Annotated in this window: 110 protein-coding genes and 8 tRNA genes (1 of these 118 only partly in view); 36 read left to right on the top strand and 82 right to left on the bottom strand. The window is 66.1% G+C overall.

Features of this window, described 5'->3' with window-relative positions; genetic code table 11:
* The 10 genes from proB to VG543_RS14660 form a co-directional block, all read right to left on the bottom strand.
* Positions 1-864, bottom strand: partial view of a glutamate 5-kinase gene (proB, locus tag VG543_RS14705; protein WP_312544268.1) — the 5' portion only. The gene continues 294 nt to the left of window position 1, outside the view; 864 of the gene's 1,158 nt are visible here — the first part of the coding sequence; it begins with the start codon at positions 862-864; the stop codon falls past the left edge of the window.
* Positions 865-875: 11 nt separating this feature from the next.
* Positions 876-1,139 carry a YciI family protein gene (locus VG543_RS14700; RefSeq protein ID WP_019660495.1) on the bottom strand — a complete coding sequence of 88 codons (264 nt, stop codon included), beginning with the start codon at positions 1,137-1,139 and terminating at the stop codon, positions 876-878.
* Entirely contained in the window at positions 1,139-2,434 is a 1,296-nt protein-coding gene (argH, locus tag VG543_RS14695; protein ID WP_423178155.1) for an argininosuccinate lyase, read from the bottom strand. The genes VG543_RS14700 and argH overlap by 1 nt, the downstream gene beginning before the upstream one ends.
* Before the next feature lie 20 nt (positions 2,435-2,454).
* Positions 2,455-3,408 carry an N-acetyl-gamma-glutamyl-phosphate reductase gene (gene argC, locus VG543_RS14690; protein ID WP_111102828.1) on the bottom strand — a complete coding sequence of 318 codons (954 nt, stop codon included), beginning with the start codon at positions 3,406-3,408 and terminating at the stop codon, positions 2,455-2,457.
* A complete protein-coding gene (locus VG543_RS14685) occupies positions 3,405-4,007 on the bottom strand; it encodes a GNAT family N-acetyltransferase (protein WP_019660498.1) in 603 nt (200 codons plus the stop codon). The genes argC and VG543_RS14685 overlap by 4 nt, the downstream gene beginning before the upstream one ends.
* Positions 4,008-4,010: 3 nt before the next feature.
* A complete protein-coding gene (locus VG543_RS14680; protein ID WP_021204188.1) occupies positions 4,011-5,339 on the bottom strand; it encodes an acetylglutamate kinase in 1,329 nt (442 codons plus the stop codon).
* 25 nt (positions 5,340-5,364) lie between these two features.
* Complete coding sequence (locus VG543_RS14675; RefSeq protein WP_111097865.1) at positions 5,365-6,453, bottom strand: acetylornithine deacetylase; 1,089 nt, start codon at positions 6,451-6,453, stop codon at positions 5,365-5,367.
* A 148-nt stretch (positions 6,454-6,601) separates the two neighbouring features.
* Positions 6,602-7,795 (bottom strand): argininosuccinate synthase, encoded by a 1,194-nt coding sequence (locus tag VG543_RS14670; protein WP_021204186.1) that lies wholly within the window; start codon positions 7,793-7,795, stop codon positions 6,602-6,604.
* Positions 7,796-7,857: 62 nt separating this feature from the next.
* Entirely contained in the window at positions 7,858-8,868 is a 1,011-nt protein-coding gene (locus VG543_RS14665) for an N-acetylornithine carbamoyltransferase (protein WP_019660502.1), read from the bottom strand.
* 319 nt (positions 8,869-9,187) lie between these two features.
* On the bottom strand, positions 9,188-9,775 hold the full coding sequence (locus tag VG543_RS14660; protein WP_407073509.1) for a hypothetical protein: 588 nt from the start codon (positions 9,773-9,775) through the stop codon (positions 9,188-9,190).
* 166 nt (positions 9,776-9,941) lie between these two features.
* Here VG543_RS14660 and cysS point away from each other — a divergent pair, with 166 nt between their 5' ends.
* The 3 genes from cysS to VG543_RS14645 are packed head-to-tail and all read left to right on the top strand — an operon-like array spanning position 9,942 to position 13,072.
* Positions 9,942-11,318 (top strand): cysteine--tRNA ligase, encoded by a 1,377-nt coding sequence (gene cysS, locus VG543_RS14655; RefSeq protein WP_058979683.1) that lies wholly within the window; start codon positions 9,942-9,944, stop codon positions 11,316-11,318.
* A 57-nt stretch (positions 11,319-11,375) separates the two neighbouring features.
* The gene (locus VG543_RS14650) at positions 11,376-11,828 is read left to right on the top strand and encodes a SufE family protein (protein ID WP_010486631.1); all 453 of its coding nucleotides are present in this window, start codon (positions 11,376-11,378) and stop codon (positions 11,826-11,828) included.
* The gene (locus VG543_RS14645) at positions 11,825-13,072 is read left to right on the top strand and encodes an MFS transporter (protein WP_227844596.1); all 1,248 of its coding nucleotides are present in this window, start codon (positions 11,825-11,827) and stop codon (positions 13,070-13,072) included. The genes VG543_RS14650 and VG543_RS14645 overlap by 4 nt, the downstream gene beginning before the upstream one ends.
* 572 nt (positions 13,073-13,644) lie before the next feature.
* Here VG543_RS14645 and dksA read toward each other — a convergent pair.
* Positions 13,645-14,871, bottom strand: a complete 1,227-nt coding sequence (dksA, locus tag VG543_RS14640; protein WP_312544263.1) for an RNA polymerase-binding protein DksA — start codon at positions 14,869-14,871, stop codon at positions 13,645-13,647.
* A gap of 271 nt (positions 14,872-15,142) precedes the next feature.
* Between dksA and yidD the strand changes: the two genes are divergently transcribed.
* The 4 genes from yidD (at position 15,143) to VG543_RS14620 (ending at position 19,434) form a co-directional block, all read left to right on the top strand.
* A complete protein-coding gene (gene yidD, locus VG543_RS14635; protein WP_010486626.1) occupies positions 15,143-15,397 on the top strand; it encodes a membrane protein insertion efficiency factor YidD in 255 nt (84 codons plus the stop codon).
* 1 nt (position 15,398) lies between these two features.
* Positions 15,399-16,745: a dihydroorotase gene (locus VG543_RS14630; RefSeq protein WP_111097867.1), complete on the top strand. Its 1,347-nt coding sequence runs from the start codon at positions 15,399-15,401 to the stop codon at positions 16,743-16,745.
* Positions 16,745-17,593 (top strand): M23 family metallopeptidase, encoded by an 849-nt coding sequence (locus VG543_RS14625; RefSeq protein WP_423178157.1) that lies wholly within the window; start codon positions 16,745-16,747, stop codon positions 17,591-17,593. Before VG543_RS14630 ends, VG543_RS14625 begins: the two co-directional genes overlap by 1 nt.
* A gap of 536 nt (positions 17,594-18,129) precedes the next feature.
* Entirely contained in the window at positions 18,130-19,434 is a 1,305-nt protein-coding gene (locus tag VG543_RS14620) for a hypothetical protein (protein WP_423178159.1), read from the top strand.
* Positions 19,435-19,581: 147 nt separating this feature from the next.
* Here the strand turns inward: VG543_RS14620 and VG543_RS14615 are convergent, their stop codons facing one another.
* The 5 genes from VG543_RS14615 to efp form a co-directional block, all read right to left on the bottom strand.
* The gene (locus VG543_RS14615; RefSeq protein ID WP_019660510.1) at positions 19,582-20,286 is read right to left on the bottom strand and encodes a squalene/phytoene synthase family protein; all 705 of its coding nucleotides are present in this window, start codon (positions 20,284-20,286) and stop codon (positions 19,582-19,584) included.
* An 11-nt stretch (positions 20,287-20,297) separates the two neighbouring features.
* Positions 20,298-20,993, bottom strand: coding sequence for a phosphoglycolate phosphatase (locus VG543_RS14610; RefSeq protein ID WP_021204179.1), 696 nt, complete (start codon positions 20,991-20,993; stop codon positions 20,298-20,300).
* Entirely contained in the window at positions 20,990-21,706 is a 717-nt protein-coding gene (ubiG, locus tag VG543_RS14605; RefSeq protein ID WP_087923129.1) for a bifunctional 2-polyprenyl-6-hydroxyphenol methylase/3-demethylubiquinol 3-O-methyltransferase UbiG, read from the bottom strand. Before ubiG ends, VG543_RS14610 begins: the two co-directional genes overlap by 4 nt.
* Positions 21,707-21,730: 24 nt before the next feature.
* A complete protein-coding gene (locus VG543_RS14600; RefSeq protein ID WP_308305572.1) occupies positions 21,731-23,074 on the bottom strand; it encodes a TRZ/ATZ family hydrolase in 1,344 nt (447 codons plus the stop codon).
* A 163-nt stretch (positions 23,075-23,237) separates the two neighbouring features.
* Positions 23,238-23,804 carry an elongation factor P gene (efp, locus tag VG543_RS14595; protein WP_005410381.1) on the bottom strand — a complete coding sequence of 189 codons (567 nt, stop codon included), beginning with the start codon at positions 23,802-23,804 and terminating at the stop codon, positions 23,238-23,240.
* A gap of 96 nt (positions 23,805-23,900) precedes the next feature.
* Between efp and epmB the strand changes: the two genes are divergently transcribed.
* Positions 23,901-24,941 (top strand): EF-P beta-lysylation protein EpmB, encoded by a 1,041-nt coding sequence (epmB, locus tag VG543_RS14590; RefSeq protein WP_111097878.1) that lies wholly within the window; start codon positions 23,901-23,903, stop codon positions 24,939-24,941.
* Positions 24,942-25,021: 80 nt separating this feature from the next.
* Here epmB and VG543_RS14585 read toward each other — a convergent pair whose 3' ends face one another.
* The 3 genes from VG543_RS14585 to VG543_RS14575 are packed head-to-tail and all read right to left on the bottom strand — an operon-like array spanning position 25,022 to position 28,894.
* Positions 25,022-27,148, bottom strand: a complete 2,127-nt coding sequence (locus VG543_RS14585) for a putative bifunctional diguanylate cyclase/phosphodiesterase (protein ID WP_111097869.1) — start codon at positions 27,146-27,148, stop codon at positions 25,022-25,024.
* Positions 27,145-28,077 carry a phosphate/phosphite/phosphonate ABC transporter substrate-binding protein gene (locus VG543_RS14580; protein ID WP_423178160.1) on the bottom strand — a complete coding sequence of 311 codons (933 nt, stop codon included), beginning with the start codon at positions 28,075-28,077 and terminating at the stop codon, positions 27,145-27,147. The genes VG543_RS14585 and VG543_RS14580 overlap by 4 nt, the downstream gene beginning before the upstream one ends.
* A 46-nt stretch (positions 28,078-28,123) precedes the next feature.
* Positions 28,124-28,894, bottom strand: coding sequence for an RNA methyltransferase (locus VG543_RS14575; RefSeq protein WP_423178161.1), 771 nt, complete (start codon positions 28,892-28,894; stop codon positions 28,124-28,126).
* 120 nt (positions 28,895-29,014) lie between these two features.
* Here VG543_RS14575 and VG543_RS14570 point away from each other — a divergent pair, with 120 nt between their 5' ends.
* Positions 29,015-29,842, top strand: a complete 828-nt coding sequence (locus VG543_RS14570) for an inositol monophosphatase family protein (protein WP_005417749.1) — start codon at positions 29,015-29,017, stop codon at positions 29,840-29,842.
* A 666-nt stretch (positions 29,843-30,508) separates the two neighbouring features.
* Here VG543_RS14570 and htpX read toward each other — a convergent pair.
* On the bottom strand, positions 30,509-31,375 hold the full coding sequence (gene htpX, locus VG543_RS14565) for a protease HtpX (RefSeq protein ID WP_423178162.1): 867 nt from the start codon (positions 31,373-31,375) through the stop codon (positions 30,509-30,511).
* Positions 31,376-31,468: 93 nt separating this feature from the next.
* Here htpX and gluQRS point away from each other — a divergent pair, with 93 nt between their 5' ends.
* From gluQRS to phaR, 3 genes are all read left to right on the top strand, one after another.
* Positions 31,469-32,389, top strand: coding sequence for a tRNA glutamyl-Q(34) synthetase GluQRS (gluQRS, locus tag VG543_RS14560; protein WP_423178164.1), 921 nt, complete (start codon positions 31,469-31,471; stop codon positions 32,387-32,389).
* Between the two features lie 16 nt (positions 32,390-32,405).
* The gene (gene phbB / locus VG543_RS14555; protein WP_423178166.1) at positions 32,406-33,146 is read left to right on the top strand and encodes an acetoacetyl-CoA reductase; all 741 of its coding nucleotides are present in this window, start codon (positions 32,406-32,408) and stop codon (positions 33,144-33,146) included.
* 182 nt (positions 33,147-33,328) lie between these two features.
* Complete coding sequence (phaR, locus tag VG543_RS14550) at positions 33,329-33,856, top strand: polyhydroxyalkanoate synthesis repressor PhaR (protein ID WP_262213455.1); 528 nt, start codon at positions 33,329-33,331, stop codon at positions 33,854-33,856.
* Positions 33,857-33,930: 74 nt separating this feature from the next.
* Here phaR and VG543_RS14545 read toward each other — a convergent pair whose 3' ends face one another.
* From VG543_RS14545 to VG543_RS14520, 6 genes are all read right to left on the bottom strand, one after another.
* Complete coding sequence (locus tag VG543_RS14545) at positions 33,931-34,884, bottom strand: TraB/GumN family protein (RefSeq protein WP_423178167.1); 954 nt, start codon at positions 34,882-34,884, stop codon at positions 33,931-33,933.
* A 1-nt stretch (position 34,885) separates the two neighbouring features.
* Complete coding sequence (locus VG543_RS14540) at positions 34,886-35,818, bottom strand: DUF1684 domain-containing protein (protein WP_423178168.1); 933 nt, start codon at positions 35,816-35,818, stop codon at positions 34,886-34,888.
* Positions 35,819-35,829: 11 nt separating this feature from the next.
* Positions 35,830-37,734, bottom strand: a complete 1,905-nt coding sequence (gene mutL / locus VG543_RS14535; RefSeq protein WP_423178169.1) for a DNA mismatch repair endonuclease MutL — start codon at positions 37,732-37,734, stop codon at positions 35,830-35,832.
* A gap of 160 nt (positions 37,735-37,894) precedes the next feature.
* Positions 37,895-39,463, bottom strand: a complete 1,569-nt coding sequence (locus tag VG543_RS14530) for an N-acetylmuramoyl-L-alanine amidase (protein WP_423178170.1) — start codon at positions 39,461-39,463, stop codon at positions 37,895-37,897.
* An 82-nt stretch (positions 39,464-39,545) separates the two neighbouring features.
* A complete protein-coding gene (gene tsaE / locus VG543_RS14525; RefSeq protein ID WP_329847467.1) occupies positions 39,546-40,028 on the bottom strand; it encodes a tRNA (adenosine(37)-N6)-threonylcarbamoyltransferase complex ATPase subunit type 1 TsaE in 483 nt (160 codons plus the stop codon).
* Entirely contained in the window at positions 40,025-41,509 is a 1,485-nt protein-coding gene (locus VG543_RS14520; RefSeq protein ID WP_423178172.1) for an NAD(P)H-hydrate dehydratase, read from the bottom strand. Before VG543_RS14520 ends, tsaE begins: the two co-directional genes overlap by 4 nt.
* A 23-nt stretch (positions 41,510-41,532) precedes the next feature.
* Between VG543_RS14520 and queG the strand changes: the two genes are divergently transcribed.
* Together queG and xseA are read left to right on the top strand one after the other, a co-directional pair.
* A complete protein-coding gene (gene queG, locus VG543_RS14515; RefSeq protein ID WP_423178173.1) occupies positions 41,533-42,603 on the top strand; it encodes a tRNA epoxyqueuosine(34) reductase QueG in 1,071 nt (356 codons plus the stop codon).
* 44 nt (positions 42,604-42,647) lie between these two features.
* The gene (gene xseA / locus VG543_RS14510) at positions 42,648-43,979 is read left to right on the top strand and encodes an exodeoxyribonuclease VII large subunit (protein WP_155029874.1); all 1,332 of its coding nucleotides are present in this window, start codon (positions 42,648-42,650) and stop codon (positions 43,977-43,979) included.
* A 543-nt stretch (positions 43,980-44,522) separates the two neighbouring features.
* Here the strand turns inward: xseA and VG543_RS14505 are convergent.
* Together VG543_RS14505 and VG543_RS14500 are read right to left on the bottom strand one after the other, a co-directional pair.
* Positions 44,523-45,419: a M48 family metallopeptidase gene (locus tag VG543_RS14505; protein ID WP_019660530.1), complete on the bottom strand. Its 897-nt coding sequence runs from the start codon at positions 45,417-45,419 to the stop codon at positions 44,523-44,525.
* An 88-nt stretch (positions 45,420-45,507) separates the two neighbouring features.
* Positions 45,508-47,394 carry a formylglycine-generating enzyme family protein gene (locus tag VG543_RS14500; protein WP_423178993.1) on the bottom strand — a complete coding sequence of 629 codons (1,887 nt, stop codon included), beginning with the start codon at positions 47,392-47,394 and terminating at the stop codon, positions 45,508-45,510.
* An 84-nt stretch (positions 47,395-47,478) separates the two neighbouring features.
* On the opposite strand from VG543_RS14500, the gene rnd reads away from it, so the two are divergent.
* Positions 47,479-48,558 (top strand): ribonuclease D, encoded by a 1,080-nt coding sequence (gene rnd / locus VG543_RS14495; protein WP_423178994.1) that lies wholly within the window; start codon positions 47,479-47,481, stop codon positions 48,556-48,558.
* A 90-nt stretch (positions 48,559-48,648) separates the two neighbouring features.
* Positions 48,649-49,722 (top strand): hypothetical protein, encoded by a 1,074-nt coding sequence (locus VG543_RS14490; protein WP_049455709.1) that lies wholly within the window; start codon positions 48,649-48,651, stop codon positions 49,720-49,722.
* Between the two features lie 75 nt (positions 49,723-49,797).
* Here VG543_RS14490 and VG543_RS14485 read toward each other — a convergent pair whose 3' ends face one another.
* On the bottom strand, positions 49,798-52,128 hold the full coding sequence (locus tag VG543_RS14485; protein ID WP_423178995.1) for a TonB-dependent receptor: 2,331 nt from the start codon (positions 52,126-52,128) through the stop codon (positions 49,798-49,800).
* A gap of 229 nt (positions 52,129-52,357) precedes the next feature.
* On the opposite strand from VG543_RS14485, the gene VG543_RS14480 reads away from it, so the two are divergent.
* Positions 52,358-52,433: transfer RNA gene (locus VG543_RS14480), tRNA-Ala, on the top strand.
* 62 nt (positions 52,434-52,495) lie between these two features.
* On the opposite strand, the gene VG543_RS14475 is transcribed toward VG543_RS14480, so the two are convergent.
* A complete protein-coding gene (locus VG543_RS14475; protein ID WP_171952866.1) occupies positions 52,496-52,666 on the bottom strand; it encodes a hypothetical protein in 171 nt (56 codons plus the stop codon).
* A 159-nt stretch (positions 52,667-52,825) separates the two neighbouring features.
* Between VG543_RS14475 and VG543_RS14470 the strand changes: the two genes are divergently transcribed.
* Positions 52,826-53,311 (top strand): hypothetical protein, encoded by a 486-nt coding sequence (locus VG543_RS14470; RefSeq protein ID WP_171952867.1) that lies wholly within the window; start codon positions 52,826-52,828, stop codon positions 53,309-53,311.
* A 6-nt stretch (positions 53,312-53,317) separates the two neighbouring features.
* On the opposite strand, the gene VG543_RS14465 is transcribed toward VG543_RS14470, so the two are convergent.
* Positions 53,318-54,079 carry an SDR family oxidoreductase gene (locus VG543_RS14465; protein ID WP_111098301.1) on the bottom strand — a complete coding sequence of 254 codons (762 nt, stop codon included), beginning with the start codon at positions 54,077-54,079 and terminating at the stop codon, positions 53,318-53,320.
* 132 nt (positions 54,080-54,211) lie between these two features.
* Between VG543_RS14465 and VG543_RS14460 the strand changes: the two genes are divergently transcribed.
* Positions 54,212-55,054 (top strand): bifunctional transcriptional activator/DNA repair enzyme AdaA, encoded by an 843-nt coding sequence (locus VG543_RS14460; RefSeq protein ID WP_031269378.1) that lies wholly within the window; start codon positions 54,212-54,214, stop codon positions 55,052-55,054.
* 37 nt (positions 55,055-55,091) lie between these two features.
* Here the strand turns inward: VG543_RS14460 and VG543_RS14455 are convergent, their stop codons facing one another.
* Positions 55,092-56,117, bottom strand: coding sequence for an NADP-dependent oxidoreductase (locus VG543_RS14455; protein ID WP_423178997.1), 1,026 nt, complete (start codon positions 56,115-56,117; stop codon positions 55,092-55,094).
* Between the two features lie 364 nt (positions 56,118-56,481).
* Between VG543_RS14455 and VG543_RS14450 the strand changes: the two genes are divergently transcribed.
* The 8 genes from VG543_RS14450 (at position 56,482) to dxs (ending at position 63,613) form a co-directional block, all read left to right on the top strand.
* Positions 56,482-56,557 (top strand) — tRNA-Phe (locus VG543_RS14450).
* Between the two features lie 71 nt (positions 56,558-56,628).
* Positions 56,629-56,704 (top strand) — tRNA-Phe (locus tag VG543_RS14445).
* Between the two features lie 99 nt (positions 56,705-56,803).
* On the top strand, positions 56,804-57,379 hold the full coding sequence (locus VG543_RS14440) for a hypothetical protein (protein WP_262213256.1): 576 nt from the start codon (positions 56,804-56,806) through the stop codon (positions 57,377-57,379).
* Positions 57,380-57,476: 97 nt separating this feature from the next.
* The gene (locus VG543_RS14435; RefSeq protein ID WP_312544230.1) at positions 57,477-58,028 is read left to right on the top strand and encodes a lipocalin family protein; all 552 of its coding nucleotides are present in this window, start codon (positions 57,477-57,479) and stop codon (positions 58,026-58,028) included.
* A 162-nt stretch (positions 58,029-58,190) separates the two neighbouring features.
* Positions 58,191-58,667 (top strand): LEA type 2 family protein, encoded by a 477-nt coding sequence (locus VG543_RS14430; protein ID WP_010486516.1) that lies wholly within the window; start codon positions 58,191-58,193, stop codon positions 58,665-58,667.
* 65 nt (positions 58,668-58,732) lie between these two features.
* Positions 58,733-60,523 carry an acyl-CoA dehydrogenase C-terminal domain-containing protein gene (locus VG543_RS14425; protein ID WP_111098304.1) on the top strand — a complete coding sequence of 597 codons (1,791 nt, stop codon included), beginning with the start codon at positions 58,733-58,735 and terminating at the stop codon, positions 60,521-60,523.
* Between the two features lie 411 nt (positions 60,524-60,934).
* Positions 60,935-61,600: an HNH endonuclease gene (locus VG543_RS14420; RefSeq protein ID WP_019660544.1), complete on the top strand. Its 666-nt coding sequence runs from the start codon at positions 60,935-60,937 to the stop codon at positions 61,598-61,600.
* Positions 61,601-61,705: 105 nt separating this feature from the next.
* The gene (gene dxs, locus VG543_RS14415; protein ID WP_032953273.1) at positions 61,706-63,613 is read left to right on the top strand and encodes a 1-deoxy-D-xylulose-5-phosphate synthase; all 1,908 of its coding nucleotides are present in this window, start codon (positions 61,706-61,708) and stop codon (positions 63,611-63,613) included.
* A 143-nt stretch (positions 63,614-63,756) separates the two neighbouring features.
* On the opposite strand, the gene VG543_RS14410 is transcribed toward dxs, so the two are convergent.
* The 3 genes from VG543_RS14410 to VG543_RS14400 all read right to left on the bottom strand — a co-directional run bounded on the left by VG543_RS14410 (position 63,757) and on the right by VG543_RS14400 (position 65,032).
* On the bottom strand, positions 63,757-63,960 hold the full coding sequence (locus tag VG543_RS14410) for a hypothetical protein (RefSeq protein WP_005417823.1): 204 nt from the start codon (positions 63,958-63,960) through the stop codon (positions 63,757-63,759).
* Between the two features lie 168 nt (positions 63,961-64,128).
* Positions 64,129-64,692, bottom strand: coding sequence for a DUF3011 domain-containing protein (locus tag VG543_RS14405; RefSeq protein WP_423178998.1), 564 nt, complete (start codon positions 64,690-64,692; stop codon positions 64,129-64,131).
* Between the two features lie 133 nt (positions 64,693-64,825).
* Entirely contained in the window at positions 64,826-65,032 is a 207-nt protein-coding gene (locus tag VG543_RS14400) for a hypothetical protein (protein WP_021202175.1), read from the bottom strand.
* A 401-nt stretch (positions 65,033-65,433) separates the two neighbouring features.
* Here VG543_RS14400 and VG543_RS14395 point away from each other — a divergent pair, with 401 nt between their 5' ends.
* Both VG543_RS14395 and VG543_RS14390 read left to right on the top strand, forming a co-directional pair.
* Complete coding sequence (locus VG543_RS14395; protein ID WP_019660548.1) at positions 65,434-65,718, top strand: hypothetical protein; 285 nt, start codon at positions 65,434-65,436, stop codon at positions 65,716-65,718.
* 12 nt (positions 65,719-65,730) lie between these two features.
* The gene (locus VG543_RS14390) at positions 65,731-65,964 is read left to right on the top strand and encodes a DUF1653 domain-containing protein (RefSeq protein ID WP_019660549.1); all 234 of its coding nucleotides are present in this window, start codon (positions 65,731-65,733) and stop codon (positions 65,962-65,964) included.
* 141 nt (positions 65,965-66,105) lie between these two features.
* On the opposite strand, the gene VG543_RS14385 is transcribed toward VG543_RS14390, so the two are convergent.
* Entirely contained in the window at positions 66,106-66,300 is a 195-nt protein-coding gene (locus VG543_RS14385) for a hypothetical protein (protein ID WP_019660550.1), read from the bottom strand.
* Between the two features lie 113 nt (positions 66,301-66,413).
* Between VG543_RS14385 and VG543_RS14380 the strand changes: the two genes are divergently transcribed.
* Positions 66,414-66,746 (top strand): SMR family transporter, encoded by a 333-nt coding sequence (locus VG543_RS14380; protein WP_019660551.1) that lies wholly within the window; start codon positions 66,414-66,416, stop codon positions 66,744-66,746.
* Between the two features lie 22 nt (positions 66,747-66,768).
* Here the strand turns inward: VG543_RS14380 and VG543_RS14375 are convergent, their stop codons facing one another.
* From VG543_RS14375 to VG543_RS14355, 5 genes are all read right to left on the bottom strand, one after another.
* Positions 66,769-66,942 carry a DUF1328 domain-containing protein gene (locus tag VG543_RS14375; protein WP_021202178.1) on the bottom strand — a complete coding sequence of 58 codons (174 nt, stop codon included), beginning with the start codon at positions 66,940-66,942 and terminating at the stop codon, positions 66,769-66,771.
* 94 nt (positions 66,943-67,036) lie between these two features.
* Positions 67,037-67,678, bottom strand: coding sequence for a LysE family translocator (locus tag VG543_RS14370; protein WP_423178999.1), 642 nt, complete (start codon positions 67,676-67,678; stop codon positions 67,037-67,039).
* Positions 67,679-67,776: 98 nt separating this feature from the next.
* Positions 67,777-68,385 carry an ATP-dependent Clp protease proteolytic subunit gene (locus VG543_RS14365; RefSeq protein WP_111102443.1) on the bottom strand — a complete coding sequence of 203 codons (609 nt, stop codon included), beginning with the start codon at positions 68,383-68,385 and terminating at the stop codon, positions 67,777-67,779.
* A gap of 37 nt (positions 68,386-68,422) precedes the next feature.
* Entirely contained in the window at positions 68,423-68,773 is a 351-nt protein-coding gene (locus VG543_RS14360; RefSeq protein ID WP_021202180.1) for an SRPBCC family protein, read from the bottom strand.
* Complete coding sequence (locus VG543_RS14355) at positions 68,773-69,084, bottom strand: ArsR/SmtB family transcription factor (protein WP_021202181.1); 312 nt, start codon at positions 69,082-69,084, stop codon at positions 68,773-68,775. The genes VG543_RS14360 and VG543_RS14355 overlap by 1 nt, the downstream gene beginning before the upstream one ends.
* Before the next feature lie 86 nt (positions 69,085-69,170).
* Between VG543_RS14355 and VG543_RS14350 the strand changes: the two genes are divergently transcribed.
* Positions 69,171-69,863, top strand: a complete 693-nt coding sequence (locus tag VG543_RS14350; RefSeq protein ID WP_026347077.1) for an aspartate/glutamate racemase family protein — start codon at positions 69,171-69,173, stop codon at positions 69,861-69,863.
* A gap of 24 nt (positions 69,864-69,887) precedes the next feature.
* Here the strand turns inward: VG543_RS14350 and VG543_RS14345 are convergent, their stop codons facing one another.
* A complete protein-coding gene (locus VG543_RS14345; RefSeq protein ID WP_019660558.1) occupies positions 69,888-70,283 on the bottom strand; it encodes a hypothetical protein in 396 nt (131 codons plus the stop codon).
* 243 nt (positions 70,284-70,526) lie between these two features.
* On the opposite strand from VG543_RS14345, the gene VG543_RS14340 reads away from it, so the two are divergent.
* Positions 70,527-71,036 carry a DUF3011 domain-containing protein gene (locus VG543_RS14340; protein WP_423179000.1) on the top strand — a complete coding sequence of 170 codons (510 nt, stop codon included), beginning with the start codon at positions 70,527-70,529 and terminating at the stop codon, positions 71,034-71,036.
* A 47-nt stretch (positions 71,037-71,083) separates the two neighbouring features.
* Positions 71,084-71,533 (top strand): GNAT family N-acetyltransferase, encoded by a 450-nt coding sequence (locus tag VG543_RS14335; RefSeq protein WP_423179001.1) that lies wholly within the window; start codon positions 71,084-71,086, stop codon positions 71,531-71,533.
* On the opposite strand, the gene VG543_RS14330 is transcribed toward VG543_RS14335, so the two are convergent.
* The 13 genes from VG543_RS14330 to thrS form a co-directional block, all read right to left on the bottom strand.
* Positions 71,512-71,853 carry a low molecular weight protein tyrosine phosphatase family protein gene (locus VG543_RS14330; RefSeq protein ID WP_423179002.1) on the bottom strand — a complete coding sequence of 114 codons (342 nt, stop codon included), beginning with the start codon at positions 71,851-71,853 and terminating at the stop codon, positions 71,512-71,514. The genes VG543_RS14335 and VG543_RS14330 overlap by 22 nt on opposite strands.
* A complete protein-coding gene (locus VG543_RS14325) occupies positions 71,850-72,050 on the bottom strand; it encodes a hypothetical protein (protein ID WP_014037933.1) in 201 nt (66 codons plus the stop codon). Before VG543_RS14325 ends, VG543_RS14330 begins: the two co-directional genes overlap by 4 nt.
* Positions 72,051-72,168: 118 nt before the next feature.
* Positions 72,169-72,238, bottom strand: a tRNA-OTHER gene (locus tag VG543_RS14320).
* 229 nt (positions 72,239-72,467) lie between these two features.
* A complete protein-coding gene (locus VG543_RS14315) occupies positions 72,468-73,712 on the bottom strand; it encodes a M35 family metallo-endopeptidase (RefSeq protein WP_423179003.1) in 1,245 nt (414 codons plus the stop codon).
* Positions 73,713-74,319: 607 nt separating this feature from the next.
* Positions 74,320-74,396, bottom strand: a tRNA-Pro gene (locus VG543_RS14310).
* Positions 74,397-74,464: 68 nt separating this feature from the next.
* A complete protein-coding gene (locus tag VG543_RS14305) occupies positions 74,465-74,821 on the bottom strand; it encodes a MerR family transcriptional regulator (RefSeq protein ID WP_005410431.1) in 357 nt (118 codons plus the stop codon).
* Positions 74,802-75,101 (bottom strand): integration host factor subunit alpha, encoded by a 300-nt coding sequence (locus VG543_RS14300; protein ID WP_005410432.1) that lies wholly within the window; start codon positions 75,099-75,101, stop codon positions 74,802-74,804. The genes VG543_RS14305 and VG543_RS14300 overlap by 20 nt, the downstream gene beginning before the upstream one ends.
* A 27-nt stretch (positions 75,102-75,128) precedes the next feature.
* Positions 75,129-77,525 (bottom strand): phenylalanine--tRNA ligase subunit beta, encoded by a 2,397-nt coding sequence (gene pheT, locus VG543_RS14295; RefSeq protein ID WP_329847487.1) that lies wholly within the window; start codon positions 77,523-77,525, stop codon positions 75,129-75,131.
* Between the two features lie 121 nt (positions 77,526-77,646).
* On the bottom strand, positions 77,647-78,642 hold the full coding sequence (gene pheS / locus VG543_RS14290) for a phenylalanine--tRNA ligase subunit alpha (protein WP_164145054.1): 996 nt from the start codon (positions 78,640-78,642) through the stop codon (positions 77,647-77,649).
* A gap of 193 nt (positions 78,643-78,835) precedes the next feature.
* On the bottom strand, positions 78,836-79,195 hold the full coding sequence (rplT, locus tag VG543_RS14285) for a 50S ribosomal protein L20 (RefSeq protein ID WP_005410435.1): 360 nt from the start codon (positions 79,193-79,195) through the stop codon (positions 78,836-78,838).
* Between the two features lie 11 nt (positions 79,196-79,206).
* A complete protein-coding gene (rpmI, locus tag VG543_RS14280) occupies positions 79,207-79,404 on the bottom strand; it encodes a 50S ribosomal protein L35 (protein WP_005410436.1) in 198 nt (65 codons plus the stop codon).
* A gap of 266 nt (positions 79,405-79,670) precedes the next feature.
* Positions 79,671-80,213 (bottom strand): translation initiation factor IF-3, encoded by a 543-nt coding sequence (gene infC / locus VG543_RS14275; protein ID WP_019660568.1) that lies wholly within the window; start codon positions 80,211-80,213, stop codon positions 79,671-79,673.
* Between the two features lie 48 nt (positions 80,214-80,261).
* Complete coding sequence (thrS, locus tag VG543_RS14270; RefSeq protein WP_058979607.1) at positions 80,262-82,163, bottom strand: threonine--tRNA ligase; 1,902 nt, start codon at positions 82,161-82,163, stop codon at positions 80,262-80,264.
* 429 nt (positions 82,164-82,592) lie between these two features.
* Between thrS and VG543_RS14265 the strand changes: the two genes are divergently transcribed.
* From VG543_RS14265 to VG543_RS14255, 3 genes are read left to right on the top strand one after another with little or no spacing between them, the layout of a single operon-like run.
* Complete coding sequence (locus tag VG543_RS14265) at positions 82,593-82,889, top strand: hypothetical protein (RefSeq protein WP_021202190.1); 297 nt, start codon at positions 82,593-82,595, stop codon at positions 82,887-82,889.
* Positions 82,889-83,152: a hypothetical protein gene (locus VG543_RS14260; RefSeq protein WP_111097927.1), complete on the top strand. Its 264-nt coding sequence runs from the start codon at positions 82,889-82,891 to the stop codon at positions 83,150-83,152. Before VG543_RS14265 ends, VG543_RS14260 begins: the two co-directional genes overlap by 1 nt.
* A gap of 10 nt (positions 83,153-83,162) precedes the next feature.
* Positions 83,163-84,722, top strand: a complete 1,560-nt coding sequence (locus VG543_RS14255) for a PepSY-associated TM helix domain-containing protein (protein ID WP_423179004.1) — start codon at positions 83,163-83,165, stop codon at positions 84,720-84,722.
* 36 nt (positions 84,723-84,758) lie between these two features.
* On the opposite strand, the gene VG543_RS14250 is transcribed toward VG543_RS14255, so the two are convergent.
* The 27 genes from VG543_RS14250 to tpiA all read right to left on the bottom strand — a co-directional run bounded on the left by VG543_RS14250 (position 84,759) and on the right by tpiA (position 112,499).
* Positions 84,759-85,949 carry a glycoside hydrolase family 18 protein gene (locus VG543_RS14250; RefSeq protein WP_423179005.1) on the bottom strand — a complete coding sequence of 397 codons (1,191 nt, stop codon included), beginning with the start codon at positions 85,947-85,949 and terminating at the stop codon, positions 84,759-84,761.
* Between the two features lie 281 nt (positions 85,950-86,230).
* Positions 86,231-88,339, bottom strand: coding sequence for a polyribonucleotide nucleotidyltransferase (gene pnp, locus VG543_RS14245; RefSeq protein ID WP_423179007.1), 2,109 nt, complete (start codon positions 88,337-88,339; stop codon positions 86,231-86,233).
* Between the two features lie 151 nt (positions 88,340-88,490).
* Positions 88,491-88,751: a 30S ribosomal protein S15 gene (gene rpsO / locus VG543_RS14240; RefSeq protein ID WP_005417886.1), complete on the bottom strand. Its 261-nt coding sequence runs from the start codon at positions 88,749-88,751 to the stop codon at positions 88,491-88,493.
* 174 nt (positions 88,752-88,925) lie between these two features.
* Positions 88,926-89,834 (bottom strand): tRNA pseudouridine(55) synthase TruB, encoded by a 909-nt coding sequence (gene truB / locus VG543_RS14235; RefSeq protein ID WP_423179008.1) that lies wholly within the window; start codon positions 89,832-89,834, stop codon positions 88,926-88,928.
* A gap of 108 nt (positions 89,835-89,942) precedes the next feature.
* Entirely contained in the window at positions 89,943-90,326 is a 384-nt protein-coding gene (gene rbfA / locus VG543_RS14230) for a 30S ribosome-binding factor RbfA (protein WP_019660575.1), read from the bottom strand.
* A 205-nt stretch (positions 90,327-90,531) separates the two neighbouring features.
* A complete protein-coding gene (gene infB / locus VG543_RS14225; protein ID WP_423179009.1) occupies positions 90,532-93,174 on the bottom strand; it encodes a translation initiation factor IF-2 in 2,643 nt (880 codons plus the stop codon).
* Positions 93,175-93,266: 92 nt separating this feature from the next.
* Positions 93,267-94,778, bottom strand: coding sequence for a transcription termination factor NusA (gene nusA, locus VG543_RS14220; RefSeq protein WP_019660577.1), 1,512 nt, complete (start codon positions 94,776-94,778; stop codon positions 93,267-93,269).
* Positions 94,779-94,782: 4 nt separating this feature from the next.
* Positions 94,783-95,373: a ribosome maturation factor RimP gene (rimP, locus tag VG543_RS14215; protein WP_423179010.1), complete on the bottom strand. Its 591-nt coding sequence runs from the start codon at positions 95,371-95,373 to the stop codon at positions 94,783-94,785.
* 365 nt (positions 95,374-95,738) lie between these two features.
* Positions 95,739-95,815, bottom strand: a tRNA-Met gene (locus VG543_RS14210).
* Positions 95,816-95,897: 82 nt separating this feature from the next.
* Positions 95,898-95,974, bottom strand: a tRNA-Met gene (locus VG543_RS14205).
* Positions 95,975-96,101: 127 nt separating this feature from the next.
* The gene (gene nuoN, locus VG543_RS14200) at positions 96,102-97,562 is read right to left on the bottom strand and encodes an NADH-quinone oxidoreductase subunit NuoN (RefSeq protein WP_019660579.1); all 1,461 of its coding nucleotides are present in this window, start codon (positions 97,560-97,562) and stop codon (positions 96,102-96,104) included.
* A 15-nt stretch (positions 97,563-97,577) separates the two neighbouring features.
* The gene (locus tag VG543_RS14195) at positions 97,578-99,086 is read right to left on the bottom strand and encodes an NADH-quinone oxidoreductase subunit M (RefSeq protein ID WP_019660580.1); all 1,509 of its coding nucleotides are present in this window, start codon (positions 99,084-99,086) and stop codon (positions 97,578-97,580) included.
* A gap of 23 nt (positions 99,087-99,109) precedes the next feature.
* A complete protein-coding gene (gene nuoL, locus VG543_RS14190; RefSeq protein ID WP_019660581.1) occupies positions 99,110-101,278 on the bottom strand; it encodes an NADH-quinone oxidoreductase subunit L in 2,169 nt (722 codons plus the stop codon).
* A 7-nt stretch (positions 101,279-101,285) separates the two neighbouring features.
* Positions 101,286-101,591 (bottom strand): NADH-quinone oxidoreductase subunit NuoK, encoded by a 306-nt coding sequence (nuoK, locus tag VG543_RS14185; protein WP_005417921.1) that lies wholly within the window; start codon positions 101,589-101,591, stop codon positions 101,286-101,288.
* A complete protein-coding gene (locus VG543_RS14180) occupies positions 101,588-102,244 on the bottom strand; it encodes an NADH-quinone oxidoreductase subunit J (protein ID WP_019660582.1) in 657 nt (218 codons plus the stop codon). Before VG543_RS14180 ends, nuoK begins: the two co-directional genes overlap by 4 nt.
* Before the next feature lie 9 nt (positions 102,245-102,253).
* Positions 102,254-102,742 carry an NADH-quinone oxidoreductase subunit NuoI gene (gene nuoI / locus VG543_RS14175; RefSeq protein WP_005410456.1) on the bottom strand — a complete coding sequence of 163 codons (489 nt, stop codon included), beginning with the start codon at positions 102,740-102,742 and terminating at the stop codon, positions 102,254-102,256.
* 4 nt (positions 102,743-102,746) lie between these two features.
* The gene (gene nuoH / locus VG543_RS14170; protein ID WP_058982298.1) at positions 102,747-103,841 is read right to left on the bottom strand and encodes an NADH-quinone oxidoreductase subunit NuoH; all 1,095 of its coding nucleotides are present in this window, start codon (positions 103,839-103,841) and stop codon (positions 102,747-102,749) included.
* A complete protein-coding gene (nuoG, locus tag VG543_RS14165) occupies positions 103,838-106,072 on the bottom strand; it encodes an NADH-quinone oxidoreductase subunit NuoG (protein WP_021202064.1) in 2,235 nt (744 codons plus the stop codon). Before nuoG ends, nuoH begins: the two co-directional genes overlap by 4 nt.
* Positions 106,069-107,409, bottom strand: a complete 1,341-nt coding sequence (nuoF, locus tag VG543_RS14160) for an NADH-quinone oxidoreductase subunit NuoF (protein WP_005417934.1) — start codon at positions 107,407-107,409, stop codon at positions 106,069-106,071. The genes nuoG and nuoF overlap by 4 nt, the downstream gene beginning before the upstream one ends.
* 4 nt (positions 107,410-107,413) lie before the next feature.
* Positions 107,414-107,941 carry an NADH-quinone oxidoreductase subunit NuoE gene (gene nuoE, locus VG543_RS14155; protein WP_014647867.1) on the bottom strand — a complete coding sequence of 176 codons (528 nt, stop codon included), beginning with the start codon at positions 107,939-107,941 and terminating at the stop codon, positions 107,414-107,416.
* 97 nt (positions 107,942-108,038) lie between these two features.
* Complete coding sequence (locus VG543_RS14150) at positions 108,039-109,346, bottom strand: NADH-quinone oxidoreductase subunit D (RefSeq protein ID WP_005417935.1); 1,308 nt, start codon at positions 109,344-109,346, stop codon at positions 108,039-108,041.
* Entirely contained in the window at positions 109,343-110,092 is a 750-nt protein-coding gene (locus VG543_RS14145; protein WP_005410462.1) for an NADH-quinone oxidoreductase subunit C, read from the bottom strand. Before VG543_RS14145 ends, VG543_RS14150 begins: the two co-directional genes overlap by 4 nt.
* 33 nt (positions 110,093-110,125) lie before the next feature.
* A complete protein-coding gene (locus VG543_RS14140) occupies positions 110,126-110,680 on the bottom strand; it encodes a NuoB/complex I 20 kDa subunit family protein (protein ID WP_005410463.1) in 555 nt (184 codons plus the stop codon).
* Positions 110,671-111,027, bottom strand: a complete 357-nt coding sequence (locus VG543_RS14135; RefSeq protein WP_010486426.1) for an NADH-quinone oxidoreductase subunit A — start codon at positions 111,025-111,027, stop codon at positions 110,671-110,673. Before VG543_RS14135 ends, VG543_RS14140 begins: the two co-directional genes overlap by 10 nt.
* Positions 111,028-111,138: 111 nt before the next feature.
* A tRNA-Leu gene (locus VG543_RS14130) sits at positions 111,139-111,223 on the bottom strand.
* Positions 111,224-111,274: 51 nt separating this feature from the next.
* Positions 111,275-111,712 (bottom strand): preprotein translocase subunit SecG, encoded by a 438-nt coding sequence (secG, locus tag VG543_RS14125; RefSeq protein ID WP_019660586.1) that lies wholly within the window; start codon positions 111,710-111,712, stop codon positions 111,275-111,277.
* A gap of 31 nt (positions 111,713-111,743) precedes the next feature.
* Positions 111,744-112,499, bottom strand: coding sequence for a triose-phosphate isomerase (tpiA, locus tag VG543_RS14120; protein ID WP_019660587.1), 756 nt, complete (start codon positions 112,497-112,499; stop codon positions 111,744-111,746).
* Positions 112,500-112,878 lie beyond the last annotated feature (379 nt).

Raw genomic sequence — 112,878 nt, 5'->3', positions numbered from 1 at the left:
CAGCGGTGCATGCCGCAGCCAGTGCTTGCGGGCGGCCTCGCGGCTGCGTGCGGCATGGATGCGGGTGCCGAACAGGCGATCCTGCGCCAGCGCGCGCACCACGTCACCGCTGCGGCCATTGAATAGATAGGTTTCGATGCCCAGGCGCCCGGCCTTCGCCGCCGCCTCCAGCTTGGTGCGCATGCCGCCGGTACCGGCGCGCGAGCCGGCGCCGCCCGCCATCGCCAGCACCTCGTCACCCAGCTCCGGCACGTCGTGCAACGGCCGCGCATCGGCCACGGTGCGCGGGTCGGCGCTGTACAGGCCATCGATATCGGTAGCGATGAACAGCGCATCGGCGTCGACCAGCGCCGCCACGGTGGCAGCCAGGTTGTCGTTGTCGCCGAGCTTGAGCTCATCCACCGACACAGTGTCGTTCTCGTTGACCACCGGCAACGCGCCCAGCCGAAGCAGTTCGTTGAGCGTGGCGCGTGCGTTGAGGTAGCGGCGGCGGTTGCGCAGGTCGTCATGGGTCAGCAGCACCTGCGCCACCGGACGCTCGAAGAAGCGCTGCCAGAGCCCGATCAGCTGGGCCTGGCCGAGCGCAGCCAGCGCCTGCCGCGCCGCCATCGCCGCACCGGGCTCATCGGCCCGCGGCAGGATCGCGCGCCCGGCCGCAACCGCACCGGACGACACGATCACCACCTCACGTCCGGCCAGTACATTGGCAGAAACGAACTGTGCCAGGCCCAGCGCGTGGCGGGGCGACAGGCCGCCGCCATCGGCGGCGAGCAGGCTGCTGCCCACTTTCAGCACCGCACGCCGCCACGGCGGCAGCGCCTGTTCCGGGAACGGCGAAGCGACGTGGCTGGCATGCAGAGTCATCAGTCAGGGCCTCAGCGGGTGTTCCATTCGTGCACGGTCAGGTCGGAGGCATGCATCGTCACCAGCGGATCGGTGGCGACGATGGCCTGCGCCTGCGCCAGGCTGTCCACGTTGCACAGCACATAGGCGCCACCACTGCCATCGGCGAAGCCGCCGGTCAGCTGCAGCTTGCCCTGCGCCTGCAACGCGTCGAGGAAATCGCGGTGCGGCTGCACCGCTGCATCGTTGAAGTCCGGCCGGCGCATCGCCATCACCAGGTAGACAGTGCCCGCCATCAGGACAGCGCCTGCCAGCGCGCGCGCAGCTCGTCCAGGCGCAGGTCGGCGGCCGAACCCGGGGACACGCGCGCGGCGAGGCTGCCTTCCGGGGTACGCCCCTGCCCTGCACTGTCGGCACCGGCAGCTGCGGCCTTGTAGGCCTCGCGGAACGGCACGCCAGCCACCGCCGCTTCCACCGCAACGTCGGTGGCATACATGCCCGAATCAATCGCCGCGCGCAGCTTGTCGTCACGCCATTCCAGATTGGCCAGCAGCGCCGGCAGCAGGTCCAGCGCGGCCAGGCCACGGCCGAAGCCGTGGAAGATGGCCCCCTTGGACGACTGCAGGTCGCGATGGTAGCCGGACGGCAGCGACAGCAGCTGCTCGATCTCGGTGCGCGCGGCGGCGACGCTGGCGTGGGTGGCACGCATCAGCTCGATCACATCCGGATTGCGCTTGTTGGGCATGATCGAACTGCCGGTGGTGTACTGCGCCGGCAGCGCGACGAAGCCGAACTCGGCGCTGGTGAACAGTGACAGGTCCCAGGCAATGCGGCGCAGGTCCAGCGTGGCGCCACCGAGCGCTTCCAGTGCAGCCAGCTCGAACTTGCCACGCGACAGCTGCGCATAGATCGGCGAGATCTGCATGCGCGCGAAGCCGAGCGCCGCCGTGGTGTGCTCGCGGTCCAGCGGCAGGTTCACGCCGTAGCCGGCAGCGGTACCCAACGGATTGGCGTCGACCAGCGCATGGGTATCGCGGGCGCGGATGGCGTTGTCGATGAAGGCCTCGGCCCAGCCCGCCCACCACATGCCGGCCGAGGACACTACGGCGCGCTGGATGTGGGTGTAGCCGGGAATCGGCAGGTCCTTCTCGGCCTGTGCGCGGTCCAGCGCAACCTTGGCCGCTTCGGCGCTGAGCTGTGCCACGCGCTGCAGCTTCTCCTTCAGCCAGAGGCGGGTGGCGACCAGGATCTGGTCGTTGCGGCTGCGGCCGGTGTGGATCTTGCGGCCGGCATCGCCGAGGCGTTCGGTCAGGCGCGCTTCGATCGCCGAGTGACCATCCTCGTACTGGGTATCGAGCACGAAGCGGCCTTCGCGGAAGTCCTGCGCCAGGATCTCCAGTTCGCGCAGCAGTTCTGCCAGTTCATCGGCGCTGAGGATGCCGATGTGCTGCAGGCCCTGCGCATGCGCGGCGCTGGCAGCGATGTCATGCAGGAAGAACTCGCGGTCGAGGATCACGTCGTCGCCGGCGAGGAAGGTCTGGATCTGGGCGTCGACGGCGACGCCGGGCTTCTGCCAAAGAAGGTCTGCCATGGGGGCTCCGGAATGCGTATTCAGTGCGGGATCGACGTCAGTTCGTCGATGCCAAGCGCGAGGTTGAGGTTCTGCATGGCCTGGGTGGCCGCGCCCTTCAGCAGGTTGTCCAGGGTCGCCACCACGACGACCCGCTTGCCGCCCGGCGCGAGCGTGAAGCCACCGACCTGGGCACCGTGTCGGCCGGCGATACGGCTGACCCACGGCGCTTCATCCACCACGTCGATCAGGGGTTCGCCGGCATAGGCCTGCTGGAAGCGCTCGACGATCTGTTCGCGGGTCTGCACGCGGTTCAGCCACAGGTTGGCGGTAAGCGTGATGCCCCGGAAATGCGGCGCGACATGTGGCATGAATTCAACAGCCACACCCAGCTGCACCGACACCTCCCGCTCATGCACGTGGTTGGTCAGCGCGTAGGGCATCAGGTTGTCGGCCAGCAGTTCGACGTTGTTCTTGTCCGACGGCGTGGTACCGGCGCCGGAGTAGCCGGAGACACCGAAGCACTGCGGCGGACCGGCCAGCAGGTCCAGCAGCGGATGCACCGCCAGCTGCATCGCCGTGGCATAGCAGCCCGGGTTGCTGATGTGCTTCTGGCCGTTGTAGCGGCCGCGGGTCAGCTCCGGCAGGCCGTAATACCAGCTGTTGTCGAAGCGGTAGTCGGCCGAGAGGTCGACGATGACGGTGTCCGCCTTCGCCGCCTCCAGCGCGGCCACGAACGGCGCGGCCAAGCCGTTGGGCAGGGCCAGGATCACCGCATCCACGCCCTTGGCCGCCACTGCGTCGGCGTCCAGGTTTTCGTACTGCAGCTCGCCCTGGAATTCCGGGTGGTGGTCGGACAGGCGCTGCCCGGCGCGCTCGCGCGAGGAGACGAAAGCCAGTTCCAGCCGCGGATGGGCGGCCACCAGCTTGATCAGCTCGGCGCCGGTATGGCCGCGGGCACCGACGATGCCCAGGGTAAAGGTCGAATCGTTCATGCGTGACTGTCCAGGCGGTACTGCAGGTGGCGCTTCACGCCCTGCCATTCCGCATCGATGATGGAGAAGATGACGGTATCGCGCGGCGTGCCATCGGCATGCCGCTTGTGGTTGCGCAGCACGCCATCCTGCTTGGCGCCCAAGCGCGCGATGGCGGTGCGCGAGGTGACGTTGAACCAGCTGGTTTCCAGTACCACGCTGATGCAGCCCATGGCCTCGAAGGCGTGCTGCAGCAGCAACAGCTTGGCTTCGGTGTTGGCGCCGGTGCGCTGCACGCGCGGCGTGTACCAGGTGTAGCCGAGGCTGAGCCTGGGCACGCTGGCATCCATGTCGTAGAAGCGCGTGCTGCCGATGATGTCACCCGCCGCATCACGGATCACAAACGGCAGCACCTTGCCTTCGCTCTGCGCCTGCAACGCGGCCCGCACATAGGCCTCGGCCTGTTCCGGCGATGGCACCTGGGTGTACCAGAGCTGGTCCAGGCCGCTGCCTTCAAGCGCATCGCGCAGGCCGGGCACGTGCTCCATCTGCAGCGGCTGCAGGGTTACGTGCTGGCCGCGCAGGGTAGGAACCGTGTTCCAGGCATCGAGGTTGCTCATTGCTCAGCCCTGCAGGCTCGGGGTGCGCTGCGCGCAATGATCGACATAGGTCTTGATCCGGTCGATGCCATCGGCACCGAACCAGAATACCTTCCACTGATCCTGCTTGTAGCAGCCATCGGACTCGGCGTAGTAGAAGTGATTGATCGGGTTGCCATGGCGCGAGCGCCAGAACAGCTGCGGCGTTTCTTCCAGCATCACGTTCCAGACCGCACGGCCGAGGCCTTCGCCCTGTGCGTCGTCGAGCACGGCGAACTTGTCCAGGTACACGCCTTCGGCCTCGTCGGTGAGGATGACCGCGGTGCGGTAGTTCTCGCTGACGTAGGCGCGCAGCAGCCTGGTCTTCTGGAAATAGTCCGGCACCAGGGTGCGGCCGAAGCTGGATTCGATCAGGCCCTTCAGGCGCGGCAGGTCCAGTTCGTCCCAGGCGGTGGCGCGCAGCACTTTTTCGCCCTTGCGCACCAGCGTGCCCGAGCCCTTGTGGGTGAACAGTTCCTTGGCCAGGTCGGCCGGGCGGGTGATCGACACCGACGATTCCAGCGGCAGGCGATCGAGCAGATCCTTGATCTGTTCGATCTTCACCTTCATGCCGCCGTGGATCCACGGCTGCGCGATCAAGTGGTCGTACTCGGTGGACAGGTTGATCGAATCGATCACGTTGCCCGCCTCGTCCAGCAGGCCGCCGGTGCCGGTCAGGAAGATGATCTTGTACGGCTGCAGTTCCTGCACCAGCTCGTTGGCGGCGAAGTCGGCGTTGACGTTGAGGATCTGGCCACCGGCGGTTTCACCCAGGCTGGTGATGACCGGGATCGAGCCCGCACGCAGGCTGGCCTCGATCGGCGCCAGGTTGACCTTCTTCACCTCGCCGACCAGGCCGTAGGTATCCACGTCCAGGTACTCGGCCTCGAACACGCCACCGGTGATCGAGGTGGCGCGCGCGCCGTTCTGCTGCAGCGCCTCGACCAGGCGCAGGTTGGACTGCTGGAACACCCGGCGCACGATCGCCAGTGCTTCCGGCGAAGTCACGCGCAGGCCGTTCACGGTCTGCTTGTCGATGCCGGCCGCCGACAGCTCGGCATCCAGCTGCGGGCCGGCGCCGTGCAGCACGATCGGGGTCAGCCCGACTTCCTGCAGGAACGACAGCGAAGAGGTCAGCGCGTCGAGATCGTCGCGCAGCACCGCGCCGCCGACCTTGACCACGGCGAAGCGCTTGGCATCCAGCTGCGAAAAGCGCTTGAGGTACTGGCTGATCTCCTTCGCGCTGGCCATGCTGGAAAGCAGGCGCACGATGGTCTGGCGGGTCTGGCGGTGGGGCTGGAGGGCAGGAGACATTTCGGTTTCGTCGGAAAGGGAAGAATCAGGCGCCGGCGGCGATGATGCGGTGCACGGCGTCGGTGTAGCGCTGCAGCTGGTCCAGCGTCACGAACTCATCGGCGGTGTGGGCCTGGGCAATATCGCCCGGGCCAAACACCAGGGTGGTGTAACCGGCGGCGGAGAACAGCGAGGCCTCGGTCCAGAAGTCCACGGCGTTGCCGATCGGCAGCTCAAGCGCGTCGGCCACGTCACGTGCCAGCAGGCGGCGGTTCTCGGCTTCGGCGATGTCGCCGGCCGGCAGGCTGGGGCCACGGAAGGTCTCGGTGAATACCGCCGCTTCCGGCTCGGCGAACCCGGCGAAGGTGGCCAGCAACGCGTCGATGTTCATCGACGGCAGCGGCCGGAAACCGAAGCGCACTTCGGCAGCGGGCGCGATCATGTTGGCCTTGATCCCGCCTTCGACGCGACCGATGTTGAAGCGCAGGCCCGTCAGCCCACCGAAGCGCGCCGAAGCCAGCGATTCCACATGGTCCAGCGCGCGGTTGCCCCAGCGCATCGCCTGGTGCAGCGCGCTGGCAGCCGCATCCTGCTTGCCCGAGGCGTGCCCTGCACGACCGGCGAACTGCATCAGCACCGAGCTGATGCCGCGATGCGCCAGCACCGCTTCGCTCATGGTCGGCTCGGCCACCAGCACCGCTTCATACGGCAGGCCACGGGCCAGGAACGCGGCGATGCAGCGCGGATCGTTGGCTTCTTCATCGCTGGAGAACAGGAAGGCCGCGTCACCGTCGCTGGCATTGGCTGCGGCCACCAGTGCGGCGGCCGCGCCCTTGATGTCACACACGCCCAGACCGACCACGCGGTCGTCCAGGCGGCGCATCACGTGCGGGTCGGCGCTCCAGTGCGGCGAATCGGGCACGGTATCAAGATGTACGTTGAACAGGTACTTCGGCGTCCCGCGCACGGCGTACAGGCTGACCGCACCGGCGCCGTGGTCGATCACCTCGACGTTGAAGCCGGGCAGGTTCGCGCGCAGGTAATCGAAGATGCCACCGGTGGTGATCGCGCGCGGCGGGTTGCGGGTGTCGAAGGACACCAGGACCTGCAGGTGATCGAGCGTCTGTTCAAGCATGAAACAAAGATCCTGTGGAATTCCGCCGGGCATGGCCCGGCGCTACCGTGATGCGTCTGGTGGAGAGCCCCCTTCTTGTTGAAGGGGGCGCGCCAACGGCGCAGGGTTAAGGTGGAATGCGCGGGAGACGCGCGCGCAATTCAATCGCTCAGCGATTGACTTGCGCGTAAAGCGTCGAGCTCATACCGAACAGCTTGATGAAGCCTTCAGCCTCCTCCACGCCCCAGTCGGCCGACTGCGCGTAGGTGGCACCCTTGGTGTTGAGCAGGTGCGGCGACTTCACGGCCACCGCATCGACGCGGCCACCACGGGTTTCCAGCACCACTTCACCGTTGACCTTGGCCTGCGAGGACTTCAGGAAGGCTTCGATGTCGGTCTTCAGCGGGTCGTGGTAGAAGCCTTCGTACACCAGCTCCACCCACTTGCGCGCCACGTCCGGCTTGAAGCGGTTCTGCTGCTTGGTCAGCACCGCATCTTCCAGCGCGCGGTGTGCGGCCAGCAGCGAGACCAGGCCCGGGGCCTCGAACACGATGCGGCCCTTCAGGCCGATCACGGTGTCGCCGGTGTAGACGCCGCGACCCACGCCATACGGGGCGAACAGCTTGTTGAGCTGGGCCAGGATCTGGTCGCCCGGCAGCGCCTTGCCGTTCAGTTCAACCGCTTCGCCTTCAATGAACTTCAGGGTGACGGTCAGCGCTTGTTCCGGCCATTCGCTGCGCGGCGAGCACCAGCCACGCGCACCTTCGCCCGGGGTTTCCCAACGGTCGATCTCGCCACCGGACATGGTCACGCCCAGCAGGTTCTCGTTGATGGTGTAGGCCTGCTGCTTGGCGCGCACGCCGAAGCCGCGCTCTTCCAGGTATTTCTGCTCGTAGGCACGGGTCTGGGTGTGTTCCTTCTGGATCTCGCGGATCGGCGCGATGATCTGGTAGTCACCCAGCGCCTTCACGGCCAGGTCGAAGCGGACCTGGTCATTGCCCATGCCGGTGCAGCCGTGGGCGATGATGTTGGTGCCCAGTTCGGCGGCACGCTTCAGCGCGGCATCCACGATCAGGTAGCGGTCCGACACCAGCAGCGGGTACTGGCCCTGGTAGCCTTCGCCGGCCCACACGAACGGCTTGACGAAGCCTTCCCAGATCGCCGGGCCACCGTTCACAGTGACATGGCTGGTCACGCCCAGCTCGGCGGCACGCTTCTCGATGAAATCGCGCTCTTCATCATCCACGCCGCCGGTGTCGGCGAACACGGTGTGCACGTTGTAGCCACGCTCCTGCAGGTAGGGCACGCAGAAGCTGGTATCCAGGCCGCCGGAGAAGGCGAGAACGACGTCTTTATTGCTCATGGGGAGGGTATGTCCTGGTAGCGCCGGGCCGTGCCCGGCGGAAATGATTGAATCGGAAAAAATCAGCGCCCGGCAACCGCGGCCATGATCGCCTTCTGCACGTGCAGGCGGTTCTCGGCTTCGTTGATGGCGATGCACTGCGGCGAATCCATCACCGCATCGGTGGCCTTCACGTTGCGACGAAGCGGCAGGCAGTGGCTGAACACACCGTTGTTGGTCAGCGCCATCTTGCGTTCGTCGACGATGAAGTGCTTGAACTGGTCGCGGATCGGCTTTTCCGGTTCCCAGTTGCCGAAGAACGGCAGCGCTCCCCAGCTCTTGGCGTAAACCACGTCGGCGCCGGCGTAGGCGCTGTCGACATCATGGCTGATCTTCAGCGAACCACCGCTCTCGGCCACGTTCTGCTCGGCCCAGCCCATGTAGCGCTCGTCGAGGATGTAGTCGGCGGTCGGGCAAAGCAGTGTCACGTCCATGCCCATGCGGGTGGCGATGGTCAGCGCCGAGTTGGCCACGGCGGTGTTGAGCGGCTTGGGGTGGTAGGTCCAGGTCAGCACGTATTTCTTGCCACGCAGGTCCTGGGTGCCGAAGTGCTCCTGCAGCGCCATGATGTGGGCCAGCTCCTGGCACGGGTGGGTGATGGTCTCCATGTTGATGACCGGCACCGGCGAATACCTGGCGAAGCTGTTGAGGACGATGTCCTGGCGGTCGTACGCCCAGTCCTGGAACTTCGGGAACGCACGCACGGCGATGATGTCGCAGTAACGGCCCAGCACCTTGGCCACTTCCGCGATGTGTTCCTCGGTATCGCCGTCCATCACCGTGCCGAGGTTGAACTCGATCGGCCACGCATCCTTGCCCGGCTGCAGCACCACCGCATGGGCGCCGAGCTGGAACGCGCCCAGTTCGAAGCTGGTGCGGGTGCGCATGGACGGGTTGAAGAACACCAGCGCGATCGACTTGCCCTTGAGCTGGTCGCCGAGCTTGTTGCGCTTGAACAGCGCGGCCTGGGTCAGCAATGCGTCGAGATCGCTGCGGCTCCAGTCCTGGGTGTTCAGGAAGTGCTTGGGGGACATCTTCTTTCCTTGCGTGGCGGCGCCGGGTTCGACGCGGTGGAAGGGAAAACAGGAAGCAAAGGTGAAACGAAAAGGTTGCAGTTGCAGCTTTCAGAACGCGGAAACGAAAAAACCCAGCCGGCGGGCTGGGTTTTTTTTCGGACGAACAGCAAAAAGCTCCGGTTACCCAGCGAGAATGTGGGGTTCCGGTCGACGCGCACGCGAGGTCATGCCCGACGCCTGTCGGGCTGCGCTGCTGTCGTGCTGGAAGTCGGTGAGCTTCATGGCCGAATATCTTTGCATGCGGCCGTGACCGGCGCAAGGGGCCGGGGTCGCAGAATCAGGGATTGCCGGCGGCGCCCTGCTCAGGACCGACCCAGGGGGTGATCGACACCCGGATCTTGAGCCGGTTGCCCGGGTCTTCCGGCAGCCGCGACCGATACTTGGTGCCCTTGTAGACGTAGTCCACGTCGTAGGCGATGGGCCGGCGGAATTCACGCCCCACCGGCACGATGCGGCAGTCACGGGTCAGCATCGGGCCATTATTGGCAGGCGCCGGGGCCGGCGTTTCGGGGCCGGCCTCTTCGGAGGGCTCCTCGTCGCTTCGCTTGAATATCGAGCGCACCGAGTCCCAGAAACGGCTGATCCGGCCCTTGTCCTCGACCGGCTCCTCGCCGGTCACGTTGACCGGGGCCAGGGTGCGGGTCGACACCGGCTCGCAATGCTCCTCGGTACGGGTCGCGCGCAGGGTCTGGAATACCGGCTCGACGTTCAGTACCTGGGCGTAGTCGAACTTCACGTTCTCCACGATCACCACCCGGTTGCGGGGCTCGGCCTCCTGCGCCAGCACCACGGCGGGCAGCGCCGACAGGCAGGCCAGGGTCAGCAGCAATGCGGTGGATTTCAGTGGCGACGGGAGCAAGGACACGGCGATAGTGTAGGCAGTGGCGAGCGCAAGGGGCTGAACATTACCCGTCCACGCCGCTCCTGCCCACCCCACCCTGGCTCCCTCCGGCGTCCACCGGTGGCAACCAGCGCCCCCAAAGGGAGCGACACGTTCTAAAATCACGGACTTGTCCCCCAGCCACAGCCCCATGACCCTGCGCCTGCACAACAACCTGACTCGCCAGCTCGAACCGTTCACCCCGCTCGACCCGGCCTGTCCGACCCTGTATGTGTGCGGCCCCACGGTCTACAACTACGTGCACATCGGCAACGCCCGTGGCCCGGTGGTGTTCGGGGTGCTGGCCGACCTGCTGCGGCGGCGTTTCGGCGCACTGCGCTACGCCCGCAACATCACCGACGTGGACGACAAGATCAACACCGCCGCGCGCGAGCAGGGGGTGCCGATCAGCACCATCACCGACAGGTTCGCCGCCGCCTACCGTGAAGACATGGCCGCGCTGGGCGTGGTGCCGCCTGACATCGAACCGGAAGTGACCGCGCACATGCCGCAGATCATCACCATGATCGAGCAGTTGATCGCCAGTGGTCATGCCTATGCCGCCGAAGGCCACGTGCTGTTTGCGGTGGCCAGCTTTGAAGGCTACGGCAAGCTCTCGCGCCGTGATCCGGAAGAGATGCTGGCTGGCGCCCGCGTCGATGTCGCCCCCTACAAGCGTGATCCGGGCGATTTCGTGCTGTGGAAGCCATCCAGCGACGACCTGCCCGGCTGGGAATCGCCCTGGGGCCGTGGCCGCCCGGGCTGGCACATCGAATGCTCGGCGATGGCCGCCGCCCACCTGGGCGAGACCATCGACATCCATGCCGGCGGCGTCGACCTGCAGTTCCCGCACCATGAAAACGAGATCGCGCAGAGCGAATGCGCGCATGGCGGCAGGATCTTCGCCCGCTACTGGCTGCACAACGGCATGCTCAACTTCGGCGGCGCCAAGATGAGCAAGTCACTGGGCAACATCGAGCGCGTGCATGACCTGGTTCGCCAGCATCCGCCGGAGGCACTGCGCCTGGCCCTGCTGTCGGCCCACTACCGTCAACCGCTGGACTGGTCCGATGCGCTGATCGAACAGTCGGTGCGTACGCTGGACCGCCTGTACGGCACCCTGCGCGAACTGGCCTCGGTCGAGGCCAGCGCGGTGATTCCGGCCACGGTCGAAGCGACCCTCGACGACGACCTCAACACCCCGCAGGCGCTGGCCGAAGTGGCCCGCATCGCGGCCGAGGCGCGTCGTGCCACGGACCCGGCCGAACAGTCGCGCCTGAAGGCCGAGCTGCTCGGTGCCGGCCTGGCGCTGGGCCTTCTGCAGGCCGATCCGGCGCAGTGGTTTGGTACCGCTGCGGGCGCTGACGGCGACGATGCCCGTATCCAGGGCCTGATCGACGAGCGCGCTGCGGCCAAGAAGGCGCGCGACTTCGCCCGTTCCGATGCCATCCGCGACCAGTTGGCCGCCGAAGGCATCGTGCTGGAAGACACCCCGCAGGGCGTGCGCTGGTCGCGCAAGCGCGGCTGACCTGCTGCCCTGCCCCGTGGCCGGCCCGCCGGCCACGCCCCCACTGTAGAGACTGTTGTGACCGACTCCCCGTTCCCGCTTGAACCCACCGCCGCCGAGGCCCAGACCGCCATCGCCGAGGAATTCGGCTTCTTCGGCGACTGGTCCGAGCGCTACCAGTACCTGATCGACCTCGGCCGCAAGCTGCCGGCCTTCCCGGAAGAATGGAAGACCGAAGAGCATCGCCTGCTCGGCTGCCAGTCGATGGTCTGGATCGTGCCGGAAGGCAATGCGCAGTCGCTGCGCTTCCATGCCATCAGTGATTCGGCCATCGTCTCCGGCCTGATCTTCCTGGCCCTGCGCGTGTACTCCGGGCGCTCGGCGCAGGAGATCCTGGCCACCGAACCGAGCTATATCCAGGACATCGGCCTGGCCCGCCACCTGTCTCCGACCCGCAGCAATGGTGTGGCAGCGATGCTGGCCTTCATCCGCGAGACCGCGCAGGCCCAGCTGCAGCGCGATCCGTCGTGAGCGAGCCTGCCACAGCCGAGGACACCGCGCTGGGCCTGCTGTCCCGACCCGGCTTCGCCAAGCTGCTGGCCTACCGCATCTTCGCGATGCTGTCCTACCAGGTGGTGGCAGTCACCGTCGGCTGGCACATCTACGAAGTCACCCGCAATCCGTTCTCGCTGGGCCTGATCGGCCTGGCCGAGGTGCTGCCGTTCTTCTGCGTGGCGCCATTCGCCGGCTACCTGGTCGACCATCTGCCGCGGCGCCGGTTGGGCATGGCGGCCTGTTCCGGGCTGATCGCCACCGCGCTGGTACTGACCAGCGTGGCCAAGGGCTGGCTGCCGTTTGAAGGCGTGTGGCCCATCTATGCAGCCATCGCCCTGACCGGCATGGTCCGCGCCTTCCTGTCGCCGATCTACAACGCGCTGTTCGCCCGCGTGCTGGCCCGCGATCAGTTCGCGCGCGGCGCAGGCCTCGGCGCGGTGGTGTTCCAGGCCGGCATGGTCGCCGGCCCGGCGCTGGGCGGCGTGCTGGTCGGCTTCGGCGGCAAGGGCCTCTCCTACGCGGTGGCTACGGCCTTTGCGCTGGTGGCGATGGCCTGCCTGGCTACATTGAAGGTGGAAGAACCGGTGCACACCGGTCCCGCCGCGCCGATCTTCAAGAGCATCGCCGAAGGCGCGCGCTTCGTGGTCGGCAACCGGATCATGGTCGGGGCGATGGCGCTGGACATGTTCTCGGTCCTGCTCGGCGGCGTGGTGGCGATGCTGCCGGCGTTCCTGCACGAAATCCTGCACCACGGCCCGGAAGGCCTGGGCATCCTTCGCGCGATGCCGGCGCTCGGCTCGGTGTGCGTGGGCCTGTGGCTGGCCCGCCACCCGCTGCACCGCAATGCCGGCCGCGTGTTGCTGTTCGCGGTGGCCGGTTTCGGCCTGTGCGTGATCGGCTTCGGCCTGTCGCAGCACTTCTGGCTGTCGGCGCTGATCCTGCTGTTCTACGGGGCCTTCGATGGCATCTCGGTGGTGATCCGATCGACCATCCTGCAGTTGGCCACGCCGGAAGAGATGCGCGGCCGGGTGTCGTCGATCAACGGCATCTTCATCAGTTCGTCCAACGAGCTGGGCGCGTTCTATGCAGGCACGATGGCGAAGCTGCTCGGCCTGGTGCCGGCCGTGGTGCTGGGCGGATTTGCGGTGCTGAGCGTGGCCGGGATCACCGCGTGGAAGAACCCGACATTGCGGAAATTGAATCTTCGCGACCTGCAGTGACGCTGCTAACAGCGGATTCGGCGGCGCCGGGTGTTTGGCTGGGGCCTTTGCTCTCCCTCGATGATTGGGCTTGTCACTTTCTTTTCGCGAAAAGAAAGTAACCAAAGAAACGCTCCGCCATCCGCGAGCCGGCGCTGCGCGCCGGTGCCCTGTGCTCCTCGGTGAATCAGGGGACGGCGCGGAGAGCCAGCCGACTAGCAGTCGGCTCTACAGGATAGAGCGGCCTCTTCGCCCCTGATTCCCCTGCGGTGCTCGGCTCGCTACAAGGCGGACTCAACAGCCGCGAGCGCACGCATGACCGCTCCTGTCGGCCTGAGCCGAGCGTGGGCTCGGCTCTACATCGGCCGCGCACGCAGGAAACCGTCGAGAGCCTGCGGGTGGGTCCGGGCAGGACCGTCCGCGGCATGGATGCCGCGGCCGAGCTTACAGGGATGTACTTGCAGCGTGTCCTGCCCGGACCCACCCGCAGGCTCCCTCTGATACGCGGAAGGCGCCGTTCTACTCAGCCAACCACCCCAACAAAAAACCCGGCCGAGGCCGGGTTTTTCGCATGACCACACAACGAGCAGGAATCAGTCGCCCTGCTGCTTCTGCAGGTGCTCCCAACGCTCCTGGGCGTCGATGGTGCGTTCAGCCGTGAGGCGCGCTTCGAGGCGCTCCAGGCCGATTTCTTCACCGGTGTCGACGCAGTAACCGTAGTCGCCCGCTTCCAGGCGCTTCAGGGTGCTGTCGATCTTGCCGATCAGCTTGCGGTAGCGGTCGCGGGTACGCAGTTCCAGCGAGTTCTCGGTCTCGCGGGTCGCGCGCTCGGCTTCATCGCCGATGTCACGCACTTCCTCACGAAGATTCTCGATGGTCTGCTTGGACTCTTCCACCAGGTCCGCGCGCCAGTTCTGCAGGCGCTGGCGGAAATACTCCTGCTGCAGCGGGCTCATGTATTCCTCTTCCGAGGACGGCTTGTAGCCAGCCGGCAGGATCGGGCGGCCGGTGGCCTCGTCGGTCTTGTATTCGACCACCTTGTACTTGCTGCGCGGGGCCGGTGCTGCCGAGCGGGCGGCGACGGCCACGGCAACCTTGCCGACAGGGCGCGACACGGTCTTCGGGGCGGAATCGGATTTCACGGCGGTTTTGGCAGGCGATTTCGAAACGGGCACGGGATTCTTGGATTGCGGGGCCTTCGAAGCGGCAGGAGCGGCGGCCGGGGCCGGCTTGGAGGCCGGTTGGGCTGCTGCCACTGCCACGGTCTTGGCCGGGACAGGCTTGGCCGGAGCCGGCTTGGCAGCAGGCTTCGGTGCGGACTTCACTACTGGGGCCGGGGCCGGCTTTACGGCCGGTGCGGCAACATTCTTGGCACCCTTCTTTACAGCGGCAGGCGTGGCGACCGGCTTGGCCACAGCGACCTTCTTTGCTACGGGCTTGGCGACCGGCTTGGCTGCAGCCTTCTTCACCACCGCCTTCGGCGCCGGCTTGGCGGCGGCCTTCTTGGCCACCGGCTTGGCGGCAGCTTTCTTCACCGGCGCAGCCTTGCTGACGGTCTTCTTCACCGGCGCCTTCTTGCTGGCAGCGGCTGGCTTGGCCTTGGCGGGCGCAGCGGCTTTCTTCGCCACCGGCTTGGTTGCCTTGACCGGCGTTTTCTTTGCGGTGGCCTTCCTGGCCGCCGGTTGCGAGGACGCTGCCTTGGTCGCCGGCTTGCTGGCCGGCTTCTTGGCAACGGGCTTTGCCGCCAACTTCTTCACAACAGGCTTGGCGGTTTTCTTGGCGGCCGTTGCGGCCTTCTTTGCAGTTTTTTTAGCAGCCACGAAACGCTCTTCCTTGGATTCCCCGGGGCCCGGGAAAGCGGGCCTTTATAGCCTACCCGACCCGCAGCAGCAACCTCGGCACCCTGCCCCATTCAGTCCTGGAGCCAAGGCGCCCAATGGGCAGTCCGACGAACGCGGACCGCCTTGCGCGGTACGGAACCTGGCCAGCACCCGACGGTGCTGGTACCGGTCGCAGGCCATCGGCGACATGCGACCAACGGCCCATCCTGCACAAATGCGGCCTTCATGCCAACTGGCATAAGATGACTGGGTGATCTCGCGCCTGCTCATCGCCCTGCTGCGCTTCTACAAGCGCTTCATCAGCCCCCTGCTGGGGCCACGCTGCCGTTTCGTGCCGAGCTGTTCTGAATACGCGATGGAAGCCATCTCGCGGCACGGCCCGCTGCGCGGCAGCTGGCTGGCTGCGCGCCGGCTGGGCCGCTGCCACCCGTTCCACCCCGGCGGCTTCGACCCGGTGCCCGAATCCAATCACGCCCCCTCTTGCCGTTGCACAGGAAAACACTGACATGTCCTCCACCCTCATCACCAACGCCCGGATGGTCAACGAAGGCCGCACCTTCGACGGCGACCTGCGCATCGAGAACGGCCGCATCGCGCAGATCGGCAATGGGCTGGCGCCGCGCGACGGCGAGCAGGTGGTGGACGCGGCCGGACGCTGGCTGCTGCCCGGCATGATCGATGACCAGGTGCACTTCCGCGAACCGGGCCTGACCCACAAGGGCGACATCGCCAGCGAATCGGCGGCGGCCGTGGCCGGTGGCCTGACCAGCTTCATGGACATGCCCAACACCAACCCGCCGACGCTGGATTCGACCATCCTGGAAGCCAAGTACGAACTCGCGCGCGGCCGCGCCTGGGCCAACTACGGCTTCTACCATGGCGCCAGCAATGACAACCTCGAAGCGATCCGTGCGCTGGACCCGAAGAAGGCCCCGGGCGTGAAGGTGTTCATGGGCGCTTCGACCGGCAACATGCTGGTCGACAACCCGGAAACGCTGGACGCGATCTTCCGCGAATGCCCGACCCCGATCATCACGCACTGCGAAGACACGCCGATGATCGATGCCAACCTGAAGGCCTTCCAGGAAAAGTACGGTGATGCGCTGACCCCGGACATGCACCCGGACATCCGTTCGCGCGAAGCGTGCATCAAGTCGACCCGCCTGGCGATGTCGCTGGCACGCAAGCACGGCACCCGCCTCCATGTGCTGCACATCTCCACCGCCGACGAGCTGGCGCTGTTCGAGAAGGGCCCGCTGATCCGCGCCGATGGCAGCCGCAAGCAGATCACCGCCGAAACCTGCGTGCACTTCCTGCACTTCGCGCGCCCGGACTACGCGACCAAGGGCAACCTGATCAAGTGCAACCCGGCGATCAAGGAAGTGTCCGACCGCGAGGCAATCACCGCTGCACTGGCCGATGACGTGCTGGACGTGCTGGCCACCGACCACGCGCCGCACACCTGGGAGGAGAAGCAGAAGCCCTACGCGCAGGCGCCGTCGGGCCTGCCGCTGGTGCAGTACGCGCTGGTGGCCGCGCTGGAGCGGGTGCACGAAGGCAAGCTGACCCGCGAGCAGGTGGTGCAGAAATTCGCACATGCGCCGGCGCAGCTGTTCGACGTGGAAGAACGCGGCTTCCTGCGCGAAGGCTACTTTGCCGACCTGGTGCTGGTGGAGGACGTGCCGTTCACCGTCAAGCGCGAGGACGTGCTGTCCAAGTGCGGCTGGTCGCCGTTTGAAGGCACCACTTTCCGCTCGCGCATCGCCTCCACCTGGGTCAACGGCCAGCTGGTGTGGGACGGCAGCAAGCTGGTGGGCGAACCCGCCGGCCAGCGCATGACCTACGACCGCTGATGCGTTCGGCACTTCTGTTCGGAGCGCTGCTGCTGGCCGCGCCCCTGTTCACCGCACCGTCGGCGCAGGCACAGGACGGCATCGGCAGCCTGATCGACAGCCGCGTGGTGTTGCCGGCCAGTGCGTCACAGGGCGCGCTGGTGATCGGCAAGGTGCCCGCTGGCAGCCGCGTGCAGTACGCCGGCCGCCAGCTGCGGGTGAGCGGCTATGGCAGCGTCGTGTTCGGCATCGGCCGCGACGAGAAGGGTCCGCTGCACGTGCAGGTGCAACGCCCCGATGGTGGCACCGAGACCGCAACCATCGCGGTGACGCCGCGCGACTGGCCCACCGAGCGGGTCAACGGGGTGCCACCGAAGACGGTGAATCCGCCGGCGGCGATTGCCGAGCGGATCAAGCGCGAACAGGCGCAGGTAACCGCTGCACGTTCGCGCGACGACGACCGTACCGACTTCACCCAGACCTTCATCTGGCCGGTCCAGGGCCGCATCAGCGGCCGCTTCGGCAATGCGAGGGTGTACAACGGCCAGCCCGGTGCCGGTCATTCCGGCATGGACATCGCGGTGCCGACCGGCACGCCGGTAAAGGCACCGGCCGCCGGCATCGTCACCTTCGCCGGCCCCGACCTGTACCTGACCGGTGGCACGCTGCTGCTCGACCACGGTTTCGGGGTCAGCTCCAACTTCCTGCACCTGTCGCGCATCGACGTAAAAGTCGGCGACCGTGTGGAGCAGGGCCAGGTGATCGCTGCCGTCGGCGCCACCGGCCGTGCCACCGGCCCGCACCTGCACTGGGGCATGAACTGGTTCGAGACCCGTATCGACCCGCTGCTGGTGTTGGAGCGGAAGTAATGGTAGTGCCGGCCGCTGGCCGGCAATCCCATGATCTTCGCGGCGAATCTGGATGCCGACCTGCGGCCGGTACTACCACGCCCGATGAATGGTCGCGCCCGGTCACTCACGGGCAATGGCATCGCTTAAAAAATGTCGCAACCGGCCCGTACCCCTCAGAGTGGAAATAGCCCCGCCCCCGACAAGCAATTGATCTGAAAGAATAATTATCATCTGACACACAAGTCGCGAGACCGATTCATTGCCGACATGCGCGCAGGCTTTCTATGGTTGGGGGTCTTCCAACAGGGTGGCCATCCATGCCGAAGGCCGGGGACATCTACGCCAGCTTCAATCCACGCCTCGGAGCGTTTGTCGCGTTTCAGCTCACCCCTACCGAGCCGGGCGGCTCGTGGCCGGTTGTAACCCTCGACTGGAGTGGTCCAACACTACCCACCGAGACAGAAATCAATGCGATGCAACCGGCCGAGTTCACTTAACCGACGTTGCTGAAACGGCCCTCCCCCTATCAGCACGTTGTTGCATGGCATGGGGCCATGCCTCGCAGCTACCAGCTTGTGGGCTGGCGCGAACCAATGCTTCTGGACGCTCCGAGAATGTTCAGTAGCTGGCCCGATGGAACGGCAATTCTGCATCAGCGCATCTGGGACGCACACGATCCGCAGATGACGCAGGCGTACCTGTCATCGCAGCTGGCGCCCCCGGACAAGACAGTGCTCGTCCAAGGCGATGGTTGGACGGTAACGCGTGACGCAAGATCTCTTGATAGCGAATCCCTGTCTGCGGCCGATTCGCTGGAACTGTTCAACCAGCTACCCATGCTGGAATCTATTGGCATCACCAAATCGCATGACGGACTCTTTCGCTGGCTTGGCACCCGCCCATTGATCACAAGCATGCGCATCTCAGGGCAGCAGGATCCGATACTCGATCTGCGCGGAACGCACATCCGCCGTCTCGTGCTGGATGTCACCGGCCTCAAAGATGTGCGGCTCAGCAGTACTCTCGAGAACCTCACAATCATCGGGGCCTGCGACAGCTCGCTGGTCATCAGCAGCGAATGCAACGGCTGCAACCTGACCGTCTGCGTGGAAGACCCGAACCTCCCGTGGGCAGGGCTTCCCGAATTGGGAAGACTGGAGCTTTGGGAGGTGGAGTGCTTCTATCCTGATCGCGTGGTTGCGCGGTTTCCTAGACTGAGCGCACTGGCCGTGGCAGGACGTCTCTGCCGTACTTCGACGCTGCTTCCGCTGGGCAAACTCGCAGATCTTCAGTTCCTGTCACTTGCGGAAATATTTCCCGAACAGCCCGAGTTTCCATCGCCATCCTGCTGGCCACAGTTGACGTTGCTCAGACTCCATAGCGCACCTGATGCTCTGGCCAGGGCAGTCAAGAAATCGTTCAAGTCACTGGCTCCGGACGAACTCGACCTCGATGTGCGGCGCCCGCGAAAACCCGACTGGCTGGCCGACAACATGGATAACCCTTTCCGCGACTGGGAAGGCCGATCGGGCATCAGTGCCGGGCAAGCCAAGAAGGCGGCTACGCTCTATCGGAATGCGCGCAGAAGCGCGCTGGATCGCGCTGCTCAACTGGCCGGGCAGCCCGCAGCGCTGACTGAGGCGCTGACCCAGATCGCAACAGACTACATCGATGGATTCAACGCGATGGACCGCCGCACCCAGATCATCGAAACCGTTGAACGCGAGGAAATCCTGGATGCCATGACCGCTGTCATCAGCGCGGTGGAGAGTGTGCGGCAGACGCAACTGGGCACTAATGTCTCACCGCTTGAGCGACAAGCGATCCTTGATTCAGTCGAAGCGCAACGGGAATTCTGAGGGCTATCGAGTACTGGAAATTCATCCACGCATGGCGTGGATCTACCGCTGCGGCACCAGTAATGCCGGTCGCTGGCCAGCACTCCATGCACCTTCGCAACGCGCCCGAGCTGCCGGCCAGCGGCCGGCACTACCAGTGGCGATCAATCAACCGCGCGCCGCCCACCACACGCGCAGCAGGGTGCGCACCGGAGTGGCTTCGATTGGCTTTCCTGCGGCCTGCGCGGCCACACGGGCACGTGCCAGGCTGGACCACACGCGGCGCGGGCGCGGGCCGGGCACGCGGGTGCCCCACCCCTTCAACAGATGCTGCGCCCAGCGCTGCGCAGCGGTGCTGGCATCACCGTCCAGCAGGCTGCGCGGCACACCGGCCACGCCGGCATCCTGCAGGCGCTGGGCCAGGGTCTGCAGCTGCACCGCGCGACCGGCACCGGTGCGCGGCTTGTCCGCGAACAAGGTTGCCTCCACTGCGGCTACGGCCTCGGCGTAGTTGGCCAGCGCGCGCTCGGCGCCGGCTGCATCGGGCGCGACGGTGCGTGCTTCAACCAGATCCGGCAGCGCTTCGGCCAACTGCGCCCACGGCGCACGCACCGGCTCCAGCAGCCGGCCCAGCGGATGGCGCGAACGATGCCCGGCCCAACTGCGCAGCTCCTCGCCCCACCACGCCAGCTTGGCGTCGGCCGGCAACGGGTCGCCGCTGGTGTTGAGCATGTCGTCGAACTCCTGCAGCAGCGCAAACCACGCCACGGCCAGCTCGCGTTGCGATTCGGCCACGAACGGGGCGGCCACCGACCATTCCGGCCAACGGCTGCGCCACTTGTCGAGGAAACTGTCCAGCGCGGTACTGCTCACTACACCATTCCTTACGGCTGGGCCGGGGCTGCCGGCCGGGTCGGCCAGAGACTGGCCAGTTGCAGAAGTTCAGCGTTCTCGACCAGCACGTCGGCCTGCCAGGCCAGCGGATCGTCGCTGTGCAGGCGGTAGCCCCACAGCGCCGCCACCGACGGCATGGCCGCGGCCCGCGCGGCGATGATGTCGCGCTCGTCGTCACCCACGTACACGCAGTCTTCGGCAGCAACGCCAATGGCCTGCGCAGCGTGCAGCAGCGGCAGCGGGTGAGGCTTGCGCTCGGCCAGGCTGTCACCGCCGACCAGCACCGCGCAACGCTGCTGCCAACCATGTTGCGGCAGGATCAGGCGCGCCAGGTACTCCGGCTTGTTGGTGACGATGCCCCACACCGTACCGGCCTCATCCAGCGCGGCGAGCATGCCGGCCACGCCGTCGAACAGCACTGCGTGCTGGCCGATCAGCGCTTCGTAGCGCTGCAGGAATTCCGGGATCAGCGCGTCACGTGCGGCGACGTCCAGTTCCGGGAAGGCAGCCGAGACCATCGCCCGCGAGCCCTTCGACACCACCGGGCGCAGTGCGGCCGGATCGATGGGTGCACGACCACGTTCGGCCAGCATCGCGTTGCAGGTGGCGACGAAGTCCGGCGCGCTGTCCAGCAAGGTGCCATCCAGATCGAACAGCACCGCGCGCGGGAAGCGTGCAGAGGTCATGCCGGCTTGACCGCGTAGGCCAGATAGTTGATGTCGGTGCGGCTGCTCAGGCGGGCATGGTTGCGCCACGGCTCGTAAGCCATGCCACTGACATCCACCAGCTGCACATCAGCCTCGCGCAGCCAGCGCGCCAGCTCGGCCGGCTTGATGAATTCCTGGTAGTGGTGCGTGCCCTTGGGCAGCAGGCGCGCCACGTACTCGGCACCGACAATCGCCACCGCGAAGGCGGCCGCGGTGCGGTTGATGGTCGACAGGAACAGGTGGCCGCCCGGCTTCAGCAGGCGCTTGCAGGCCTCGATGATCGCACCCGGGTCTGGCACGTGCTCGAGCATTTCCATGCAGGTGACCACATCGAAACTGCCCGGCTGCTCGGCGGCCAGATCCTCGGCAGCCTGCACGCGGTAGTCGACCTTGGCGCCGCTTTCCAGCGCATGCAGGCGCGCGACCTTCACCAGCTCCGGGGCCAGGTCGATGGCGGTGACGTCGGCGCCGGCCTGGGCCAGCGCTTCGCTCAACAGGCCGCCACCGCAACCGATGTCGAGCACACGTGCGCCGCGCAGCGGCACGCGGTCGGCCACGTACTTCAGCCGCACCGGGTTCAGCGCATGCAGCGGCTTCTGCGGGCCGTCAGCGTCCCACCAGCGGTTGGCCAGCGCGGCGAACTTGTCCAGCTCGGCCTGATCGAAATTGGAGGAAGCGTGGGGGGCAGTCATGAGGGGTCCTTGCGGCGCCAGGGATCAGGCGCGGATATGACGGATGCGCTCGCGCCACTGGCGCGCGTTGGCGATGATGCCCGGCAGGTCCATGCCGACCAGCTCGCGCTGCACCAGCTTCGGCTTGCCGGCGATCCAGACGTCGCTGACCTGCTGGCGGCCGGTGGCGTACACCAGTTGCGACAGCACGTTGTGCAGCGGCTGGGTTTCCAGCGCAGACAGGTCGACGCAGACCAGGTCGGCCTGCTTGCCGACTTCGATCGAGCCGATGCGGTCACCGAAGCCCAGCGCGCGTGCGCCACCCAGCGTGGACGCGCGCAGCGTGGTTGCCGCATCCAGTGCAGTGGCGTCGTCGGCCACGGCCTTGGCCAGGATCGCCGCGGTGCGGTTCTCGCTGAACATGTCCAGGTCGTTGTTGCTGGCGCAGCCATCGGTACCGATCGCCAGGTTCACGCCTGCGCGCTGCAGGGCGCAGGCCGGGCAGAAACCGGAGGCCAGCTTCAGGTTGGATTCCGGGCAATGCACCACGCTCACGCCGCGCTCGGCGCACAGGTGGATTTCCGCATCGGTCAGCTGGGTCATGTGCACCGCAATCAGGCGGTCGTTGACCAGGCCGAGCCGATCCAGCCGCGCCAGCGGGCGCTGGCCGTGCAGCCTGATCGAATCGTTGATTTCCTGCGCGGTCTCGTGGGTATGCAGGTGCACCTGCATGTCGAGCTGGTCGGACAGCATCCGCACCCGCTCGAAGTTGGCATCGTTGACCGTGTAAGGCGCATGCGGCGCGAACGCGGTGGCGATCAGCGGATCGGTGCGCCACTGGTCGTGCAGTTCACCGGCCTTGGCGAAGTACTCGTCGTCGGTCCTGGCCCAGGCGGTGGGGAAATCGATGATGACCGCGCCCACCAGCGCGCGGAAACCGTGTTTCTTGTAGACCGCGGCCTGCACGTCGCCGAAGAAGTAGTTCTCGTTGGCGCAGGTGGTGCCGCCGCGCAGCATCTCGGCGATGGCCAGGGTGGTGCCGTCGGCAACGAATTCGGGGCCGATCACCGCCGCTTCCACCGGCCAGATGTGCTGCTGCAGCCAGGTCATCAGCGGCAGGTCGTCGGCGACGCCGCGCAGCAGGGTCATCGGGTTGTGCGTGTGGGCGTTGACCAGGCCCGGCATCAGCGCGGCCTCGGGGCGACTGACTACCTGGGCGGCACGGAAGCGCGCGCGCGCCTCGGCACGCGGCAGGATGGCCACGATCTCGCTGCCACGCACGGCGACGGCATGGTCTTCCAGCACCACCGCATGCGGCTCGATCGGAACGACGTAACCGGCTTCGATGAGCAGGTCGCAGGCTTCGGGGAGGTGCGGGCTATCGCTCATGCGGGCTCACTGGCTATTGGAGAAGGGCCTGGCGGGAGGCGGTAGCGCCGGGCCATGCCCGGCGGCTGTCCGCTGCGGCGCCATGGGCGCCAGCAACGGGTTCCGGGTTATGCCCGGAAAGCCGAGCATGGCTCGGCTCTACAGGTAATCCGGCTGCGCCGGATTACTTGACGCGTGCGGAGTACTCGCCCGAACGGGTGTCGACGCGGATCACTTCGTCCTGGTTGACGAACAGCGGCACGCGGACCACGGCGCCGGTTTCCAGGGTGGCCGGCTTGCCGCCGCCGCCCGAGGTGTCGCCACGGACGCCCGGATCGGTCTCGGTGATCTTCAGCTCGACGAAGTTCGGCGGCTGCACGAAGATCGGCTCACCGTTCCACAGGGTGACCACGCAGGACTCTTCGCCCTTCAGCCACTTCTCGGCGCCGCCCATGCCGGCCTTGGTGGCCTGGACCTGCTCGAAGGATTCCGGATCCATGAAGTGCCAGTACTCGCCATCGCTGTACATGAAGTTCATGTCGGTATCGACGACGTCGGCTGCATCCAGCGAGTCAGTCGACTTCATGGTGACTTCCTGGGTACGGCCGTCCTTGATCAGGCGGTACTTCACGCGGGTGAAGGCCTGGCCCTTGCCCGGCTTGACGTATTCGGTGTCGATGATGACGGCCGGTTGGTTGTTGACCAGGATCTTCATCCCGTTCTTGACGTCGTTCATGCCGTAGCTGGCCATGCGTAAACTCCTGAGTGGCAGAAACGCCGCGGGTGCGGCGAGCCGTTAGAATGGAAAGCCCACCGGATGCCGGTGGGCGACTGTTTTTCTGCCCCCATGATAACCGCAGGCCCCCTCTCCATGCAGCTTTCCGCCTTCCCCCGGCCCCAGTCGCCAGGCGCGCCCGCGCGCTGGCAGCAGCTCTGGCGCCAGGCACTGCGCGACCCACAGGCCCTGCTGGCCCGGCTGCAGCTGGACCCGGCCGCGCTGGGCGTCTCGGAAGCGGCAATGGCCCAGTTCGCGCTGCGCGTACCGGAGGGGTTCGTGGCCCGCATGCGCAAGGGTGATCCGGCCGATCCGCTGCTGCGCCAGGTGCTGCCGATCGACGAGGAAATGCGTCCCGCGCCCGGGTTCAGCTTCGATGCGGTGGGCGATGGCGCGGCCAAGAAGGCCACCGGCGTCATCCAGAAGTACCGTGGCCGCGCCCTGCTGGTCGCCACCGGCAGCTGCGCGATCAACTGCCGCTACTGCTTCCGCCGCCACTTCGACTATGGCGCGGAGAACGCCGCCAAGGGTGGCTGGCAGGAGGCCGTAGCCGCCATCGCCGCCGACCCGGACATCGACGAGGTAATCCTGTCCGGCGGTGACCCACTGTCGCTGGCCACGCACAAGCTGGTCGAACTGACCGATGCCCTGCGCGCCATCCCGCATATCCACCGCCTGCGCATCCACACCCGGCTGCCGATCGTGCTGCCCGAGCGCGTGGACGATGAGCTGGTCTCCTGGCTGGGCAGTCTGCCCTGGCCGCTGGCGATCGTGGTCCACGCCAACCATGCCAATGAATTCGACGCCAGCGTGGACGCGGCGATGGCCCGCCTGCGCGCTACCGGCGCCCAACTGCTGAACCAGGCGGTGTTGCTGCGCGGGGTCAATGACAGCGTGCAGGCCCTGCAGGACCTGAGCGAGCGCAGCTTCGACGCCGGCGTGCTTCCCTACTACCTGCATCAGTTGGACCGGGTCGAGGGCGTGGCCCACTTCGAAGTGGATGACGCCCAGGCCAAGGCGCTGATTGCCGGCCTGACCGCGCGCCTGTCCGGTTATCTGATCCCGAAACTGGTGCGCGAACTGCCCGGCGACCCGAGCAAGCGTCCGCTGTAGCCCCAAAAAAGGGGACGGAGGGGATTAAGTCGCAAATGCATAAGCGACTTAATCCCCTCCGTCCCTTTTTTTTGTGTCGGTCAGAGGCCCGATTCGATCATCCGCACCACTTCGGTGGCGGTCACCGGATGACTCAGCCAGTAGCCCTGGCCAAGATCGCAGCCGCGCTGCACCAGCAGGTCGAACTGCGCCTGCTGCTCGATGCCCTCGGCCACCACGGTGATGCCCAGTGCGTGGGCCATGGCGATGATCGCCGTGGTCAGCGCCAGATCGTCGGGATCGCGCTGCATGTCGGCCACGAAGCTCTTGTCGATCTTCACCCCGTCCACCGGTACCTGGCGAAGATGGCTGAGACCGGAGAAGCCGGTGCCGAAATCGTCCAGCCAGACCTTCACGCCGGTGCGGTGCAGCTTGTCCAGCAGCTGTGCGGCCACCATCTCGTCGCCGATCACGGCGGTTTCGGTCAGCTCCAGATGCAGGCGCGAGGCCGGTAGCCCGGACTCATGCAGGCACTGCGCCACCAGTGCCGGCAGTTCGCCGCCGCGCAACTGCCGTGGCGACACGTTGACCGACACGAACAGGTCGTCCCCGGCCGTCCCGCGCGGCCATTGCGCGGCCTCCATGCAGGCCGCACGCAGCACCTTCGGGCCGATGACTTCGATAAGGCCACTCTGCTCGGCCACCTCGATGAACACCGACGGCGGGATCGTGCCCAGGGTCGGGTGCTGCCAGCGCAGCAGCACTTCAACGCCGACCATGCGGCGGTCGCGCATGCGGAAGATCGGCTGGTAGGCCAGGCGCAGTTCGCCGCGCTCCCAGGCGCCGCGCAGCTCCTGTTCCATATGCACGCGACGCTCGACTGCATGGTCCATCGCCCGGCTGTAATAGCGATAGCAGTTCTTGCCTGCCATCTTTGCCTGGTACATGGCAATGTCGCCGTTCTTCAGCAGGGTGGTGGCATCGGCCGCATCGTCAGGGAACAGGGTCACGCCGATCGAGGTACCCAGGAACAGTTCCCGGCCCTGCACCACCAGCGGCTTGCCCAGCTCCCGCACCAGCACTTCAGCCAGCAGCCGCGCATTTGCGGCCACATCACCATCGCCCACCAGGATCACGAACTCATCTCCGCCGAAGCGCGCCAACAGGGCTTCATCGCCCCCGGCTTCGGTGACCGCGCGATCAATACGCTGTGCAAACTGCAGCAGTGCTTCATCGCCAGCTTCGTGGCCAAGGGTGTCATTGACTCGCTTGAAGTCGTCGATATCGGCGAACAACAGGCCCAACCGGTGATTGGCGGCACGGGCAGCCATCAACCGATGATCAAGCGCCTCGCGGAATGCCAGCCGGTTGGTCAGCCCGGTCAACGCGTCGGTATAGGCCATGCGCCGCACTTCGCGGTCATGGCGGGCGATCGCATCACGCATGCGGGCAAAACCGCGCACCAGTTCACCCACCTCGTCGTCGCGGGTGTTCTCGGCCAGCGGCGTCTGGTAGTCGCCCGCCTCGATGCGACGGGCAGCGACGGCGAGATCACGGATCGGCGCAACCAGAGTACGCTGCACGTACAGGATCACGACCACGCCGATCACCACCAGTAGGCCCAGCATCAACAGCAGCCAGCCCAGGTGACGGCTGCCGACCTGCTGCAGGCGTTCGCCCAAGGTGGCGTTGGCTGCCTGCTCGCGCTGCTGCACCTCATCCAGCGCCATGCCGACGCGGACGCCGCCAATGCGCTGGTTGCCGACCATGATCGGCATGGTGTTGTCGAGCACCTTCGGCGACTCCTGCACGACCAGCGCCTGCGCAGCCGCGGCCTTGGGTGCAAGAGGATCAGCCATCGGCTGGCCGAAACCGGATACTTCGACCGAGCCGTCGTGAACCAGCCGGCCGCGTTCGTCGAACACCAGCACGTAGCGCACCACGGGCTGGCGCGCAGTACTGCGCACCAGTACGCCAACCTGGTCCAGATCACGGTAGTACAACGGGTTGGCCAGCGCATCGGACAACTCGCGCGCCATCGCCTCGCCGCGGCTGCGCACGCTGCGGTCGAACAATTCATGGATGACGCCACCGCTGAGGTTGCGCACCTCGCCCTGCATCGCCGCTTGCCGCCCCAACAACACTGCCAGGATCGCGATCACCACGACCATTGCCCCGCCCATCGCGAGCAGGAACCGGGCCTGCATCCCCGAGCCAAGCCACTTCATTCCACTTCCATCCGCACGCGCGTCAATCCTTGTTTCAATTCATCCAGCCGCTGCTGTGCATGCGCATCGACGCGGTGGAACCCGGAAGTGCCAAAAAACCGATGCAGCGCTCCCCGTGCCCTCGGGTCGCCGGCCGCCTGCAGCAGCACTTCCTGCAGGCGATCGCGCACGCGTGGATCAAGGTCGGCGCGGACCATCTCCACCGCACGCGGGTAGGGTTCGGTGCGCAGCAGCTCGCGGAAGTCGCGCCGGAACGCTGCTGGCATCCGCTGTTCGTCATTCCAGTCCACGCTGCTCACTGCTCCCACGTCAACCACCCCCTTGTGCACGAACGTCGCGATGTTCAGCTCGCTGCGTGCAAATACGTAGCCCACGCTATCTGGGCCCGGCATGTCCCATGCACCGGCCAGGATCTGCGGCGACAGGCCTTCCTGCAGCAACGTCATCACCGGCACCAGGTAGGCACTGGTGGACGCCGTGTTCTGCAGGACCAGGCGATGGCCCCGCAGATCCTGCATGCGCTGGATCGGGCTGTCGCGGCGCACGAAGAAAACCGTCTGGTACTCCCGCACACCGTTGCGCTCGGTCAGCAGCAGCGGACGGGCGCCACTGCGCTGGCCCAGCGCCACCGCCGTACCCGAGGTTTCCGTGACCCAGTCGACACGACCGCGCCGCAGATAGCTGGCCATCTGCTGTGGATCGCGTGCCATCAGGATCCTCCCCTCCTTGATGCCAACGTCGTGCATGCGCGCCACCACGTAATCCAGCAAGGGCTGAAGCTGCTCGTAGTGGGCCTTGGGATCATCGCTGATCCGGCCCAGCACCAGCACGTGGTCCGGTGCTGCACGCACCGTCCCGGCCAGCAGGACCATGGCCAGGCTCAGCAGTCCCCCCTGCATTGCCTTTCGCAGACCCGACACAGGCTTCATCCCCCCTGGGTATCCAGACAGACTACCCGAAAAAATGAGAACGTCGTCAGCTGTCCTTGTTGCCTGCCTGGGCCAGACGCGCCATGCGCTGGGTGTCGGCGAGGATGCCGCGCAGCAGGCGCACTTCCTGCTCGCTGGGCTCGCTGCGCAGGAACAGGCGGCGCAGCTTGCGCATCGCCGATTCCGGGGCGCGGCCCTTGTGGAAATCGATCTCGTCCAGCGTGTCACCGAGCTGGGCGAAGAAGCTCTCCATCTGCTCGTGGCTGGCCGCCTGTTCGCGGAAGCCGGGCTCGGCATTGGGGGCCGGCTGCTCGCCCAGCAGCTGCATGCGCGTTTCATAGGCCAGCACCTGTACGGCGGCCGCCAGGTTGAGCGAGCTGAACTCAGGATCGGACGGGATGTGCACCGCCGCATGGCAGAGCTGCAGTTCCTCGTTGGTCAGGCCGGTGCGCTCGCGGCCGAATACCAGTGCGACCTCGGCACCTTCGCCCGCCTTGGCCACCGCGCGGGCGGCAGCGTCGGCCGGCAGGTATTCCTCCAGCTGGACGCGGCGGGCACGCGCGGTGCAGCCCAGCACCAGACGGCAATCGGCCACGGCCTCGGCCAGGGTAGCCACCACCGGGGCGTCCCCCAGCACGTCTTCGGCACCGGCCGAGCGGCGGAAAGCCTCCTCGTCCAGCGGTTTTTCGGGGGCGACCAGCACCAGGCGGGCCAGGCCCATGGTCTTCAGGGCACGGGCGGCGGCCCCCATGTTGCCGGGATGCTGGGTACCGACCAGGACGAATCGGAGGCGGGTGGCGGCGGGAAACTGGGACATGAACAGGGAAAAGGTCGAGCTGGACGATGACCAATGGTAAACTGTGCGGCCGGCCACTGCGCCGGACCCGCTCTTTTCCCCCGCCAGTCCATCTCTTCTGCCTTTCCGGGAGCCCACGCCATGCAGAAACCCGCCGTCACCGTCATGGTCAAGGCCGCCCGCCTCGCCGGCAACGTCCTGTTGCGCAACATCAACAAGCTCGAGGCACTGAACGTGGTGCAGAAGGGCCGGATGGACTACGCCAGCGAAGTGGATGCGGACGCGGAAAAGGTCATCGTCAAGGAACTCAAGCGCGCTTACCCGGACTACGGCATCTTCGGTGAAGAAGGTGGCGTGCAGGGCGAGCGTCGCCAGATGTGGGTCATCGACCCGCTGGACGGCACCAGCAACTACCTGCGTGGCGTGCCGCACTACTGCGTGTCGATCGCGCTGGTCGAGAACGGCGAGCCGACCGACGCGGTCATCTTCGACCCGCTGCGCAATGAACTGTTCACCGCCAGCCGTGGTGCCGGCGCCGTGCTGAACGACCGCCGCATCCGCGTGGCCGACCGCAAGGATCTGGAAGGCACGATGATCCACACCGGTTTCGCCCCGCGCGAGCGCAGCCGCGCCAGCGCCCAGCTGAAGGCGGTCGACGCCCTGCTGGTGCACGGTGAGGACATCCGCCGCACCGGTTCGGCCGCATTGGACCTGGCCTACGTGGCCTGCGGCCGCGCCGACGCCTACTTCGAAGCCGGTGTGAAGGCGTGGGACATCGCCGCCGGCCTGCTGCTGGTCCGCGAGGCGGGCGGCAAGGTCTGTGACTTCAAGGGCGCGACCCTGGGCCGCATGGACAACCGTGGCCCGGAGACCCACCAGATCGTAGCCGGCAACCTGAAGGTGGCCGAGTCGCTGCAGAAGGTGCTGGTGAACACCGGCTACGCTGCCGAGTTCGACGCAAAGTTCTGAGGTTTCGCGTAAAGCGGTTCATGGGGACGGCATCTGCGAAGGTGCCGTTTTCGTTTGTGCGCACGGAGAGTCGTTTCCGCGACCGCGGAGGGGTGTCACTTTCTTTGCGCGCAAAGAAAGTAACCAAAGAAACGCTCCGCCGGGGCGCGAGCCGACGTGCTGCGCACGCCGGTACCCTGCGCTCCTCGGCCCGTCGAGGGGCGGTGCGGGAACTCGCTGCGCTCAGACACCCGCACCTCTTCGCCCTCGCCGGACCTGCGGTGCTCGGCTCGCTCAAGGCGGACCCAACGTCAAATGCCACAGCTGCACCCAGTAGATCCGCGCCACGTGTGGATGCTGTCGATCTTGATCTTGATCTTCCAGTCCGCCTTGAGCGAGCCGAGCATCGCAGGGGAATCAGGGGCGAAGAGGCGCCGATGTCTGAGCGCAGCGAGTTCGGCGCCGTCCCCTGATTCGCCGAGAAGCGCAGGGTACCGGCGCGTAGCGACGGCTCGCGGCTGGCGGAGCGTTTCTTTGGTTACTTTCTTTGCGCGCAAAGAAAGTGACACCCCTCCGCGGTCGCGGAAATGATCCTAGGCATCGCCTGGCGCCACCAATGCGTGCGCGCGCAAAACAAAAACGCCCGGCGCGGGGCCAGGCGTTCCTGCACTAACAAGGAGCAGAGAGTTACGCCACCGTCGACGCCCGCAGCGCGGCGATGCGCTCTTCCAGCGGCGGGTGGCTCATGAACAGCTTCTTGGCCGTCGAACCGGAAATGCCGAAGGCGGCAATCTGGGTCGGCAGCGTGCTCTGGCCGTGGTTGAGCTGCAGGCGCTCCAGCGCGGCGATCATCTTCTGGCGACCGGCCAGCGAGGCACCGCCGGCATCGGCGCGGAACTCGCGGTGGCGCGAGAACCACATGGCGATCATCGTCGCGAACAGGCCGAACACCATCTCCAGCACGAACACGATGATGTAGTAGGCGAAGCCGCGGCCGCCGCCTTCGCGGTTGCCCGACAGCGCGCTGTCGATGATGCCGCCGACCACGCGGGCCAGCACGATCACGAAGGTGTTCAACACGCCCTGCAGCAGTGCCATGGTGATCATGTCACCGTTGGCGACGTGGGCGATCTCGTGGCCCAGCACCGCTTCGGCCTCGTCTTCACTCATGTTGTGCAGCAGGCCGGTGGACACCGCCACCAGCGCGTTGTTGCGGTTGGCACCGGTGGCGAAGGCATTGATCTCCGGGCCGTCATAGACCGCCACCTCGGGCATGCCGATGCCGGCCGCCTTGGCCTGGCGCTCGACCGTGGCCAGCAGCCAGCGCTCGGTCTGGTTGCGCGGCTCGGTGATCACCACCGCACCGGTGGAGCGCTTGGCCATCCACTTGGACAGCAGCAGCGAGATGAAGGAGCCACCGAAACCGAAGATGCCGGCCATCACCAGCAGGCCGCTCATCGAACGCGCGTCCACGCCCAGGATCGACATGACGATGCCGGCCAGGATCAGGACCGCGAGGTTGGTCGCCAGGAACAGGGCAATACGGGTGAACATGGGAAAATCCGGCTCGGAAGGGGTCGATATCCGTCAATTTGCGGTGCGCTCAGCTTGAATTCAAGCGCCAACCTGACCGACGATTCAGCCTGCATGACCGCCATTGTTCCCTGCGGCCGCTTCGCGCCCTCGCCGACCGGCCTGCTCCACCCCGGATCCCTGCTTGCTGCCTTCGGCAGCTGGCTGCTGACCCGCCACCACGGCGGCCTGTGGCGGCTGCGCATCGAAGACGTTGACCCGCCGCGTACCGTGCCCGGCGCCGCGCAGTCACAGCTGCAGGCACTGGCTGCGTTCGGACTGGTCCACGACGGCCCGATCCTCTGGCAGAGCACCCGCGGCGAGGCCTACCAGGCCGCACTGGACGTGCTGCTGGCCAGCGATCTGGCCTTCATCTGCCACTGCAGCCGCAGCGAGTTGGCCGCCAACGGCGGCATCCATCACCGCTGCGTTGCGCGGCAAGCGCGACCGGACCCTGCCGTCCGCTTCCGCGTGCCGCCGGGCAGCATCGTGCACTTCGACGATGGCCTGCGCGGCCCGCAGCAGCAGGACGTGCATGCCGAGGTTGGCGACTTCGTGCTGCGCCGCGCCGACGGCTGCTGGGCCTACCAGTTGGCCGTGGTGGTCGATGACGCCGAGCAGGGCGTGACCGAAGTGGTGCGCGGCGCCGACCTGCTCGACTCCACCGCGCGGCAGATCCTGCTGCAGCAGGCGTTGGGGCTGGCGGTGCCGCGCTACTGGCACCTGCCGCTGCTGCTCGATGCCCCAGGCCACAAGCTGTCCAAGTCGCTGGCGGCGCTGCCGGTGGACAGTTCGCGCCCACTGCCAGTGCTGCGCCGGCTCTGGGAGTTGCTTGGCCAATCACCTCAAGCGCTGGAACCTGCCTGCGATCTGGATACGCTGCTGGCGGCCGCCCGGCAGGCCTTCAACCCGGCACGGCTGCCACGTGGCGACATCCTGTTGCCGGCCGGCGCACTTTCCGCGCCGATGTTGCAGAATCCCCCTTCCCCCACCTGATTCCGGACAGCATTCCATGACATCTCGCGTCGCACTGGTCACCGGCGGAACCGGCGGCATCGGCACCGCCATCTGCCAACGCCTGGCCGACCAGGGCCACCGGGTCGCCACCAACTATCGCGACGAGGCCAAGGCCCGCGCCTGGCAGCAGGCGATGACCGAGCGCGGCTACAACGTGTCGATCTTCCCGGGCGATGTCTCCGATCCAGGCAGCGCCGAGGCGCTGGTGCGCGCCGTCGAGGCCGAGCTGGGCCCGGTCGAGATCCTGGTCAACAACGCCGGCATCACCCGCGACACCACCTTCCACCGCATGCGCGCGGACCAGTGGCACGATGTGATCAACACCAACCTCAATTCGGTGTTCAACGTCACCCGCCCGGTCATCGAGGGCATGCGCCGCCGCGGTTGGGGCCGGGTCATCCAGATCAGCTCGATCAACGGCCTGAAGGGCCAGTACGGCCAGGCCAACTACGCGGCCGCCAAGGCGGGCATGCACGGCTTCACCATCTCGCTGGCCCGCGAGAACGCCGGCTTCGGCATCACGGTCAACACCATCTCGCCGGGCTACGTCGCCACCGACATGGTGATGGCGGTTCCGGAGGACGTGCGCGCCAAAATCATCGCCGACATCCCTACCGGCCGCTTGGGCAAGCCGGAGGAAATCGCTTACGGCGTGTCCTTCCTGGTCGCCGACGAAGCCGCCTGGATCACCGGCAGCAACCTGGACATCAATGGCGGCCACCACATGGGCTGGTGAGCCGCGCAGGGGGCGCCGCGGCATGCACCGGCGGCCCCTGCCGATGGTCATGCTGCGCAGCACGCAAACCCTTGTTGCGCAACATGATCGCCCCTGAAAGCCAAGCCTGGCGGGGGCTGGGGCGGTTGCAACCGCTGCTGCACTGCGCCATGCTGCGCGTCTACTGTGACGAGTACCGCTTCATGGCTGCGACCCGCATCATCAAGAAGTATCCGAACCGCCGTCTCTACGACACCGAGATCTCCAGCTACATCACCATCGAGGACGTGCGCCAGCTGATCCTGGACGGTGAAGACTTCGAAGTCCGCGACGCCAAGAGCGGCGACGACCTCACGCGATCGGTCCTGCTGCAGATCATCGCCGACCAGGAACAGGACGGCGAACCGATGCTGTCCACGCAGCTGCTGAGCCAGCTGATCCGCTTCTACGGCGATTCCCTGCAGGGCTTCATGGGCAACTACCTGGAGCGCAGCATGCAGGTCTTCCTCGACCAGCAGCAACAGTTCCGCCAGCAGATGGGCAACCTGCTGGGCCAGACCCCGTGGGCGATGATGAACCAGCTGACCGAGCGCAACCTGGAGCTGTGGCAGGAATTCCAGCGCAGCATGGGCAGCGGCTTCGGTGGCCCGCGCCCGGGCGGCACCGGCACGGGCACCGGCAACAAGCCGAACGAACCGGGCACCGGCACCGGCGGCAAGACCCGCCGCTGAGCCGCTTCACAGGCTGACACGAAAACGGCGCGCCCCTGGCGCGCCGTTTCTGTCTGGGTCGCGCCAACGATACGTCAGCGTTTCGCCTTGCACGCCGAGCATACGCGCTCGACCTTGTACCCCTTCGCCTTCAGCTTCTCGACCACGCCATCACTGCCCAGCAGGTGCAGCGTGCCGACCACCACCAGCGTGCCGCCCTGCCCGGCCTGCAGGTACGGCTGCAGCTTCGGCACCCAGGCATCGTTGCGCCCGGTGTTGATGCGCTGGTACAGCTGCGGGTACTGCTGGCGCATCTCTGCCGCCATCTTGGTCCACAGCAGGCGATCATCACCGCGGCGCCACGCATCATGCAGCAGCCGCGCCTGCTCATCGGCCTTGCCGGCCTGGTCCAGTGCTTCGGCCAGCATCTGCCGCTGTTCCGGCAGCGTCATTCCGTCAAGCATGCCGATCTGGGTATCGATGTCCTCCAGTCCCGCCGTCTTGCGGCCGGTCTTCTGCGCGCGCTCCATGAAGTGGCGGTCCAGGCCCAGCGCCGGGTCCAGGCCGAGCTTCTGCATCTGCCCGATCGAAATGCTCAGGCCGACGAACCAGGGCTTCATGCCCTGCATCTGCGCCAGCGGCAACTGGTTCTGGGCAGCAAAGGCCTGCAGCTTCTGCCAAGTGGCCGCATCCAGATCACGCTTCAGCTCGCTGCCATCGGTGCGGATCGCCGCCTGCACCATGCGGCTGGCCAGCTGGGGCGACTGCATGTCTTCCGGCGACAGTTCGAACACTACCCGCTGCGAGGCCTCGAACGCCTGTTCGACATCGGGCGACAGCGGGTAGTCCTGCGGCTTCAGCAGGTGGAAGGAACCGAGCAGGTAGAGGCGTGAGTCGCCTGGGCCGGTCACTTTCCACAGCAACGGCACCGGCGGCCTGGCCGCCGCTGCGCCAGCGGTGTCGGCTTGCACGGTACGTGCTGCAACCAGCGGTGCCAGCGCACAGGCCGCCAACAGAACGGTGGCACGCAACAGTGATCTGATCGGCATCTCAGCCTTCTCCTTCAGGCAGGTGGTAGGCCTTCTCGCCCGCTTCCACGCGCAGGTCCAGCCGGTTTTCAGGCGGCGCCAACGGGCAGGTTGCATAGGCGGTGAACGCACACGGTGGGTTGTAGGCATGGTTGAAATCGATGCGCACCGTACCATCGGCGCCTGGCGCATCGGTGTCCAGGTAACGCCCAGCCGGATAGCTGCCGCGACCACTGGTGCGGTCGGCGAAGATCAGGAACAGCGGCTGCCCGGGTGCACCTATCGCCTCCAGCCGCCAGTTGCGGCCATCACGCCGGAACTCGACCGCGCCCGCGTTCGGCATCTCGGTGGTCAAGCCAGTGATATCGACGATCGGCAGGGTCTTGCCTGGCGGGTGGGCGATGAAGCGCGCCTGCACCTGCCAGTCAGGACCGCCCGGCCAGTACTCCAGGCCGGCGAACCCACGGCGTGCAGGCGCATCGGCGTGCTTGACCCGCAGCGCATCGCGCGGACCGCGACGGATGATGCTGAGCTGGCCTTTGCCACCATCGAAGGCCAGCTGCGTCGGCTGCGGATCCTTGTCGGTGTCGATGCGGATGCGGCCGCGCACCGGTTTGCCCCCATGGCTGACGTCCGTACCGGCTTCGGGAGTGAACCACCATTGGCTGTCTTCGCGGCGCAGCAGGCCCAGCTTGTCCGGCCCCACCGCCAGGCGGATGCCATTGGTCGCGCCACTGCCGACAAAGTGCGATTTGTTCTGCAGCCAGTGCAGGCCGACCAGCGCTGTCCAACCGTCCGGGCGGGTCAGGTCCTGATAGCGTGCCACCCGCCACTGCTGCTGCCCGGCGGCATAGGACGGATCCTCCGCGGCCGAAGCCGGTGCCGGCGGCGGCGCGGGGCTGCAGGCGGCCAACACCATGGCGACCAGCAGGCCGCCCATTCCCCGATAACGCATCGATGCTCCCCTCAACGTCCGCGCAGGAACCAGCGGTCGATCTCCGCCAGCGAAAAACGGGCCCAGGTCGGCCGGCCGTGGTTGCATTGGCCGGACCGCTCGGTGATCTCCATGTCGCGCAGCAGCGCGTTCATTTCCGGCACGGTCAGGCGACGGTTGGCACGCACCGCGCCGTGGCAGGCCATGGTCGACAGCAGCTCGTCGCGCGCGCTGGCCACGCGGCGGCTCTGGCCGTGCTCACGCAGGTCGGTCAGCACGTCGCGCAGCAGGCCTTCCGGTTCGGCATGCGCCAGCAGTGCCGGTATGCTGCGCACGTGCAGTGAACCGGGGCCGGCACGGGTCACTTCGAAGCCGAGTGCGGCCAGCGTGTCGGCTTCGCTTTCGGCGGTATCGGCCTCGCGCTCGCCCACCGCCAGCGTGATCGGCACCAGCAACGGCTGCGACTGCAGGCCGATGCCATCGTGCGCGTTCTTCAGCCGCTCGTAGCCGATGCGTTCGTGTGCGGCATGCATGTCGACCACGATCAGGCCTTCGGCGTTCTCGGCCAGGATGTAGATGCCGTGCAGCTGCGCGATCGCATAGCCCAGCGGCGGCACTCCGGCATCGGCACTGGTGACCGGCAGACCGTTCCCGACGGGCATCGGGGGAAGCGCCGCCCCGGGCTCGGCACCGGCCGGCGTGGCATACAGCGCGGCGTAGGCCGCCGGTGCATCAGCAACCTGCAGCCCAAGGGGCTGCTGCGGGCGCCAGCCGGAAAAGCCACCGCCGCCCGCGCCCGAGCCGGCACCGGGCGCAGGCCCACGCACCAGCCCGAAACCCGATGCGCCCGCGCTCGATGCCATCGATGCAGCAGCGGCGTCCACCGGATGCACCGGACCCGCACCGATCTCCTGCGCCGACATGCCCGCGCGGGTATCAGCCAACGCGTCCTTCAGCGTGCGATAGACGAAGTCATGCACCAGCCGCGAATCACGAAAGCGCACCTCGTGCTTGGCCGGGTGCACGTTGACATCAACACGGGTCGGGTCCAGTTCGAGGAACAGCACATAGGCCGGCTGCCGACCGTGGTACAGCACATCGCCGTACGCCATCTTCACCGCGTGGGCGACGCTGCGATCACGCACCGAACGGCCGTTGACGTACAGGTACTGCTGGTCGGCGCTGGCACGCGAGTAATGCGGCTGCGCGATCCAGCCATGCAGGCGCAGGCCGGCGCCACTGTGATCCACGCGCACGGCCTGGTTGGCGAAATCCTCGCCCAGCGTTTCTGCCAATCGCGTATCGGAATACAGATCGCCCGGCTTGTAACGGCGCGAGGCCTTGCCGTTGTGGGACACGCGCAGTTCGACGTCCGGCCGCGCCAGGGCCAGCGAGCGCAGCCATTCTTCGATATGGCCCAGCTCGGTGCGCTCGGCGCGCAGGAACTTGCGCCGCGCCGGTACGTTGTAGAACAGCTCGCGCACTTCCACCGTGGTACCCGGCGCATGCGCGCGCGGCGTCACCTCACCGATCTTTCCGCCTTCGATCTGCAGCGCGGAACCATGCTCGTCATGTGCGCGACGCGAGGCCAGGGTGAAGCGACTGACCGAGGCGATCGACGGCAGCGCTTCGCCACGGAAACCGAGCGTGGCCACCGATTCAAGATCGTCCAGATCGGCGATCTTGCTGGTCGCGTGGCGCGATACCGCCAGCGGCAGCTGCTCCGGCGCGATGCCACTGCCGTTGTCGCGGATGCGGATCAGGCGTACACCGCCCTCTTCAAGATCGATATCTACGCGGCTGGCACCGGCGTCGATCGCGTTCTCGACCAGCTCCTTGACCACCGAAGCGGGACGCTCGACCACTTCGCCAGCGGCGATCTGGTTGATCAGGATCTCCGGCAAGGGCCGGATCGGGCGCGGACCGGGCGCGCTCATGGGAGATGATGGGCAGCAGACTTCATGGGTCGATGATAGCGGAGCGCCCGTGGATAGAGTCGACTGTCAGTCGACTGCTCTCCGCCCGGGCGCCGAAAAGCCCCGCGCTGCGCACGTAGTCGACTAACAGTCGACTCTACCGCGCTCTACAGGAAGCGGATTACTTGCTGCCGCCGGCCATGGTGGCTGCGGCGTCGATCTCGGCCTGGGCACGGGCCGCGTACAGCGTGCCCGGCGGTGGCTGGCGGCTGAAGAAGGTGTGCACGCCATCGAGCACGGCACCGGCGATCTTGCGCTGGTAGGCCGGGTCGGTCAGGCGACGCTCTTCATCCGGGTTGGAGATGAACGCGGTTTCCACCAGCATCGCCGGCATGTCCGACGTACGCAGCACCGCGAAGTTGGCGCGCTCGATGTTCGGCTTGTGGTTGTTGCCGATCCGCTTAAGGCCGCCCAGCACGTGGCCGGCGGCGTCTTCGGACGCCTTCATGTAGCCGCTCTGCGCCAGGTCCAGCAGCACATTGGCAAGCGTGCCCTCGGTCTGCTGCAGGCGAACGCCACCGACCAGATCGGCCGCGTTTTCCTTGTCTGCCAGCCAACGGGCGCGCTGCGAAGAGGCACCCTTGGTCGACAGCACGTACACCGACGAACCGGTGGCCGAACGGTTCTCGGCCGCGTCGGCATGGATGGAAATGAAGATGTCGGCCTTGTTCGCACGCGCCTTCTGCGCGCGCATCGGCAGCGGAATGAACACGTCACTGTCGCGGGTCAGGTAGGCCTTCAGGCCCGGCGTCGCATTGACCTGACGGGCCAGTTCCCGCGCCACCGCCAAAGTGACATCCTTCTCACGCTTGCCGGTCGGGCCGATCGCGCCCGGATCCTGGCCTCCGTGACCGGGATCGATGGCCACCACCAGATGGCGCATGCCGGCCTGCATGCGGATGCGGGAGGCATCACTGGGCATGGCCGGGCGCGGCGGTTCCACCGGCGTCGGTGCCGGCGCAGGCACCGTGGCCGGCGGCGTGGTCACCACCGCTGCGGTGCGCTGCCCAGCGAGGATCGCGGCCGGCGAGGAAGAAGGCGAACTGCTGGCCACGGTACCCGCCGCCGCGACCTGGGCCGGCGCGGTGGATGGCGCCGGGGTAGGCGTGGCCGGCGCGGCGGCGGTGGCACTGGCCTGCTGCCGCACCTGGGCAGTCAGCAGCGCCGTGGCACGCGCGGCATCGGTACGCGCCTGCGCGCTCTCCGCCGGCGTCGGCGTCGGTGCGGGCGTGTTGGCCGGCGCCTGCGGCGGCACCGCCGGCGTCGCTGCCGGACGGCTGGCGACCACGGCCGGGCCATCGCCCGGCCATTCGATCACCAGCTTGGATTCATTGCCCTCGCGCTGCATCTGTGGGCGGAACGGCGCCACCGATTCAGCAAGGTCGAAAACGACACGGAAGGTACCCGGCACCGGCTGTCCGGTGCGCACTGCGGTGACCACGCCCTGCGCCGCCGGCATTTTCAGGTTGCGTACGGCGCTGGAGTCCGGGAAATCGACCACCAGGCGGTTCGGTCCGGCCAGCGACAGCGTCTTGTAACCGCCACTGCCCACCAGCGAGATCTCGGCACGGGTGCCGGTGGCACCGGTATTCAGCAGGACCTGGCGAATTTCACCGGCCCACGCGCTGACGCTCGCCAGACCCAGTCCGACGGCGGCACAGATGGCGATGAGACGGTTCCCCGGGCGCATGGCTCAGGATTCAATCACCGCACTGAACGGAATGCAACACCTTTTTCCTTAATAATCCGTAACCTGCCGGTGTTTGTTCTCGTCAGCCGACAGATATGGCCTGCAAGTCGCCTCCTTGGGGAAGCCGTTTCAGCCATTCATGCCCGGCGTCGCTGGCGCCAATGAGACGAACGCGACGCCCTTGTCCCTCGATCTCCAGCGCCACCACCAGGTCGGTTGGCGGCAGCGCACCGGCACCGCGTTCCGGCCATTCAACCAGCCACAGTACCGCGCTGCCCTCGTCCAGCCCGAGGAAATCGAGTTCGCCGGCCTGCCCGATCCGGTACAGATCCAGATGCCAGGCCTCGCCACCGCCGGCCAGCGGATAGCGCTCGACCAGGGTGTAGGTCGGGCTGCGGATGGCGCCCTGGACACCCAGCGCGCGCAGCAGTGCGCGGGCCGTGGTGGATTTGCCGGCCCCCAGGTCGCCGCGCAGTTCGACCAGCGCCTGCGGCGGCCGGGTGGCCGCCAGCCATTGCCCGAGCAGTTCAGTGGCATCGCTGTCGGCAAGGAAGAAATCGATCATCGGGAAAGTTCCGGGTTGGCCAGTCGCCGCAACGGCGACAGCAGATCAGTAGGAATCAGGCCGCGCGTGCCATCGGCGGCCGCGGCGTCGCCCGCGAGCCCATGCAGCAGCGCACCGGCCGCGGCGGCGTCGAAGGCGGCCAGGCCCTGCGCGCGCAGGCTGGCGATGATGCCGGTGAGCAGATCGCCCATGCCTCCCACGGCCATGCCGGGATTGCCTGCAGCGATCAGCCGTGGCGCCTGCCCGGGCGCCGTCACGATGCTGCCTGCGCCCTTCAACACCACCACGGCGCGGAAGCGTTCGGCCAACGCCTGCGCACAACGGTAGCGATCGGCCTGGATGTCAGCGGTACTGCAGCCGAGCAGACGCGCGGCCTCGCCCGGATGTGGCGTAAGGATGGCGTCCGGCAGCGCGCGCGGATCCTGCGCCAGCAGGTTCAGTGCATCGGCATCAACCACCAGCGGTTTGGCGCTGGCCAGCGCCCGCGCAAACAGCGCGCGCGCCCATTCGTCCTGGCCCAGGCCCGGCCCGATCGCCACCACCCTGGCCTTGTCCAGCAGCGCCGGCAGCACATCGCCGTCTTCCAGCGCATGGGTCATCGCTTCCGGCAGGCGCGCCAGCAACGGGCCGACGTGATCGCGGCGGGTGCCCAGGCTCAGCAATCCGGCGCCGGCACGCAGCGCGGCCTCGGCCGCCATGGCGATGGCACCGCCGCTGCCATGGTTGCCGCCGACGCACAGCACGTGCCCGGATTCGCCCTTGTGGCTGTTGGCGCGGCGCGGCGGCAGCAGTGCCGGCAAGCGCGCCTGGGTCCAGTGCTCCACGGCGGGTGACACGCCCTGCCATGCGGCCGTGGGCAGCTGCAGCGGCGCCAACGCCTTCCGCCCGCAATGATCCAGCGCATCGCCGGTATACAGCCCGCGATGCGGCACGATGAACTGCAGGGTCAAAGCAGCCTTCACCGCCTCGCCCGGTACGGCGCCCCGGTCGGCATCGACGCCACTGGGGACGTCCAGCGCCAGAACCGGTGCCGCCTGCGCGTTGAGGGCGACGATCAGCGCCTGCGCCACACCTTCCGGCACGCGATCGAAGCCCAGACCGAACAGGGCATCGACCCAGATATCGGCCTCGGGCAGCACGCCGTCGAAATCGGTGAGGGTGCCGCCACCGGACTTGAATTCCGATGCGGCACGCTGCGCCAGCGACGTCGCCGGTGGCTTGCCCGGCAAGGCGATCACCGTCACCGTACGCCCGGCCTTCCGTGCATGGCGGGCCAGCACCAGGCCATCGCCGCCGTTGTTTCCTGCGCCAACCACCACGCCGATCCGCTGCGCTTGTGGCCAATGCTGCAGCAGGCACTGCCAGGCGGCCTGGCCGGCCTGCGCCATCAGGCCCCAGCCGCCCTCGGCAGCCAGTGCCGAGGCCTGCACATCAAGCGCACGCGCGGCAGCGGAATCGAACAGAGCGGCAAGGTTGGCCATGCGGGGATTTTATACTGGTGCATATGTCTCCCGCCCCCGCCCCTGTCGATCCGGTCCAGGCCGTACAGCGCATCCGCGAACTGGCGCGTGCGCATGGCTTCCAGCGCTGCGGCATCGCCGGCATCGAGCTGGGCGAGGACGAGGTGCACCTGGCCGACTGGCTGGGCCAGGGCCTGTACGGCACGATGGACTGGATGGCGCGCCACGGCACCCTGCGCGCGCGCCCGGCCGAGCTGCTGCCCGGCACGGTGCGGGTGATCTCGGTAGGCATGGACTACAGCCACAAGGACGACACCGAAGCCTGGGCAACCCTGGCCGACCCGGGCCGCGCCTACGTGGCCCGTTACGCCTTGGGCCGCGACTACCACAAGCTGATGCGCAACCGCCTGCAGAAGCTGGCCACGCAGATCAACGATGAAGTGGCACCGCTGGGCTACCGGGTATTCGTCGATTCGGCGCCGGTGCTGGAGCGCGCACTGGCGCGCAACGCGGGGCTGGGCTGGATCGGCAAGCACACCTGCCTGATCGACCGCAACGGCGGTTCCTGGTTCTTCATCGGCGAGATCTACATCGATATCCCGCTGCCGATCGATGCGCCGGCTACGGCACACTGCGGCACCTGCACGCGCTGCATCGATGTCTGCCCTACCCGCGCGATCACCGGCCCGCAGCGGCTGGACGCGCGGCGCTGCATTTCCTACCTGACCATCGAACACGACGGCGCCATTCCCGAACAGATGCGTCCGCTGATCGGCAACCGCATCTATGGCTGCGACGACTGCCAGCTGGTCTGCCCCTGGAACAAGTTCGCCAAGCGCACCGACGAAGCCGATTTCCGCGCGCGCAACAACCTCGACACTGCCCGCCTGGACCAGCTGTTCGCCTGGGACGAAGCCGAGTTCCTGCGCCGCACCGAAGGCAGCCCGATCAGGCGCAGCGGCCATGAGCGCTGGCTGCGCAACATCGCCGTGGCGCTGGGCAATGCGCCGTCCTCGGCCGAAGCGCTGGCTGCCCTGCAGACCCGCATCGACGATCCCTCGCCGCTGGTGCGTGAACACGTGCAGTGGGCACTGGGCCAGCACACGGTGCGCTGACGTGCGATCCTGAGCCCCCGTTCCGCCCGCAGCACGCCGTTCCCATGCAGCCACGCAACAACGACATCCTCACCCCCAGCCAGCTCAACACCCTCGCCCGCGACCTGCTGGAAGGCAGCTTCCCGGCGATCTGGGTCGAGGCCGAACTGGGCAGCGTGGCGCGTCCCGCCTCCGGGCATCTGTATTTCACCCTGAAGGACGCACGTGCGCAGCTGCGCGCGGCGATGTTCCGGATGAAGGCGCAATACCTGAAGTTCGTGCCGCGCGAAGGCATGCGAGTGCTGGTGCGCGGCAAGGTGACCCTGTACGACGCCCGTGGCGAGTACCAGATGGTGCTGGACCACATGGAGGAAGCCGGCGAAGGCGCACTGCGCCGCGCCTTCGAGGAGCTGAAGGCACGGCTGGAGGCCGAAGGCCTGTTCGACCCGGCACGCAAGCGGCCGCTGCCGGCGCACGTGCAGCGCCTTGCGGTGATCACCTCCCCCACCGGCGCCGCTGTGCGCGACGTGCTGAGCGTGCTCGGCCGCCGCTTCCCGCTGCTGGAAGTGGACCTGCTGCCGACCCTGGTGCAGGGCAGCAGCGCCGCTGCACAGATCACCCGCCTGCTGCAGGCCGCCGATGCCAGTGGCCGCTACGACGTGATCCTGCTGACCCGTGGCGGCGGTTCACTGGAAGACCTGTGGGCCTTCAACGATGAAGCACTGGCCCGTGCGATCACCGCCAGCCGCACCCCGGTAGTGTCGGCGGTGGGCCATGAAACCGACTTCAGCCTGAGCGACTTCGCCGCCGACCTGCGTGCACCGACGCCATCGGTGGCAGCCGAGCTGCTGGTACCGGACCAGCGCGAACTGGCCCTGCGCCTGCGGCGCACCGCGGCACGCATGGCGCAGCTGCAGCGGCACACGATGCAGCAGGCGATGCAACGTGCTGACCGTGCCCTGCTGCGCCTGAACGCGCAGAGCCCGCAGGCGCGACTGGACCTGTTGCGCCGCCGCCAGCTCGATCTGGGCCGGCGCCTGCATGCCGCGTTCAACCAGCAGCAGGAGCGCCGTGCTGCGCGCCTTCGCCATGCAGCGGCGGTCCTGCGCGGGCACCACCCACAGCGCCAGCTCGACACGATGCAACGCCGCCTGGCCGCCCTGCGCGGACGACCGCAGGCAGCGATGCAGCGTCTGCTGGAACGCGATGCGCTGCGCCTGCGCGGGCTGGCGCGTTCGCTGGAAGCGGTCAGCCCGCTGGCGACTGTAGCGCGCGGCTACAGCATCCTGACCCGCAGTGACGATGGCACGCTGGTGCGCCAGGTCGATCAGGTACAGCCCGGCGACGCATTGCAGGCGCGCGTGGGCGACGGCGTGATCGACGTGCAGGTCAAGTAAAGGGGTTCGGCAGGGCTGCGCCCTGCACCTGCAGAGGCAAATGCAACAGCCGAAGCAACAGCGAAAGCGGCTCTGGACTGCTGATAGCTTGGTGGGGTGGTGTGGCTGTGCAGGACACGCCGTAAACCCATCCCTGGGGGCTCGATGGCGCCATCCATGGCGCCAACGGTCCTGCACAGCCACACCGCCCCACCCTCGACAGTGTCCCGATGACGGTCGGTAGATCCACGCCATGCGTGGATGAATCTCTTTCAGATATCGAATCAATTCGGGGTCAGATCCGTTTTCCTGCGGAAAACGGATCTGACCCCAAGCGCCATTCCGGCAGATCGCGGACATCTGTCGAAGGCGGGGTGGGTCCGGTTGCGGGGGCGTGAGCCGCATGGATGCGGCGACCGAGCTTACATGGACGTACTTGCAGCGGCCCCCGCAACCGGACCCACCCCGCCATCCCACGGAATGCACGCTGTTGCTGTTGCTGTTGCTGTTGCTGTTGCTGTTGCTTCGGCAGGTGCAGGGCTGCAAGCCCTGCCGAACAACCCCCTACTTTGCCTGCTCGCAGAACTTCTGCCGGTACTCGAGTGCCTTCGGCATCAACGCCTGCAGGTTCTGGATACGGGTACCCGGGTTCGGGTGAGTCGACGCGAACTCCGGCGGTGACTGGCCACCACTGGCCTGGCCCATGCGCTGCCACAGCGGCACCGCCTCGCGCGGGTCGAAGCACGCCGCCGCAGCCAGCATCAGTCCCACTTCATCGGCCTGCGTCTCGTGGCTGCGCGCATAGGGCAGCAGATACCCGTAGCCCATCGCCGACATCATCATCTGTTGCTGCTGCGCATCCATGCCGCTGGCGGCGCCGGCCATCTGCCCGATCTGGGTCAGCTTCTGCTGCGCCATCCGCTGCGCACCGTGGCGCAGCAGCGCATGGGCAATCTCGTGGCCCATCACCACCGCCATCGCGTCGCGCGTGCGCGCCACCGGCACCAGGCCGGTATAGACCGCCATCTTGCCACCAGGCAGGCAGAATGCGTTGGCCTGTTCAGATGGGATCACGTTGACTTCCCACTGGAAATCACGCGCGAAATGCGCCGGCTGAACGCCGTGCTCCTGCGCCAGTGCAGTCTCCACCACATCAACCTTGGCAATCAGGCGCTGGGCGATGTCGCGCACATCGCGCGCGATCGGCGCGTTGGAGTCCATCGGCGGCTCCTCCGAGAGGATCTGCTGGTAGGCCTGCAAGCCCAAGGCGGTCTCCTGGCGGGCGTCCAGGCTGCTGTCAATCATCACCTTCTCGCCGGTGTAGGGGTCCACCGTGCGATTGGAAAACCAGTAGAAGAGCGCATAGCCGGCGGCCAGCAACAGCACCCACCAGCGGATGTTGCCAAACAGGCCGCGACGCTGCGGGCCTTGGGGCGAGCGGGAAAAGGGATCATTGCGCATCAGGGGTCGTCCAGCAGGCCCCGCCGGCCGGCGGGCACGGCGCAATCTTAGTGCGCGGGCGCCAGCAGCGGGTGAAGCCCGGTGCCGCTCAGATGCCCCGCACCAGGCGGAAACCGATGCGCGCGCTGGTGGTGTCCGAATCCTGCGACTGCCGCCACGCCGCACGGGTCTGCTCCGGCGCGTTGGCCCAGTTGCCCCCGCGGATCACCCGCGCGCGGCAGCCCGGGTTGAACCAGGCCGCGCCATCGGAGGGCGCGCGCCGGTAGCTGGCATGCCAGCAATCGGCCACCCACTCGCTGAGATTGCCCGCCATGTCGTGCAGGCCGAAGGCATTGGCCTGGAAACTGGCCACCGGCGCGGGCCCCCACCAGCCATCGCCATAGCCGATGAAGGCGTTGTGCCAGTGCCGTCCCGATGGCGAGACATCCTTGCTGCCAGTGAAGTTGCCAGCACCGGGCGGCGGCGTGCCGGCGGCGCCCCACGGATAGCGGCCACTGCTGCCGGCGCGCAGCGCGTATTCGAACTCGGCCTCGCTGGGCAACCGGTAGCTGCGCCCGGTCTGCTCGGACAACCACGACGCATAGTTTTCGGCATCGCGGATACTGACATGCATCACCGGCGCATTGGCCATCGCGAGGCCACCGTCGTAGTCCGAACGCCAGTCCACGCCGCTGCGGCGGATGAAGTTGCCGCTGCGTTCGTCATAGACCACCGAATGGCCGCGACGGGTCGCACGCGGGCGCGCATTGGTCGCCTTCACGTAGCGCTGGAAATCGCTGACCGTCACCTCGGTGATCGCCATCGCGAAGCCTCGATCAAAGCGTACATAATGCGATGGCCGCTCGGCATCGCTGGCGCCCGGCTCGGCATCACCGGCCCCCATCTGGAAGCCGCCGTGCGGGACCACCACCATCTGCGGCCCGCGCCCGCCATCGCGCATGGCATCGCTGAATACCTGCCCCGGGCGGAAGCTGCCGTAGTGCGTGGCCAGGTCAATGCGCTCACGCAGCTGGGCCACCACCGGGTCTCCCGGCAGGGCGATGCGCAGGGCCTCGGCCAGCTTCTCGCGTGCCGGCTTCAGGCCCTGCGGCGTGGACAGGTCGCGCAGGCCGTCATCGCGCAGCTGCAGCAACACCGCCGCACGGATCTGCTCGATGCGCTCGAACGCGTCGGCAATGGTCGGCGATGAGTCGCGCACCTTGCTGGCTTCGGCCAACCAAGTGCCCGCGCTGGCGAAATCGCGCGCGCGTGCAGCATCTTCTGCGCGGCGGATCAGCCCGCTTTCGGCTGCGGCCAGTCCCTGCCGCGCGCGGCTGTTATTCCCATCCAGTGCCAGTGCCTCGCGGAAGTTGCCAATAGCCCCGTCCCCGTCTTCGCCGATCCGGCCCGAGCGCAGGTCCTCTTCACCGGCGCGGTTGTAAGCGACCACCCGCTGGGCAAGCTCCACCCGACCCTGCAGTGCGCGTACCTTCTCGTCCTTGGGCGCCAGGGTCAGCAGCACCAGCGCCTGGCGGCTGGCCTCGGCCAGCGCCTCGCGCTGCCTGAGCGGCCGCACCAGCAGCGCATCCGCCTGCTGCTGCAGCCGCTGGCGGGCACGCTGCAGGCCCTGGCGGGCCTGGCGGTCATCCGGATCCTCTTCCTGTACCGCCAGCCACAGTGGAATGGCGGCATCGGCATCCTCGTACAGCCGGCCCTCGTTGAAGGCCTGCCCGGCCGCGCGGCGCAACTGCGCCAGGCTTCGCCCCTGTCGGTCCACCCGCGGCGGCGTCCATTGCTGCACATCCTCGGCGGCATCCTCGCCGGCGATGGTCACGCTGCCCTGCCCGGCCTGTGGACGCTCGTCGCTGTCCGTGTTCGCAGACAGGCGCGTCCCTTCCCCGGCACTGGGGTCCACTGCCGTGGGGGGCGACGGCGTGCAGCCGGCCAGGGCCACGGCCACGGCGGTGCACAGCACGGACGACAGCGGAAAACGCAAGCAGGATCTCCTTCGGCAGGGACACGCACCGACGTTAGGCTATTCTCCCCTGCCTGAGCAAACCCGAGTAGTAGGCCCTGACCCGTGGCAACCTGGATCACCACCCCCGCCGAGCTGGATGCGTACTTCCAGCAGCGCCCGACCCGCATCGGCCTGGACACCGAATTCATCCGTGAACGCACCTTCTGGCCGCAGCTGGCCCTGGTGCAGATGGCGGTCGGGCAGGACATCCTGCTGATCGACCCGCTGATTCCCGGCATGACCGAGGCGCTGGCACCGTGGCTGGCCGATGAATCCATCACCAAGGTGATGCACAGCGCCAGCGAAGACCTGGTCGCCTTCAAGTGGGCGTGCGGTGTGCTGCCGCGACCACTGTTCGACACCCAGATCGGCGCCGCGCTGGCCGGCATCGGTGGCGGCATGGGCTACCAGAAGCTGGTGGCGGAGATCACCGGCGTGGCGCTGGCCAAGGGCGAAACCCGCTCGGACTGGATGCGCCGTCCACTCTCGGAGTCGCAACTGCAATACGCCGCCGACGACGTCGAGCACCTGTTCGCGCTGCATGACGCCATTGATGCCAAGTTGCAGGCACTGGGCCGCCAGCAGTGGCTGCACGACGACGGCGAGCGCCTGCTGGCCAGCGTCGCCAATGACGAGGACCGCTGGCCGCATCTGGCGATGCGCTCAGCGCAGTTTCTCGATGCTCCCGCGCAGCGCCGCCTGCTGCGCCTGCTGCGCTGGCGTGATGTGCAGGCACGCAGCAGCGACCGCCCGCGCAGCTGGATCCTGGACAACGAACTGGCCGCCACGCTGGCACGCACGCCACCGGCCGATGCCGCCGCGCTGGCCACGCTGTTTGAACAGTTCCCGAAGGCACCGCGCAAGCTGGCAGGCGCGGTCTGGCAGGCACTATCCACGCCGCTGGCCGATGAGGCCGAGGCACCGCTGGCACTGCCCGCCAACGACAGCAACAAGCAGGTACTGAAGAGGCTGCAGGACGCCGTTGCCGAACGCAGCCGCGAGCTGGACCTGCCGGATGGCGTACTGGCATCGCGCAAGCATCTGGAAAGCTACCTGGAGCGCCGCCAATGGCCGGCCGCTCTGGCCGGCTGGCGCCAGCAGGAACTGGAATCGCAGCTTCAGGCGCTGCTGCCCGCACGTTGATGGCACAAGGCGCCGGACCACGCCGGCGCCGTGCACCTCAAGCCTGCAGGGGCCGTGCTAGGGTTTGGCGGTACTGACAAGGAGACGTCGATGCAGACCCTCAAGATCGCGACCGCCTGCGCACTGCTGCTAACCACGTTGGGCCTGGCATGCTCTGGGCAGGCCGCACCGCTTTCCTATGCACAGGAAAAGGAGAACACAGCCAAGCTGGTGGACATCATTGACGGTGCCACCCGCGACGGTCTGGTTGCCGTGCTGGTGCCGGCCCCGTATGTCGTGCACAACGGCGGGCCAGGTGTCGGCTCTCCGGTCCCCGGCTTTCATCTGGGCAACCGCTCGACCGACCTACCCGGGTTCTCGACGCGGGTGTCCTTCCAGCACAAGGATATTCCCTCCCAGGGCTATGTGCAGCTGTTCAACACCAACGAACTGGAAACCGGCCCGCAGCGGACGGTGTTGATGGACGTGTTCGAGGTGCATCTGATTCCGCCGGGCACCTATCTGCTGAACGGTGCGGAGAACTACCGCCTGAACACCCGCGTGGCCAAGCTGAAGCCGCTGGGGACCACGGACGAAGTATCGAAGGACATCGGCGCCACCCGCCTGGCCGACGTCGATTACCGTTTCTATTCCTGGAAGAAGGTCTGGGTACCACCCGGCGTCCTGACCGATCAGCACTCCCAGCAGGTCTGCATCTCGGTGCATGTGGCCTCCGGCAACTGCGTGGCATGGGGCACCCAGAACTACGAAACCTCGCGCCCGACCGAAGGCTACTGGGATGACAGGATCGTCCCTGAAGACATCCCTGCCGTACGCATCCAGGCGGTCATCGCCAAGGCCCACGCGCCACTGGCCTTCACTGCCCGCGAAGGGCAGATCCTGCTCAGCCCCTTCATTGTTGCCGCCGACGGCGATATCGATTTCAACGCCAACGACTGCGCACCGGTCGACAAGCTGATGGGATGCGCCCTGCGCCGCTTCACGGTGCACTACCAACCCGCGCCGCTGGACGCTGCACGCAAGCACATCGCAATCACCTCGCGCGGCCTCAACGGCAAGCAGCGCAAGGTACTGGAGCGGATGGAGGCGATGCAGCTGCAGGTGCTGGGCCCCAGTGCGCCGTCCGATGCAGCGCTGGGCAAGGGCGTCAGCGCCACGCCTTGAGCACGGATGATGCCTGGCCAGCAACGAAAAACGGCGCTCGATGAGCGCCGTTTCCGGTACACGACGGGGTAAGGCTTACCAGTTCATGTTCAGCGAGACACCCACGGTGCGCGGTTCGTTGTAGACCGCCGCCATGTAGTTCTCGATCACACCCTTGAGGTTCTTCTCGTTGGTGATGTTGCGCGCGAACAGCGCAACTTCGTAGGCACCGTAGTTGCCCGAGTAGCCGATCTTCAGGCCACCTTCGAAGTCACCCTTGGAGTTGAACTCCTTGCTGTCGTACAGCACGAAGCTGGTGTAACCCTGCTTGTTCCAGTCGGTGGACACGAACATGGTGCCAGCGTCGCTGACCGGGAAGTCGTAGCGGGCAGCCAGGTTCACGTTGTACTTCGGTGCGTTCGGCAGCGGGTTGCCGTCGATCTGCGCGAAGGTGTTGGCGCCGACCTTGATGGTCGGGTCATTCACCGTGCACACCACCTGGCCGTTGAGGCCGCAGACCTGCGCGTAGACGCGCTTGTCCTTGATTTCGCTGTGCAGCAGGCTCAGGCCGGCGCTCAGGGTCAGGTTCGGGATCGGGCGCAGTTCCATGTCGGCTTCGAAGCCATAGGCCTTGGCCTTGTCGGCGTTGAACAGCACGCCGTTGCCGTCCGAGTCGTTGCCGTTGAGCTGGATGTCGTTGACGGTGTAGGTGAACGCGGTGGCATTCAAGCGCAGGCGGTTGTCCCACAGGCTGCTCTTCACTCCTGCTTCCCAGGACAGGATGGTCTCGGAATCGGCGGTGGTGAAGTCGGCATTGAACACGGCCGAGCGGCCCTGGATGGTCGGGCCGCGGAAGCCGCGGGCGACCTTGGCATAGACGCTCACGTCCGGCGTGACCTGATACATCGCGCTCAGATCCCAGCTCGGGGTGGTGTCGGACATCTTGACGTCGGTGCGGCCCTTGTAGGTGACCACGCCAGCGGCAGTGTCAGCCGTCTTCAGCAGGCGGGTGTGCTTCTCGTCCCGGGTCTGGCGCAGGCCGGCGGTAACGGTGAACTTGTCGGTGAAGGCATAGCTCAGCTGGCCGAAACCGGCCCACGAGGTGTTCTTGTTGCGCAGGCGCACCCAGTTGTTCGGGTTACGTGCCGGGCCCTGCAGGAACCACGCGCGCTGGTAGAAGTCGGTGGTGTCGCTGCCGTTGAAGTAGAACGCACCGGCCTGCCACTGCAGCGCGCGGTCGTCATGGCTGGCCAAGCGGAATTCCTGGGTCCACTGGTCCAGGTCGCGGATGCGGCCCATCGACTGGCCGTAGCCGTTCGGCACGCCGTTGACCGGGAAGTTCACCGCAGCACCGCCGTCGGTGTCGCCACGGCTGTAACCGGAAGTGGTCTCGTAGGCGGTGATCGAGGTGAAGTCGATCGCACCGAAGTCGTAGCGTGCCTTCACCGAGCCGCCGTAGGTCTTGTAGGCCTGCGGGTTGTTGTCGGCCTCGTCGTAGGCGACCTTGTCGCGCGGCACGTCGGTCTTGTTCGAGCCCTTGGTCAGCGCACCGCGCAGGAACAGGGTCGAGGTGCCTTCATAGTCGCGGGCGTGGGCCGAGGCCAGGATCGAGAACTGGTCGCTCGGGGTCAGCAGCAGCTGGGCGCGCACGTTGCGGTCGTCGAAGCCGCCCATGGCGTTCTTCTTCGGGCTGACCGTGCCATCGGCGCTCGGGCCCTTGTAGGTGTTGTCGACGTAGTCATCGCGGTGCTGGTACAGCGCCGACACGCGGAACGAGGCGATGTCGTTGATCGGGCCGCCGAAGCCGCCGTCGATCGACACGCTGTTGTAGGTGGCGTAGCTGGCGCTGACGCGGCCGGTGTAGTCCTGGGTCGGCTTCAGGGTGTCGAACTTGACGATGCCGGCGGTGGTGTTGCGGCCGAACAGCGAGCCCTGCGGGCCGCGCAGCACTTCCACCTGGTCTACGTCATAGACCGGGTTGGACTTCAGCACCACGTGCTCCAGCACCACGTCGTCCTGGATGATCGACACCGGCTGCGAGGCTCCCAGGTAGAAGTCGATGTTGCCCAGGCCGCGGATGTAGAAGCGCGGGAAGATGCGGCCGGTGGTGGTTTCCGCATACAGGCTCGGCACGCGGCCGGACAGTGCCAGCAGGGTGTCGTCGCCGCCGGCGGTGAAGTCGCGCATGCGCTCCCCCTGCACCACACCCACCGAGACCGGCACTTCCTGCAGGTTCTGCTCACGGTGTTCGGCGGTCACGGTGATCGTGTCCAGGCCGGTCGGGGTCGGCGCACTGTCCTGCGCGGCGGCACCGAAGCTGCCCGCCAGGGCCAGGCCAGCACAGGCCAGGGCCAGCGGGTGACGGCGGAAGGAAACAAAGGAAGACGACAGACCCGACAGGCGGCGGGAATCGGAATGGGAGGGCATGGAATGCTCTGAGGAGGCGTCCGTGCGGCCTGCGCGAGCCGGGCGGCAAAAGGGAGGAGAACTGCGCAAGCGGCCATTATCCCCCAAATTGTTACGATTTCGTTGCGCGGACCCCGCCGCGGCGAACCGAACGGTTTCGGCACCATTGCGCGCGCTCACGCCGCGTCGTCCGGCGTCCCGGATCGGCTTGGCAAGGCGCGGCCACTTGGCTACACTTGAGTCCTGCCGTGGGGCCATAGCTCAGCTGGGAGAGCGCGTCGTTCGCAATGACGAGGTCAGGAGTTCGATCCTCCTTGGCTCCACCACTTTTCAGAAGAACCCGTAGATCTCCATGATCTGCGGGTTTTTTCTTTTCAGCGCCTCCGGCTCAGGCCGGCTCCTGTTCTCCATCCTTGCGTTGCGGGCCGCGCGAGTGCGTATCACGCACCTGTTGATCGCGCTGCCCCGGCCGCTGCTTGGCCACATCGTCCTGCTTCCTGTCCTGGCGGCTTTCCTGGATGCCCTGCTTCGGGTCCTGATCCCTGCTTTGCTCGTTCATCGAAAACTCCCTCGCCGGCAGCAGGCCAGCGCTGCCACCACGCTAGAGGTTGCCGGGTGAGCCGCAGGTCAGTCCCGCGCCAACATCCTGTGCAGGAAGCGGCTTGCCGCCACCGCCCCGCCCAGCCAGAATCCGGGGCACCACGCTCACCGGTGTGCCATGCCCTCCTCTGCCCAGCACGCAGCCCACGCGTTGCCGATGCTCCTCAATGCGACCGACGGCAGCATCCAGCTCGGCAACCTGCCAGCATTGATCGGCCCCACCTTGTTACTGGACGAAGCGCGTGCCGCCTTTGCCCCGCTGGTCCGAGGGGAGCGCGATGTCGGCACCGGCTACGTCTGGCTCAGCCTGCACCAGCTCAGCCTGGGCGGCGCGCCCGCTGGCATCAGCCTGTGCTTCTTCGGGCAACAGCTCAACATGGTGACGATGGGCGTCGATCTACCCGGTGCGACGTTGGAAGACGGCTGGCCGACCCAGGCGGCAATCGATGCCGAAGTCGCCTTCATGCGCCGCACGCTGGGTGCGGCGCTGGGGCGCAAACTGGCCGGCGGCCACGCCCGCTTCGACTGGGGCGAGGCATGGGCCCGTTTCGATCCGAAGGGCTTCATGGCCAGCAGCGGTATCCGCTACCGGCCACGTCGGTGACCGTCCTCAGGTGCGGGTAATCGATACCCCGCCCTCCACACGCATCGCGGTACCGGTAACGAAACTGCTTTCATCGCTGGCCAGGAACAGCGCCGCATTGGCGATCTCCTCCGGCTCGGCCAAGCGCTTGAGTGCGTGCAGCGAGCGCACGAAGTCACGTGCATCGCCGGTGGGCGCCGCCTGCCGGCCCATCTCGGTATCGGTACCACCGGGCAGCAGCACATTGCTGCGTACGCCGCGCGCACCGTATTCGGCGGCGATCACCTGGCTCAGGCCGATCAGCCCGGCCTTGCTCGACGCATAGGCCGCCATGCCCGGGAATCCCACGGTGTGACCGACGAAAGTGCCAACGAACACCAGCGAGCCGCCGCCGCGCGCCAGCAGTGCCGGCAACTGCGCACGTGCGGCATGGAACGCGGCATCCAGATTGGTGGCCATCACTTCACGCCAAGCGTCCACCGGGAACTCCGCTGCCGGCACGCCCGGCCCGAGCATGCCGGCATTGTTGAGCGCGATGTCCAGGCCGCCGAAGGACTGCTGGGCCAGATCGACCAGCGCTTGTGCCGTGCCCGGGTCAGCCACGTCAGCGGCATGCGCCACGGCTTCGCCACCGGCGGCGCGAATCTGCTCGACCAGCGCCTGCAGCGGCTCCGGCCGCCGTGCGTTGAGCACCAGCTTCGCCCCTTCGGCGGCGAAGCGCAGCGCGCTGGCGCGGCCAATGCCAGCGCTGGCACCGGTGATGAGAGCGATCTTGTTGTTCAGGCGCATGGTCGTGGTGCCGGTTGTGAAGTGGCCGCCACGATGCCGCGCCTTCGGCCTGCCAACACTCCGTTTCCGGGCCTGGCCCGTCGGTGCAGGAAACGGAGTTTCCGCAGAACCGGCGCGTGCCAGAATCCGGCCATGGACAGCACCGCCACCACCGCCCTCGATGCCCGCGTCGAACGGGTCTGCCGCCACCTGCAGACCAGCCTCGACGAACCCTCACTGCAGGAACTGGCCGACATCGCCGGCTGCAGCCCGACCCGGCTGCACCGCCTGTTCAAGCAGGCCACAGGGTTGACCCCCAAGCAGTACGCTGCCGCGCTGCGCGCCGACCGCCTGCGCACCGGGCTTGAACAGCAGGAACGCATCACCGATGCCTTCCATGATGCCGGCTTCGGTTCCAGTGGGCGCTTCTACGAGAACGCACCGAAGTTGCTGGGCATGACGCCCAAGCAATGGCGCGCAGGTGGTCGCGGCGAAGTCATCCACTTCGCGCTTGCCGAAAGTTCACTGGGCAGCGTGCTGGTGGCCAGCAGTGCCACTGGCGTGGTCGCGATACTGCTCGGCGACGATCCGGAGACGCTGCTGCAGTCATTGCAGCAACGCTTCCGCCAGGCCGAACTGATTGGCGCCGACCAGGGCTATGAGCAACTGGTGGCGCAGGTCGTGGGCCTGGTCGAGGATCCTTCGCGGGGCGCCACGCTGCCGCTGGATATCCGCGGCACCGCATTCCAGCAACGGGTGTGGCAGGCGCTGCAACAGATCCCGCGCGGACAAACCGCCTCCTATGCGGATGTCGCTGCGCGTATCGGTGCGCCGCGATCAAGCCGTGCGGTGGCTCGCGCCTGCGCCAGCAATCCACTGGCGGTGGCAGTCCCCTGCCACCGCGTGGTGCGCCGCGACGGCGACCTGTCCGGCTATGCCTGGGGCGTGGCACGCAAGCGCGAACTGCTGCGCAGGGAAAAGGCCTCGACTGCCTGAAGTGGGTGCCGACCTTGGTCGGCACACCGCCAAGCCCTCAATCCAGCTTCACCACCAGCTTGCCGAAGTTGCGTCCCTGCAGCAGCCCGAAGAACGCCTCTGGCGCATTCTCCAGCCCTTCCACCACATCCTCGCGGTACTGGATGCGGCCTTCGCGCAGCCACTGCCGCATCTCACGTTCGAAGTCCGGCCACAGATGGTTGAAGTCGTGCACGATGAAGCCACGCACGGTCAGGCGCTGGCGCAGGATCTGGCTGAACAGTGCCGGCAACCGGTCCGGGCCGGGCTGCTCGACGCCCCGCTCGTTGTAGGTGGCGATGGTGCCGCACACCGGAATGCGGGCGAAGTTGTTGAGCAGCGGCAGCACTGCATCCAGCACATGGCCACCGACATTCTCGAAGTACACGTCGATGCCGGCAGGTACCGCCGCGCGCAGCTGCGCGGCGAAATCAGCGGCGCGATGATCCAGCGCCACGTCCACGCCCAGCGTCTGCAGATAGGCACGCTTGGCCTCGCCACCAGCGATAGCCACTACGCGCGCGCCCTGCAGCTTGGCCAGCTGCGCTACGGTCGCGCCGACCGGCCCCGTTGCGGCAGCCACCACCAGCGTCTCGCCCGGCTTCAGACGGGCGATTTCATGCAGGCTGGAATAGGCGGTGAAGCCGGGCATGCCATATACCCCCAGCGCCGTACTCAGCGGCAGTCCGGCCGGGTCCAGGCGGCGCCCCAGTGCCGTGGCCGGCAGCACCGCGTGGGTCTGCCAGCCACCCGGCGCCAGCACCAGCTCACCTGCAGCTACACCCTCGGCGTTGGACTGCAGCACCTCGGCCACGGTCTGCCCTTCCATCACCGCGCCCACCGCCACCGGCGCGGCGTACGACGGGCCCTCGTCCATGCGTCCACGCATGTACGGATCCAGTGAGAGGTAGCGATTGCGCAGCAGCACCTCGCCGTCGCCCAAGGGCGGCAGCGCGGCATGCTCCAAGCGGAAATTGGCTGCAGTAGGCGCCCCCAGCGGACGCGACGCCAGCACGATGCGGGTGGTGGTCGATGAGTCGGACATGACGACGATCTCTGCTGTTGCCAGCGTCAGGAAGAGAACGCCGACACTACGCCGCAGCGTGCCCCAATGGCGGTCACGAAAACAGCGTTCCATGTCAGGTGTCGGTGCCGTCCACGCGCTGGCCCCGCCACACCGCTTTTGTCGATCACCGTGGCCCGCTGAATTCCGCCGCAGGCGATGATCACCGCGCCGCCGCGCCCGGATGAATCGGCATCCAGCGCGCCCCCGCCCCGCGACGGCGGATCAAGTACTTGCGCCTGCGCAGACGGCAATGTGAAGGTTTTTTGCCAAAATGCTTGCCGTAGGCGACTGACCTCCGTAATATGCGCGTCCTTGGCAGCGACCTCGCTGCAATGAACTACGTGGCCGAGTAGCTCAGTTGGTAGAGCAGGGGATTGAAAATCCCCGTGTCGGCGGTTCGATTCCGTCCTCGGCCACCACGTTCGACAGCCTGCAGAAATGCGGGTCTTTTTTTCGGGAATCGCAGTTGATCGTGATTGCCACACAGTTTGGCCGAGTAGCTCAGTTGGTAGAGCAGGGGATTGAAAATCCCCGTGTCGGCGGTTCGATTCCGTCTTCGGCCACCATCTTCAGAGACCTGCAGAAATGCAGGTCTTTTTTTTGCGTGACCGTGCCTGCCGGCTCTGTAGTACTGTCCTTGGTCCACTGTATGGAGCACTGATGACATGGATGAGGCACCTTCTCTACCCCAACTGCAGCAATCGCTGCGACGCCTGCACTGGCTGGTTGCCGGGCTGTCCATGTTGTTGCTGGGCCTGGCCGCAGTCACGGCCTGGCTGCTTTCGCAGCGCGATGCCCCATTACACGTCGATCATTTGAGCACGCGGCAGCTGCAGGTACTCGACGAGCACGGCGTGGTGCGGGTGGAGATTGGCCAGGACAGCGCAGAAGACGGGCGACGAAGCCGCGCCGCGGGCATCCTGATTTTCGATGCTTCCGGCGCCGAGCGAGGCGGCCTGAGTACATTCGAGGACGACAGCGTCGCTCTTGCCCTGGATGCCCCGAAGGGACAGGGCGAGGACCGGTGGCGGGACCGGGCCGGACTCCGTGTGGACGCCGACGGCTCCGCGCAACTGCTGCTCACCGACAATCTGACCCGCGGCGCAGTACGCCTGCATTCCAAGGGAACCGGCGGCGGAGGGCTGGACACCTTCAAATGGGATATGAGCAGCGGCACGCTGCATACGCGAACGCTTACTTTTGACGGCGACGAGCGCAGTCAACGCCCGTTCGAGCAGTAGTTGCAAAAGTCGGCGGCAATGGTTGCCGGCGCATGGAACCTTTACACGTGGCCTTGGCCGCTCGCCTAAGCTCAGGACTCCTGAACGGAGTACGCCGATGCCTCTGCGCCCTGCCCTGCTCGCATTCCTGCTGCTCGCCACCTGCCCGGCCTTGGCCGCCGAGCCGGTGCGCGCGGTCGACGCGCTGGATATTGACCGCTATGCCGGCCAGTGGCACGAGATTGCGCATCTTCCGGTTTCGTTCCAGAAGCAATGCGTGGGCGATATCACCGCCAACTACGGGCTGCGCCGCGATGGCCGCATCAGCGTCACCAATGCCTGCCGCAACGGCGACGGAGAACGCGTGGTTGCTGAAGGCGTGGCGCGCCCGGTTGCCGGCCATCCCGGCCAGTTGCAGGTGCGATTCGTTCCGGACTGGCTGAGCTGGGTGCCACTGGTCTGGGCCGACTACTGGGTCCTGGCACTGGACCCGGACTATCAGTGGGCGTTGGTCGGTGAACCGGACCGAAAGTACCTGTGGATCCTCTCGCGCCTGCCGGAAATGGATCGCGCCCAGTTCGAACAGCTGAAAGCCAAGGCCGAGACGATGGGCTACGACCTCGGCCCGCTGCGCCTGATGGCCCCGATTCGCGATACACCCGCCGACTGAACCTCCCCGCATCCGGCGCACCACGCGCGCGCCATCCGGCGCCGCGCACGCCCGGCCGCCATCTTCACGCGCTACCCTCTGCGACGGGTCGCCACAGGCGATCCAAACGACCATACGCCGTAGTATGCTTATCCAACGCACCCCTTCAGAGGAACTGCGCCCATGCTCCACCGTTTCCGTATCGCCTTGATCGTCCTGTGCACCCTCGCCCTTGTTGCCTGCAACAACGGCATCGTCAAGCGTGTTTCGGAACCGGCGGCCAGCCTCCAGCAGCTGACCGTGCGCGCCGACGGCAACTGGACCGTGGCCCTGCGCCTGCAGAACTACAGCTCCATGCCCATGACCTTCGATGACGTCGCGCTGGCGCTGACCGTCGGCGACAGCGACGCCGGCACCCTGCAGGCCAAGCCGGGCATCTCCATTGGCGGCACCTCAGCCGATGTCATCAATGTTGACCTCGTGCCCAGCTCGGCCGCACGCCTGGTGGTGGCCGACGCGCTGGCCAGCAACCGCACCCTGGCTTACGGCCTGAAGGGAACGGTGGCGGCCACGCCGCAGGAAAAGAAGCAGCGCAGCTTCGATATCAGCAGCCGCAGCACCCTCAACCAGGCGCCCGGCCTGCCGGGCGTGCTGCGCTGATTTCCACCTTCCGTCGCGGCGCCTGGCGCCACTCTCCCCTGCCCTGATCAAACCGAGACGTACCGATGAGCAGCTACACCGCCCCGCTTTCCGACCTCCGTTTCGCCCTGCACGATGTGCTCAAGGTCGAGCCCCTGTTCGCCCGCCTGGGCTTCACCGACGCCACCGCCGACGTGGTCGATGCCGTGCTGGAAGAAGCCGGCCGCTTCAGCGCCACCGTGCTGGCCCCGCTCAACAGCGTCGGCGACGAGATCGGCTGCGTGCTCGACCAGGCCACCGGTGAAGTGACCACCCCGCCCGGCTTCAAGCAGGCCTACGACCAGTTCGTCGATGGCGGCTGGACCGGCCTGACCGCCTCGCCGGAACTGGGTGGGCAGGGCCTGCCGCACACCCTGGGCGTGCCGCTCAACGAAATGATCAACGCCGCCAACCTGGCGTGGGGCAACTTCCCGCTGCTCTCGCACGGCGCCATCGAAGCGCTGAAGCAGCACGGCGAAGCCTGGCAGCACGAGGCCTTCCTCAAGCCGCTGATCGAAGGCCGCTGGACCGGCACCATGTGCCTGACCGAACCGCACTGCGGCACCGACCTGGGCCTGCTGAAGACCAAGGCCGAGCCGAATGCCGATGGCAGCTACGCGATCACCGGCACCAAGATCTTCATCACCGCCGGCGAGCACGACCTGACCGGCAACATCGTGCACCTGGTGCTGGCCAAGCTGCCCGACGCCCCTCCGGGCGCCAAGGGCATCTCGCTGTTCGTCACCCCCAAGTTCAAGGTCGACCGCGAAGGTAACGTCGGCGAGCGCAACGCACTGCGCTGCGGCTCGATCGAGCACAAGATGGGCATCAAGGGGTCGGTCACCTGCGTGATGAACTTCGATGGCGCACAGGGCTACCTGGTCGGCCAGCCGCACAAGGGCCTGCAGGCGATGTTCACCATGATGAACACCGCGCGCCTGGGCGTTGGCCTGCAGGGCATCGGCCTGTCCGAGCGCGCCTACCAGAACGCACTGAAGTACAGCCGTGAGCGCCTGCAGTCGCGCGCCCTGAGTGGCGCCAGGTTCCCGGACAAGCCGGCCGACCCGATCCTGGTCCACCCGGATGTGCGACGCATGCTGCTGACGGTGAAGTCGCTGGTCGAAGGCAGCCGCCTGCTGGCGCTGCACGCTGCCACCCTGATCGACATTGCCCACCATGCCGGCGATGCCGCCGAGCGCGAGCGCGCCGACACCCTGGTGAGCTTCCTCACGCCCATCTCGAAGGCCTGCCAGACCGAATGGGGCATCGAGAACACTTACAACGCCCTGCAGTGCTTCGGTGGCCACGGCTACATCCGCGAACACGGCATGGAACAGCTGGCCCGCGATGCGCGCATCACCACGCTGTATGAAGGCACCACCGGCATCCAGGCGCTGGACCTGATCGGCCGCAAGACCGCCTCCAGCCAGGGCGCCGGCCTGAAGCTGATGCTGGCCGAGATCGAAGCCTTCGCCAAGGAACACGAGGGCAACGAAGCGCTGGCCGAGTTCATTGGCCCGCTGCGCGCCAAGGCCGCCGAATGGGGCAAGCTGACGATGGACGTGCTGCAGCGCGCGGCCGGCAATCCGGACGAACTGGGCGCAGCCAGCTACGACTACCTGTTCTATTCGGGTTACGTGGTGCTGGCCTACTGGTGGGCCCGCAGCGTGGCCGCCGCCGATGCCAGCGCGCACGGTGCCGCTTTCGCCCAGGGCAAGCGCGAAACCGCGCGCTTCTACTTCGCCCGCGTGCTGCCGCGCACCCTCAGCCACGCCGCCGCCATCCAGGCCGGCGCCGCCCCGCTGATGGCAATGGACGACGAGCGCTTCGGCGCCTGAGCCGGGCTGCCGCCCGGCACCCGCGGTAGTGCCGGCCGCTGGCCGGCAACCGCAACAGCCGGCTTCCTGCGGGATGGCGAGGTGGGTCCAATTGCGGGGGACGGCGCAAGTACGTCCCTGTAGCCTCGGTCGCGCCATCCATGGCGCTCACGCCCCCGCAACCGGACCCATCCCGCCCTCGACAGATTTCTGCTGCTGGTAGTTGTCGACCTTGGTCGACACCGTAGATCCACGCCATGCGTGGATGGAAACCCCCGAAATCCCTCTGGAGAAGAGCCCCCTTTTGTTAAAGGGGGCGCGCCGACAGGCGCGGGGATTAGGAAGAATGCGCGGACCTGAATGTTGACGATTTGCGTATCGCCGACAGGCGATACACAAATCGTCAACATTCAGGTATAAGCTGTTCTCCCGATGGAGACAGACACTACACGCTTGGGTCTGATCGAAGCCGGAGCTCCGCTTTCTGCTCCGGGCGCCGAAGCATCGCCCAACGCCACGACGCTGCATCGCCCCGGTTCGGTCCGGCTGCTCTCGCTTGATGCCCACGGACGCGTACTGGACTGGATCACCTGGCAGGACGCAGCCTGCCTCTACGCGCGCGAAGCGGTTGCCTGGACGCTGGGCGATCCCTGCCTGCACATCCACGGCGGTACCAACCGCTTCAGCGGCCTGCAGAGCGGCATGGACCTGCACCCGATCATTGCCGCCCGCGGCCACGCCCGCTCCCGCGCGATCGATCCGACACCGAACCTGACCAACCCGGCCCTGTTCGCCCGCGACGCCCATCTGTGCATGTACTGCGGCCAGCAGTTCAACCGCCCCACGCTCACCCGCGACCACGTCGTGCCGCTGTCCAAGGGCGGCCTGGACTGCTGGGAAAACGTGGTTACCGCCTGCTTCCACTGCAATTCGCGCAAGAGCGACCGCACCCCGCAGCAGGCCGGCATGCCCCTGCTGGCAGTCCCCTACCGGCCCAGCTGGATCGAGCACCTGATCCTGTCCAACCGCAACATCCTGGCCGACCAGATGGCCTTCCTGAAGGCGCAATTGCCCAAGCGGTCGAAACTGAGCACCTGAACGCCCGAAAATGCAACCCTCACCGTCCTGTCACGGGCGGCGGCGTTTGCTTGCCCCACCCCCGTTTGAGGGCGAAAATGGGCGTTCAGAAAAAGTGCGAACATGATGATCGACTCTGCCCGCTATCCCCGCCTCGCGCGCATCCAGACTCCGGATGACCTTCGCACGTTCGACGAATCCGAATTGAGGGCGGTCGCCGACGAACTGCGCGCCTACCTCATCGAATCGGTGGGCAAGAGCGGCGGCCACTTCGCCGCCGGCCTGGGCGTGATCGAACTCACCGTGGCCCTGCACTACCTCTACCAGACTCCGGTCGATCAGCTGGTCTGGGACGTGGGTCACCAGACCTACCCGCACAAGATCCTGACTGGCCGCCGCGACGAGATCCATACCGTCAAGCAGAAGGACGGCGTCGCGCCGTTCCCGAAGCGCGAGGAAAGCGAGTACGACACCTTCGGCGTCGGCCACTCCTCGACCTCGATCTCGGCGGCACTGGGCATGGCCATCGCCCGCCAGTCCGAAGGCGACGACCGCAAGATCGTGGCCGTGATCGGTGACGGCGCGATGACCGCCGGCATGGCGTTCGAAGCGCTGATGCATGCCGGCGGCATGGAGCCGGAACCGAACCTGCTGGTGATCCTCAACGACAACAACATGTCGATCTCCGAGGCGGTCGGCGGCCTGACCAAGATGCTCGGCCGTGCTACCGGCAGCCGCACGCTCAATGCGCTGCGCGAAGGCGGCAAGAAGATCCTCGGTGACAAGAAGAACAACCCGGCGCGCTTCGTGAAGCGCTGGGAAGAACACTGGAAGGGCATGTTCGTGCCGTCCACGATGTTCGAGGAAATGGGTTTCCACTACACCGGCCCGATCGACGGCCACGACATGCCCGCCCTGCTGTCCACGCTGAAGACGCTGCGCGCCTCCAAGGGCCCGAAGCTGCTGCACGTGATGACGACAAAGGGCAAGGGCTACGAGCCGGCTGAAGGCGATCAGATCGGCTACCACGCGGTGGGTCCGTTCGATCCGGACAAGGGCCTGGTGGCCAAGGCCGGTGCCAAGAAGCCGACCTACACCGATGTGTTCAGCGACTGGCTGTGCGATGCCGCCGCCGCCGAACCGCGCCTGTACGGCATCACCCCCGCGATGCGCGAAGGCTCCGGCCTGGTGCGTTTCAGCAAGGAATACCCGCAGCGCTACTTCGACGTGGCCATTGCCGAACAGCACGCGGTCACCCTCGCCGCCGGCATGGCGACCCAGGGGGGCAAGCCGGTGGTGGCGATCTACTCGACCTTCCTGCAGCGCGCGTACGACCAGTTGGTGCATGACGTGGCCATCCAGGACCTGGATGTGCTGTTCGCGATCGACCGCGCCGGCGTGGTCGGCCCGGACGGCGCGACCCATGCCGGCAACCTCGACCTGAGCTTCCTGCGTTGCGTGCCGAACATGGTGGTGATGGCCCCCTCCAACGAAGCAGAATGCCGGCAGATGCTCAGCACCGGCCTGCAGCACCCCGGCCCGGCAGCCGTGCGTTATCCGCGTGGCACCGGCACCGGCGTGGCTGCCGGCACCGACCTGTCCACCCTGCCGATCGGCAAGGGCGAGCTGCGCCTGCAGGGCAGCCGCATCGCCCTGCTGGCCTTCGGCAGCACAGTGGCCGCCGCCGAGCAGGTCGGCCGCGAACTGGGCCTGAGCGTGGTCAACATGCGTTTCATCAAGCCGCTGGACCGCGAGCTGTTGCTGGCTGTGGCCGCCCAGCACGAGGGCCTGGTGACGATCGAAGACAACGTGGTGGCCGGTGGCGCCGGCTCCGGCGTCGGTGAGCTGCTCAACGCCGAAGGCGTGCTGCGCCCCATCCTGCACCTGGGCCTGCCCGACAGCTACCAGCACCACGCCAGCCGTGAAGACCTGCTGGCCGAAGCCGGTATCGATGCCGCGGGCATCCGCGCGGCGGTGCTCAAGCGCTGGCCGCAGCTGGCCGCCGGCACACCGCCGCTCAGCGCGGCCGGCTGAGGCCGATTGCCACTCCGTGGATCCACGCATGGCGTGGATCTACTGCGGAACAGAGGCGCAGACCCACGCCAGATGCAAAGTAGATCGACGCCATGCGTGGATAGCGGGGTCCCAGAACCGGATCTGGCCGGAAGCCCCAACCCTCAGCCGTAGCTGACCGCTTCCACGAAGGCGCCGCTGGCTTCCACCCGCACCGCAGCGCGCTGCCCGGTGTCGACGAAGTGGAGACGTGCAAGGGTCTCGGCGAAATCATAGGCTCTGGCACCGTCGCGGAACTCGATCGGTTCGGGCCGGTCCGGGTGCAGCACGCGCCATTGGCGTTGCTCGCATTGCAGGCGGATCAACATGCAGCTCACTCCTTGAGGCAGCGTATCGACGGTGGCGGGATGGGCGTGCCGGTTACGGCAGACTTCATCGCGACGGATCAGGGGCACACAGGGGTGCCCTGATTTGCAGAAGATACGACGTTCAAAATGTGAGCTGTATCAGATTATTCTGATTTTCGAGGGGCGCGCTCAATTCACCTGGAACTGCGCCCGGCAGCCGTCGCTGACCCAGATGCCACGGCGGTCCCAGCCCCAGGTCTGGCCTTCGATGCAGGCACTGCGTGAATCCTGGCGGACCAGGCGCACGCCACGGCGGATGCGGGCATCGCAGTATTCCGGGCGGTGACCGTTGGAATGGCAGGTGATCACCTCGCCCCCGCCCCAGCCATTGCCACCATTGCCCCAGCCGTTGCCATGGCCACCACCCCAGCCACCGCCGCGGCGGTACTCGCCGACGAACTCGGCACGGCAGCCCTGGGTGACCCAGACGCCGTAGCGCGATTGCCCCCAGGTCTCGCCTTCCACGCACGGCGAGCCGGACAACTGGCGGATCATCCGGGCACGGCCTTCCAGGCGGCATTCATTGCTGCGGTTCTTGATCGATTCGCAGCGTACGATGCCGCCGCCGTCGCGACCGCCATAGCGATCGTCGTCATAACCGTAGCCATAGCTCTGCGCCTGCGCGCCGCCTGCGGCGGCCAACATCGGCAGCAGCGTGCAGGCCAGGGTGCGCCAGGTGAGTGCCTTGCCCATCGGAATCTCCACATGAATACGATGGCGCAAGCATCCGGGATTCGCGGCGCGGCGGACAGGGGGCGCCCCCAAGGCGGTTCTTTCCCCATTCAAACAGCTCAACCGTGGCTGACTGCACCTCGGCCGGGTGGTGTCAACGTCCGAAGTGGAGTGCGTCCACGGAATTGCCAAGCGCCTCGACCCGTACCGTGCTGCACTGGCCGGTGCGGCGGTGGTGCTCCTGGGCCCGCGCTGCGGCGACATCGAAGGCCTCGGCGCCCCGTGCATAACGGGTTGCGTCATGCGCCTGCGGGTCCAGTACGGACCAGTGCCGGGCATTGCATTGAACGGTAATGACCATTGGAGACTCCTGCGGAATGGGTCAAGCCGGCGACGGAAGGCCCTGAGCACCGGTACCCCATCAGGCTAGCGATCGCCTCCGGGATGGCCCATCAGATTTGTACGAAAATGCCGCGCCGCGCTGTCAGGGCGCCCCGCCATCACATCCCCGAGGCCGTTTAGTGAGTCCCCTTTCGTGACCCTTGTCACGGAGTTGGCGGAGCTTCACACTACCGTCACCAACAGGGGCCCCTTCCACATGCGCACCTTCTTCTCGCAGCAGCGTTGGACGCTGCTGAAGTTCTACTTCGTGGCCAGCTACCTCGTGCTGATCGAGGAACTGATCCGCGCCGCCATGCACTGAGCGCTTGCTGCAGGGCTATTTGCGGCAGACACTGTCGCTTTAGGCACGGAGCCCGCCCGATGAAAGCGCTTCTTCTGATTCCAGCCCTGCTGGTGCTGTCCGCCTGTGCCAACCAGCATCAGGCCGCTGCGCGTGCCGATACGGCGGCCACTTCGCCTGCCACGCCGAAGATCGGTGGCGACCGCGATGCCCACGGTTGCATCGGTTCGGCCGGCTACCAGTGGTGCGAGCACAGCCAGCGTTGCGAACGTCCTTGGGAACTGGCGCAGGCACAGGGTCTGGCCAACACCGCCGAAGCCATCGATGCCTACTGCGCGAAGCCGGCCAGCCCGGCGCGCAAGTGAGTCGCGCCGCCCATGGCTGAGTTGAGTCCGCTACCCACCCTGGCCCCGGGCCGCTACCGCCACTTCAAGGGCGGCGAGTACGAAGTGCTCGACATCGTCCGCAGCAGTGAGACCCTGCAACCGATGGTGCTGTACCGCGCGCTGTATGGCGAAGGTGGCCTGTGGGTACGCCCGTACGCCATGTTCGTCGAGCAGGTGCCGGGCGAGCACGGACCGCAACCGCGTTTCGCCCGCATCGACGCATGATGGCTCCGCTGCCGGCCTTGGCCGGCAGCGCGCGGCAACGCGGTGGGCCTGCGCTACAGTCGTACCGTCCAGTCGGTTTCTTCCCGCCACGCCGGTATCCGCTCCTGTTCGCGCTGCAAGGCAGCCGACCGCGTGCGCCAATCACTGCTGCGGGCCACCATCGAAGTAGCCTGCCGTAATGGCTTGGCTGCTGGTGGATGAAGCCACCGGCGCGCTGATCGGCGATTTCGAAGCGCGGGCAACCCGATGGAACCAGCGCTGCCTGCGCTTGACGTCCTGGAAGCGTGCGATGCTGGCCGAATCCTGGCGACGCCAACGGTACGCGGCGCGCTGCACGCTGCCAATGGCTGCTGGGCCACGGCCTACCCGCTGGACGCGCAGGAACGTGCCAGCGCATTGACCATGGCCGAACAGGCGCTGAAACTGAGCGCAATGAGCTGGAGCGGTCAATGAATTCCTATCTCTACCTTGCCGCTGCCATCGTGCTGGAAGTGATTGCCACATCACTGCTGAAGGCGTCCGACGGCATGAGCCGGCTGGCGCCGACACTGGGCGCACTGGTCGGCTATGGACTGTGCTTCTACCTGTTGTCGATGACCATGAAGTCGATCCCGACCGGCATCGCCTACGCGATCTGGTCCGGCGTCGGCATCGTGCTGATCTCGCTGATCGGGCTGGTGGTGTTCAAGCAGCGCCTGGATGCACCCGCGCTGATCGGCATCGGCCTGATCTGCGCCGGTGTACTCGTGATCAACCTGTTTTCGCGCAGCAGCGCGCACTGAGCACACTGCTGCGCGATCAACGCTAGCTGACCTTCTTGGCCACGGTCATGCCGAGCAGGAACAGCACCACGGCGATGATGATGCCGGCCCAGAACAGGAACTTGGCGATGCCGACCGAGGCACCGGCGATGCCACCGAAGCCGAGCACGCCTGCGATCACACCGATGATGGCGAAGATGATGGCCCACTTGATCATGTCAAACCTTTCCCTGCGGGGACTGCGTACTGGATGATCAGGCTAGGCCGTCACCGATGCGGCAGTCGTGAACAGGCCGCGTGCGCGGCGTGAATCAGCGCGGACGAAAGCGCAGCAGCGCGACGGCAAACGCCAGGAACACGCTACCGACCAACCGCTCGAACCAGCGTCGCGCAAAGGGTTCGGCCAGCCAGCGGCGCAGGCCATGGCCACCGGCTGCATACATCACGTACCAGAACAGTTCGCAAGCGGCGAAGGTGGCCACCAGCACGCTGTACTGAAACGCCTGGCCACGTGACGGGTCAACGAACTGCGGCAGGAACGCCGCCGCGAACAGCAGCAGCTTGGGATTGCTCAGGCCCACCAGAAGGCCACCACGGAACACGGCCCAGGCACCAAGCGTCGGCATCATCGGCAGTGCGGCATCCACCGTCACCGTAGGCGCGGGACGGCAGCTGTCGCGCCATGCCTTCAGGCCCAGCCAGGCCAGGTAGGCCACGCCCAGATAGCGCAGCACTTCGAACAGCATCGGCGAGGAATGAAGCAATGCGCTCAGGCCAGCAGCGGACGCGGCCAGCACCAGCAGCATCGCCAGCAGGCAGCCGGCCATCGCCGGTACACTGCCGCGGAAGCCGAGTCCGACGCTGCGGCCGAGGATATGCAGCATGTTCGGCCCCGGCGTGCCACACAGAACGAACACCGTGGCGAGGAACCACCACCAGGTATGCAGGGCCATGGCGCACATCCGCTTCAGAAGACCGTACCAGCATAGAGTGCGTCTGCAACGCGCGGCACATACAGCACAGCGTGGATGTGGTGGTTACAGAGGCAGGCTCAGGCCGCGTGCGCGTCGCGCCGTACCAGTACCTGGTCGATCAGGCCCCATTCGCATGCCTGCTCGGCACTCATGAAACGATCGCGGTCCAGGGTCTGCTCGACCTCCTCGACACTGCGTCCGCAATGCTGCGCATACAGCCGGGTGATGCGCTGCTTGGTGCGCTGCATTTCCTCGGCGTGGATGAAGATGTCCGAAGCCTGGCCCTGCACCCCGCCCAGCGGCTGGTGCACGTGCAGGCTGGCATTGGCCAACGCCGCGCGGTGACCCGGCTCGCCGGCCATCAGCAGGAACGACCCCATCGACCGCGCGGTGCCCATGCACAGCGTATGCACCGGAGCAGAGATGTATTGCATCGTGTCGTACATCGCCAAGCCGCTGGAAATGACTCCGCCTGGCGAGTTGATGTACAGATGGATCGGCTTCTCCGGGTTTTCCGATTCCAGGAACAGCAGTTGCGCGCAGACCAGCGCCGATACGGTGTCATCGACTTCGCCGTTGAGAAAGATGATGCGCTCGCGCAGCAGCCGCGAGTAGATGTCATAGGAACGCTCGCCGCGCTCGCTGCGTTCCACCACCATCGGTACCAGCTGCATCCTGTCCCGCATGTGCCTGCTCCCTATAGCGTTCGATCCAAGCGCTGGTTCAAGCCGCGCGCATCACCGTGCGATGCTCATCGTTGGAAGCCGGCCGGATCAGAGAACGCCGGTCAGTGAGCCGATGCACGATGGTCAGCACCGTCCCTCCACCCTCATCCGCGCGCAGCCGGAAACACACCAGACTGTGCAGATGTGGGGGCTGCGCATCGCGCAAGCGGAAGCCCAGCTCCCGTCCCTCCTCGCAGAGGCAGGGCTGCGGGTCGGCAAGATCGGCTGCGGGCAACCAGCGCTCACGCAGCGCCGGGTCCAACAGTGCGCGCCAGACCCGTTCCGGTGGCGCTGGCAGCCACTGCTCCATCACCAACGCAGGAGCCGCTTCGTTCAGAACGTCGTCCATCAATCCATCTCCTTCAGCAGATCCTGCAAGGCATCCATACGCGCGGGCCAGTAGGCCCGGTATCGCTGCAGCCAGTTGCCGATGTGGGCCAGTCCGCGCGGATCGACCTCGTAGTAGACGAAGCGGCCTTGGCGCTGTTCGCTCACCAGCCCGGCATCGCGCAGCACCGCCAGGTGCTGGGACATCGCAGACTGGCTGATCGCCATGCCCTCGCGCAGCGCGCTGGCATGCTGCCCGCCCTCGGCCAGCTTTTCGAAGATGTGGCGGCGGGTGGGGTCGGCCAGCGCTTTGAAGAGGGCGTTCTCGATCATGACCAATACATTAGCAATCACTAATGTGTAGTGCAACTCCCGCATCGGCTGTGCTGCAATGACGGCTCCCCGGCATGGAGCTGTGCATGAAGACCCTTGGCCTGATCGGCGGCATGAGCTGGGAAAGCTCGGCCCAGTATTACCGGCTCATCAACGAGGACGTGCGGCAGCGCCTCGGTGGCGCACATTCGGCGCAGCTGCTGCTGTGGTCGGTGGACTTCGCCCCGATCAAGCAGCTGCAGCACGACGGCGACTGGGATGCACTGGGCGACCACATGGTTGAGGCCGCACGGCGCCTGCAGGCCGGTGGTGCCGAACTGCTGCTGGTCTGCACCAACACCATGCACCAACTGGCCGACCGCATCGAGGCGGCCTGCCCACTGCCACTGCTGCATATCGCCGACCCCACCGCCCAGGCCATCGTGCAGGCAGGGGCGCGAAAGGTGGGCCTGCTCGGCACCGCCTTCACCATGGAGCAGGACTTCTACCGCGGCCGGCTGCAGGATCGCTTCGGATTGGAGGTCCTGGTTCCCGAAGCCGATGATCGTCGCAGCGTGCACGACATCATCTACCAGGAACTGATCGCCGGCGTGGTCAGCGAACACTCACGACAGGTCTACGCCGGCGTGATCGAGAGACTGGTCGCGCGCGGCGCCGAGGCCATCATCCTCGGCTGTACCGAGATCATGCTGCTGGTACGGCCGGAGGACAGCACAGTGCCGCTGTTCGATACCACTGCACTGCATGCGCGGGCCGCCGTGGACGCGGCGCTGGCGTGAATCAAAGCGCGCCGGAACGCGGAATCAGTCCGCGCCCTGCACTTCCAGCGCGGTGATCAGCCATTCGACCACCGCCTGGGAATCGCACAGGAAGAAGATGGCATCGCCGGAGCGCGCTTCGGTAAGCAGGCGATAGACCGTGATCGCCACCGCCGACTGGTTGGCGATGAACACTTCCGGGCTGCGCGGCCCTTCGCTGTGGCCGGCAACCGCGTGCAGCGCCTTGCGTGCGGCCACGGTCGCAACCGGGTCCGCGCTGCGGGTCAGTTCCGGCCCGCGCAGGCCCCAGGCAGTGAACACGTGCTTGCCCTTGAACGTGGTGTCCAGGACCCGCACCTCGGCGCCGCCTGCGTCGGCCGAGCGATGAATGACGGTACTGCTGATCAACGCAACCCCCTGTGGTCGTCGTGGTCCGCGCATCCTCCCGCACAGGCCGCCCGCACACCAGTGACGGCAGCCACAGGCTGCGCCGACAGGCGTGGAAGACATGTAAGAAGGTGTAAACCGATGCGATCGGATGTGCAGCGATGATACGGGATGTAAGCCTCTGCTTGGGCCCGTGCGCACTACTAAATCCTTACTGAGCCACTTCCGGAACGATGCGTTCCGACGGCCCCGTGCTGGGTCATTCTTGCCGCCCGAATCCCCCGCTCGAGGCTCCCCATGACCCTTCGCCCGCTGCTGCCGATCACCGGTGCCGTCCTTGCCCTGCTGCTGGCCGCCACCGCCGTGGCCGCCCAGGACCACGACACTGATCACATTCCAGCGCTGCGCTGCGAATCCCAGTTCAACAAGACCGAGCAATGCCCCATTGAGGGCCCGATGCGCCTGGCCAGGCAACTGTCGGTCACCCGCTGCGTGGAGAACCAGAACTGGGGCCAGAGCCGCCGCACGTTATGGGTGACCGACGGCTGCCGCGCCGAGTTCGTCGCCGACGGATACGGGCGCTGGCCGGGACGTGGCCGTGGCCGTGATCGCGACAACGAGGGTGAACGCCTGGTCTGCGAGTCCTACGAGAACAAGGACAAGGAGTGCCGCATCCGCGTCCGCCACGAGGTGCGGCTGGTCAAGCAGAAATCGGTGACGACCTGCATCGAGGACCGCAACTGGGGCTGGGACCGTTGCGGCGTGTGGGTCAGCGACGGCTGCCGTGCCGAGTTCCGGGTGTATTGACTGCCGACGTGATCGATAGACTGGGCGCAACCAGCCCAGGAGCTTCGATGGTGCCGCCCGATCCTTCCTCGACGACGCTGCATATCCGCGAGGCAATGCCCGCCGACGTTCCCGCGTTGATCGCGCCCGACAGCGTTGCGGCCTACGATCCGCGGCGCGCACGGCAGATCAGCGACTGGCAGGCCAGCGGTGGCATGCACGTGGCCGAACGGTCCGGCCAGCTGGCCGGTTACCTGGTCATCCATCGTCACTTCTTCGGCGAAGCCTTCGTCGAGATGCTCATGGTGGCGCGCGAACAACGCAGACAGGACGCCGGCGCCGCCCTGCTGCGCCATGCCATCGCGCTGCAGGGGCAAGGCAAGCTGTTTACTTCGACGAATGCATCCAACACCAGCATGCAACGCCTGCTCGCCGCCTCGGGTTTCATCGAAAGTGGCATCGTGCATGGATTGGACGAAGGCGATCCGGAACTGATCTACTGCTTTGCCGGCAGCTGATCGAGATACACGGCCACCTTGGCGTCCAGCAGGTCCATCAACAGCGGATCCATGCAGTGATAGTCGTCGGGGATGTCCAGGCAATGCAGGCGCTTGTGTTCCAGCAGTCGCGCGTACGTGGCCTGCAGGCGATGCTGGTGCTTGGCCTCCATCGCGAAGATGACATCGGCCCAGCGGATATCCGCCGGGCCGATGGGGCGTCGTGCGTGCGGGCTGGTACCGGCCGACAGCGCGTTGAAGCCGGGCCGCCGTCGCCACATGGCTTCGGCGGTCGGGCTGCGCAGCTGGTTGCGGCTGCAGACGAACAGCAGGTTGATCATTCCTGTTCCTGCAGTTGGCGGGCGCTGAGGACCGGATAGGTGAAGCCCAGCTGGCGTGCGCGCGCGAGCTTGGCATCGCGCGTATACAGCAGCTTCCAGTTCTTCTCGGGCTTGTAGCTGTAGGCAGTCGTGGCGCGGTCGCCACCACGGTTGCGGGCCTGGCTGCGACGCCAGGCACGGTTTCTTGCAGATTCCATGATGTGTTCTCGTGAGTACCGGGTTCAGCAGCCGCGGTAGTACGAGTGGCGCGCAGCATACACCGCACGCACAAAAAAAACTCACGCATCGCTGCGCGGGCTTCTTGATTCATCACAGTGGTCGGGACGGCCGGATTCGAACCGACGACCCTCTGCCCCCAGGCATCATCACTGGTTGCCCCATCCCGTTGATCTATAAGGGTTTCAGGCCTGCACCGGGCCTCCCATAAGTGCCGATTGAGGCCCAATTCAATCAATTACTTCCGCGCTGATAGGGTTGCAGCCACCGGGACTAAACATGGCTCCGCATCTGCTGCGGCCCTGCCCTCATCTACGCCCTACGGGCGTCGCTCGGACGGAGCTTGGTCACCGGCGGCGGCTTGGCGGGCTCCAATGACCGCACCCTCCTGCCTCGGACTATTCCGGCGGAGAAAAACCGTGTGCTTGACCCAAAACGAAAAACTTGTACGCGTTCGGGAATCGAACAGCGCCTGGATGTGAGCTGGCCGCCAACTCTAGTGCGTACGAAAGAGATGAGACATTCTTGCCGGGGACCGGCGGATGCCGCAGCGCCATGCCCTTGTCGTCAGTAAAATGAGTGAACTCGTGGACCATCGTGCCAACCTTTGAGGGTTCACCAATGTGATTGGCGGGCAGCATAGATAGGGACCAAAATACAGGGCATGCGTGAATTACGTATGGAGCACCTGACTGCACATAAGCAATGGTGTCTGCCGGCACTTCGTCAGCATTGCACCGGCAGGAGAGGGACACCGGCGGCTTCGGGGTCACTCCGTCTCCCGAAATTCTCCAGATGATCGCCATCAAAGTGCTATCAACCAGCGCATCATCTTCGTTGACATCTTCACCGGCAACGACGTTGACGTCCGGGCCATGCTCCCCGAAGTAGCGCGTATAGTGAACTGAGGGGCTGAACCTCAGCCACAACTCAGTTTCAGATGTTGTATCGACCTCAGTCATCTGCTGGAGCTGGCTCAGCGCATTTCCTGCACCAATCGTTACCCCAGCCAATACACTCTGAAAAATTGCACTTTTTTTGGCCGAAGGCGGGGTGCCGGCCGGATCGACACATGCCACAGGTTCAAGAAACTCCCCCGCCCGGGCTTGCTTCATTGTTCTTCCAGTAACGGGTACAACAACCGTGCGGGGTGCGGGATACGCACTTTGCCACTTGCCTGATTGCCGCTTTATGGGCCCAGCTTCCGCATTCCTGCCGTCGGCGGTGCGATAGGAAATCGGGGCTCGCAAGCCAATGGTGTAACTCAGCCCTGGCGACAGACTATAGCCACTTGCAAGATTTATATCTAGGCTGAAACTGCCGCCAGGAGGTATGGACAAAGAACTCGGAGTTTCGGAGAGCGTATCCCTCATTATCCCGAAGAACTGGACTTCGCGCCCATCCTGCTGTTTCACTATGAAGGGATCATCCAGCAACATTTTGCGAGCATTGAGCGTCGGCAGAGAAGACTCAGCGACTACCGCAACCTGGTCACCGACATTCGAGAGCTTCAACGCGATTGAAGTTTCTCCCAGGTCGCCCTTCAGCGGAACTATTTCGACTTGTAGCCGAGCGTCGGCCATCGCAACATTGCTGCTACAAAGCGCGATGAACAGCATTGCCACTTTAATGGGTGATTTCATTCCGCCACCTGCCTTCTTCCATGATTCAGGATGCGTTATTAACATACAGATCAGCATTTTCCAACCCGAACCTCAGCCATCGATCTGTAGGACTTCCCCGAACCGCAGATTAAATTTTCGAACCGCCATAAGAATCACGTTTTTTGCAGGCACTGACCTCCAGGATCTTTTGCTACCGCGCCTACGCCACTGTGCCGAGCTCGGCCATCATCGCAAAGGCCATCGCCGGCGAGACCGTTGGACTTCAGTGAAGCGTCGAAGAACTACGCCTTTCGCCTGGCAATCGAGCGCATCAGCGGAGAGCCGCGAGTTCCAGGACGTCCGCGAGCCAATCAGCTTGGATCGGCATGCATCAGGTGTCACTCCAGGAGATCCGCAGGCTTGGCGGAGCTCTTCCACACAACCGTCGAGGTTGGTCGGAAGAACAAGTGCAGCACCTTCTCACACACAGCTCGCCGGCGATGACCGAGGTGTATCTGGAAGGCCACGAAAGGCCGTGGACCGAGATCAACACGGGCATCCTCGCCATTCGATAGGATGGCGATAGGGTGCACAACGAAAAAGGGCCTGCACCGTATGGCGCAAGCCCTTGTTCTATCGCTGCTTTTGGTCGGGACGGCCGGATTCGAACCGACGACCCTCTGCCCCCCAGGCAGATGCGCTACCAGGCTGCGCTACGCCCCGACTGATGCTGCGATGTGCCCGCCAGTGCGGCGGGCCGTGAAGTATAGCGGATTACGATGGAAATGGGATCAGCGGCGCAACAACTGCAGCACTTCTTCCAGCTCCATGCGCACCTGCTTGATGATCTGGTTGCTCAGCGCCGATTCCTCGCGGGCATCGGGGCCGTCCAGACGCAGGCGTGCACCACCGATGGTGTAGCCCTGTTCGTACAGCAGGCTGCGGATCTGCCGGACCATCAGCACGTCGTGGCGCTGGTAGTAGCGGCGGTTGCCTCGGCGCTTGGCCGGCTCAAGGCTGGGAAACTCGGTTTCCCAGTAGCGCAGGACGTGCGGCTTGACGTCGCACAGCTCGCTGACTTCACCGATGGTGAAGTAGCGCTTGGCCGGAATCGGCGGTAGTTCGCGGTTACTGCCCGGATCCAGCATAAGCTTCCACCCTCTCCTTGAGCTTCTGGCCCGGACGGAAGGTGACCACCGTACGGGCGGAAATCGGAATTTCCTCGCCGGTCTTGGGGTTGCGACCCGGGCGCTGGTTCTTGCGCCGCAGATCGAAATTACCGAAGCCCGACAGCTTCACCTGACGTCCCTGTTCCAATGCTTCACGCAGCACATCGAAAAACGCGTCGACGAATTCCTTGGCTTCCCGCTTGTTCAGACCGACTTCGTCGAACAGCTTTTCCGCCATCTCCGCCTTGGTCAATGCCATTGCCTGCTACCCCCGAGTGCTGCCCGCTCAGCCGCGGATCCGGGCGTGGTGTTCACGCTCGATGGCAGTGACCGCCTCGGCCACCACCGCTTCCACGTCGCGGTCCGTCAGAGTGCGCGACTTGTCCTGCAAAATCAAGCCCATAGCGAGACTCTTGAATCCCGGCTCGACGCCCTGGCCGACATAGCGGTCGAACAGGTTCAGGTCGCGCAGCAACGGGCCGGCGGCCTGGCGGACGGTCGCCGCCAGATCGGCCCAGGCCACCTGTTCAGGCACCAGGAATGCCAGGTCGCGGCGCACCGCCGGGAAGCGCGACAGTTCGCCGGCACGCGGCAGGCGGCGGGCGGTCAGCGGTTCCAGGTCCAGTTCGAAGGCGTAGACGTCGGCTTCGATGCCCATCGCCCTGGCCAGGCGCGGGTGAACCTGGCCGATCCAGCCGATCGCCACGCCATCGCGCAACACCTCGGCCGAACGCGCCGGGTGGCCGTAGGCGCGGGTGGACGCACGGAACTCCAGCTGCGCGCCACTGGCGGCCGCCAGCGATTCGAGGTCACCCTTCAGGTCATGGAAATCGACCTTGCGGGTCGGCAGGCCCCACTGCACCGCCTGCGCATCACCGCAGACCGCAGCGGCCACGCGCGGGGTTTCCAGCGGTGCCGGCTGGCTTTCGCCAAGCGACGCATCTCCGGCCTGCTGGGCGAACACCCGACCCAGCTCGAACAGGCGCACGCGGCCGAGCTGGCGAGCGGCATTGCGGCCTAGGGTGGCAACCAGGCCCGGCAGCAGCGACGGGCGCATCACCGCCAGTTCGGCCGACAGCGGGTTGGCCAGCGGCACCAGGGCGTCGCGCAGCTGCCACTGGGCCAGCAGTGCGTCGTCGACGAAGGCGAAATTGACGGTTTCCTGCAGGTCGCGAGCGATCAGCTGGCGGCGCACGCTCAGCGCGTCCAGCTGGGTCTCGCTCGGCATCGCCACGCGCGAGGCACCGCCCGGCAGCGTGGTCGGGATCTGCTCGTAACCGTGGATGCGGGCCAGTTCTTCGATCAGGTCCTCTTCGATGGCGATATCGAAGCGGCGGCTCGGCGCGGTGACCTGCCAGCCGTCGGCGGTGGCGGCCACGTCCATGCCCAGCGCACGCAGGATGCGCTCGACTTCGGCATCGTCAATGGTGATGCCAAGCACGCGGGTGATGCGCGTGCGGCGCAGCACGATCGTGGCCGGCTGCGGCAGATCGGCCTCGCGCACAGCTTCGGTGACCGGCGCCGGGGTACCGCCGGCCAGGTCCAGCACCAGGCGGGTGGCGTACTCGATCGCGGTACGCGGCAGTGCCGGATCGACACCGCGCTCGAAGCGGTGGCCGGCATCGGTGTGCAGGCCCAGCTTGCGGCCACGGCCCATGATCGCGGCCGGCGCGAAGTGCGCGGCCTCCAGGAACACGGCGGTGGTCGCGTCGGTGACACGGGTGTCGAAGCCGCCCATCAGGCCGGCCAGGCCGACCGCACGATCGGCGTCGGTGACCACCAGGAAGCTGTCGTCCAGCGCGGCATCGCGGCCGTCCAGCAGCTTCAGCGTCTCGCCCGCGCGCGAACGGCGCACGGCAATGCTGCCCTGCAGGGTGGCCAGGTCGTAGGCATGCATCGGCTGGCCCAGTTCCAGCATCACGTACTGGGTGATGTCGACCAGCAGCGAGACCGGACGCACGCCACTGCGGCGCAGGCGCTCGGCCATCCACAGTGGGGTCTTGGCGGCAGCGTTGACGCCCTCGATCACACGGCCCAGATAACGCGGCGCTTCGGCGCCAGCGTCGAGCTGGATGGCCAGCTCACGGCTGCCGGCAGCCGGAATGGCGTCGGCGGCGAAATCCAGCACTTCACTGCGGGTAGCGGCGGCGACGTCGTAGGCGATGCCGCGCAGGCTGAAGCAGTCGGCGCGGTTCGGGGTCAGCTTGATTTCGATACTGGCGTCCGGCAGGCCCAGGTACTCGACCAGGGCCTGGCCGACCGGGGCGTCATCGGGCAGTTCCAGCAGGCCGGAGGCATCGTTGTCCAGGCCCAGCTCCTTGGCCGAGCACAGCATGCCGTTGGACTCGACGCCACGCAGCTTGGCCGGCTTGATCTTCAGCTCGCCGATCTGCGCACCGACCATCGCCAGTGGCGCGACCAGGCCCGCGCGGGCGTTCGGCGCACCGCAGACGATCTGCAGCAGCTCGCCCTGCCCGGCATCGACCTTGCACACCTGCAGGCGATCGGCTTCCGGGTGGCGCGCGGCCTCGACGATGCGTGCCACGACCACGTGATCGAGGCCTTCGCCCAGCGCGGATACTTCTTCCACTTCCAGGCCGATGGCGGTCAGCACCGCGCTCAGCTCATCGCGCGAGGCGGAGGTCGGGACGTGGCTGCGCAGCCAGTTTTCGGAGAATTTCATGGTGTCACCCTGGTGGGAGGCGTGCCTCCCGTTGCGGTTTTTGTGGTCGCCCAGCGCATGCGCAAGGAGGCGTCCATCCAGAAAGGCAGCCGAGCATGGCCCGGCTCTACACGGTTGCGGCTTACGCGAACTGCTTCAGGAACCGCACATCGTTCTCGAAGAACGCGCGCAAGTCGTTGACGCCGTAGCGCAGCATCGCGAAACGCTCCACGCCCATGCCGAAGGCAAAGCCGGTGTAACGCTCCGGATCGATGCCAACATTGCGCAGCACGTTCGGATGCACCATGCCGCAGCCGAGCACTTCCAGCCAGCGGGTGCTGCCATCGGGCTGCTGCCAGGCGATGTCCACTTCCGCACCCGGTTCGACGAACGGGAAGTAGCTGGGACGGAAGCGCATCTCGAAATCGCGCTCGAAGAACGCGCGCACGAATTCTGCCAGCGTGCCCTTCAGGTCGGCGAAGGTCGAGTGCTCGTCCACCAGCAGGCCTTCGACCTGATGGAACATCGGCGAATGGGTCTGGTCGCTGTCGCTGCGGTACACCTTGCCGGCAGCGATCATGCGCAGCGGCGGCGCGTGGTCGCCCATGTAGCGCACCTGCACACCGGAGGTATGCGTGCGCAGCAGGCGGCCGTCGCCGAAGTAGAAGGTGTCGTGCATGGCGCGCGCCGGGTGGTGCGGCGGGAAATTCAGCGCCTCGAAATTGTGCCAGTCATCCTCGATCTCCGGCCCTTCCGACAGCTCGTAGCCCAGCCGGCCGAAAATTCCGGTGATGCGTTCCAGGGTACGGGTGATCGGATGCAGGCCAGCGCGGTCGCCATTGCGGCCCGGCAGGGTGATGTCGATGGCTTCGGCAGCCAGCCGCGCGTCCAGTGCGGCGTCTTCCAGCAGCGCCTTGCGCTCGGCCAGCGCACGGGTCAGTGTGTCGCGGGCCTGGTTGATCGCTTCACCGGCGGCCTTGCGCTCCTCGGCCGGCAGGGCACCGAGCTGCTTGAGCTGCGAGGTGATGCTGCCGCTCTTGCCAAGCAGGGCCACGCGCAGCTGTTCCAGCACGTCAGGGCTCTGTGCGGCGGCCACATCGGCCAGCGCCTGGGTGGTGAGGGATTGGATGTCGCTCATGGGGGGCCGGAACTCCAGTCGATCTGCCATCGCGATGCGCGAAGGGCCGACCCCTGTCGCCACCGCCGTCCCCGCGCTGCCGCTGTGGCCGCACCGGGACCCAAAAAAGAATGGGGAAGGACTTGCGCCCTTCCCCATGCATTGCCTTGACCTGACACCGTTCCGAGTGAACGGTTACGGCATCGGGAAGGACTTATGCCGCCAGCGCGCCCTTGGCCTTTTCGGCCAGCGCGGCAAAACCGGCTGCGTCGTGCACGGCGATGTCAGCCAGGACCTTGCGATCCAGGGTGATGCCGGCCTTCAGCAGGCCGTTCATGAAGCGGCTGTAGCTCAGGCCGTTGATGCGGGCAGCCGCATTGATGCGGGTGATCCACAGCGAACGGAAGTTGCGCTTCTTCTGCTTACGGCCGATGTAGGCGTACTGCTGTGCCTTGATGACCGCCTGCTTGGCAACGCGGAAGACCTTGCGACGGGCGTTGTAGTAGCCCTTGGCGAGATCCAGAATCTTCTTGTGGCGGCGACGCGCCTGTACGCCACGCTTAACTCGTGCCATTTTTCAGTTCCTCAGAGGTAAGGGAGCATGCGGTCCAGACGGCCTGCGTCTTCTGCACGGACATGGCCCGTCTGACGCAGATTACGCTTACGCTTGGTCGCTTTCTTCGTGAGGATGTGGCTACGGTTGGCGTGGCCGCACTTGTACTTGCCCGAGGCGGTCTTGCGGAAACGCTTGGCCGCTGCCCGGTTGGTCTTGATCTTGGGCATTGCAATGTCCTTGATGGGATTTGACCCTGGTTTCTGACTGATCTGGCGGCGGCCTGGGCCGCTCTTTCCGTCCTGCCATGATCGGCGTACGACCCGTCCTGGGTGGGTCGAGCCGGGCATGATACAGGCAAAACGGCCCTGCCACCAGCCCCTGCCCGCCTTTCATCCGCAACCCGCCGGCCCGCCACAAAAGCAAAGGGACGCCAGCGGCGCCCCCTTACCCTGAACCATTCAGCCAGGCGCCCCGAAAGGCAGCCCGTCAGGCCTCAGGTCTTCTTCTTCGGCGCGATCATCATGACCATCTGACGCCCTTCCAGGCGCGGACGGGATTCAATGACGATGTCCTCGCCCAGATCGGCCTCGATCCGGTTGGCCATTTCGCGGCCCAGCTCCTGGTGGCTCATTTCACGGCCACGGAAGCGGATGTTGACCTTGATCTTGTCACCATCTTCGAGGAACCCGCGCATCTTGCGCAGCTTGATCTGGTAGTCGCCCTCGTCCGTGACCGGACGGAACTTCACTTCCTTGATCTCGACCTGCTTGGTCTTCTTCTTGGCCTCGCTGGCCTTCTTCTGCGCTTCGAACTTGAACTTGCCGAAGTCCATGATCTTGCAGACAGGCGGATCGGCCTGCGGCTGGATTTCGACCAGGTCCAGGCCTTCATCTTCGGCCATGGACAGCGCTTCGTCGCGCGACAACACGCCGATCATCTCTCCGTCACTGCCGATCACGCGGACGCGCGGCACACGGATTTCCTGATTCTTGCGGTTCTGTTTGTTGTCAGGGGTGCTGATATTACGTTCTCCCAAGGGTATCGAACCGGCCCGGGTGCCTGTGCCCCCGGACCGGACCTTTGCTTACGCGCCCTCGGCGTGGAGCCGCTCGATGAAGGCCTGCAGGCTCATGCTGCCCAGGTCTTCGCCAGAACGCGTACGCACCGCCACAGCCCCATTTTCCTTCTCGCGGTCACCGATGACCAGCAGGTAGGGCACGCGCTGCAACGTATGCTCGCGGATTTTATAGCCGATCTTCTCGTTACGCAAATCCGAGCTGACGCGGAAGCCTTGCTCCGCAAGGGTTTTGGTCACGCCCGAGACATAGTCGGCCTGGGCGTCGGTGATGTTGGCCACCACCACCTGGGTCGGCGCCAGCCAGGCCGGGAACTGGCCGGCATGGTGCTCGATCAGGATGCCCAGGAAACGCTCCATCGAGCCGACGATGGCCCGGTGCAGCATCACCGGGTGCTTCTTCTGGCTGTTCTCGTCCACGTACTCGGCGCCCAGGCGGCCGGGCATCATGAAGTCGACCTGCATCGTGCCCAGCTGCCAGGTACGGCCGATGGCATCCTTCAGGTGGTACTCGATCTTCGGGCCGTAGAAGGCGCCCTCGCCCGGCAGCTCCTGCCATTCCACGCCACAGGCGGTCAGTGCCGAGCGCAGCGCGCCTTCGGCCTTGTCCCAGGTGGCGTCGTCACCCAGGCGCGATTCCGGGCGCAGCGCGATCTTGATCTGGATCTCGTCGAAGCCGAAGTGCTGGTAGACCGCCAGCGCCTGCTGGTGGAAGGCGGTCACTTCCGACTCGATCTGGTTTTCCGTGCAGAACACGTGGCCGTCGTCCTGGGTGAAGCCACGCACGCGCAGGATGCCGTGCAGCGCGCCGGACGGCTCGTTGCGGTGGCACGACCCGAACTCGCCGTAGCGGATCGGCAGGTCGCGGTAGCTGTGCAGGCCCTGGTTGAACACCTGGATGTGGCCCGGGCAGTTCATCGGCTTGACCGCGTAAGTGCGTTTCTCCGATTCGGTGAAGAACATGTTGTCCTGGTAGTTGTCCCAGTGGCCGGACTTCTTCCACAGGCTCACGTCCAGAATCTGCGGGCAACGCACTTCGCCATAGCCGCTGTTGCGGTAGACCTTGCGCATGTACTGCTCCACCACCTGCCACAGCGCCCAGCCCTTCGGGTGCCAGAACACCAGGCCCGGGGCTTCTTCCTGCAGGTGGAACAGATCCTGCTGCTTGCCGATGCGGCGGTGGTCGCGCATTTCGGCTTCTTCGATGCGCTTGATGTACGCCTCCAGCTGCTTCTTGTCGGCCCAGGCGGTGCCGTAGATGCGCTGCAGCTGCTCGTTCTGCGCGTCACCGCGCCAGTAGGCGCCGGAGATGCGGGTCAGCTTGAAGGCCTTCAGGAAGCGCGTGTTCGGCACGTGCGGGCCGCGGCACATGTCCACGTATTCCTGGTGGTAGTACATGCCCATCGCCTGGATGTCGTCGGCCATGTCCTCGATCAGGCGCAGCTTGTAGTCCTCGCCACGGGCCTTGAAGATCTCGACCACTTCGGCGCGCGGCGTCATCTTCTTGATGACGTCGTAGTCCTGGGCGATCAGTTCACCCATGCGCTTCTCGATCGCGGCCATGTCGTCCGGGGTGAACGGGCGCTCGGAATAGATGTCGTAGTAGAAGCCTTCGGCGATCACCGGACCGATCACCATCTTCACATCCGGGTACAGCTGCTTGACGGCGTGGCCGACCAGGTGGGCGCAGGAGTGGCGGATGATCTCCACGCCCTCCTCGTCCTTGGCGGTGATGATGCGCAGGCTGGCGTCGTGGTCGATGACGTCGCTGGCATCGACCAGCACGCCATCCACGGCACCGGCGATGGTGGCCTTGGCCAGGCCGGCGCCGATCGACTGGGCAACCTCCATGACGCTCACAGGGTTTTCGAATTCGCGGCGGCTGCCGTCGGGAAGGGTAATGTTGATCATCGCAGTGGCTTCGTGCGGGCCCGCCGGGCGGGCTGGAAAGCGTTCCCGGGCCGTTGCCCGGGCAATAAAAAAGCGCCGCGAGGGCGCCTGGAACGCAGGGCCTTCGGGGGCAGGTCAACAGTGGGCGGTGGTAGTGCTCATGTCGCACGCTCGGCCGGCGCTGGGCGCGGGCCACCTTGTTCCAGTCAGGGGTTCTGCGATGATCTTAAACCAGCGCACCGGAAAGCCCAAGGGCCACCATACGGCCCGCTGAATGAGCCGCGCTGGCGGCGTGAAAACGCAATGATTACCATGTGCGCGCAGCCCGCCCCGTGCCAGCCTGCCCGCTTCCCCCCAGGACCTCGTGATGCGCCACCCGCTTCGACCGGCTGCCGCCGGCCCCGCCCGTGCCCCGCGTTCGCCGACCCGCCGCCGCGCAGGCTGCCCGCGATGATCACCGTCGGCCTCTCCACGCTGGGTTTCTGCAGCTTGGGCATGCTGGCGGCGATGTTCTCGGCACTGGCCTTCTATGCGGCCTCGCCCCACTGCCGCTGGCCGCGCCTGCGCCGCGCCGGCCGCCTGGGCCGCCAGATCGGCCTGGTCGCCGCTGCCGCCGCGCTGTGGCTGTGGATGGCCGAGCTCGGCTTTGCCGCCGGCCTGGTGGCGATGTTGTGCACCTGGATGCTCGCGGCGATGCTGCTGCCGGCGCTGGCCGCCTGGCACCGACCGGGCACGGAGTTGCCCTGATGTGGGCGCGCGCCTTCGCCGGCATCATCGTCGGCTTCCTGCTTGCAGCCGCCGTTACCGGCCTGCTGGCCTGGCTTCCGCCGGGCCCTTGGCAGCGAGCGCTGGTACCTACCCTGATCGCCTTCATCCCGCTGTGGATGCTGGCCGCCCTGTGGGCGTTCAGCTTCCGCAGCGCGCTGCGCGCCTGGCTGGTGCTGGGCGGCAGCGCCGCCACCGGCTTCGTCGTGCTCGGGCTGCTGCGCCTGACCGGCGCGGTGCAATGAGATCCACGCCATGAAGTTCAGTTCGCAGACCCTGCGCACGTTCACCACCCTGCACACCTGGGTCGGCCTGGTGGCCGGCTTCGGCCTGTTCGTGGCTTTCTACGCAGGCTCGCTGACCCTGTTCCACCATGACCTGCCGCGGTGGCAGACACCGGGCGCCGCCACGGCACTCCCGGCCAGCCTGGATGACGCCCAGTACCTGCTGGAGGACGTGCTGGCGGCGCATCCGGAAGCGCGCCGCCACGTCGGCATGACCTTCCCCGGCACCGAACACCCGCAGCCTCTGGCCTACTGGCAGGCCGATGACGGCAGCTGGCGCTATGCCTGGCCCGGCCAGATCGCCGGCAGCCCCACACCACCGCAGACCGGACTGGCCGAACTGGTCAACGAGCTCCATTACAGCCTCGGCCTGCCCGTGGCCGGGATCTACGTGATGGGCATTGTCAGCCTGCTGTACGGGATGGCACTGCTCAGCGGCCTGGTGATCCATCTGCCGAAGCTGCTCGGCGACCTGTTCGCGCTGCGTCCGGGGCGCAACCTGAAGCAGCTGTGGCAGGACGCGCACAACGTGGTCGGTGTGCTCAGCCTGCCCTTCCACCTGATGTTCGCGGTCACCGGCGCCCTGCTCTGCCTGGTGTTCGTGCAGATGGCCCTGCTCAATCCGCTGATCTACGACGGCAACGCGCTGCAGGCAGTACCGACTGCGATGGACACCGCGCCGGTGCGCAATGCCAGTGGCATTCCAGCGCCGCCGGGCAGCCTGCGCGTGCTGCATGCGCGCGCACTTGAAGTGGCCCGCGCACAGGGCGTGGCCAACTTCGAACCGGCCTATCTGAAGCTGGCCAATGGCGGCGATGCCAACGCGACGATCGAGATCACCGGCGAGGCCAGTGGCACGCTCGGCCCGCTTGGTGCCGTGGCATTGGACGTCGCCACCGGCAATCTGCTCGCGTCGCAGCTGCCGGGCCAGCGCGACGCCAACCACGCCACGCTCAGCGCCGCCTACGCGTTGCACTTCGGCGAATTCGGCAATGGCGTGGTGGTCTGGCTGTACTTCCTGCTCGGACTCGGCGGTGCGTTCCTGTTCTACTCCGGCAACCTGCTGTGGATCGAGTCGCGGCGCAAGCGTCGCCAGCCGCAACAGCCACGTGCCGGTGTGAACATGGCGCGGGCCACGGTCGGCGTGTGCATCGGCCTGTGCGTGGCGATCTCGATCGCGTTCGGCACCGCACTGGTGCTGGAACGGCTGGCACCGTCGGCGGTCGACCACGGCATCCGCTGGGCCTGCTTCGGCAGCTGGGCGGCCTGCGCGCTATGGGCCGCGCTGCGCCGCCCGGCGCAGGCGGCACGCGAACTGTTGTGGGCGGCGGCGGTCAGTACCGCGCTGGTGCCGGTACTGCACGGCGCACTCAATGGTGACTGGCTGTGGCGTGCGGCTGCGCGTGGCCACTGGCCGCTGTTCTGGGTCGATGCCATCGCGCTGGCGATGGCCTTCGGCTTCGCGCGTCTGGCCGTGGCCAGCCAACGCCGCGCCCGCAACGGCGATCCGAACAGCGTCTGGGCGAACTGAAGCGTCGCCGAGCATGGCCCGGCGCCAGCAGGCGACTCAATCGCCGATGCGCGCCTTCTGCCACGGGGCGAGCATGGCGTTGAGCAGGCTGGCCTGTTCGTCATCGCCGGTCAGTTCCCACATGAACACCCCGGCCAGGCCCTGCTCACGGGCGAACTGCGCACGCAGCCCGATCGAGCGCGGGTCTTCATAGCTGATGAAGACCTTCTGCGCGGCGTTGTACAGCCACGGGCTCTGCGCCTGCGGCTGCCAGTGTTTCGTCCAACCCGGCTGGTCGAGATAGCGCGCCTTGATCACCCGCCAGTCGCCGGCATCAGCCGGCGCACTGTAGGCCTGGTACAGCCCATCCGGGGCGTCGCCGGTGACCTTGAAGCCGCGCCCGTAGAACGGTACGCCCAGCACCAGCTTCCCGGCCGGCACGCCGTGATCGCGGTAGAACTGCACCGCGCCGGCCACGTTGTTCCAGCGCCGCAGCTCCGGCGCCAGCGGATCGGCCGGCACTTCATGCAGAGGCGCATTGAAGGTCGACACCGAGGAGAAGCCGGTGCCCATGTCGTAGCTCATGAGGTTGATGAAATCGAACACCTTGGCCAGCGCCGGCAGGTCATAGCTCGCTGCTGGATCGTAGGGGCCATCGGTCTGCAGGCGACCGGCGGCCAGCGCGGCAGTCAGCAGCATCGACTGCCCCGTCCTGCGGCCGCGCGCATCGAGTGCCGCGCGGAAGGCCTGGGCAAGCCGGGTCAGATTGACGCGATCCTGCGGGCGATGCGCCAGCTCCTTCGGTCCGCCACTGACCGGGAACTCCCAATCGATGTCCACGCCGTCGAAGCTGCCGGCATGGCGATCGAAGAACAGCGCCATGCACGAATCGACCAAGCGCTTGCGGCTGGCCTCGGTCAGCGCTGCATCGGAGAACCCACCCGCACCCCAGCCACCGATCGAAATCAGCGTGCGCAGGTGCGGATGCGCCTTCTTGAGTTCGGCCAGTGCGGCGAAATTCTTCGGCGCTTCCGCACCGATCGTGCACCGCCCGTCCTCGATGGTCGAGAACGCGTAGAACAGGTGGGTGAGGCGCTCGGCCGGAATGCTCGACACCGGGTAGCGCTCGGCCGATCCACCGGGATAGTAGGCACCGAAGATCGGCGGCTGCGCAGGCGCGGCGCGCGCGGCAATGGGCAGGGCGCCGGCAATCAGCACGGCAAGGACGGCCACGGTCTGGCGGAACATGGAGATCTCCCGGTTCGAAGGCGCCGCCACGTTAGCAAACCGATGGGGCTGCGGTACGGGTATCGCGGCATGTCGTCCCATGGACAGGCGCGATCCGTGCAACCGAGACAGAACGATGGCCGCGTGGCGGCGATCATGCACTGCAGCAGGACATGCAGCGACCTGGATGAGCTTCTCTTCGCAACATCGAGGCAAAGAAAAAGCGGGCCGAAGCCCGCTTTTTCATTTGCGAAAGCGTGAGGACCAACGGTCCTCACCCACCGCACGATCAGCAGTACCGATTATTCGGCGCTGGCGCCTTCGCCTTCTTCGACTGCCTTCATCGACAGGCGGATACGGCCCTGCTTGTCGACTTCCAGCACCTTGACCTTGACCACATCGCCTTCCTTCAGCACGTCGCCGACCTTCTCGACGCGCTCGCTGGAGATCTGCGAGACGTGGACCAGGCCATCCTTGCCCGGCAGGATGGTGACGAACGCACCGAAGTCCATGATCTTGGCGACCTTGCCTTCGTAGATGCGGCCCGGCTCGACGTCCGAGGTGATCTGCTCGATGCGGGCCTTGGCAGCCTGGGCAGCGATGGCGTTGACCGACGCGATGACGATGGTGCCGTCGTCCTGGATGTCGATCTGGGTGCCGGTTTCCTTGGTGATGGCCTGGATGGTCGAGCCGCCCTTGCCGATCACTTCGCGGATCTTGTCCGGGTGGATCTTGATGGTCAGCAGGCGCGGCGCGTAGTCCGACAGCTCTTCACGCGGAGCGGTCAGGCCGTGGGCCATCTCGCCCAGGATGTGCAGGCGGCCAGCCTTGGCCTGCTGCAGGGCCTGCTTCATGATTTCTTCGGTGATGCCTTCGATCTTGATGTCCATCTGCAGGGCGGAGATGCCCTCAGCGGTACCGGCCACCTTGAAGTCCATGTCGCCCAGGTGATCTTCGTCACCCAGGATGTCGGACAGGACCACGAAACGATCGCCTTCCTTGACCAGACCCATGGCGATACCGGCCACCGGGGCCTTCACCGGCACGCCGGCGTCCATCAGGGCCAGCGACGAGCCGCAGACCGAGGCCATCGACGAGGAACCGTTCGACTCGGTGATTTCCGAAACGACGCGGATGGTGTACGGGAAGGCTTCCAGCGACGGCATGACAGCCAGCACGCCGCGCTTGGCCAGACGACCGTGGCCGATTTCGCGGCGCTTCGGGCCCATCATGCGGCCGCACTCGCCCACCGAGAACGGAGGGAAGTTGTAGTGGAACAGGAAGTTTTCCTTGTACTCACCGGCAACGGCGTCGATGACCTGGCCATCACGGGCGGTGCCCAGGGTGATGGTCACGATGGCCTGGGTTTCGCCGCGGGTGAACAGCGAGGAACCGTGGGTACGCGGCAGCACGCCGGTCTTCACGGTGATCGGGCGGACGGTGTCCAGCGCACGGCCGTCGATGCGGACCTTGGTGTCCAGCACCGAGTCACGCATGGTGCGGTATTCCAGCTCGCCGAATTCCTTCGACAGCTCGGCCGGGTTCCAGCCTTCGGCGGCCACGCGGCCCGCCAGGGCTTCGAATACGTCCTTCTTGATCGCCGAGATGGCGTCGCGGCGCTGCAGCTTGTCACGCACCTGGAAAGCTTCGCCCAGGCGCGGGCCGATGGCTTCCTTCAGGGCGGAGATCAGCGCGTCGTTCTTGGCCGGGGCTTCCCAGGTCGACGGCTTGGTGCCGGCTTCGACGGTCAGCTCGTTGATCGCGTTGATGACCTTCTGCATTTCGCGGTGACCGAAGGTCACGGCGCCCAGCATCACTTCTTCGGACAGCAGCGCGGCTTCGGATTCGACCATCAGCACGGCGTTGGAGGTACCGGCGACGACCAGTTCCAGCTGCGAGTCAGCCAGTTCGCTGACGGTCGGGTTCAGGATGTACTCGCCGTTCTTGTAACCGACCTTGGCAGCGCCGATCGGACCCATGAACGGGGTACCGGCCAGGGCCAGGGCAGCCGAGGCACCGATCAGGGCCGGGATGTCACCGTCCACGTCCGGGTTCAGCGACATCACCGTGGCGATGATCTGCACTTCGTTCTTGTAGTCCTCCGGGAACAGCGGGCGGATCGGACGGTCGATCAGGCGCGAGATCAGCGTTTCCTTCTCGGTCGCACGGCCTTCACGCTTGAAGAAACCACCCGGAATACGGCCGCCGGCGTAGAACTTTTCCTGATAATCGACGGTCAGCGGGAAGAAGTCCTGGCCTTCGCGCGCGCTCTTGGCGGCGACGGCGGTGACCAGCAGTACGGTGTCGTCCATCTTGACGATGACGGCACCGCTGGCCTGGCGGGCGACTTCGCCGGTCTCAAGCGTGACGGTGTGCTTGCCGTACTGGAAGGTTTTGGTGATTTTTGCCACGGAGGGTGTCCTTGGGGATGCTGTCTGCGAATTTGGACCGTCGGCGACCCTTGCCGCCAGCGGGTGACCGGATCGTTCCGGCCTGAATCGGGGATTGCGGTACTACAAAACAAAACCGCGGCGCATCGCTGCGCCGCGGGGAATTCGTTGCTTAGCGACGCAGGCCAAGCTTCTCGATCAGGGCCTTGTAACGCTCGACGTCCTTCTTCTTCAGGTAGTCGAGCAGGCTGCGACGGCGGTTGACCATCTGCAGCAGGCCGCGGCGGCTGTGGTGGTCCTTCTTGTGGGTCTTGAAGTGGCCGGTCAGCAGTTCGATGCGGGCGGTCAGCAGGGCCACCTGGACTTCCGGGGAGCCGGTGTCAGCGGCGCTGCGCTTGTTGTCTTCAATGACCTTCTGGGTGTCGATCGACATTTCTTTTTTCTCTGTGATGCGTGGCCGGCAGGAACGCGCTTCGCGCACCGCCAGGCTCGCCGTGGACTACGAGGATGAAACCTGCACGAGGCAGGCTGCCGGAAAACGGCCGCGAAATTGTAACGGCCAGGGGCTTCCGGGACAAGGACCGGGGCTGAACCGCCCTGGCCCCGGTCAGAGGTTGAAACGACGCTGCGGAGCCAGCAGGCCACTGCCATCGACCTGGCCCAGCCCCTGGACAGCATCGCCCGGACCGAACACCGCCACCAGGCCGTGGGGCCAGGACGGGTCGCGCTGGCGCTGGCCGACGCAGAAGCGATGGGCCTGGTCGGCATCGAGTTCGACCCGCGGGTATTCAGCCAGGCCGGCCGCCAGCGGCAGCAGCAGCGCATCCATGGCCGCCTCGTCGCCGGCCTCGGCCATCGCCCGCAGCTGGTCCAGGGTGACCATCGCCGGTTCGCGGAACGGCTCCACCCAGAGCCGGCGCAGCGCACTGATGTGTGCGCCACATCCCAGCGCCTCGCCCAGGTCGCGGGCCAGGCTGCGGATGTAGGTGCCCGAACCGCAGGTCACGCGCAGCCGCAAGCGCTCAGGCTGCTGCTCCAGCACGTCGATGGCGTGCACCTGCACCTCGCGTTCCGGCGCCTCGATGACGTCACCACGGCGGGCCTTCACATACAGCGGCTCACCACCCTGCTTCAGTGCCGAATAGACCGGGGCACGCTGGCGGATGTTGCCGGTCAGCGGCGCCAACGCGGCCTGCAGGGCCTCGGCACCGATCGCCGGTACCGGGCGCTGCAGCAGCACCTGGCCCTCGGAATCGTCGGTATCGGTCGTCTGGCCGAGCACGATCTCGGCATCGTAGGCCTTGGCCGACCCCAGCAGCAGCCCAGCGATCTTGGTCGCCTCGCCGAAGCACAGCGGCAGCAGACCGGTGGCCAGCGGGTCGAGGCTGCCGGTGTGGCCGCCCTTCTCGGCACGGAACAGGCGACTGGCCACCTGCAGGGCGGCGTTGGAGCTCATGCCGGTCGACTTGTCGAGCAGCAGGATGCCATCCAGGCGGCGGAACTGAATTCGGGTCATGACAGATACGGGTAGCGCCGGGCCATGCCCGGCGAGCGCGAAGCGCGGCCAGCGTCCGGCCTCGCACGGTCAGAATGAAAAGACGCCGGGCATGGGCCCGGCGCTGGCTTATTCTTCGTCGCTCTCGCGACGCTTCTCCGCGGCCAGCGTATCGGGCAGGTCGCGCAGGAGGTTGTCGATATGCTCGCCACGATCGACCGAGTCGTCGTAGTGGAAATGCAGCTCCGGCACATGGCGCAGCTTCATCGCCCGGGCCAGGTCCATGCGCAGGCGGTAGCCCAGTTCCTTCAGGCCGGCCACCGCTTCCGCCGAACGCTCCGGCATCAGCGCGGTGACGAAGACCTTGGCATGAGCCATGTCGCGGGTGATTTCCACGTCGGACACGCTCACCGAGGGCAACCCGTGCTCGCGCACGGCGTTGTGCACCAGGGTGCCGAGTTCGCGGCGCAGCTGGGCAGAGACACGGTCGGTTCGATGGAAAGTCTTGGGCACGAGGAGCTCTTGGTTCAGTTGTCGCCCGACCAACGGTCGGGCGCTACCTTTGATTCGATTGTCGCCCGGCCAACGGTCGGGCGCTATCTTTGATTCGATTGTCGCCCGGCCAACGGTCGGGCGCTACATCTACCATGGTACCCGACCGTTGGTCGGGTTCTACATCACGGTAGGGCCCGACCGTTGGTCGGGCCGCCTTGCAGCATTACAGGGTGCGCGGCACTTCGATACGCTCGAAGCACTCGATCTGGTCACCCGGCTTGACGTCGTTGTAGGCCTTCACCGCGATACCGCATTCGGTACCGTTGCGGACTTCCTCGACGTTCTCCTTGAAGCGACGCAGCGATTCCAGCTCGCCCTCGAAGATCACCACGCTGTCGCGCAGCACGCGGATCGGCTTGTTGCGCTTGACCACGCCCTCGATGACCATCGAGCCGGCAACAGCGCCCAGCTTGGAGCTGCGGAAGACGTCGCGGACCTCGGCGATACCGATGATCTCTTCGCGGATCTCCACGCCCAGCAGGCCGGAGGCCACCTGCTTCACCTGATCGATCACGTCATAGATGATCGAGAAGTAACGCAGGTCCACGCCGTTGGATTCGATGATGCGACGGGCCGAAGCATCCGCACGCACGTTGAAGCCGATGACGGTGGCCTTCGAAGCGGCCGCCGAGTTGGCGTCCGACTCGGTGATGCCGCCCACGCCGGAGTGGATCACGTTGATGCGGATGTCGTCGTTGGACAGCGCGACCAGTGCCTGGCTCAGGGCCTGCACCGAACCCTGCACGTCGGCCTTGATGACCAGGTTGAGGACCTGCTGGCCCTCGCCCTTGCCCAGGGTCGCCATGATGTCTTCCATGCGGCTGCCCGCGGTGGCGACCAGGCGCGATTCACGGCGCTTGGTCTCACGCTGCTGGGCAACGTCCTTGGCCAGGCGCTCGTCCTCGACGACCACGAAGTCGTCACCGGCTTCCGGCACGCCGGACAGGCCCAGGACCTGCACCGGGATGGACGGGCCGGCGAACGCCGGCTGCTTGCCGGTTTCGTCGAACAGCGCACGCACGCGGCCGTACTGGATGCCGCACACCAGGTAGTCGCCCTTCTTCAGGCGACCCTGCTGCACCAGCACGGTGGCGACCGGGCCACGGCCCTTGTCCAGCGACGATTCGATCACCACGCCCGAGGCCCGGCCTTCGTCGACCGCCTTCAGTTCCAGCAGTTCGGCCTGGATCGAGATGGCGTCCAGCAGGTCGTCGATGCCCAGGCCGGTCTTGGCCGAGATCTCCACCATCTGGGTGTCACCACCGAAGTCCTCGGCCACGACCTGCTCGGACAGCAGTTCGTTCTTGACCCGCATCGGGTCGGCGTCGGACTTGTCGATCTTGTTGATCGCCACGATCAGCGGCACACCCGCCGAACGGGCGTGCTGGATCGCTTCCTTGGTCTGCGGCATGACGCCGTCATCGGCAGCAACGACCAGCACCACAATGTCGGTCAGCTTGGCGCCGCGCGCACGCATCGAGGTGAACGCCGCGTGGCCCGGGGTATCCAGGAAGCTGATCACGCCCTTGGGCGTATCCACGTGGTAGGCACCGATGTGCTGGGTGATGCCGCCGGCTTCGCCGGTGGCAACCTTGGTGCGGCGGATGTAATCCAGCAGCGAGGTCTTGCCGTGGTCGACGTGGCCCATGATGGTGACCACCGGCGGACGCTGGGTGGCTTCGCCCTGGTTTTCACCGGCCGAGGCCAGCAGCGCGTCTTCGGCGTCGTTGTCGTTGGCACGGATCGCCTTGTGGCCGAGTTCTTCGGTCACCAGCGCGGCGGTGTCATGGTCGATGGACTGGGTGATGGTGGCCATCACGCCCATCTTGAACAGCGCCTTCACCACCTCGCCACCCTTCAGCGCAAGCTTCTGCGCCAGGTCGGCCACGGTAATGGTGTCGCCGATCGCCACTTCACGCACCACCGGTGCGGTCGGACGTTCGAACGCGTGCGGGCCGGCGTTGTTGCCACCACGCGACATGTCGCGACGGCCACCGGCCTGGTTGCGGCCGCCCGGACGACCACGGGTGTTGCTGTTGTTGCTGTTGCCACGACGCGCACGATCGGCCGCAGACAGGTGCATCTGGCCGGCGAAACGATCACCCGGGCCACGCTCGTTGCGCGGCGCGCTGCGGTTGTTGCGGTCGTCGTTGCGCGGCGGCGGCGCACTGCGCGGCGCAGCCGGGGCTGTCGCCGGGGCGCGCGGCGGGCGCGGCGCGGTTTCGTCGATCGGAGCACGCTTGGGCTTGCTGGCAGCCAGCGTCTCGGCCGCCTTGGCGGCAGCCGCAGCTTCCTCGGCGGCCTTCTTCTCGGCCTCGGCGCGTTCCTTGGCGGCGGCCTCTTCCTCGCGGGCACGGACGATGGCTTCGTCGCGCAGACGATCCTTTTCGGCCAGCGCCTGCTGTTCGGCGAGGTTGCGCGCACGCGACTCTTCCAGCTTGCGCAGGATGTCGGCGCGCTCTTCGTCCGGCGTCATGGCGCGAGCACCATCCTTGACGTAGGTACGCTTCTGGCGCACCTCGACATTCACGGTCGTCTTGCTGCGACCGGAACTGACCGTCACTTCCTGCTGTTTCCGGCGGTTGAGCGTGATCTTCTTTGCAGACTGATCCGTCTCTTCCGGGGCCTGCTCGGGCTTGCCGTGCGAACGACGAAGGAAGCCCAGGAGCTTCACCTTCTCGGTACTGGTCACGACCTGGTCGGGACCGCTGAACTTCATGCCGGCACCGGCCAGCTGTTCCAGCAGTTTTTCGACCGGCGTGTTGACCAGTTCGGCAAGCTTGCGGATGGTGGTTTGCTGCGACATTCGGATCCTATGATCTTGTGGGCGCCCCCCCGCATCTGGAGGTGGCGCGGATTCTACGCCCTGAGCGGCTCAGGGCCCTGTTCATTGCCGGCTCATTCGCCGCGTTCCAGTCGGGCGATCTCCTCGGCACGCGCGGCCAGGATCAGCGCCGCAGCGCGCTCCTGGTCCAGCCCTTCAATGCCGAAGTCCATGACCTCGTCGGCGGCCAGGTCGGACAGGTCCTCGCTGGTACGCACGCCGTGGCCGGCCAGCGCATACGCGGTGGCTTCGTCCATGCCCTTCAGGGACAGCAGGTCCTGCGCCGGCTGGCCGTCTTCAAGGCCTTCCTCGACTGCCAGGGCCTCATTGAGCAGCGCATCGCGGGCACGAGCGCGCAGCTCTTCGACGATGTCTTCGTCGAAACCTTCCACGGCCAGCAGTTCGCCGACCGGGACATATGCGATTTCCTCGACGGTGCCGAAGCCTTCGCTGACCAGGATGCCGGCGATCTCTTCGTCCACTTCCAGCTTGTCCATGAACAGCTGGCGTGCGGCGGCCTGCTCGGCCTCCGACTTGGCGGTGACCTGGTCCTGGGTCATCACGTTGAGCTGCCAGCCGGTCAGGCGGCTGGCCAGGCGCACGTTCTGGCCGCCCTTGCCGATCGCCTGGGCGAGACGGTCTTCGGCAACGGCCAGGTCCATCGAGTGCTTGTCTTCATCGACGATGATCGACTGGACTTCGGCCGGCGCCATCGCATTGATGACGAAGTTGGCCGGATTGTCGTTCCACAGCACGATGTCCACGCGCTCGCCGTTGAGCTCGTTGGACACGGCCTGCACGCGCGAACCGCGCATGCCGATGCAGGCACCGATTGGATCGGTGCGCTGGTCGTGGGCCAGCACGGCGATCTTGGCGCGATCGCCCGGATCGCGCGCACAGGCCTTGATTTCCACCAGGCCCTGGCCGACTTCCGGCACTTCCAGCTTGAACAGCTCGATCATGAATTCCGGGGCGGCGCGGCTGATGAACAGCTGCGGACCACGCGGTTCCGAACGGACCTCGGCCAGGTAGCCGCGCACGCGGTCACCGGCGCGCAGCACGTCGCGCGGGATGCCCTTGTCCTTCGGAATGAAGCCTTCGGCGTTGCCACCGAGGTCGACATAGATGTTGCCGCGCTCGGCGCGCTTGACCACGCCGGTGATCAACTCACCGACACGATCCTTCCACGCGTCCACGACCTGCTGGCGCTCGGCTTCGCGCACGCGCTGGACGATGACCTGCTTGGCGGCCTGGGCAGCAATGCGGCCGAAGTCCGGGTTCTCGATCTGTTCTTCGATGTAGTCGCCGACCTCGACGCCTTCGGCTTCGTCGACGGCATCCATCAGGCGGATCTGGCGGTCGGGCGACTCCATGACCACATCATCGGCCACCACTTCCCAGCGGCGGAAGGTTTCGTAGCTGCCATCCTTGTGGTCGATGACCACGCGGGTCAGCACTTCCTCGTCGGGATAGCGCTTCTTCGCTGCCGAGGCCAGAGCGGCCTCGATGGCATCGAAGATCACTTCACGCGGCACGCCCTTCTCGTTGGCGACTGCGTCGACTACCAGCAACAGTTCCTTGCTCATTGGCTCACTCCGCGCGCGGCTTCTTTGCCGCCGGCTCGTTGGAAGAAGAATTCGTGTTCGGCTTCGGACGCTTCGGTGCCGGACCGGTCGGCTTGCTCGGGGCCAGCCCCAGCGCCACCCAGTCGGGCATGATCCGTGCCTTGTCGATGTTGTCGGCCGACACCACCACTTCGGCCTTGTCGACGATGAAGGTGATGGTGCCCGCAGCCTCGTCGGTCGCCTCGATACGCCCCTGCAGGCGACGACGGTTGTCCTGCGGCAGCTTCAGCGTGACCTTGGCCGATTCACCCTGGTGGCGAGCGAACTGCTCCAGGTTGAACAACGGGCGATCCACGCCCGGCGAGGACACTTCCAGCGTGTAATTGCCGCTGATCGGGTCTTCGACGTCCAGCTGCGCCGACACTTCGCGGCTGACCCGCTCACAGTCGTCGACATTGATGGTGCGCTCGGGCTGTTCAGCCAGTGGCACGTCGATGTAAAGGCGCAGGGTCGCACCGCCGGGGGCCGGCAGATACTCAACGCCCAGCAGCTCCAGGCCCAGCGACACAACGGTCGGGGCGAGCAGATTCGCGATGTCGGTTGCCTTGTCGCTCACAGCCTGCCTTGATCTCTTGGTTGGGTGCCGGCCTTGGCCAGCGTGAAAACATGACGCCCCGGAAACGACAAAGGGCCCGCTGGGCCCCTTTTCCGGAAAGACTCCGGTGACTGGATTCCGGTTGCAACCTGCATTGCCTGCCGGTCGCGGCCCTCCTTCCGGATCCGGACTCCCGCTGGGAGGCCGCCTTCAGGGGTACTGCTAGGCCGCTGATGATAGCGGCTGCACCGCGCTGGTGCAAGGTGCGGGCGTGGGGGCAGCCCCTTTTCCGCACCGGCAGTTCGGGCATGGCTCGACTCTACAGAAACGGGCCAGCCCAAAGAAAAACGCCTTCGAAGGAGGACTTCGAAGGCGATCTCTTTACTTGGTAGCGGGGGCAGGATTTGAACCTGCGACCTTCGGGTTATGAGCCCGACGAGCTGCCAGACTGCTCCACCCCGCATCAGGAGCGGAATTATGAGCGATTGCTTCGAAACATGCAAGCTTTCCCTCATTCATCAAATCGGTTGGCGCCGATCCGACGTTGGTAGCGGGGGCAGGATTTGAACCTGCGACCTTCGGGTTATGAGCCCGACGAGCTGCCAGACTGCTCCACCCCGCACCGGAAGTGTTTGAACTGCTGCCGCGCTCTTTCGAGGACGGCTACCGCAACGATGTTCTGGCTGAACCGCTGCAGTGACAACTCAGGCTGCGCATATTACACGAATCGCGCAGCTTTGTGTCAATTTTTATGCAAGATGCGCAAATGCCTGCTGGCACCAGACCATGATCGGGTTCCAGGCAAGGCCCAGCGCCAGCAGTGCCAGCGCGTTCACGCCCAGCACCAGGCCCAGCACGCGGTCGTTGCTGCGCGGCATGGCCTCGCCCACCGGCTCATCGAAGTACATGACCTTGATGACGCGCAGGTAGTAGAAGCAGCCCACCACGGCGCACAGCACGCCAAGGATGGCCAGCCACAGCAGGCCGCCGTTGACGGCCGCGCCCAGCACCGCCAGCTTGGTCCAGAACCCCAGGAACGGCGGGATGCCGGCCAGCGACGCCATGATGCACAGCACCAGGCCGGCCATCCACGGATTGCGGGCGTTGAGCCCCTTGAAGTCCTCGATGTTCTCGGCTTCGAAACCTGCGCGCGACAGGGCGATGATCGCACCGAAGGCAGCGGTCGACATGATGGCGTAGGCCAGTGCGTAGAACAGCGCGGCGGCATAGCCCTGCGCGCCGCCACCGGCGATGCCCATCAGCAGGAAGCCGATGTGCGAGACGGTGGAGAACGCCAGCATTCGCTTGAGGTTGCTCTGCGCGATGGCCATCAGGTTGCCGATGACCAGCGAGACTGCGGCCAGGCCGGCAATGAGCAGCTGCAGCTCGGTCGACAGCGGCCCCACGCCCATTTCCAGCAGGCGGTAGGCCATGCCGAAGGCCGCCAGCTTCGGCGCCGAGCTGATGAACAGCGCGATCGGTGCCGGGGCACCCTGGTAGACGTCCGGCAGCCACATGTGGAACGGCGCGGCGCCCAGCTTGAAGGCGACGCCGGCGATCATGAACACCGCACCGGTGATCAGCAGCACGCGCTCTTCCGAGTGCGGGATGGCATCGCGGATGACGTCCAGGTGCAGGCTGCCGGTGGCGCCGTAGATCAGCGACATGCCGTACAGCAGCAGGCCCGAGGCCAGCGAGCCCAGCACGATGTACTTCATCGCCGCTTCCGAGGCCAGGCCGTTTTCACGGTTGCTGGCGACCAGGGCGTAGGAGCACAGCGCCAGCAGCTCCAGGCCCAGGTAGACCATCAGCAGGCTGCCGGCCGAGACCAGGATCATCATGCCGGCGGTACCGAACAGGATCAGCACCGGGATCTCGCCCTGGAACAGGTTGCGGTCACGCAGGTAGCGCCAGCCGTAGATCAGGGTCAGGCCGCTGAGCAGCACGATCCCGGTCTTCATCACGTCCGCGGCGGTATCGCGCACGAACATGCCATGGAAGACCTCCCCCTGCCCGCCCACGCCGGTGGCCAGCATGAACAGCACCACGGCCAGCGCAGCGAGCGCGAACAGGTGGGTGACGATCTTGTTCCGGTTGCTGACGAACAGGTCGAGGATCATCAGGGCGAAGGCGCTGCCGATCAGCACCAGCTCGGGAGCGAGCGGTGGCAGGTCAGCGGCGGTCAATGGCAGCAGCGGCGAGGTGGTCATCATCAAATCCTGGAATTACAGCAGCTTGCTGGATGCGATCTGCATCGCCAGCTTCGCGATCGAGGGCTCCATCAGGTCGGTCAGCGGCTTGGGGTAGATGCCCAGGGCCAGCACGCCGATGGCGAACACGCCCAGCACCAGCCATTCGCGGCCGTTGATGTCCTTCAGTTCGGCCACATGGCTGTTGGCCACTTCGCCGAAGAAGATGCGCTTGTACAGCCACAGGGTGTAGGCGGCGCCGATGATCAGGGTGGTGGCCGCGCCCAGGGCGATCCACGGATTACGCTGGAAGGCCGAGAGGATGACCATGAACTCGCCGACGAAACCGCTGGTACCCGGCAGGCCAGCATTGGCCATGAAGAACAGCATGGCGAAGGTGGCGAACCACGGCATCACGTTGACCACGCCGCCGTAATCGGCGATGCGGCGGCTGTGCATGCGGTCGTACAGCACGCCGACGCAGGAGAACATGGCGCCGGACACGAAGCCGTGCGAGATCATCTGCACCATGGCGCCCTGCAGGCCCAGGCGGGCGGCATCGGCGTTGCCGGCTTCACGCACCAGCCACAGGGCGATGAAGGTGCCGAGGGTGACAAAGCCCATGTGCGCGATCGACGAGTAGGCGATCAGCTTCTTCATGTCGTCCTGCACCAGGGCGACCAGGCCGACATAGATCACTGCGATCAGCGACAACGCGATCACCAGCCAGGCCCATTCCTGCGACGCGTCCGGAACGATCGGCAGGTTGAAGCGCAGGAAGCCGTAGCCACCGATCTTCAGGGCGATCGCGGCCAGGATCACCGAACCGGCGGTCGGCGCTTCCACGTGGGCATCCGGCAGCCAGGTGTGGACCGGGAACATCGGCACCTTGACCGCGAAGGCGATCAGGAAGGCGAAGAAGATCCAGGTCTGTTCCTTGGCCGACAGCGGCAGTGCGTACAGGTCGGCCAGCTGGAAGCTTCCGCCCTTCATGTACAGGTAGATCAGCGCCACCAGCATCAGCACCGAGCCGAGGAAGGTGTACAGGAAGAACTTCAGCGCGGCGTAGATGCGGCGCGGGCCGCCCCAGACACCGATGATCAGGAACATCGGGATCAGCATCGCTTCGAAGAACACGTAGAACAGCATCGCGTCCGTCGCAGCAAAGATGCCCACGGTGACGCCTTCCAGGATAAGGAAGGCCGCCACGTACTGGTTCACGCGCTTGTCGATGGCGCTCCAGGCGCCGATCAGGGCAAGCACGCTGACCAGGGTGGTCAGCAGGATCAGCGCCACGGCAATGCCGTCCACGCCCAGGTTGTAGCCGATCTTGTACGCCGGGATCCAGGCGTGGGTCTCGACGAACTGCAGACCGTCGACGCCCGCGTTGTAGCCGCTCAGCAGCGAGAGGCTCGCCACGAACGTCAGCACCGCTACGCCCAGCGACGCCCAGCGGGCGGTCTGCGCATCACGGATCGCAAGAATCAGGGCACCACCGATGATCGGCAGCCAGATGAGGACACTGAGTAGAGGCCAGTTCGACACGTCTTCTTATTCCGTACAGGTCATCAACGCAGGTAATGCATCAGCACGCCCAGCAGGGCAATCAGGCCGATGATCATCGCGAAGGCGTAGTGATAGAGGAAACCGGATTGGGTACGACGCAGCACGCCGGCTGCGACGTCCACAACACGTGCCGAGAGATTGACCACGCCGTCGACGATGTTGCTGTCGATCCAGCGCGAGACCTTGCCCAGCTTGACGCTGCCACCGGCAAAGCCATCGATCCACAGCTTGTCGAAGCCGTACTTGTTTTCCAGCACCGAAACCAGCGGAGCGAAGGTCTTGCGGGCCTTGCCCGACAGGTCCGGCTTCCACAGGTAGAACAGTGCGGCCAGCAGGAAGCCCGCAACGGTCAGCACGAACGCCGGCGCCATCATGCCGTGCAGCGCGAACGCGACCGGGCCATGGAACTCCTCGCCCAGGAAGCCGATGGTGTTCTTGGCCGGATCGTAGAAGTCGACGATGCCAGTGAAGAAGGTATGCGCCTGTCCCTTGATGGCGTCATGCGCGTGGTGGCCGGCCCAGTCGGTGCCATACAGCATCGGACCGATGCTGAAGAAGCCGATGGCGATCGAAGGGATGGCCAGCAGGATCAGCGGCAGGGTCACCACCCACGGGGTTTCGTGCGGCTCATGAGGACCGTGGCCATGGCCGTGGTCGTCGTGATGCGCATCGCCGTGGTGGGCGTCGGCGGCATGGTGCTCGTCATGGCCATGGCCATGCGCGTGGTCATCATGCGTGTCGCGGAATCGTTCCTTGCCATGGAAGGTCAGGAACAGCAGGCGGAAGCTGTAGAAGCTGGTGACGATCACGCCGCCCAGTACGGCCCAGTAGCCGTAGGTGGCCACCCAGTTGTTGGACAGGTGCGCGTGCAGCTCGGCCGCCTCGATGATGGTGTCCTTCGAGTAGAAGCCGGAGAAGAACGGCGTACCCACCAGCGCCAGGGTACCGATCCACATGGTGATGAAGGTGATCGGCATGTACTTGCGCAGGCCGCCCATCTTGCGCATGTCCTGCTCGTGGTGCATCGCGATGATGACCGAGCCGGCGCCCAGGAACAGCAGGGCCTTGAAGAAGGCGTGGGTCATCAGGTGGAACACGGCGGCCGAATAGGCCGACACGCCCAGTGCAACCGTCATGTAGCCCAGCTGGGACAGCGTGGAATACGCGACGACGCGCTTGATGTCGTTCTGCACGATGCCGATCAGGCCGGTGAAGAACGCGGTGGTGGCACCGATGAACAGCACGAAGTTCAGCGCGGTCTGCGACAGCTCGAACAGCGGTGACATGCGGGTGACCATGAAGATACCGGCTGTCACCATCGTCGCGGCGTGGATCAGTGCCGAGATCGGGGTCGGGCCTTCCATCGAGTCCGGCAGCCACACATGCAGCGGGACCTGGGCCGACTTGCCCATGGCACCAATGAACAGGCAGATGCAGATGACGGTGGCGATCGACCAGATCACCGGCTCGTTCAGCAGCTGCATGCCCAGGATGGTGCCGTCCCAGATCTGCAGCTGGGCGCGCGGGTCAGCCAGCATGCCGGCCTGCGAGAACACCTGCGAGTAGTCCAGGGTGCCGAACACCCACAGCACGCCGGCGATGCCCAGCAGGAAGCCGAAGTCACCGACGCGGTTGACCAGGAACGCCTTCATGTTGGCGAAGATCGCGGTCGGGCGCTTGAACCAGAAGCCGATCAGCAGGTACGACACCAGGCCCACCGCTTCCCAGCCGAAGAACAGCTGCAGGAAATTGTTGCTCATCACCAGGGTGAGCATCGAGAAGGTGAACAGCGAGATGTAGCTGAAGAACCGCTGGTAGCCCGGGTCGTCCTGCATGTAGCCGATCGTGTAGATGTGGACCAGCAGCGACACGAAGGTCACCACCACCATCATCATCGCGGTCAGCTTGTCGACCATGAAGCCGACGTGCGCCGAATACTGGCCGACTTCAAAGAACGTGTAGATGTTCTGGTTGAACGGCTGCGCGCCGCCCCACATCAACTGGTAGAACGTGTACATCGACAGGCCGCAGGCCACCGCGACGCCGAGGATGGTGATGGTCTGCGCGCCGAAGCGCTTGACCTGGCGACCGAACAGGCCGGCGATGATGCTGCCGAACAGCGGTGCGAGCACCACTGCGATCAACAGACTCTTGGAGAGAGTGATTTCCATCTGTGGATCAGCCCTTCAACGAATCGACTTCGCCGACATTGATCGTGCGGCGGGTACGGAACAGGGTCACCAGGATCGCCAGGCCGATGGCGGCTTCCGCGGCGGCGACGGTCAGGATGAAGAACACGAACAGCTGGCCGGACGGATCGCCCAGCTGGCGCGAGAAGCCGACGAAGTTGATGTTCACCGACAGCAGCATCAGTTCGATCGACATCAGCAGGACGATGACGTTCTTCCGGTTGAGGAAGATGCCGGCCAGGCTGATGGCGAACAGCACCGCGCCAAGCGCAAGGATGTGGCCAAGGGTAATCACGGCTGGGTCTCCTCGCCGGTGGCCGGCTTGCTGTTGCTGTGCACGACCGGGGCCTCGGCACCCATCTTGACCATGCGCAGACGCTGGCCGGCCTTGACCATGGTCTGCTCACCCGGGTTCTGGCTCTTGACGCCGGTGCGGCGACGCAGGGTCAGCATCACGGCAGCAACCACGGCCACGGTCAGGATGACGGCGGCGAACTCGAACGGAAGCAGGTACTCGGTGAACAACGTGCGCGCCAGCCAAGTGATGTTGGACGTGTCGGCGGCGACCGCAGCGGCGTTGTCGGCCGGGAACGGCGTGGCCGAACGCGCCTTGACGCCGATCAGGATCAGCATCTGCACCAGCATCGCGACGGCGACGATGAGGCCGACCGGCAGGTAGCGCACCCAGCCCTCACGCAGCTTGGTGGGGTCGATGTCCAGCATCATCACCACGAACAGGAACAGCACCATCACCGCGCCGACGTAGACCAGCACCAGCGCCACACCGAGGAACTCGGCGCCCACCAGCAGCCACACGCAGGCAATGGAGAAGAAGGTCAGCACCAGGCAGAGCACGGCGTGAACCGGGTTGCGCACGCTGATCACCGCACCGGCCGAAACCGTTGCCGCGATGGCGAACACCCAGAAAGCGATATTTACCCAATCCATCTCTCGACCTCAGCGGTAAGCGGCATCGGCGGCACGACGCTCGGCGATCTCGTTTTCGAGACGGTCGCCCAGGGCCAGCAGCTGCGGCTTGGTAACGATGTTTTCGCCACGATTCTCGAAGTGGTACTCGAGGATGTGGGTTTCGACGATCGAGTCCACCGGGCAGCTTTCCTCGCAGAAGCCGCAGAAGATGCACTTGAACAGGTCGATGTCGTAGCGCGTGGTGCGGCGGGTTCCGTCCTCGCGCTTGGCCGAGTCGATGGTGATGGCCAGCGCCGGGCACACCGCTTCGCACAGCTTGCAGGCAATGCAGCGCTCTTCGCCGTTGGGGTAACGGCGCAGCGCGTGCAGGCCACGGAAGCGCGGCGACTGCGGGAACTTCTCCATCGGGTACATCATCGTGTACTTCGGCTTGAAGCTGTACTTCAGCGTCAGCCAGAGGCCCGCCAGCAGTTCGAGCAGCAGCAGGCTCTTGAAGTAATGGGTAATCCTGTTCATCACTTTAGACGCCCTTTTGAATCACGCCGAAGAACACCATGACGGCGGTAACCGCGATCCACAGAATGGCCAGCGGGATGAAGACCTTCCAGCCCAGGCGCATGATCTGGTCGTAGCGGAAGCGCGGGAAGCTGGCACGGAACCAGATGTAGGCACTGGCGAAGAAGAACACCTTGACGAACAGCCACGGCGCGCCGCCCTTCCAGACCCAGTCGACCAGCGGCGAGACATCGCCGAAGTTGACCCAGCCCTGGACCGGGCTCAGCCAGCCGCCGAGGAAGAAGATCGAGATCAGGAAGCTGATCAGGATCATGTTCGCGTATTCGGCCAGGAAGAACAGGGCGAACGCGCCGCCGGAGTACTCGACCATGTGGCCGGCGACGATTTCCGATTCGCCTTCCACCACGTCGAACGGCGCGCGGTTGGTTTCAGCCACGCCCGACACCCAGTAGATGACGAACAGCGGGAACAAAGGCAGCAGGAACCAGTCGAAGAAGCCGGAACTGCCGGCCTGCGCCATCACGATGTTGCTCAGGTTCAGGCTGCCCGAGGCGATCATCACGCCGACCAGGGCAAAGCCCATGGCGATTTCGTAGCTGATCATCTGTGCCGAGGCGCGCATCGCACCCAGGAACGCGTACTTCGAGTTGGACGCCCAGCCGGCCAGGATGATGCCGTAGATGCCCAGCGAGGTCATCGCCAGCAGGTACAGCAGGCCGGCGTTGGCGTTGGACAGCACGATCTGCGAATCGAAGGGGACCACCGACCAGGCCGCGAAGGCCGGGGCCAGGGTGATCAGCGGGGCCAGCAGGTAGATCGCCTTGTTGGCGCTGCTCGGCTGGACCACTTCCTTGAACAGCAGCTTGAAGACGTCGGCGAAGGCCTGGAAGATGCCCATGCCCACATACATCGGGCCGTGGCGGACGTGCATCCAGCCGATCAGCTTGCGTTCCCAGACCACGTAGAAGGCCACCGAGATGATCACCGGAACGGCGATCACCAGGATCTTCAGGATGATCCAGATCAGCGCGCCGATGTCACCGAGGCCCAGCAGCCACTGGTGCAGCGGGTCGACCGCGTTCAACAGCAATTCGTTCATGCAGCCACCACCGATACGCGAGCGGCACCCAGCGGCGCGGTCGCGCCGTGGCCCGATTCAATCCAGACCGAACCCGCTGCGACGCGGGCGTCGACCACCACCGGCAGGGTGGCCTTGCCGGCATCGGTGCCGACCTTGGCCATCTGCCCTTCCTGCAGCTGCAGGCGAGCGGCATCTTCAGCGTTCAGCACGATGCGCGGGGCGTTGTTGAGCGGATGCGACTGCAGCGCCGGCGCGCGACGGACCACCGCATCGGTGCGGTAGATCGCGGCGGTCGAAGCCACTTCCAGGCCTTCACCGGCAACCGCCGGCTGTGCCGAAGCGGCAATACTGACCGACACAGGGGCCAGGCTGGCACGCAGTCCGGCCAGGTCGGTGAAGTCGAAACCGGCCAGCGCCATGTCGCCGCCCAGGGCGCGCAGCACGCGCCAGCCTTCACGGGCCTCGCCCGGCAGCTTGCCGCCGGCACGGGCCGACTGCTCGCGACCGTCGAGGTTGGTAAGGGTGGCATCGATTTCCGGCAGCGCACCGATCGGCAGGATCACGTCTGCAACGTCGCGGGTCGAGGCGCAGGCGAAGTGGCTGAACGCCACCACCTGGGCACCCACCAGCGCCTTGCGCGCGGCCGGTGCATCGGCGAAGTCCAGGCCCGGCTCCAGCCCGTACACCACGTAGGCCTGGCGCGGCTGCGCCAGCATCGCGGCGACGTCCTTGCCGGCCGGCAGCACGCCGGCGCGGGTCAGGCCCACGGCGTTGGCGCCCTGCGGGATGCGGCACAGCTTGGCACCGGTCGCTGCGGCGAAGTCACGCGCCGCGGCGCGGATCGCGGCAGCCTGCGGGTGATTCTCGGCGATGCCACCGACGATCAGCACGGTGTTGTTGCCGCCCTGCACTGCCGAACGCAGCTCGCTGCTGGCCAGCGCATCGACGAACTTGGACGGTGCGACGATCTGCTTGCCGGCAATGCTGAAGGCAAAGTCGAAGTCCACCGGATTGATGACGTGGATCTTCGCACCCTTGGTGGTCTGCGCCTTGCGCAGGCGGGCGTGCAGCAGCGGCAGTTCGTGGCGGATGTTGCTGCCCAGGACGACGATGCGGTCGGCGCCTTCGATCTCGGCCAGCGGCAGGCCGAACACTTCGGCGGTTGCGGCGTCGGAGAAATCGCGGTTGTTGATGCGGTGGTCGATGTTGCCCGAGCCCAGGCCCTTGGCCAGGCGGGCCAGCAGCGCACCCTCCTCGTTCGAGGTCGACGGATGCACCAGCACGCCCAGGTTGTCGCCCTGGTTCGCCTTGAGGATCTCGGCGGCTGCGGCCAGGCCTTCGGCCCAGCTCACTTCCTTCCACTCGCCATTGACCTTGCGCAGCGGCTTGACCGCGCGGTCTTCGCTGTACAGGCCCTGGTGCGAGTAGCGGTCGCGGTCGGACAGCCAGCACTCGTTCACCGCTTCGTTGTCGCGCGGCACGGTGCGCAGCACTTCGCCGCGACGCACGTGCAGGAACAGGTTCGAACCCATCGCGTCGTGGTAGCCCAGCGACTCGCGCGCGGTCAGCTCCCACGGGCGGGCGCGGAACTGGAACACCTTGTTGGTAAGCGCGCCGACCGGGCAGACGTCGACGACGTTGCCCGACAGCTCGGTGGTCAGCGGCTTGCCGTCGAAGGTGCCGATCTGCAGGTTCTCACCGCGGTACATGCCACCCAGTTCGTAGGTACCGGCAACGTCGGCGGTGAAGCGGACGCAGCGGGTGCACTGGATGCAACGGGTCATCTCGGTGGCCACCAGCGGCCCCATGTCCTCGTCCGGCACCACGCGCTTGCGCTCGTTGAAACGGCTGACCGAACGGCCATAGCCCAGCGATACGTCCTGCAGCTCGCACTCGCCGCCCTGATCGCAGATCGGGCAGTCCAGCGGATGGTTGATGAGCAGGAACTCCATCACCGAGCGCTGGAACTTCAGTGCCTTCTCACTGCGGGTGGCGACCTTCATGCCGTCCATCACCGGGGTAGCGCAGGCCGGCGCCGGCTTCGGCGACTTCTCCACGTCCACCAGGCACATGCGGCAGTTGGCGGCGATCGGCAGCTTCTCGTGGTAGCAGAAGCGCGGAATCGGAATGCCGGCCTTGTCGGCCGCCTGGATGATCATCGAACCCTTGGGCACGACCAGCGACTTGCCATCGATCTCGATGGTCACGTGGTCTGGTGGCACGTTCGGGTTTACGGGTTGCGCGCTCATGCGGCGGCTGCCTCCACCTTCTTACCGTCAACCATCGAATGACCGTTGACGATGTAGTACTCGAATTCGTCCCAGAACTGGCGCAGGAAGCCCTGGATGGGCCATGCAGCCGCTTCACCGAACGCACAGATGGTGTGGCCTTCGATCTGGCCGGCCACCGCCTTCAGCTGGTGCAGGTCTTCCATCGTGGCCTTGCCGGCGACGATGCGCTCCAGCACGCGGTGCATCCAGCCGGTACCTTCACGGCACGGCGTGCACTGGCCGCACGATTCCTTGTGGAAGAACTGGCTGATGCGGCAGGCGAACTTGACGCAGCAGACGCTGTCGTCGAGCACCACGATGGCCCCCGAACCCAGGCCGGAGCCCAGCGCACGGATGGTGTCGTAGTCCATCGGCAGGCCCTTCAGCTCGGCCGCGGTCAGCACCGGCATCGACACGCCGCCCGGAATCGCGCCCTTGAGCTTGCGGCCCGGACGCAGGCCACCGGCCATTTCCAGCAGGTCGTCGAAGGTGGTGCCCAGCGGTACTTCAAAGTTGCCGCCGTTCTGCACGCAGCCGGACACCGAGAAGCACTTCGGGCCGCCGTTGGCGGTCAGGCTCAGGCCCTTGAACCACTCCGGGCCGTTGCGGATGATCGCCGGCACCGAACCGTAGGTTTCGGTGTTGTTGATCGTCGACGGCTTGCCGTAGAGGCCGAAGTTTGCCGGGAACGGCGGCTTGTAGCGCGGCTGGCCCTTCTTGCCTTCCAGCGATTCCATCAGCGCGGTTTCTTCACCGCAGATGTAGGCGCCGGCGCCCAGCGCACCGTAGATGTCGATGTCCACGCCGCTGCCGAGGATGTTCTTGCCCAGCCAGCCGTTCGCATAGGCGTCGGCCAGGGCCTGCTCGAAGTGCTCGAACGGCTCGTGGTGGAATTCACCGCGCAGGTAGTTGTAGCCCACGGTCGAACCAGTGGCGTAGCAGGCGATCGCCATGCCCTCCACCACCGAGTGCGGGTTGTAGCGCAGGATGTCGCGGTCCTTGCAGGTGCCCGGCTCGGATTCGTCCGAGTTGCAGAGGATGTACTTCTGCATGTTGCCCTTGGGCATGAAGGACCACTTCAGGCCGGTCGGGAAGCCTGCGCCACCGCGGCCGCGCAGGCCCGAGGCCTTGACCATCTCGATGACCTGCTCCGGCGGGATCTTCTCTTCGAGGATCTTGCGCAGGGCGGCGTAACCACCGGTCTTCAGGTAGCTTTCGTACGACCACGGGGTGTCGTAATGCAGGGTGGTGTAGACCACCTGGTGCGGCAGCGGCGCGGGGCCGACCGGACCCTTGGATTCGTGGTGATGTGCCATGCCCTTACTCCAGCCCGTCCAGCAGCTCGTCGACCTTTTCCAGGGTCAGACGCTCATGGTAGTGACCGTTGATGACCATCATCGGTGCGCCGCCGCAGCCGGCCAGGCACTCTTCCTCGCGCTTGAGGTAGACGCGGCCATCCGGGGTCGATTCACCGTGCTTGATGCCCAGTTTCTTCTCGCAGTGGCGCACGATGTCTTCGGCGCCATTGAGCCAGCAGCTGATGTTGGTGCAGATGGCCACGTTGTTGCGGCCCACCTTCTCGGTCTCGAACATCGAGTAGAAGCTGGCGACCTCGTAGGCCCAGACCGGCGGCAGGTCCAGGTACTTGGCCACGGCGGCGATCAGCTCGTCGGTCAGCCAGCCCTGGTTCTGCTCCTGGGCCGCATGCAGGCCCTGCAGCACGGCAGAGCGCTTGCGATCCGGCGGGAACTTGGACAGCCAGTGATCGATGTGAGCGCGGGTCTTGTCGCTCAGCACCACCATCGGGTCGACGTCGCGCGCCGCCTCGAAATTACCTGTCGCCTTCATCGGCCGACCTCAGCGAAATGCATAACGTGAAATTCCAGAAACTGCGGCGCCGGCTTGCGCCGGCTGCCTGCAGCGGGCGTTGGCGTAGCGGACGGCATTACCGGTCAACCTCGCCGAACACCAGGTCGTAGGTACCGATCATCGCCACCACGTCGGCCAGCATGTGGCCGCGCACGACCGAATCGATCGAGGACAGGTGGGCGAAGCCCGGCGCGCGCAGGTGCACGCGGAACGGCTTGTTGGCGCCATCGGAGACCAGGTAGCAGCCGAACTCGCCCTTCGGGGCCTCCACCGCCGAGTAGGTCTCGCCGGCCGGTACGCAGTAGCCTTCGCTGAACAGCTTGAAGTGGTGGATCAGCGCTTCCATGTCGTCCTTCATGTCCTCGCGCCTGGGCGGAGCGACCTTGAAGTTCTTCACCATCACCGGGCCCGGGTTGGCCTTCAGCCACGCCACGCACTGCTTGATGATGCGGTTGGATTCGCGCATTTCGGCAACGCGGACCAGGTAGCGGTCGTAGCAGTCACCTTCCTTGCCCAGCGGGATGTCGAAATCGACGGCATCGTACTTGGCGTACGGACGCTTCTTGCGCAGGTCCCAGGCAATGCCCGAGCCGCGCAGCATCACGCCGGTCATGCCCCACTGATGGGCCAGCTCGGGAGTGACCACGCCGATGCCGACGGTACGCTGCTTCCAGATACGGTTGTCGGTCAGCAGGGTTTCGTATTCGTCGATGCGCTTGGGGAACTCGACGGTGAAGTTCTCCAGGAAGTCCAGCAGCGAGCCTTCGCGCGAAGCATTGAGCTGCTTCAGCGCCTTGCCCTTGTGCCAGCGCGATTCCTTGTACTTCGGCATGTGGTCCGGCAGGTCGCGGTAGACACCGCCCGGACGGTAGTACGCCGCGTGCATGCGCGCGCCGGAAACCGCTTCGTAGCAGTCCATCAGCTCTTCGCGTTCGCGGAAGGCGTACAGCATCACCGCCATCGCGCCCAGGTCGAGCGCGTTGGAGCCCAGCCACATCAGGTGGTTGAGGATGCGGGTGATTTCATCGTACATGGTGCGGATGTACTGGGCACGCTCCGGCGCCTCGATGCCCATCAGGGTCTCGATCGCGCGCACGTAGGCGTGCTCGTTGCACATCATCGACACGTAATCCAGGCGATCCATGTAGCCGATCGACTGGTTGAACGGCTTGGACTCGGCCAGCTTTTCGGTACCACGGTGCAGCAGACCCACGTGCGGGTCGGCGCGCATGATGGTTTCACCGTCCATTTCCAGGATCAGGCGCAGCACACCGTGAGCGGCCGGATGCTGCGGGCCGAAGTTCATGGTGTAGTTGCGGATTTCCTGCCGGCTTTCGGCGGCGTTGCTGGCGAACGCTTCGCCAGCCTGGTGTACGTGGCTCACTTCACTGCCTCCTGCGCGCGCTCACCTTCTGCGGTCTGCAGACGGGCGTCGTCGCGGATCACGCGCGGCACGCCGACACGCGGCTCCACCGAGGTGACCGGTTCGTAGATCACGCGCTTCTTTTCTTCGTCGTAGCGGACTTCGACATTGCCGATCAGCGGGAAATCCTTGCGGAACGGATGGCCGACGAAACCGTAGTCGGTCAGGATCCGGCGCAGGTCCGGGTGGCCTTCGAAGATCACGCCGTACAGATCGAACGCTTCGCGCTCGAACCAGTTCAGGCCCGGCCAGATGCCGGTCAGCGAGGACACCACCGGCAGCGCTTCGTCAGGGGCGAAGCAGCGCAGGTGCATCATCAGGTTGTGCTGGTACGAACGCAGCTGGGCGACCACGGCGAAGCGCTGGGTCGGCATGTGCTGCGGGCGGGCACCGTCGGCACCGTTTTCCTCGGTGGGGAACTCGCCCCACGCGAAGCGGCCCTGGGCCTTGCCTTCGACGCCACGGCTGAAGCCCTGCGAGGACACATCGGCGGTGTCCCACTCGTCGGAGCCGTAGCCGAGGTAGTCGACGCCGCACAGATCCACGGCCTGCTCGAAACCAAACTCGTCACGCAGCGCCAGGGCGGTGGCGTGCCACTCGGCGGCAGGCACTTCCAGCGTCACTTCGCCGCGGGGTTCGACCACGATGACCTTCGCACCAGCGAAACGTGCGGACAGTCGGTCGATGAAGGATGCTTGCTCTGCCATGGGGGCTTGGCGCGCTCTTGTCAGGTGAAGGGGTCAGCGGGCGATGGTCTGTGTACGCCAGATCTTCTTCTGCAGCTGCAGGATCCCGTACACCAGCGCCTCGGCGGTCGGCGGGCAGCCCGGGACGTAGACGTCCACCGGCACCACGCGATCACAGCCGCGCACCACAGAATAGGAGTAGTGGTAGTAGCCGCCACCGTTGGCGCAGCTACCCATCGAGATGACCCACTTCGGGTCCGGCATCTGGTCGTAGACCTTGCGCAGCGCCGGGGCCATCTTGTTGACCAGGGTGCCGGCCACGATCATCACGTCGGACTGACGCGGCGACGGGCGGAACACCACGCCGTAGCGGTCGAGGTCCAGGCGCGCGGCACCGGCGTGCATCATCTCGACGGCGCAGCAGGCCAGGCCGAAGGTCATCGGCCACATCGAGCCGGTGCGCGCCCAGTTCAGCAGTGCATCGACGCTGGTAGTGACGAAGCCCTTCTCCAGCAGCGGGTTGTCGCCTTCCGGCCGCAGGATGTCATCAACCCGGCCTTCCGGCGTGGGGTTGTTCATGAGGCCATCGAGAGTCTGAATCACTCCCATTCCAGCGCTCCCTTCTTCCAGACGTAAATGAAACCGAGGAACAGCATGCCGACGAACAGGCCCATGGTGATGAGCGAGCGGGCGCCCAGTTCCATGAAGACCTGGGTCCACGGCACGATGAAGATGATTTCCAGGTCGAAGACGATGAACTGGATCGCGATCAGGTAGTAGCGCACATCGAACTTCATGCGCGCGTCTTCGAAGGCCTCGAAGCCGCACTCGTACGGCGAGAGCTTTTCCAGATCGGGGCGGCGGGGACCGAGGAATCGACCAACCAGCATCAGCGTAACGCCGATACCGGTGGCAACGATCAGAAACAGCAGAGACGGCAAATATTCGGCCAGCACAGCGATTCTCTCTTGCCTCTGCCGCCGCGCCTGCAGGCGCTTTGGCATGGGGGAGTGGACGGGAATCTGCCTGGCGCCTTGCGCGCCAGACGAACCCGCTTTACTTACAAATGGTGCCCAAGAGGGGACTCGAACCCCTACGACTTGCGTCGCTACCACCTCAAGGTAGTGCGTCTACCAATTCCGCCACCTGGGCAAACGATCACATCAGACTATCTTCCCGATGCGCCGCGTATTGTAACCGGCTTCAGTGTTTCTGGGAGCCTTCCGAAGGCTTTTCTTCACCAGAAACCGAAGATTCCGCCTGAGCCGGCACATTCGCCGCCGGAACCGGGGCGGCCGGGACCGCATCGGCCTTCGGAACGGCCGGCAGTTCGCCCGCCGGAGCCGCCGGCGCGCTGGCCGCCGGGGCGGACATCAGGCCCAGATCCTGGTCGGCCGCCGGGCGGCTGCCGTGTCCGGCATACCAGGCCATGAAGAGACTGATGCCGAAGAACACCACGGCCAGCCACTTGGTCGACTTGGACAGGAAGTTCGAGGCGCCGCGCGCACCGAACACCGTGCCCGAGGCACCAGCACCAAAGCCCGAACCTGCCGCCGCACCCGAGCCACGCTGCATCAGGATCAGCGCGATCATGGCCACAGCGACCAGCACGTAGACGACATTGAGGATCAACATCAGCATTGGAAACCGCCCTCGGACAATACTTCTAGGATTAGTTCGCGGCCGCCGCCCGTGCGATGGCCAGGAAGTCCGCGGCCACCAGGGAGGCGCCGCCGACCAGCCCACCATCGACATCCGGCTGCGCGAACAGTTCCCCGGCATTGTCGGGCTTCACGCTACCGCCGTAAACAATGGGCAGTGAATCAGCGATTCTAGCATCGATGCGCGCGACTTCGCCACGGATGAACGCGTGCACCTGCTGTGCCTGTTCCTTGCTGGCGGTACGGCCGGTACCGATGGCCCAGACCGGCTCGTAGGCGACCACAGCATTGGCGAAACCTGCCGCGCCGACCAGCTCCAGCACCGGTGCCAGCTGGCTGGCGATGACCGCTTCGGTCTGCCCGGCCTCGCGCTGTTCCAGGGTCTCGCCCACGCACAGCACCGGCACCAGGCCGGCGTGCTGGGCGGCGGCGAACTTGCGTGCGACCAGCTCGCTGCTCTCATGGTGGTACTGGCGGCGCTCGGAATGGCCGACCAGGCCATAGCGGGCCCCAACCTCGACCAGCATGGCCGCGCAGACCTCGCCGGTGTAGGCGCCCTTCTCGTTGCTGCTCACGTCCTGCGCGCCGAAGGCCAGGCCGGTCGCGCCGAAGTCCTCGACCAGCTCCCCCAGGTAGGGCAGCGGCGGCAGGATCACCACGTCCACCCCCTCCAGCGGCAGCCCGGCAGCCACCTGCCCCAGCAGTTCATTGGCGAATTGACGGCTGCCATGCAGCTTCCAGTTTCCGGCGACGATCTTGCGGCGCATGAGCGGGTGGCTCCTGTGTGAAGTCAGCCGGTCATGATACCCGTTACGGCAAAAATCCGTTCCCGTGTAAGCGGTTACATGGATTTTCAGCCAACGGCGCAGCGCCTCGTGGCGGGAGTTTGGTTGGGTTGGTCGCGGAAAGCCCGGTTGGATTGGCGGGCTTGGCCGGGCGGGTGGGGATGACGGGGGTGTCCGCGGCATGGATGCCGCGGCCAAGCCCCCATGGGTGAGGGCGCTTTGCTTGCGAAGCACTGCTTCGCAAGCGCCAGAACGCACAGCCGCTAGCGGCTGGGCCGGCCTGGGGGTTTACGGCGTCCCCCCCCCCCCCCCCCCCCCCCGCCCAACCCCCCCCAACCCACCGGGGGTTACCGACCCCACC

It is taken from the genome of Stenotrophomonas sp. CASM101, assembly GCF_049384845.1.
In the GTDB taxonomy this organism is placed as follows: domain Bacteria; phylum Pseudomonadota; class Gammaproteobacteria; order Xanthomonadales; family Xanthomonadaceae; genus Stenotrophomonas; species Stenotrophomonas hibiscicola.
This window is presented reverse-complemented; position numbering and strand designations above follow the sequence as displayed.

Bases quoted from the DNA above. Each gene is read 5' to 3' on its own strand.
- VG543_RS14700 (WP_019660495.1), bottom strand. From the start codon at position 1,139: ATGGCGGGCACTGTCTACCTGGTGATGGCGATGCGCCGGCCGGACTTC.
- argH (WP_423178155.1), bottom strand. From the start codon at position 2,434: ATGGCAGACCTTCTTTGGCAGAAGCCCGGCGTCGCCGTCGACGCCCAG.
- argC (WP_111102828.1), bottom strand. From the start codon at position 3,408: ATGAACGATTCGACCTTTACCCTGGGCATCGTCGGTGCCCGCGGCCAT.
- VG543_RS14685 (WP_019660498.1), bottom strand. From the start codon at position 4,007: ATGAGCAACCTCGATGCCTGGAACACGGTTCCTACCCTGCGCGGCCAG.
- VG543_RS14680 (WP_021204188.1), bottom strand. From the start codon at position 5,339: ATGTCTCCTGCCCTCCAGCCCCACCGCCAGACCCGCCAGACCATCGTG.
- VG543_RS14675 (WP_111097865.1), bottom strand. From the start codon at position 6,453: ATGCTTGAACAGACGCTCGATCACCTGCAGGTCCTGGTGTCCTTCGAC.
- VG543_RS14670 (WP_021204186.1), bottom strand. From the start codon at position 7,795: ATGAGCAATAAAGACGTCGTTCTCGCCTTCTCCGGCGGCCTGGATACC.
- VG543_RS14665 (WP_019660502.1), bottom strand. From the start codon at position 8,868: ATGTCCCCCAAGCACTTCCTGAACACCCAGGACTGGAGCCGCAGCGAT.
- cysS (WP_058979683.1), top strand. From the start codon at position 9,942: ATGACCCTGCGCCTGCACAACAACCTGACTCGCCAGCTCGAACCGTTC.
- VG543_RS14630 (WP_111097867.1), top strand. From the start codon at position 15,399: ATGTCCTCCACCCTCATCACCAACGCCCGGATGGTCAACGAAGGCCGC.
- VG543_RS14625 (WP_423178157.1), top strand. From the start codon at position 16,745: ATGCGTTCGGCACTTCTGTTCGGAGCGCTGCTGCTGGCCGCGCCCCTG.
- VG543_RS14620 (WP_423178159.1), top strand. From the start codon at position 18,130: ATGCCTCGCAGCTACCAGCTTGTGGGCTGGCGCGAACCAATGCTTCTG.
- VG543_RS14610 (WP_021204179.1), bottom strand. From the start codon at position 20,993: ATGACCTCTGCACGCTTCCCGCGCGCGGTGCTGTTCGATCTGGATGGC.
- ubiG (WP_087923129.1), bottom strand. From the start codon at position 21,706: ATGACTGCCCCCCACGCTTCCTCCAATTTCGATCAGGCCGAGCTGGAC.
- VG543_RS14600 (WP_308305572.1), bottom strand. From the start codon at position 23,074: ATGAGCGATAGCCCGCACCTCCCCGAAGCCTGCGACCTGCTCATCGAA.
- efp (WP_005410381.1), bottom strand. From the start codon at position 23,804: ATGGCCAGCTACGGCATGAACGACGTCAAGAACGGGATGAAGATCCTG.
- epmB (WP_111097878.1), top strand. From the start codon at position 23,901: ATGATAACCGCAGGCCCCCTCTCCATGCAGCTTTCCGCCTTCCCCCGG.
- VG543_RS14585 (WP_111097869.1), bottom strand. From the start codon at position 27,148: ATGAAGTGGCTTGGCTCGGGGATGCAGGCCCGGTTCCTGCTCGCGATG.
- VG543_RS14580 (WP_423178160.1), bottom strand. From the start codon at position 28,077: ATGAAGCCTGTGTCGGGTCTGCGAAAGGCAATGCAGGGGGGACTGCTG.
- VG543_RS14575 (WP_423178161.1), bottom strand. From the start codon at position 28,894: ATGTCCCAGTTTCCCGCCGCCACCCGCCTCCGATTCGTCCTGGTCGGT.
- VG543_RS14570 (WP_005417749.1), top strand. From the start codon at position 29,015: ATGCAGAAACCCGCCGTCACCGTCATGGTCAAGGCCGCCCGCCTCGCC.
- htpX (WP_423178162.1), bottom strand. From the start codon at position 31,375: ATGTTCACCCGTATTGCCCTGTTCCTGGCGACCAACCTCGCGGTCCTG.
- gluQRS (WP_423178164.1), top strand. From the start codon at position 31,469: ATGACCGCCATTGTTCCCTGCGGCCGCTTCGCGCCCTCGCCGACCGGC.
- phbB (WP_423178166.1), top strand. From the start codon at position 32,406: ATGACATCTCGCGTCGCACTGGTCACCGGCGGAACCGGCGGCATCGGC.
- phaR (WP_262213455.1), top strand. From the start codon at position 33,329: ATGGCTGCGACCCGCATCATCAAGAAGTATCCGAACCGCCGTCTCTAC.
- VG543_RS14545 (WP_423178167.1), bottom strand. From the start codon at position 34,884: ATGCCGATCAGATCACTGTTGCGTGCCACCGTTCTGTTGGCGGCCTGT.
- VG543_RS14540 (WP_423178168.1), bottom strand. From the start codon at position 35,818: ATGCGTTATCGGGGAATGGGCGGCCTGCTGGTCGCCATGGTGTTGGCC.
- mutL (WP_423178169.1), bottom strand. From the start codon at position 37,734: ATGAGCGCGCCCGGTCCGCGCCCGATCCGGCCCTTGCCGGAGATCCTG.
- VG543_RS14530 (WP_423178170.1), bottom strand. From the start codon at position 39,463: ATGCGCCCGGGGAACCGTCTCATCGCCATCTGTGCCGCCGTCGGACTG.
- tsaE (WP_329847467.1), bottom strand. From the start codon at position 40,028: ATGATCGATTTCTTCCTTGCCGACAGCGATGCCACTGAACTGCTCGGG.
- VG543_RS14520 (WP_423178172.1), bottom strand. From the start codon at position 41,509: ATGGCCAACCTTGCCGCTCTGTTCGATTCCGCTGCCGCGCGTGCGCTT.
- queG (WP_423178173.1), top strand. From the start codon at position 41,533: ATGTCTCCCGCCCCCGCCCCTGTCGATCCGGTCCAGGCCGTACAGCGC.
- xseA (WP_155029874.1), top strand. From the start codon at position 42,648: ATGCAGCCACGCAACAACGACATCCTCACCCCCAGCCAGCTCAACACC.
- VG543_RS14505 (WP_019660530.1), bottom strand. From the start codon at position 45,419: ATGCGCAATGATCCCTTTTCCCGCTCGCCCCAAGGCCCGCAGCGTCGC.
- VG543_RS14490 (WP_049455709.1), top strand. From the start codon at position 48,649: ATGCAGACCCTCAAGATCGCGACCGCCTGCGCACTGCTGCTAACCACG.
- VG543_RS14485 (WP_423178995.1), bottom strand. From the start codon at position 52,128: ATGCCCTCCCATTCCGATTCCCGCCGCCTGTCGGGTCTGTCGTCTTCC.
- VG543_RS14475 (WP_171952866.1), bottom strand. From the start codon at position 52,666: ATGAACGAGCAAAGCAGGGATCAGGACCCGAAGCAGGGCATCCAGGAA.
- VG543_RS14470 (WP_171952867.1), top strand. From the start codon at position 52,826: ATGCCCTCCTCTGCCCAGCACGCAGCCCACGCGTTGCCGATGCTCCTC.
- VG543_RS14465 (WP_111098301.1), bottom strand. From the start codon at position 54,079: ATGCGCCTGAACAACAAGATCGCTCTCATCACCGGTGCCAGCGCTGGC.
- VG543_RS14460 (WP_031269378.1), top strand. From the start codon at position 54,212: ATGGACAGCACCGCCACCACCGCCCTCGATGCCCGCGTCGAACGGGTC.
- VG543_RS14455 (WP_423178997.1), bottom strand. From the start codon at position 56,117: ATGTCCGACTCATCGACCACCACCCGCATCGTGCTGGCGTCGCGTCCG.
- VG543_RS14440 (WP_262213256.1), top strand. From the start codon at position 56,804: ATGGATGAGGCACCTTCTCTACCCCAACTGCAGCAATCGCTGCGACGC.
- VG543_RS14435 (WP_312544230.1), top strand. From the start codon at position 57,477: ATGCCTCTGCGCCCTGCCCTGCTCGCATTCCTGCTGCTCGCCACCTGC.
- VG543_RS14430 (WP_010486516.1), top strand. From the start codon at position 58,191: ATGCTCCACCGTTTCCGTATCGCCTTGATCGTCCTGTGCACCCTCGCC.
- VG543_RS14425 (WP_111098304.1), top strand. From the start codon at position 58,733: ATGAGCAGCTACACCGCCCCGCTTTCCGACCTCCGTTTCGCCCTGCAC.
- VG543_RS14420 (WP_019660544.1), top strand. From the start codon at position 60,935: ATGGAGACAGACACTACACGCTTGGGTCTGATCGAAGCCGGAGCTCCG.
- dxs (WP_032953273.1), top strand. From the start codon at position 61,706: ATGATCGACTCTGCCCGCTATCCCCGCCTCGCGCGCATCCAGACTCCG.
- VG543_RS14410 (WP_005417823.1), bottom strand. From the start codon at position 63,960: ATGTTGATCCGCCTGCAATGCGAGCAACGCCAATGGCGCGTGCTGCAC.
- VG543_RS14405 (WP_423178998.1), bottom strand. From the start codon at position 64,692: ATGGGCAAGGCACTCACCTGGCGCACCCTGGCCTGCACGCTGCTGCCG.
- VG543_RS14400 (WP_021202175.1), bottom strand. From the start codon at position 65,032: ATGGTCATTACCGTTCAATGCAATGCCCGGCACTGGTCCGTACTGGAC.
- VG543_RS14395 (WP_019660548.1), top strand. From the start codon at position 65,434: ATGAAAGCGCTTCTTCTGATTCCAGCCCTGCTGGTGCTGTCCGCCTGT.
- VG543_RS14390 (WP_019660549.1), top strand. From the start codon at position 65,731: ATGGCTGAGTTGAGTCCGCTACCCACCCTGGCCCCGGGCCGCTACCGC.
- VG543_RS14380 (WP_019660551.1), top strand. From the start codon at position 66,414: ATGAATTCCTATCTCTACCTTGCCGCTGCCATCGTGCTGGAAGTGATT.
- VG543_RS14375 (WP_021202178.1), bottom strand. From the start codon at position 66,942: ATGATCAAGTGGGCCATCATCTTCGCCATCATCGGTGTGATCGCAGGC.
- VG543_RS14370 (WP_423178999.1), bottom strand. From the start codon at position 67,678: ATGGCCCTGCATACCTGGTGGTGGTTCCTCGCCACGGTGTTCGTTCTG.
- VG543_RS14365 (WP_111102443.1), bottom strand. From the start codon at position 68,385: ATGCGGGACAGGATGCAGCTGGTACCGATGGTGGTGGAACGCAGCGAG.
- VG543_RS14360 (WP_021202180.1), bottom strand. From the start codon at position 68,773: ATGGACGACGTTCTGAACGAAGCGGCTCCTGCGTTGGTGATGGAGCAG.
- VG543_RS14355 (WP_021202181.1), bottom strand. From the start codon at position 69,084: ATGATCGAGAACGCCCTCTTCAAAGCGCTGGCCGACCCCACCCGCCGC.
- VG543_RS14350 (WP_026347077.1), top strand. From the start codon at position 69,171: ATGAAGACCCTTGGCCTGATCGGCGGCATGAGCTGGGAAAGCTCGGCC.
- VG543_RS14345 (WP_019660558.1), bottom strand. From the start codon at position 70,283: ATGCGCGGACCACGACGACCACAGGGGGTTGCGTTGATCAGCAGTACC.
- VG543_RS14340 (WP_423179000.1), top strand. From the start codon at position 70,527: ATGACCCTTCGCCCGCTGCTGCCGATCACCGGTGCCGTCCTTGCCCTG.
- VG543_RS14335 (WP_423179001.1), top strand. From the start codon at position 71,084: ATGGTGCCGCCCGATCCTTCCTCGACGACGCTGCATATCCGCGAGGCA.
- VG543_RS14330 (WP_423179002.1), bottom strand. From the start codon at position 71,853: ATGATCAACCTGCTGTTCGTCTGCAGCCGCAACCAGCTGCGCAGCCCG.
- VG543_RS14325 (WP_014037933.1), bottom strand. From the start codon at position 72,050: ATGGAATCTGCAAGAAACCGTGCCTGGCGTCGCAGCCAGGCCCGCAAC.
- VG543_RS14315 (WP_423179003.1), bottom strand. From the start codon at position 73,712: ATGAAATCACCCATTAAAGTGGCAATGCTGTTCATCGCGCTTTGTAGC.
- VG543_RS14305 (WP_005410431.1), bottom strand. From the start codon at position 74,821: ATGCTGGATCCGGGCAGTAACCGCGAACTACCGCCGATTCCGGCCAAG.
- VG543_RS14300 (WP_005410432.1), bottom strand. From the start codon at position 75,101: ATGGCATTGACCAAGGCGGAGATGGCGGAAAAGCTGTTCGACGAAGTC.
- pheT (WP_329847487.1), bottom strand. From the start codon at position 77,525: ATGAAATTCTCCGAAAACTGGCTGCGCAGCCACGTCCCGACCTCCGCC.
- pheS (WP_164145054.1), bottom strand. From the start codon at position 78,642: ATGAGCGACATCCAATCCCTCACCACCCAGGCGCTGGCCGATGTGGCC.
- rplT (WP_005410435.1), bottom strand. From the start codon at position 79,195: ATGGCACGAGTTAAGCGTGGCGTACAGGCGCGTCGCCGCCACAAGAAG.
- rpmI (WP_005410436.1), bottom strand. From the start codon at position 79,404: ATGCCCAAGATCAAGACCAACCGGGCAGCGGCCAAGCGTTTCCGCAAG.
- thrS (WP_058979607.1), bottom strand. From the start codon at position 82,163: ATGATCAACATTACCCTTCCCGACGGCAGCCGCCGCGAATTCGAAAAC.
- VG543_RS14265 (WP_021202190.1), top strand. From the start codon at position 82,593: ATGATCACCGTCGGCCTCTCCACGCTGGGTTTCTGCAGCTTGGGCATG.
- VG543_RS14260 (WP_111097927.1), top strand. From the start codon at position 82,889: ATGTGGGCGCGCGCCTTCGCCGGCATCATCGTCGGCTTCCTGCTTGCA.
- VG543_RS14255 (WP_423179004.1), top strand. From the start codon at position 83,163: ATGAAGTTCAGTTCGCAGACCCTGCGCACGTTCACCACCCTGCACACC.
- VG543_RS14250 (WP_423179005.1), bottom strand. From the start codon at position 85,949: ATGTTCCGCCAGACCGTGGCCGTCCTTGCCGTGCTGATTGCCGGCGCC.
- rpsO (WP_005417886.1), bottom strand. From the start codon at position 88,751: ATGTCGATCGACACCCAGAAGGTCATTGAAGACAACAAGCGCAGCGCC.
- truB (WP_423179008.1), bottom strand. From the start codon at position 89,834: ATGACCCGAATTCAGTTCCGCCGCCTGGATGGCATCCTGCTGCTCGAC.
- infB (WP_423179009.1), bottom strand. From the start codon at position 93,174: ATGTCGCAGCAAACCACCATCCGCAAGCTTGCCGAACTGGTCAACACG.
- nusA (WP_019660577.1), bottom strand. From the start codon at position 94,778: ATGAGCAAGGAACTGTTGCTGGTAGTCGACGCAGTCGCCAACGAGAAG.
- nuoN (WP_019660579.1), bottom strand. From the start codon at position 97,562: ATGACCACCTCGCCGCTGCTGCCATTGACCGCCGCTGACCTGCCACCG.
- nuoL (WP_019660581.1), bottom strand. From the start codon at position 101,278: ATGGAAATCACTCTCTCCAAGAGTCTGTTGATCGCAGTGGTGCTCGCA.
- VG543_RS14180 (WP_019660582.1), bottom strand. From the start codon at position 102,244: ATGGATTGGGTAAATATCGCTTTCTGGGTGTTCGCCATCGCGGCAACG.
- nuoI (WP_005410456.1), bottom strand. From the start codon at position 102,742: ATGAACAGGATTACCCATTACTTCAAGAGCCTGCTGCTGCTCGAACTG.
- nuoH (WP_058982298.1), bottom strand. From the start codon at position 103,841: ATGAACGAATTGCTGTTGAACGCGGTCGACCCGCTGCACCAGTGGCTG.
- nuoG (WP_021202064.1), bottom strand. From the start codon at position 106,072: ATGAGCGCGCAACCCGTAAACCCGAACGTGCCACCAGACCACGTGACC.
- nuoF (WP_005417934.1), bottom strand. From the start codon at position 107,409: ATGGCACATCACCACGAATCCAAGGGTCCGGTCGGCCCCGCGCCGCTG.
- nuoE (WP_014647867.1), bottom strand. From the start codon at position 107,941: ATGAAGGCGACAGGTAATTTCGAGGCGGCGCGCGACGTCGACCCGATG.
- VG543_RS14145 (WP_005410462.1), bottom strand. From the start codon at position 110,092: ATGGCAGAGCAAGCATCCTTCATCGACCGACTGTCCGCACGTTTCGCT.
- VG543_RS14140 (WP_005410463.1), bottom strand. From the start codon at position 110,680: ATGGGAGTGATTCAGACTCTCGATGGCCTCATGAACAACCCCACGCCG.
- secG (WP_019660586.1), bottom strand. From the start codon at position 111,712: ATGCTGATGTTGATCCTCAATGTCGTCTACGTGCTGGTCGCTGTGGCC.
- tpiA (WP_019660587.1), bottom strand. From the start codon at position 112,499: ATGCGCCGCAAGATCGTCGCCGGAAACTGGAAGCTGCATGGCAGCCGT.